119 protein-coding genes and 1 riboswitch (2 of these 120 only partly in view) are annotated in these 115,343 nt (G+C 34.7%); of the genes, 33 read left to right on the top strand and 86 right to left on the bottom strand.

Translation table 11 applies throughout. From position 1 onward, the window contains the following. On the bottom strand, positions 1-421 hold the 5' portion of the coding sequence (locus tag AC3EMB_RS08945) for a sigma-70 family RNA polymerase sigma factor (RefSeq protein WP_053564809.1). It extends 146 nt beyond the left edge of the window; only the first 421 of its 567 coding nucleotides appear in the window; its start codon is at positions 419-421; the stop codon falls past the left edge of the window. A 261-nt stretch (positions 422-682) separates the two neighbouring features. Here AC3EMB_RS08945 and asnB point away from each other — a divergent pair, with 261 nt between their 5' ends. Further along, a complete protein-coding gene (gene asnB / locus AC3EMB_RS08940; RefSeq protein WP_488517637.1) occupies positions 683-2,506 on the top strand; it encodes an asparagine synthase (glutamine-hydrolyzing) in 1,824 nt (607 codons plus the stop codon). Positions 2,507-2,548: 42 nt separating this feature from the next. Here the strand turns inward: asnB and AC3EMB_RS08935 are convergent, their stop codons facing one another. Continuing rightward, positions 2,549-3,376, bottom strand: a complete 828-nt coding sequence (locus AC3EMB_RS08935; protein WP_002040904.1) for a PP2C family serine/threonine-protein phosphatase — start codon at positions 3,374-3,376, stop codon at positions 2,549-2,551. Between the two features lie 122 nt (positions 3,377-3,498). Here AC3EMB_RS08935 and AC3EMB_RS08930 point away from each other — a divergent pair, with 122 nt between their 5' ends. From AC3EMB_RS08930 to AC3EMB_RS08920, 3 genes are read left to right on the top strand one after another with little or no spacing between them, the layout of a single operon-like run. Beyond that, positions 3,499-3,909: a MarR family winged helix-turn-helix transcriptional regulator gene (locus AC3EMB_RS08930; protein ID WP_488517636.1), complete on the top strand. Its 411-nt coding sequence runs from the start codon at positions 3,499-3,501 to the stop codon at positions 3,907-3,909. Then, the gene (locus AC3EMB_RS08925) at positions 3,893-4,222 is read left to right on the top strand and encodes a DUF3147 family protein (protein ID WP_488517635.1); all 330 of its coding nucleotides are present in this window, start codon (positions 3,893-3,895) and stop codon (positions 4,220-4,222) included. The genes AC3EMB_RS08930 and AC3EMB_RS08925 overlap by 17 nt, the downstream gene beginning before the upstream one ends. Further along, positions 4,183-5,115 (top strand): alpha/beta fold hydrolase, encoded by a 933-nt coding sequence (locus AC3EMB_RS08920; protein WP_366988267.1) that lies wholly within the window; start codon positions 4,183-4,185, stop codon positions 5,113-5,115. The genes AC3EMB_RS08925 and AC3EMB_RS08920 overlap by 40 nt, the downstream gene beginning before the upstream one ends. Before the next feature lie 18 nt (positions 5,116-5,133). On the opposite strand, the gene AC3EMB_RS08915 is transcribed toward AC3EMB_RS08920, so the two are convergent. From AC3EMB_RS08915 to AC3EMB_RS08890, 6 genes are all read right to left on the bottom strand, one after another. Then, positions 5,134-5,505 (bottom strand): hypothetical protein, encoded by a 372-nt coding sequence (locus AC3EMB_RS08915; RefSeq protein WP_000461779.1) that lies wholly within the window; start codon positions 5,503-5,505, stop codon positions 5,134-5,136. A gap of 89 nt (positions 5,506-5,594) precedes the next feature. Then, complete coding sequence (locus AC3EMB_RS08910; RefSeq protein WP_043936901.1) at positions 5,595-6,170, bottom strand: histidine phosphatase family protein; 576 nt, start codon at positions 6,168-6,170, stop codon at positions 5,595-5,597. A gap of 158 nt (positions 6,171-6,328) precedes the next feature. Beyond that, on the bottom strand, positions 6,329-6,952 hold the full coding sequence (locus AC3EMB_RS08905; protein ID WP_488517634.1) for a DUF3885 domain-containing protein: 624 nt from the start codon (positions 6,950-6,952) through the stop codon (positions 6,329-6,331). 68 nt (positions 6,953-7,020) lie between these two features. Further along, a complete protein-coding gene (locus AC3EMB_RS08900; protein WP_029441930.1) occupies positions 7,021-8,112 on the bottom strand; it encodes a serine hydrolase in 1,092 nt (363 codons plus the stop codon). Positions 8,113-8,350: 238 nt separating this feature from the next. After that, positions 8,351-8,512 (bottom strand): hypothetical protein, encoded by a 162-nt coding sequence (locus tag AC3EMB_RS08895; RefSeq protein WP_000108701.1) that lies wholly within the window; start codon positions 8,510-8,512, stop codon positions 8,351-8,353. 65 nt (positions 8,513-8,577) lie between these two features. After that, positions 8,578-8,694: a hypothetical protein gene (locus AC3EMB_RS08890; protein WP_002011946.1), complete on the bottom strand. Its 117-nt coding sequence runs from the start codon at positions 8,692-8,694 to the stop codon at positions 8,578-8,580. Positions 8,695-8,734: 40 nt separating this feature from the next. Here AC3EMB_RS08890 and AC3EMB_RS08885 point away from each other — a divergent pair, with 40 nt between their 5' ends. Beyond that, complete coding sequence (locus AC3EMB_RS08885; RefSeq protein ID WP_000214587.1) at positions 8,735-9,181, top strand: YfmQ family protein; 447 nt, start codon at positions 8,735-8,737, stop codon at positions 9,179-9,181. A 268-nt stretch (positions 9,182-9,449) separates the two neighbouring features. Then, the gene (locus AC3EMB_RS08880) at positions 9,450-10,898 is read left to right on the top strand and encodes a serine hydrolase domain-containing protein (RefSeq protein ID WP_488517633.1); all 1,449 of its coding nucleotides are present in this window, start codon (positions 9,450-9,452) and stop codon (positions 10,896-10,898) included. Between the two features lie 285 nt (positions 10,899-11,183). Here AC3EMB_RS08880 and AC3EMB_RS08875 read toward each other — a convergent pair whose 3' ends face one another. The 5 genes from AC3EMB_RS08875 to AC3EMB_RS08855 are packed head-to-tail and all read right to left on the bottom strand — an operon-like array spanning position 11,184 to position 16,975. Further along, positions 11,184-12,017: a hypothetical protein gene (locus AC3EMB_RS08875; protein ID WP_000755327.1), complete on the bottom strand. Its 834-nt coding sequence runs from the start codon at positions 12,015-12,017 to the stop codon at positions 11,184-11,186. Positions 12,018-12,037: 20 nt separating this feature from the next. Beyond that, positions 12,038-13,300 (bottom strand): MBL fold metallo-hydrolase, encoded by a 1,263-nt coding sequence (locus AC3EMB_RS08870; protein ID WP_033692596.1) that lies wholly within the window; start codon positions 13,298-13,300, stop codon positions 12,038-12,040. Further along, the gene (locus AC3EMB_RS08865; RefSeq protein ID WP_000248146.1) at positions 13,297-14,967 is read right to left on the bottom strand and encodes an ABC transporter permease; all 1,671 of its coding nucleotides are present in this window, start codon (positions 14,965-14,967) and stop codon (positions 13,297-13,299) included. Before AC3EMB_RS08865 ends, AC3EMB_RS08870 begins: the two co-directional genes overlap by 4 nt. A 12-nt stretch (positions 14,968-14,979) precedes the next feature. Continuing rightward, the gene (locus tag AC3EMB_RS08860; RefSeq protein ID WP_089170755.1) at positions 14,980-16,005 is read right to left on the bottom strand and encodes an ABC transporter substrate-binding protein; all 1,026 of its coding nucleotides are present in this window, start codon (positions 16,003-16,005) and stop codon (positions 14,980-14,982) included. Beyond that, on the bottom strand, positions 15,983-16,975 hold the full coding sequence (locus tag AC3EMB_RS08855; RefSeq protein ID WP_078994771.1) for an ABC transporter ATP-binding protein: 993 nt from the start codon (positions 16,973-16,975) through the stop codon (positions 15,983-15,985). The genes AC3EMB_RS08860 and AC3EMB_RS08855 overlap by 23 nt, the downstream gene beginning before the upstream one ends. Before the next feature lie 162 nt (positions 16,976-17,137). On the opposite strand from AC3EMB_RS08855, the gene AC3EMB_RS08850 reads away from it, so the two are divergent. Further along, positions 17,138-18,031, top strand: coding sequence for a LysR family transcriptional regulator (locus AC3EMB_RS08850; RefSeq protein ID WP_001050611.1), 894 nt, complete (start codon positions 17,138-17,140; stop codon positions 18,029-18,031). A 40-nt stretch (positions 18,032-18,071) separates the two neighbouring features. On the opposite strand, the gene AC3EMB_RS08845 is transcribed toward AC3EMB_RS08850, so the two are convergent. Both AC3EMB_RS08845 and AC3EMB_RS08840 read right to left on the bottom strand, forming a co-directional pair. Then, positions 18,072-18,596, bottom strand: a complete 525-nt coding sequence (locus AC3EMB_RS08845) for a DUF4398 domain-containing protein (RefSeq protein ID WP_000736436.1) — start codon at positions 18,594-18,596, stop codon at positions 18,072-18,074. 126 nt (positions 18,597-18,722) lie between these two features. After that, positions 18,723-19,991 (bottom strand): MFS transporter, encoded by a 1,269-nt coding sequence (locus tag AC3EMB_RS08840; protein WP_488517632.1) that lies wholly within the window; start codon positions 19,989-19,991, stop codon positions 18,723-18,725. A gap of 119 nt (positions 19,992-20,110) precedes the next feature. Here AC3EMB_RS08840 and AC3EMB_RS08835 point away from each other — a divergent pair, with 119 nt between their 5' ends. The 6 genes from AC3EMB_RS08835 to AC3EMB_RS08810 all read left to right on the top strand — a co-directional run bounded on the left by AC3EMB_RS08835 (position 20,111) and on the right by AC3EMB_RS08810 (position 25,484). Continuing rightward, positions 20,111-21,325, top strand: a complete 1,215-nt coding sequence (locus AC3EMB_RS08835; RefSeq protein WP_488517631.1) for a helix-turn-helix domain-containing protein — start codon at positions 20,111-20,113, stop codon at positions 21,323-21,325. Positions 21,326-21,391: 66 nt separating this feature from the next. Then, positions 21,392-21,571 carry an H-type small acid-soluble spore protein gene (locus AC3EMB_RS08830; RefSeq protein WP_001025734.1) on the top strand — a complete coding sequence of 60 codons (180 nt, stop codon included), beginning with the start codon at positions 21,392-21,394 and terminating at the stop codon, positions 21,569-21,571. 217 nt (positions 21,572-21,788) lie between these two features. Continuing rightward, on the top strand, positions 21,789-24,014 hold the full coding sequence (locus AC3EMB_RS08825) for a glycosyltransferase (RefSeq protein ID WP_488517630.1): 2,226 nt from the start codon (positions 21,789-21,791) through the stop codon (positions 24,012-24,014). A 70-nt stretch (positions 24,015-24,084) separates the two neighbouring features. Further along, complete coding sequence (locus AC3EMB_RS08820) at positions 24,085-24,420, top strand: antibiotic biosynthesis monooxygenase family protein (protein ID WP_254488836.1); 336 nt, start codon at positions 24,085-24,087, stop codon at positions 24,418-24,420. Positions 24,421-24,422: 2 nt separating this feature from the next. Next, the gene (locus tag AC3EMB_RS08815; protein WP_089170751.1) at positions 24,423-25,007 is read left to right on the top strand and encodes a dienelactone hydrolase family protein; all 585 of its coding nucleotides are present in this window, start codon (positions 24,423-24,425) and stop codon (positions 25,005-25,007) included. A gap of 117 nt (positions 25,008-25,124) precedes the next feature. After that, positions 25,125-25,484, top strand: a complete 360-nt coding sequence (locus AC3EMB_RS08810; RefSeq protein ID WP_254488839.1) for a hypothetical protein — start codon at positions 25,125-25,127, stop codon at positions 25,482-25,484. Positions 25,485-25,509: 25 nt separating this feature from the next. Here the strand turns inward: AC3EMB_RS08810 and AC3EMB_RS08805 are convergent, their stop codons facing one another. The 18 genes from AC3EMB_RS08805 to AC3EMB_RS08720 all read right to left on the bottom strand — a co-directional run bounded on the left by AC3EMB_RS08805 (position 25,510) and on the right by AC3EMB_RS08720 (position 39,819). After that, entirely contained in the window at positions 25,510-25,680 is a 171-nt protein-coding gene (locus tag AC3EMB_RS08805; protein WP_089170749.1) for a DUF3951 domain-containing protein, read from the bottom strand. A 62-nt stretch (positions 25,681-25,742) separates the two neighbouring features. Continuing rightward, positions 25,743-26,054: an AzlD domain-containing protein gene (locus AC3EMB_RS08800; RefSeq protein ID WP_087986303.1), complete on the bottom strand. Its 312-nt coding sequence runs from the start codon at positions 26,052-26,054 to the stop codon at positions 25,743-25,745. Then, complete coding sequence (locus AC3EMB_RS08795) at positions 26,045-26,770, bottom strand: AzlC family ABC transporter permease (RefSeq protein ID WP_488517629.1); 726 nt, start codon at positions 26,768-26,770, stop codon at positions 26,045-26,047. Before AC3EMB_RS08795 ends, AC3EMB_RS08800 begins: the two co-directional genes overlap by 10 nt. After that, positions 26,763-27,599 carry a TrmB family transcriptional regulator gene (locus AC3EMB_RS08790; RefSeq protein ID WP_488517628.1) on the bottom strand — a complete coding sequence of 279 codons (837 nt, stop codon included), beginning with the start codon at positions 27,597-27,599 and terminating at the stop codon, positions 26,763-26,765. Before AC3EMB_RS08790 ends, AC3EMB_RS08795 begins: the two co-directional genes overlap by 8 nt. Before the next feature lie 17 nt (positions 27,600-27,616). Continuing rightward, positions 27,617-28,327, bottom strand: coding sequence for an alanyl-tRNA editing protein (locus AC3EMB_RS08785; RefSeq protein ID WP_029441915.1), 711 nt, complete (start codon positions 28,325-28,327; stop codon positions 27,617-27,619). Between the two features lie 134 nt (positions 28,328-28,461). Continuing rightward, on the bottom strand, positions 28,462-29,760 hold the full coding sequence (locus tag AC3EMB_RS08780; RefSeq protein WP_488517627.1) for an NtaA/DmoA family FMN-dependent monooxygenase: 1,299 nt from the start codon (positions 29,758-29,760) through the stop codon (positions 28,462-28,464). Positions 29,761-29,913: 153 nt separating this feature from the next. Next, a complete protein-coding gene (locus AC3EMB_RS08775) occupies positions 29,914-30,687 on the bottom strand; it encodes a flagellar basal-body rod protein FlgG (protein ID WP_001013934.1) in 774 nt (257 codons plus the stop codon). Positions 30,688-30,729: 42 nt separating this feature from the next. After that, entirely contained in the window at positions 30,730-32,040 is a 1,311-nt protein-coding gene (gene flhF, locus AC3EMB_RS08770) for a flagellar biosynthesis GTPase FlhF (RefSeq protein WP_000446182.1), read from the bottom strand. A gap of 14 nt (positions 32,041-32,054) precedes the next feature. Then, positions 32,055-34,121, bottom strand: a complete 2,067-nt coding sequence (flhA, locus tag AC3EMB_RS08765; RefSeq protein WP_029441911.1) for a flagellar biosynthesis protein FlhA — start codon at positions 34,119-34,121, stop codon at positions 32,055-32,057. A gap of 23 nt (positions 34,122-34,144) precedes the next feature. Continuing rightward, positions 34,145-35,191 (bottom strand): flagellar type III secretion system protein FlhB, encoded by a 1,047-nt coding sequence (gene flhB, locus AC3EMB_RS08760; RefSeq protein ID WP_001040119.1) that lies wholly within the window; start codon positions 35,189-35,191, stop codon positions 34,145-34,147. 10 nt (positions 35,192-35,201) lie between these two features. Next, the gene (locus AC3EMB_RS08755; protein ID WP_001055718.1) at positions 35,202-35,963 is read right to left on the bottom strand and encodes a flagellar biosynthetic protein FliR; all 762 of its coding nucleotides are present in this window, start codon (positions 35,961-35,963) and stop codon (positions 35,202-35,204) included. A gap of 15 nt (positions 35,964-35,978) precedes the next feature. Then, positions 35,979-36,254, bottom strand: a complete 276-nt coding sequence (locus tag AC3EMB_RS08750; RefSeq protein WP_001098080.1) for a flagellar biosynthetic protein FliQ — start codon at positions 36,252-36,254, stop codon at positions 35,979-35,981. A gap of 33 nt (positions 36,255-36,287) precedes the next feature. After that, a complete protein-coding gene (locus AC3EMB_RS08745; RefSeq protein WP_001220582.1) occupies positions 36,288-37,046 on the bottom strand; it encodes a flagellar type III secretion system pore protein FliP in 759 nt (252 codons plus the stop codon). Next, positions 37,043-37,363, bottom strand: coding sequence for a hypothetical protein (locus AC3EMB_RS08740; protein ID WP_000121178.1), 321 nt, complete (start codon positions 37,361-37,363; stop codon positions 37,043-37,045). Before AC3EMB_RS08740 ends, AC3EMB_RS08745 begins: the two co-directional genes overlap by 4 nt. Positions 37,364-37,375: 12 nt before the next feature. Continuing rightward, positions 37,376-37,735, bottom strand: a complete 360-nt coding sequence (fliN, locus tag AC3EMB_RS08735) for a flagellar motor switch protein FliN (protein WP_000680010.1) — start codon at positions 37,733-37,735, stop codon at positions 37,376-37,378. Positions 37,736-37,745: 10 nt separating this feature from the next. Beyond that, on the bottom strand, positions 37,746-38,732 hold the full coding sequence (gene fliM, locus AC3EMB_RS08730) for a flagellar motor switch protein FliM (protein WP_000012361.1): 987 nt from the start codon (positions 38,730-38,732) through the stop codon (positions 37,746-37,748). Between the two features lie 14 nt (positions 38,733-38,746). Then, positions 38,747-38,971, bottom strand: a complete 225-nt coding sequence (locus tag AC3EMB_RS08725) for a flagellar motor switch protein FliN (RefSeq protein ID WP_000775712.1) — start codon at positions 38,969-38,971, stop codon at positions 38,747-38,749. A gap of 62 nt (positions 38,972-39,033) precedes the next feature. Further along, complete coding sequence (locus tag AC3EMB_RS08720) at positions 39,034-39,819, bottom strand: transglycosylase SLT domain-containing protein (protein ID WP_488517626.1); 786 nt, start codon at positions 39,817-39,819, stop codon at positions 39,034-39,036. 257 nt (positions 39,820-40,076) lie between these two features. Here AC3EMB_RS08720 and AC3EMB_RS08715 point away from each other — a divergent pair, with 257 nt between their 5' ends. Both AC3EMB_RS08715 and AC3EMB_RS08710 read left to right on the top strand, forming a co-directional pair. After that, positions 40,077-41,420, top strand: a complete 1,344-nt coding sequence (locus tag AC3EMB_RS08715; protein ID WP_088114221.1) for a flagellin N-terminal helical domain-containing protein — start codon at positions 40,077-40,079, stop codon at positions 41,418-41,420. 258 nt (positions 41,421-41,678) lie between these two features. Continuing rightward, positions 41,679-42,479 (top strand): flagellin N-terminal helical domain-containing protein, encoded by an 801-nt coding sequence (locus tag AC3EMB_RS08710; protein WP_488517625.1) that lies wholly within the window; start codon positions 41,679-41,681, stop codon positions 42,477-42,479. 95 nt (positions 42,480-42,574) lie between these two features. Here the strand turns inward: AC3EMB_RS08710 and AC3EMB_RS08705 are convergent, their stop codons facing one another. The 22 genes from AC3EMB_RS08705 to AC3EMB_RS08600 all read right to left on the bottom strand — a co-directional run bounded on the left by AC3EMB_RS08705 (position 42,575) and on the right by AC3EMB_RS08600 (position 61,160). Then, positions 42,575-43,522, bottom strand: coding sequence for a DNA-binding domain-containing protein (locus tag AC3EMB_RS08705; RefSeq protein ID WP_069355342.1), 948 nt, complete (start codon positions 43,520-43,522; stop codon positions 42,575-42,577). Positions 43,523-44,248: 726 nt separating this feature from the next. Then, positions 44,249-45,157 (bottom strand): chemotaxis protein, encoded by a 909-nt coding sequence (locus AC3EMB_RS08700; protein WP_000075943.1) that lies wholly within the window; start codon positions 45,155-45,157, stop codon positions 44,249-44,251. A gap of 123 nt (positions 45,158-45,280) precedes the next feature. Next, positions 45,281-45,766, bottom strand: coding sequence for a hypothetical protein (locus tag AC3EMB_RS08695; protein ID WP_063546972.1), 486 nt, complete (start codon positions 45,764-45,766; stop codon positions 45,281-45,283). A gap of 214 nt (positions 45,767-45,980) precedes the next feature. Beyond that, on the bottom strand, positions 45,981-46,316 hold the full coding sequence (locus tag AC3EMB_RS08690; protein WP_000198166.1) for a DUF3964 family protein: 336 nt from the start codon (positions 46,314-46,316) through the stop codon (positions 45,981-45,983). A gap of 49 nt (positions 46,317-46,365) precedes the next feature. Beyond that, a complete protein-coding gene (locus AC3EMB_RS08685; RefSeq protein ID WP_000588320.1) occupies positions 46,366-47,589 on the bottom strand; it encodes a flagellar hook protein FlgE in 1,224 nt (407 codons plus the stop codon). Positions 47,590-47,605: 16 nt separating this feature from the next. Next, positions 47,606-48,184 carry a flagellar hook assembly protein FlgD gene (locus AC3EMB_RS08680; protein ID WP_001143462.1) on the bottom strand — a complete coding sequence of 193 codons (579 nt, stop codon included), beginning with the start codon at positions 48,182-48,184 and terminating at the stop codon, positions 47,606-47,608. A gap of 3 nt (positions 48,185-48,187) precedes the next feature. Next, positions 48,188-49,297: a flagellar hook-length control protein FliK gene (locus AC3EMB_RS08675; RefSeq protein ID WP_140155646.1), complete on the bottom strand. Its 1,110-nt coding sequence runs from the start codon at positions 49,295-49,297 to the stop codon at positions 48,188-48,190. A 10-nt stretch (positions 49,298-49,307) separates the two neighbouring features. Next, on the bottom strand, positions 49,308-49,718 hold the full coding sequence (locus tag AC3EMB_RS08670) for a hypothetical protein (protein ID WP_000360860.1): 411 nt from the start codon (positions 49,716-49,718) through the stop codon (positions 49,308-49,310). Positions 49,719-49,834: 116 nt separating this feature from the next. After that, positions 49,835-51,139, bottom strand: a complete 1,305-nt coding sequence (fliI, locus tag AC3EMB_RS08665; protein ID WP_327886790.1) for a flagellar protein export ATPase FliI — start codon at positions 51,137-51,139, stop codon at positions 49,835-49,837. Beyond that, positions 51,136-51,825 carry a FliH/SctL family protein gene (locus AC3EMB_RS08660; RefSeq protein ID WP_000051688.1) on the bottom strand — a complete coding sequence of 230 codons (690 nt, stop codon included), beginning with the start codon at positions 51,823-51,825 and terminating at the stop codon, positions 51,136-51,138. The genes fliI and AC3EMB_RS08660 overlap by 4 nt, the downstream gene beginning before the upstream one ends. Further along, a complete protein-coding gene (fliG, locus tag AC3EMB_RS08655) occupies positions 51,812-52,816 on the bottom strand; it encodes a flagellar motor switch protein FliG (RefSeq protein ID WP_000883364.1) in 1,005 nt (334 codons plus the stop codon). Before fliG ends, AC3EMB_RS08660 begins: the two co-directional genes overlap by 14 nt. Before the next feature lie 13 nt (positions 52,817-52,829). Beyond that, positions 52,830-54,404, bottom strand: coding sequence for a flagellar M-ring protein FliF C-terminal domain-containing protein (locus AC3EMB_RS08650; RefSeq protein WP_065482997.1), 1,575 nt, complete (start codon positions 54,402-54,404; stop codon positions 52,830-52,832). Positions 54,405-54,426: 22 nt separating this feature from the next. Beyond that, positions 54,427-54,726 (bottom strand): flagellar hook-basal body complex protein FliE, encoded by a 300-nt coding sequence (gene fliE / locus AC3EMB_RS08645; RefSeq protein ID WP_000701672.1) that lies wholly within the window; start codon positions 54,724-54,726, stop codon positions 54,427-54,429. Between the two features lie 16 nt (positions 54,727-54,742). Beyond that, positions 54,743-55,156, bottom strand: a complete 414-nt coding sequence (flgC, locus tag AC3EMB_RS08640) for a flagellar basal body rod protein FlgC (RefSeq protein ID WP_000484680.1) — start codon at positions 55,154-55,156, stop codon at positions 54,743-54,745. 21 nt (positions 55,157-55,177) lie between these two features. Then, entirely contained in the window at positions 55,178-55,636 is a 459-nt protein-coding gene (gene flgB, locus AC3EMB_RS08635; protein WP_370445031.1) for a flagellar basal body rod protein FlgB, read from the bottom strand. 318 nt (positions 55,637-55,954) lie between these two features. Beyond that, entirely contained in the window at positions 55,955-56,227 is a 273-nt protein-coding gene (locus tag AC3EMB_RS08630; RefSeq protein WP_001058088.1) for a hypothetical protein, read from the bottom strand. Then, the gene (locus AC3EMB_RS08625; RefSeq protein WP_001149516.1) at positions 56,217-56,585 is read right to left on the bottom strand and encodes a flagellar export chaperone FliS; all 369 of its coding nucleotides are present in this window, start codon (positions 56,583-56,585) and stop codon (positions 56,217-56,219) included. The genes AC3EMB_RS08630 and AC3EMB_RS08625 overlap by 11 nt, the downstream gene beginning before the upstream one ends. 22 nt (positions 56,586-56,607) lie before the next feature. After that, on the bottom strand, positions 56,608-57,987 hold the full coding sequence (locus AC3EMB_RS08620; protein WP_488517624.1) for a flagellar hook-associated protein 2: 1,380 nt from the start codon (positions 57,985-57,987) through the stop codon (positions 56,608-56,610). Positions 57,988-58,006: 19 nt separating this feature from the next. After that, positions 58,007-58,870, bottom strand: coding sequence for a flagellar hook-associated protein 3 (locus tag AC3EMB_RS08615; RefSeq protein ID WP_001266403.1), 864 nt, complete (start codon positions 58,868-58,870; stop codon positions 58,007-58,009). Between the two features lie 41 nt (positions 58,871-58,911). Next, positions 58,912-60,210, bottom strand: a complete 1,299-nt coding sequence (gene flgK, locus AC3EMB_RS08610) for a flagellar hook-associated protein FlgK (protein WP_016082184.1) — start codon at positions 60,208-60,210, stop codon at positions 58,912-58,914. A 17-nt stretch (positions 60,211-60,227) separates the two neighbouring features. Further along, entirely contained in the window at positions 60,228-60,680 is a 453-nt protein-coding gene (locus AC3EMB_RS08605) for a hypothetical protein (protein WP_000275878.1), read from the bottom strand. 15 nt (positions 60,681-60,695) lie between these two features. Then, entirely contained in the window at positions 60,696-61,160 is a 465-nt protein-coding gene (locus AC3EMB_RS08600; protein WP_340719771.1) for a YaaR family protein, read from the bottom strand. A 143-nt stretch (positions 61,161-61,303) separates the two neighbouring features. On the opposite strand from AC3EMB_RS08600, the gene AC3EMB_RS08595 reads away from it, so the two are divergent. Next, positions 61,304-61,801: a flagellar motor switch protein FliG gene (locus AC3EMB_RS08595; RefSeq protein WP_001020110.1), complete on the top strand. Its 498-nt coding sequence runs from the start codon at positions 61,304-61,306 to the stop codon at positions 61,799-61,801. 39 nt (positions 61,802-61,840) lie between these two features. After that, positions 61,841-62,623, top strand: coding sequence for a protein-glutamate O-methyltransferase CheR (gene cheR / locus AC3EMB_RS08590; protein WP_000582875.1), 783 nt, complete (start codon positions 61,841-61,843; stop codon positions 62,621-62,623). A gap of 31 nt (positions 62,624-62,654) precedes the next feature. Here the strand turns inward: cheR and AC3EMB_RS08585 are convergent, their stop codons facing one another. The 7 genes from AC3EMB_RS08585 to AC3EMB_RS08555 all read right to left on the bottom strand — a co-directional run bounded on the left by AC3EMB_RS08585 (position 62,655) and on the right by AC3EMB_RS08555 (position 70,813). Continuing rightward, positions 62,655-63,371, bottom strand: coding sequence for a hypothetical protein (locus AC3EMB_RS08585; protein WP_016082186.1), 717 nt, complete (start codon positions 63,369-63,371; stop codon positions 62,655-62,657). A gap of 27 nt (positions 63,372-63,398) precedes the next feature. Next, positions 63,399-64,775 (bottom strand): transglycosylase, encoded by a 1,377-nt coding sequence (locus tag AC3EMB_RS08580; RefSeq protein WP_488517623.1) that lies wholly within the window; start codon positions 64,773-64,775, stop codon positions 63,399-63,401. Between the two features lie 29 nt (positions 64,776-64,804). Further along, entirely contained in the window at positions 64,805-66,442 is a 1,638-nt protein-coding gene (locus AC3EMB_RS08575; protein WP_001115016.1) for a flagellar motor switch protein, read from the bottom strand. Positions 66,443-66,615: 173 nt separating this feature from the next. Further along, the gene (locus AC3EMB_RS08570) at positions 66,616-68,634 is read right to left on the bottom strand and encodes a chemotaxis protein CheA (protein WP_075718242.1); all 2,019 of its coding nucleotides are present in this window, start codon (positions 68,632-68,634) and stop codon (positions 66,616-66,618) included. Positions 68,635-68,763: 129 nt separating this feature from the next. After that, positions 68,764-69,132, bottom strand: coding sequence for a response regulator (locus AC3EMB_RS08565; RefSeq protein ID WP_000940568.1), 369 nt, complete (start codon positions 69,130-69,132; stop codon positions 68,764-68,766). Between the two features lie 150 nt (positions 69,133-69,282). After that, on the bottom strand, positions 69,283-69,960 hold the full coding sequence (locus AC3EMB_RS08560; RefSeq protein ID WP_000033627.1) for an OmpA family protein: 678 nt from the start codon (positions 69,958-69,960) through the stop codon (positions 69,283-69,285). A 19-nt stretch (positions 69,961-69,979) separates the two neighbouring features. After that, positions 69,980-70,813 carry a flagellar motor protein MotP gene (locus AC3EMB_RS08555; protein WP_000504186.1) on the bottom strand — a complete coding sequence of 278 codons (834 nt, stop codon included), beginning with the start codon at positions 70,811-70,813 and terminating at the stop codon, positions 69,980-69,982. A 172-nt stretch (positions 70,814-70,985) separates the two neighbouring features. On the opposite strand from AC3EMB_RS08555, the gene AC3EMB_RS08550 reads away from it, so the two are divergent. Beyond that, the gene (locus tag AC3EMB_RS08550; protein WP_488517622.1) at positions 70,986-71,588 is read left to right on the top strand and encodes an HD domain-containing protein; all 603 of its coding nucleotides are present in this window, start codon (positions 70,986-70,988) and stop codon (positions 71,586-71,588) included. Between the two features lie 27 nt (positions 71,589-71,615). Here AC3EMB_RS08550 and hfq read toward each other — a convergent pair whose 3' ends face one another. Both hfq and AC3EMB_RS08540 read right to left on the bottom strand, forming a co-directional pair. Beyond that, positions 71,616-71,804, bottom strand: a complete 189-nt coding sequence (gene hfq, locus AC3EMB_RS08545) for an RNA chaperone Hfq (RefSeq protein WP_000400665.1) — start codon at positions 71,802-71,804, stop codon at positions 71,616-71,618. Positions 71,805-71,857: 53 nt separating this feature from the next. After that, positions 71,858-72,076 (bottom strand): aspartyl-phosphate phosphatase Spo0E family protein, encoded by a 219-nt coding sequence (locus AC3EMB_RS08540; RefSeq protein ID WP_000291691.1) that lies wholly within the window; start codon positions 72,074-72,076, stop codon positions 71,858-71,860. Positions 72,077-72,309: 233 nt separating this feature from the next. Between AC3EMB_RS08540 and AC3EMB_RS08535 the strand changes: the two genes are divergently transcribed. The 6 genes from AC3EMB_RS08535 (at position 72,310) to AC3EMB_RS08510 (ending at position 76,936) form a co-directional block, all read left to right on the top strand. Further along, the gene (locus tag AC3EMB_RS08535) at positions 72,310-72,429 is read left to right on the top strand and encodes a YjcZ family sporulation protein (protein ID WP_000120179.1); all 120 of its coding nucleotides are present in this window, start codon (positions 72,310-72,312) and stop codon (positions 72,427-72,429) included. A 167-nt stretch (positions 72,430-72,596) separates the two neighbouring features. Next, positions 72,597-73,064, top strand: coding sequence for a VOC family protein (locus AC3EMB_RS08530; protein ID WP_033696135.1), 468 nt, complete (start codon positions 72,597-72,599; stop codon positions 73,062-73,064). Positions 73,065-73,071: 7 nt separating this feature from the next. Beyond that, complete coding sequence (locus AC3EMB_RS08525; RefSeq protein WP_097961859.1) at positions 73,072-74,286, top strand: MFS transporter; 1,215 nt, start codon at positions 73,072-73,074, stop codon at positions 74,284-74,286. Positions 74,287-74,414: 128 nt separating this feature from the next. Beyond that, entirely contained in the window at positions 74,415-74,864 is a 450-nt protein-coding gene (locus AC3EMB_RS08520) for an ArsR/SmtB family transcription factor (RefSeq protein ID WP_000459089.1), read from the top strand. A gap of 19 nt (positions 74,865-74,883) precedes the next feature. Next, a complete protein-coding gene (locus tag AC3EMB_RS08515; RefSeq protein ID WP_000791674.1) occupies positions 74,884-76,104 on the top strand; it encodes an MFS transporter in 1,221 nt (406 codons plus the stop codon). Between the two features lie 106 nt (positions 76,105-76,210). Continuing rightward, positions 76,211-76,936, top strand: a complete 726-nt coding sequence (locus AC3EMB_RS08510; protein WP_000402526.1) for a sulfite exporter TauE/SafE family protein — start codon at positions 76,211-76,213, stop codon at positions 76,934-76,936. Positions 76,937-77,015: 79 nt separating this feature from the next. Here the strand turns inward: AC3EMB_RS08510 and AC3EMB_RS08505 are convergent, their stop codons facing one another. The 5 genes from AC3EMB_RS08505 to AC3EMB_RS08485 form a co-directional block, all read right to left on the bottom strand. Further along, complete coding sequence (locus AC3EMB_RS08505; protein ID WP_106822540.1) at positions 77,016-77,627, bottom strand: flagellar motor switch protein FliG; 612 nt, start codon at positions 77,625-77,627, stop codon at positions 77,016-77,018. A 1-nt stretch (position 77,628) separates the two neighbouring features. Continuing rightward, positions 77,629-78,174 carry a sigma-70 family RNA polymerase sigma factor gene (locus tag AC3EMB_RS08500; protein WP_003274080.1) on the bottom strand — a complete coding sequence of 182 codons (546 nt, stop codon included), beginning with the start codon at positions 78,172-78,174 and terminating at the stop codon, positions 77,629-77,631. Between the two features lie 215 nt (positions 78,175-78,389). Continuing rightward, complete coding sequence (nfsA, locus tag AC3EMB_RS08495; RefSeq protein WP_488517621.1) at positions 78,390-79,124, bottom strand: oxygen-insensitive NADPH nitroreductase; 735 nt, start codon at positions 79,122-79,124, stop codon at positions 78,390-78,392. A gap of 150 nt (positions 79,125-79,274) precedes the next feature. Continuing rightward, positions 79,275-79,592: a magnetosome magnetite crystal formation protein family gene (locus tag AC3EMB_RS08490; RefSeq protein ID WP_053564853.1), complete on the bottom strand. Its 318-nt coding sequence runs from the start codon at positions 79,590-79,592 to the stop codon at positions 79,275-79,277. Between the two features lie 148 nt (positions 79,593-79,740). Next, complete coding sequence (locus AC3EMB_RS08485; RefSeq protein ID WP_078401624.1) at positions 79,741-80,319, bottom strand: YdcF family protein; 579 nt, start codon at positions 80,317-80,319, stop codon at positions 79,741-79,743. A 161-nt stretch (positions 80,320-80,480) separates the two neighbouring features. On the opposite strand from AC3EMB_RS08485, the gene AC3EMB_RS08480 reads away from it, so the two are divergent. Beyond that, the gene (locus tag AC3EMB_RS08480; RefSeq protein WP_000923922.1) at positions 80,481-81,146 is read left to right on the top strand and encodes a DUF421 domain-containing protein; all 666 of its coding nucleotides are present in this window, start codon (positions 80,481-80,483) and stop codon (positions 81,144-81,146) included. Positions 81,147-81,182: 36 nt separating this feature from the next. Here the strand turns inward: AC3EMB_RS08480 and AC3EMB_RS08475 are convergent, their stop codons facing one another. Together AC3EMB_RS08475 and AC3EMB_RS08470 are read right to left on the bottom strand one after the other, a co-directional pair. Beyond that, positions 81,183-82,538 carry an MATE family efflux transporter gene (locus AC3EMB_RS08475; protein ID WP_000388396.1) on the bottom strand — a complete coding sequence of 452 codons (1,356 nt, stop codon included), beginning with the start codon at positions 82,536-82,538 and terminating at the stop codon, positions 81,183-81,185. 131 nt (positions 82,539-82,669) lie between these two features. Then, on the bottom strand, positions 82,670-83,515 hold the full coding sequence (locus tag AC3EMB_RS08470; RefSeq protein WP_000925940.1) for a MerR family transcriptional regulator: 846 nt from the start codon (positions 83,513-83,515) through the stop codon (positions 82,670-82,672). Between the two features lie 269 nt (positions 83,516-83,784). Here AC3EMB_RS08470 and AC3EMB_RS08465 point away from each other — a divergent pair, with 269 nt between their 5' ends. Beyond that, positions 83,785-84,948 (top strand): cation:proton antiporter, encoded by a 1,164-nt coding sequence (locus tag AC3EMB_RS08465; protein WP_000393901.1) that lies wholly within the window; start codon positions 83,785-83,787, stop codon positions 84,946-84,948. 62 nt (positions 84,949-85,010) lie between these two features. On the opposite strand, the gene AC3EMB_RS08460 is transcribed toward AC3EMB_RS08465, so the two are convergent. The 8 genes from AC3EMB_RS08460 to AC3EMB_RS08425 all read right to left on the bottom strand — a co-directional run bounded on the left by AC3EMB_RS08460 (position 85,011) and on the right by AC3EMB_RS08425 (position 91,519). Next, positions 85,011-85,289 (bottom strand): DUF3986 family protein, encoded by a 279-nt coding sequence (locus AC3EMB_RS08460; protein WP_488517620.1) that lies wholly within the window; start codon positions 85,287-85,289, stop codon positions 85,011-85,013. Positions 85,290-85,353: 64 nt separating this feature from the next. After that, on the bottom strand, positions 85,354-86,703 hold the full coding sequence (locus AC3EMB_RS08455; RefSeq protein ID WP_000850962.1) for an aspartate aminotransferase family protein: 1,350 nt from the start codon (positions 86,701-86,703) through the stop codon (positions 85,354-85,356). A gap of 191 nt (positions 86,704-86,894) precedes the next feature. Then, the gene (locus AC3EMB_RS08450; RefSeq protein ID WP_001098239.1) at positions 86,895-88,445 is read right to left on the bottom strand and encodes a solute symporter family protein; all 1,551 of its coding nucleotides are present in this window, start codon (positions 88,443-88,445) and stop codon (positions 86,895-86,897) included. A gap of 2 nt (positions 88,446-88,447) precedes the next feature. Beyond that, entirely contained in the window at positions 88,448-88,789 is a 342-nt protein-coding gene (locus AC3EMB_RS08445) for a DUF485 domain-containing protein (RefSeq protein ID WP_053564857.1), read from the bottom strand. Positions 88,790-89,011: 222 nt separating this feature from the next. Then, on the bottom strand, positions 89,012-89,641 hold the full coding sequence (locus tag AC3EMB_RS08440) for a sterol desaturase family protein (protein ID WP_488517619.1): 630 nt from the start codon (positions 89,639-89,641) through the stop codon (positions 89,012-89,014). A gap of 78 nt (positions 89,642-89,719) precedes the next feature. After that, positions 89,720-90,013 carry a hypothetical protein gene (locus AC3EMB_RS08435; protein WP_000286361.1) on the bottom strand — a complete coding sequence of 98 codons (294 nt, stop codon included), beginning with the start codon at positions 90,011-90,013 and terminating at the stop codon, positions 89,720-89,722. Positions 90,014-90,032: 19 nt separating this feature from the next. Further along, positions 90,033-90,776 (bottom strand): LysE family transporter, encoded by a 744-nt coding sequence (locus AC3EMB_RS08430; protein WP_016513073.1) that lies wholly within the window; start codon positions 90,774-90,776, stop codon positions 90,033-90,035. Positions 90,777-90,790: 14 nt separating this feature from the next. Then, positions 90,791-91,519 carry a YqcI/YcgG family protein gene (locus tag AC3EMB_RS08425; protein WP_086409061.1) on the bottom strand — a complete coding sequence of 243 codons (729 nt, stop codon included), beginning with the start codon at positions 91,517-91,519 and terminating at the stop codon, positions 90,791-90,793. Positions 91,520-91,780: 261 nt separating this feature from the next. On the opposite strand from AC3EMB_RS08425, the gene cspB reads away from it, so the two are divergent. Further along, positions 91,781-91,978: a cold shock-like protein CspB gene (gene cspB / locus AC3EMB_RS08420; protein WP_001161731.1), complete on the top strand. Its 198-nt coding sequence runs from the start codon at positions 91,781-91,783 to the stop codon at positions 91,976-91,978. 119 nt (positions 91,979-92,097) lie between these two features. Then, complete coding sequence (locus AC3EMB_RS08415) at positions 92,098-92,346, top strand: DUF2564 family protein (protein WP_000534400.1); 249 nt, start codon at positions 92,098-92,100, stop codon at positions 92,344-92,346. A gap of 34 nt (positions 92,347-92,380) precedes the next feature. On the opposite strand, the gene AC3EMB_RS08410 is transcribed toward AC3EMB_RS08415, so the two are convergent. The 3 genes from AC3EMB_RS08410 to AC3EMB_RS08400 all read right to left on the bottom strand — a co-directional run bounded on the left by AC3EMB_RS08410 (position 92,381) and on the right by AC3EMB_RS08400 (position 93,866). Next, entirely contained in the window at positions 92,381-92,557 is a 177-nt protein-coding gene (locus AC3EMB_RS08410; protein ID WP_000358801.1) for a zinc-finger domain-containing protein, read from the bottom strand. A 12-nt stretch (positions 92,558-92,569) separates the two neighbouring features. Then, positions 92,570-93,229, bottom strand: coding sequence for a ribonuclease H family protein (locus AC3EMB_RS08405; protein ID WP_000875548.1), 660 nt, complete (start codon positions 93,227-93,229; stop codon positions 92,570-92,572). A gap of 151 nt (positions 93,230-93,380) precedes the next feature. Continuing rightward, positions 93,381-93,866: a QueT transporter family protein gene (locus AC3EMB_RS08400; RefSeq protein WP_001026474.1), complete on the bottom strand. Its 486-nt coding sequence runs from the start codon at positions 93,864-93,866 to the stop codon at positions 93,381-93,383. A gap of 6 nt (positions 93,867-93,872) precedes the next feature. After that, a riboswitch (PreQ1 riboswitch) is annotated at positions 93,873-93,917 on the bottom strand. Positions 93,918-94,049: 132 nt separating this feature from the next. Here AC3EMB_RS08400 and AC3EMB_RS08395 point away from each other — a divergent pair. From AC3EMB_RS08395 to AC3EMB_RS08385, 3 genes are all read left to right on the top strand, one after another. After that, positions 94,050-94,922, top strand: a complete 873-nt coding sequence (locus AC3EMB_RS08395; RefSeq protein ID WP_053564860.1) for an aldose 1-epimerase family protein — start codon at positions 94,050-94,052, stop codon at positions 94,920-94,922. 68 nt (positions 94,923-94,990) lie between these two features. Then, positions 94,991-95,377, top strand: coding sequence for a reverse transcriptase-like protein (locus AC3EMB_RS08390; RefSeq protein WP_000573877.1), 387 nt, complete (start codon positions 94,991-94,993; stop codon positions 95,375-95,377). A 13-nt stretch (positions 95,378-95,390) separates the two neighbouring features. Then, entirely contained in the window at positions 95,391-96,296 is a 906-nt protein-coding gene (locus AC3EMB_RS08385) for a DMT family transporter (protein WP_000712599.1), read from the top strand. A gap of 2 nt (positions 96,297-96,298) precedes the next feature. Here the strand turns inward: AC3EMB_RS08385 and AC3EMB_RS08380 are convergent, their stop codons facing one another. Then, positions 96,299-96,559, bottom strand: a complete 261-nt coding sequence (locus AC3EMB_RS08380; protein WP_001195212.1) for a DUF6123 family protein — start codon at positions 96,557-96,559, stop codon at positions 96,299-96,301. Between the two features lie 182 nt (positions 96,560-96,741). Here AC3EMB_RS08380 and AC3EMB_RS08375 point away from each other — a divergent pair, with 182 nt between their 5' ends. Further along, positions 96,742-97,302, top strand: a complete 561-nt coding sequence (locus AC3EMB_RS08375) for a cysteine hydrolase family protein (protein ID WP_098976434.1) — start codon at positions 96,742-96,744, stop codon at positions 97,300-97,302. Positions 97,303-97,345: 43 nt separating this feature from the next. Here AC3EMB_RS08375 and AC3EMB_RS08370 read toward each other — a convergent pair whose 3' ends face one another. Then, on the bottom strand, positions 97,346-98,206 hold the full coding sequence (locus AC3EMB_RS08370) for a GNAT family N-acetyltransferase (protein WP_095691141.1): 861 nt from the start codon (positions 98,204-98,206) through the stop codon (positions 97,346-97,348). A 122-nt stretch (positions 98,207-98,328) separates the two neighbouring features. Between AC3EMB_RS08370 and AC3EMB_RS08365 the strand changes: the two genes are divergently transcribed. After that, entirely contained in the window at positions 98,329-113,361 is a 15,033-nt protein-coding gene (locus AC3EMB_RS08365) for a cell surface protein (RefSeq protein ID WP_488517618.1), read from the top strand. A 112-nt stretch (positions 113,362-113,473) separates the two neighbouring features. On the opposite strand, the gene AC3EMB_RS08360 is transcribed toward AC3EMB_RS08365, so the two are convergent. Next, positions 113,474-115,021, bottom strand: a complete 1,548-nt coding sequence (locus tag AC3EMB_RS08360) for a glycoside hydrolase family protein (RefSeq protein WP_141241092.1) — start codon at positions 115,019-115,021, stop codon at positions 113,474-113,476. A gap of 93 nt (positions 115,022-115,114) precedes the next feature. Continuing rightward, positions 115,115-115,343, bottom strand: the 3' portion of a protein-coding gene (locus AC3EMB_RS08355) for a glycosyltransferase family 4 protein (protein WP_488517617.1). The gene runs 824 nt beyond the window's last position; 229 of the gene's 1,053 nt are visible here — the last part of the coding sequence; the start codon falls outside the window, past its right edge; its stop codon occupies positions 115,115-115,117.

Below are 115,343 nucleotides of genomic sequence, written 5' to 3'. Positions count from 1 at the left end.
TAATGAACACCTTTTGATCTAGCGGTTCTAATTGATTAATGAGCTTCAATAATTCTTCCCTATCTTCCATAACGATTAATTCGTCTTCTGCTGATTTTTCTGTACTGATATGAAACTCATCTGAAATGATTTCTACCGTTTTAGTCGATTTCCGGTAATAATCAATTGCTTTAAACTTTGCAATCGCTGCAATCCACTTTTTAAAATCACTCGGCTCTCCATGAAATTTATTTGCGTTATTCCAAATGGAAAGAAATATATCGTTTATACATTCCTCTATGAGTCCATCATTTTGAATGGGAAGTAGAACTTTATGCGTGATCCCCTTTATGAGTGGTAAGTATGTATCGACAACAAATTCTAACGCGTCTTCTTTTTGCCGCTGTAATCTTTTTATAAAATTTTTCTCATTTGATTTCATGTAGCGATTCCCCTTATTGTTTTGTAAAAGCTTTTACACCCTATATAACGTCTGAGAAAATTTTTTCTCTCATCTTTTTATTTTTTGTATGTAATGGAATACTTTCCCTTAGCCATTGTCTCACATAACTATGCGTTCAAAGAAAATTTTCTCAAGTCTGTAATTTAATTCATGTAGTACACTATTTATATAGTCACTTTTTAACTTAGTGTACATTTTATTTCGTTAATCTACTATTTTAATTTAGGAGATGAGATGTGTATGTGTGGAATTACAGGTTGGGTAGATTGGAAGGAAGACCTTTCAAATCAACATGTTATTTTAAAAAAGATGGCAAATAGTATTGAGCATCGTGGTCCAGATGCTGAAGGATTTTGGTTTTCACCTCGCGCAGCTTTTGCACACCGCCGATTAATCGTAATAGATCCTAAAGGAGGAACGCAGCCAAAAACATTTCGTGCTGGTGATTATACGTATGCTCTTACTTATAATGGAGAAATTTATAATTTCCGTGAACTTAGAGAGCAGCTTCAAAAATGTGGGCATGCATTTGAAACCCATTCAGATACAGAAGTATTACTACATGCTTATTTAGAATGGAAAGAAGACTGTGTACGACATTTAAACGGAATTTTCGCTTTTGCCTTATGGGATGATCAGAAGCAACAATTGTTTTTAGCACGAGATCATTTAGGTGTAAAACCACTCTTTTTTACAGAAAGAAATGGCAGTATTATTTTCGGCTCTGAAATTAAAGCATTATTAGCGCATCCATCTGTCCCTGCTGAACTTGATGCGGATGGAATAAATGAAATATTTGGATTAGGCTTATTTCGCACTCCAGGATGTGGCGTCTTTAAACATATTCAAGAAGTGCGTGCTGGACATTGTATAACGTTTACACGTCATAAAAAAGTAGTTACGAAGTATTGGAATTTAGAAAGTAAGTTCCATACAGACTCTATAGAAGATACATCTTCGCATATTTTATCTATTTTACAAGATACAGTAAAAAGACAATTAATTGCCGATGTTCCTCTCGTTTGTATGTTATCAGGCGGATTAGACTCTAGCGGTATTACTGCACTTGCGGGTAAAGAATTTGCTGCGGAAAATAAAACACTTCATACGTATTCCGTTGACTTTGTAAATAGTGCAAAAGATTTCGAGCTGACATTTGCTCGCACTGGTTTAGACGCTCCTTGGGTAAAACGCGTTTCTGAACATGTCGGGACAGCGCATCATGATATTATTGTGAATGCTGAAGAATTAGCAAATCAATTATTCGTTCCCCTTCATGCAAAAGATTTACCGAGTGCTGGTGAAATGGAAACTTCACTATATTTACTATTTTGCGAAATGAAAAAAGATGCGACCGTAGCTTTATCCGGCGAATCGGCTGATGAAGTATTCGGTGGATATCCTTGGTTTCATCAAGAAGAACTACTATATGTAGATAAGTTTCCTTGGCTAACAAATTGGAAAAATACATCTCCTCTTCTACTAAATGAGGTAAGTAACCAATGTAATCTAGAAGACTATATTGATACACGATTCCAAGAGGCGATACTTGAAGTACCTACTCTTGAAGGCGAAAGTAAAAAATCCGCGAAACAACGCCAAATGTTTTATTTATTTTTAACAAGATTCCTTCCTTTCTTACTTGACCGTAAGGATCGCATGAGTATGGCTGTTGGATTTGAAGTTCGTGTACCGTTTTGTGATTATAGATTAGTTGAATATTTATGGAATGTTCCTTTCAACATAAAAAGTATTGATAATATTGAAAAAGGCATTTTACGTAGAGCACTACAACCAGCTTTACCTGACGATGTACGCAATAGAAGAAAAAGCGCTTATCCAACTTCACAAGATCCACTCTACTTACAAACAATCCGTAATTTAACACTTGATATGTGTAACAATAAAAACAATCCTATTTTCTCACTTATTAACCATTCCATCTTACTTTCAATTGCTGATCAAAGTAATAAAGAGATTAACAATTTTGAGGCAAGAAGTGCCATGGAGTATATGCTACAAGTAAATGAATGGTTGAAAACATATCACATCCATATTGCTTAACAAAAAGGAGTTCAAGGATAAAAACCTTGAACTCCTTTTATATTAATTAGCACATTGTTTATTATCAGTATCAATAGACCATCCAATAATCGTGGCACAGTCTCTACCTTTCCACTGCAGTACATTTGTTAATACGGGCTCAATCTGCAAGCTATTTCCGTCGTGTAATATTTCTACTAAAGATTGATCATCATCAAACCTTCGTTTGTCACACTCTAAAATACCGTCCGTTGCCATTACAATGTGATTCATTCCTTTTTCTAATCCTCTTACACCTGACGTAAAGCAAGGTGTATTTGCTGCAAAAATATTTTTCCTGCCAATATATTCGTAATTCTTCCGTTTATTTAATCTTCCTTTTCCATTTTTCGTTTTCTCAGAATGGAATAAATACGCGAAACAATCACCAACTGATAACCAATATAAAAATTCGCCTTTTCGTAAACAAATTAAGCAAGCGAGTTCCTCATCATCTTGATCACACTTTTTAATAAATAACTCATCTGTAAATAACGCTAATAGGTACATATGTGTATGATGGAAAGCTAAATGTATTGGATATGAGAATAACTCTTTTAGTTTTTCTTTTCTTTCCGAAATCGCTTCTATTATATAATCTATATTTTTTGTTTTGTGATGTGTATCAAAAATCATAACAAATTCAAATTGTAATTCAGGATCCCACCAAGCCAGCACCGCATCTCCTCGTTCATATGCATCACTCTCTTGATTTCCCCCATATACGCCGACTGAAAGAGGACCACATTTTTCAACATGTATTTCATCTACATACATCTGTTCATGACTAATCCATTTGAATGTATTCACAGCTATCATCCTCTCTCTTGCTAAATGTATACCTTTACACATAGATTACCTTATATTTCAATAAAAATAAACTTTTTCAACATTTTTTATCCAAATAAAAGGATTTTATTTCTAAAACAACGAATATATCTTACTATACGATATAAAAAAGGGGATTTATTATTATGAACAACATTAATCAACATTGGGAGAGCATTTATTATCACTTACGATACGAATACGAGGACAACCTTTCCCACCAAGCAATTCGTATTTTACAAATCGTTTCTCGTGAGAAAGATATAACAATTGGAAAAGTCGCTACTGAGCTTAGTCTTTCTCATAACACAGCGTCTGAACATATAAAACGCCTTATTCAAAAGGGTTTCATCGTTAAAGAGAGAAATAAAAAAGATGAAAGAGTGGTAAACCTTACTTTAACAATTGAAGGAATTGAAGGATTAGAAAAACATACTTTACTAGATAAAGAAAAGATAAAAATATTAGAATCACAGTTATCAAAAGAAGAACAACAATTAATTGAAAAAGCATTTTCGTTATTAGCGAAGGAGGCAAAATATGCATTTCCTCATTAAAGTAATCGTTTCGGCACTTATTATTGGCATTATCACTGAAGTCGCTAAACATTACAGTACGATAGGTGGCTTTATTGCTGCCCTTCCTCTCGTGAGTTTACTTAGTCTATTTTGGATTTCATTCGAAGGCGGAAATAAACAAGAATTGAGTCAATTTGCTTTAGGGGTATTATATGGATTCCCCGCATCAGCACTACTATTATTTATCGTCTATATTGGTTTAAAAAATTCATTTACACTTAGTACATCTGTCCTACTTGGTATAGGTGTTTGGTGTATCGTTTTTGCTTGTCAAAAATTATTTCAAGCTTAGGAGGAATTAACATTCATCAATTTGTAGAAATAATGGGGCAAAATATAGAAGTACATATAAAAGGAATTGGTAAACAAACTGTAGTCATTCAAACCGGAATGACTTGCTCATTTTATGATTGGTTTCCTATTATAGAAAAGCTTTCAGAGCACTTTACAGTTGTTTCATACCATCGCCCAGGTTACGGAAAAAGTGATTTAGGCAATCAGCCGCGTACAATAAGGCAAGTTACAAAAGAGCTACATATGTTACTAAACAAACTAGCTATTCAAGAGCCATTTATTCTAATCGGTCATTCCTATGGAGGATTATGTGCACAACATTTTGCAATGTTACATGAAGATAAGCTGCAAGCACTTATTTTAGTTGATTCTACTTCGATGAACTTACACCGTTTAGATGAACTTCATTTACCAATTTCTGATCAAACTGATTCTGATGATGTTTGGTTTCAAAAATATAATATATATTCCAAAATGGATGTAGACACACTTTATAATGAACTAAAACCTATGCTCATCGATCAATCAAAACAGCAAATTGAATTCTCTACCTCGTCTTCATTATATAAAGCGACAGCTTCTGAACTATCGGAGTGGAAAAACTGTGCTCTCTCACTAAAAGAGCTATGTAAAACATTAGAAATACCATTAATCGTTATCGGTAGAGATCCTCAATATTCTATTACTCAATTGACTAATGGCGGCATGCCAAAAGAGGAAGCAACACAACTTGAAGCAATGTGGCAAGAACTAATTCACGAACCATTACACCTCTCAACTAACAACCAATATATTCTTGCCGAACATGCGAGTCACGGTATAGAAAATGATCGACCAGATATTATTATTGAGGCGATTCATTTCTTACAAATAAAAAAAGGAAGCAACTAAAGCTGCTTCCTTACTTATCTATTCATAATCTTCTTCATCATCGATTTCTTCGTAATATGAACTTCCATTACTTACATATATAGGGCCATTCGCAACATCAATACGTAGTACCCACGCCCATGGCACAGCTAAACGTTTATGTATCGCTCGCCAAAAGCTCATTGATTTTCTTTCGTACTCCTGGAACTCCTGAAGTAACTCTTTGTAGGAGGAACCGTCTAACTGAATATTTGCTTCTAACAAACGAGAATGGGCATAGTACTGTAACTCTAGTTCAGCAGCAATTTCCATTTCTTCTTCCGTTGCCATACCAATAATTGTTCCATCTTCTGGTGCAATTTCATATACGTTTTGAACTTCAATAAGCCCTTCTTTCTCTTTCTCAAACATGTAAACAGCCTCCTTTAACATATATTTTTTATGTTACAAAGTCATACTTCTACAATAACTTCTCTCTTTCCTCTTTTTTTGATAAACTTTTACAAAATATTTAACCGATGACCTGTTTTCTCTATTCTTTCAGCAGAAATGAAACGATTTTTATCAAAATTTAATTGATACACATCAGGCATATGAAGTGTTTTCCAAAACTCTAAATCATATTTCGAATTAAAATAATTCATGAGTAATACCATAATATTTCCATGCGTACCTATTACAATATTCTTACCTTCATATTGTTTTAATATATTTTGCATACATATTACAGCGCGCCTTTGTGCGACATCATTCGATTCTCCGCCTTCGTATGCAAAACTCCAATCTTCCCACACATTCTGCATAGCATCATTAAAATTTGATACCGGCTCTGTGCTCAATAATCTTTCACGCAAATCTTCTTCTGTTTGTATTGATAATTTATATGTATGCGCAATTCCTTGTACAGTTTGGATTGCTCTTTTATACGGGCTAGAAATCACAACATCAATATGTTTATCTTTTAATAAGCGTGTTACATTCTCTGCATCTAAGTACCCTTTTTCAGATAAAGGTCGCTCCCGTTCTTCTTTTGTATAGGTAGAATGGGCATGGCGAACGAAATAGATTGTTGTCATTTATTCATCTCCTTTTTCCGTTTCTACCCAAATTCAATACATTACCATCAAATCCCTTTACCTTTATAATAAGTGCTTTCAAATTTAAATGTTGATTTTCATATTAATAAAAGGGAAACACCCCATATGGTGTTTCCCTCATTTAAAATAGGCTACATTCAATTAAATACTTTATCAATTTTATTTCTATCGTATTCTAATATCCAATCATTATATGTATTATAAATATCCCTAATTGTATCAGGAGAGGTAGCTAATACATCACAACCTCTATCATCATAAACGTGAAATATAGTATTCTTGTTAACATTTATAAAATACACCCTATGAAAAATACTCGGTTTTATTCCCCTATCTTGATTACAAATTGCTTTTAGCATAGGAATGTATGTAAAGTCAGAGATTTTACATTTCAAAGTATATCTATGTGTTTTATATGCTCCATCTTCATCTTCTTCTGGAAAAACATAAGGGATTGTATTTTTCTGTAACTTAAACAAATCGGACTTCTCTTTGACATACTTAGAAAAGATATTCAATTTCTGTTTGAAAATTTCACCATTTGCATAGTCATTTACATCCACTACAATATAAATATCATCTTTTGTTGAATGTAAAGACTGAAATAAAGTAATCGTCCTTTTATAAACGCCTTCTAAATATAGACAATTTTCATAAATGTTATTACAATCATAGTCCACACCTAATCTAAAACGAATACCAATATCCCAATTATAAAATAGAGGTGGTCTAAGTTCTAAATTCGGAAACGTTTCAAGCATATACTCATTCAACCTCATCTCAATACCTACCTTTAATAGCATGTTGTTTACATAATAAAATTATTTTATTATAATTTATTTCTAAACTCTTCATCTGTTATAGCATCTTGAATAAAATAATTTATATTATTTCTCAGCTTTTGATATACAACTTGATCTTCTATATCGTTAAACATAATTACAACTTCTACTTTATTCCCTTTCTTATCTGTAGTATACAAGCTTTTTGTCAATACGAATGCGGTAGAACCACCTTTTTGCCCCGCAAATTCTAACTTACTATTATTAACTGTTCCTTTGAAAATATTCTCGATTTCTTCTTGCATTAATTTAGGAAAATAATTTCTACTATTTATTTTTTCCATTATACTCATATAATCTTTAGCGTTTGCACTCACTAATCGATCTGACCAAATTCGCTGAAATTCCATATCTACCTTTAATGGAATTTCACGTTTTTTCCATTCTTCTTCATCTTTCATCCATTCATGAATTTGTAACACATGTTTATTATACTCATCCTTTGACATGTTACGTATCATTTCTAATGATTGATTTTCTGGCTTATGAAGCTCTTTTTCTACATACCCTCTCATATATAGTGAAGCTGTATACGAAGAGAACTTATCATGACTAGTAAGCTCTAACTCTTTTATACTTTCATTTACTCTTTCTATTCCAAGCTTATCTAACAAATATGTTGTATTTGCGTTAGAACTATAATGAATCATTCCTTTAGCGACTTCTTCTAAAGCGATTTGTCCATTTTTCACTAATTCTCTCGCTTTGGCATCTTCTAACCAGTTAGGATGTGCTCCACCATCAGTATCTTTAACGTAATATTTTTCTAGCTCGTGCAATGAAATTTGTTCATCACGACTTATTTTTCCTTCTGACACTTGCTTAGCAAATTCAACTGCTATTACGATTTTTGCCGTACTCGCTAATGGCAATTTTTTATTTTCATTTATAGATGTTAATATCTCACCATTTTTTCTAATCAGTAATGAACATGTCTCATCGTCTTTATGTTCTTTTATATAGGTTAATACGTAATCAGAATCTTTTTTTGACAAATAATACTTCATTATGACAAAGAAAGCTATAATTGCTACTATAATCACTCCTGCAACAATTCCTATAATCTTTAATATGTTCACAATATACCTCCTCTAACAAATTTCCTTCTATATCATAATTATACCGAACTAAATTACAAAATTATACAAAACAGAATAACTCTTCCTACACATAAAGAATTATTATTTTATTTCACACTGTATTGCACGAAAAAATCTCATGAATATGTCTAACATTCACATAACAAAAAAACATGCTTTCATGATGAGAGCATGTTTTGTGATATTCTTCACATTGTTTCGTTAAAAAATTATCTTTTTATTTACCATGATGTAACATTAAATCACTAAGTTCTTCTTCAATGTGATTTAATTTCGCAACGCCTTCTTTCCATTTATGAATATAACGTGAAACCCCAACGAAAAACAAAACAATAATTGTGGAAAGAATAATACCATATACGATTGCTACAGTACTCATAGTTACACTTCCTTATAATTAGTAATGTGGTTATTAGTTATATTTTTATTATAAACCTTTTTCTTTTAAAATACTTCAATTTCAACTTTTTGTAACAAAATTGATTTTTCTAATATTTCGTTCGTAAAAATGGCATATTTTTCACAAATTATACAAAACTTCACCATATGTACTATTACCATATGAGTTATATTATTAAATAGAATAAAGGGGATGATTACTATGACGACTTGGTTTATTGTAATGTTAGTTGTATTTGGAGCATTTAAAATTATCGTTTCTAGCCTTCCTAACACTGTTATTGAATCCATTATTAGCAAGTACGAAACACATCCAAAACTTGAAGAAGAGAATGTGACTATTACAATTCACGGAAATAACGTAGAAGGCGAACAGAAATCAAAAATTATTCATGATTTTAACGAAGGTTTATTTTTAGATCGCTATTATGCACCACCCCATAATGAAGGCACTCCTTTAATTATCCATGCAAAACGTGGTAAAAAAGATTTCACATTTTATATTTACAGTCATGAAGAGCATGTTGATGTTGTAAAACAATATAAAAAGAAGGTAGTTGCTTATAGTTTACGCTCTAAAAATCTTCAAAATAGTGATATGTTCGTGTCAGCTGATTTGTATAGTGATAATAAAGTTATTGAATTTTGACTAAAAAAGATAAGAGGCTTACTACATTCTATATGCAGCAAGCCTCTTTAAAGTTGTTTCAAATTATATCCATCTGCTTATGTAATGCTTAAAAAATGAATAATAAAGTTGTTTACTTCTTATTGAACTAACGCCCCCGTTAGTTTAAGTGTAACTCTTCACAATTATTTCATATTATATAGGTAAATAGAAAGATAAATTAGAATTTAGTTTATAGTTATAAAAATAAGTTATTTATATCCTTATAATTCTTCAAAAAGAAGAGTGTATGAAAAAGACTATTGTTTTTGTATTAACGATATTTATATTATTCCCAGGATTCGCAACACAAAGTTATGCGTTGTCAGATTCGAAATCTGTGGCAATACAAGCATTGCTAGATGATGCCTGTCGTACATCAGGTGTGCCTGGAATGTCAATCTCAATACTTGCTGATGGTGAAGTGTTCTACTTTTCTTCTGGGTATGCAGATCTTGAAAAGGGATTGTCTGCAAGTGAAAATACACTCTATGAGTTGGCCTCGGTGAGTAAAGCTTTTACTGGTATGGGGATTTTGCTATTGGAAGAGCAAGGGCTGCTCTCAATGACTGACCCTGTCCAAAAATATTTACCTTGGTTTACGTTAAAGTATCAAGGGAAACCTGTTGATATGCAAAGCCTTACACTAAATAACTTTCTTCACCATACCAGTGGTCTAACAAATATTAGGCATACTCAAAGTATTCCACAAGGCAATACACCGGATATGTTGCAAAAGACTGTGGAAACGCTGGTAGATGCAGAATTGGCGTTCTCTCCCGGTGAACAATATAACTATGGAACCGTTAATTATGACGTATTGGGTTTGGTTATTGAGATTGTATCACGACAAAGCTATGAAGACTTTATGAAGGAACAGGTATTTCTACCCTTAGGTCTTCACCAGACGTATGTTTATAAAGAAGATGCTCAAGCCACTGGACAGTTAGCACAGGGTTACCGTTCTTCCTTTTTTATAACAACTCCATTTAACGCTCCGGATTATGCTGGGAATAAACCTGCCGGCTATATCATTTCTAATACAAAAGATATGGCGCGTTGGATGGGCATACAGATGGGTATCGTGCAGGACATACCCGAAATATTTCACAGGGCCATCGAAAAATCACATAGGGGTGATATGTCTGTTTCGGCTGTCAATGATATGTATTATGCGGCAGGTTGGTCGGTAAACGCCGAACAAACGTTTATAGAACACACTGGGGGTAATCCAAATTTTAGTACCGAAGTAGCCATACTGCCAAATGAAAGAACAGCCATCTGCTTACTGAGCAACGGCGCAAATACCAATATAAACCTGGTACTAAAAGTTAAAAATATATTAAACGGCAATCTAACTCAGTCATATGAGATAAGCGGCACACAGCTGTTGGATATCATTTTGTCGTCTACCACAATTATTCTTTGCCTATTAGCCGTTCTGTTATTTTTCTTAGGATTAAGAAAAAAGAAAACGAATAAGCAGCAGCCAATGACAAAAAAGAGAACAATCGTAACAATTATTTTCCTAATCGCTACGATTGCCCAGTGTATAATGTTTTTTGCCTTCGATTGGTCAACGATACTTATTTGGCAAACATATAGTGTTCTTACAGCTTTAATTTCGTCAACATTATTAACAGCAAGCATTACTTGGTTTGTATATACTCACCGATTAGATGCCTCGGTCCGAAAATAAGTATAATGTTAAGTAAATAAATCTTAATTTATCGATATCCTTAATTTAAAAAACAGAAGACACCTCGGTGTCTTCTTTAATGTCATCGACACTTCTCCTAGTTAAACCCACTTGCTATTTCTTCCACTAACCTGCCTCGTTAGTAGAAGAAGGATTTTTAAACAACTATATTATTTTTTAAATGACTTTATTGTAAATTAAACAACTTTATTATCTCTGTACATGATTTAGCTTAATACTCATATATAAAAAGGAATCCATGGCATATGGATTCCTTTTTACTATTTACTGAAAAATAAGCTCTGTCTTCAAACTATCTTTCGGTAACAACCAGCCTTTTTTCTCTAAACTCGCCATTAATAATTCCCTTTGTTTTGTCGCAATACTTTCTTCATTTGTTTTAAATGACACTTCTATTACGAAGTCATCTTCTAATTTCCCAGTATTACTTAATGGCCAAATTTCAATATTTGCTTTTATGTTTTCAAACTCTCCTGTATATCGCTTCATTAATACAGGACCGTAAATACGGGAATTCTTTAACATCTCTTCTCCCCAATTTGTATACAACCATTTGTTCATTTTCCCTGGTAATTTTTCTATTAACATGTTTTGAGCGGCTTGTTCATTTGGTAAATCAAGTATCCCATATCCTTTAGCACTGTAACTTTTCTTATTTGAAATGCTTAATGTTTTCTTCTCAAATCCCCAATCTATTTCCGCCTCATAACTATCCGTATTACTATCGAATCCTTCTTTTTTAGCTACTTCTAGTGCATCTTGAATTACACCATTTTGAATAGGATATCTTTTTTTATATGTTAGTTCAAAATCTTTACTAAATTCTTTCTTTCGAATTCTAGCAAACCAACCTTCATCACTTAAACTTTTATTTGCAGTATCTAAAAATTGCACTTGTATTCTTTCATATTTTGTACCAGCCTGGAAATGTTCTAGCACCTCTTGCTTCATCTCTTTGTTATAACCTAATACTTGTTCTGGCTTTAATAATAACTTCACTTCAAAACTAGGTTTCATTGGACTAGCAGTAAACCCTTCCTTAACGTTATAAAGGAAACAACAAAAGAAAATGCTTACGAATACAAATACTTTTTTCATATACCTATCCCCTTTGTATTTTAAATGACTTCTATACGTTCCATTGCAAGTGAATATACATTTTCATATCCTGCTGTACTTAGCTTTTGTTGTAATCGATCTGTATCCTCTTTCAAAGCGTGTACTAGCACCGTATGTTCTGGTAATAATGTATTTAACATCTCTTTAACGTCTCTTATACTTTGGTGAACTTTATACGGAACTCGCTTCACCCTACATGTACTCCTTACAGGTTCTTTCATAACTCTTTCTGCAAAACTCCCTTTCGCAATGTGCCCAGTAAAAATAACGGCATTCCGCTTTTCATTCCGAAGCTGTTCATAGTATAACTGTGCTCGTTTCGTTTGCATATTCGCATCACTCATTACAACTATTCCGTAACTATTTTGCATACTAATGTCATTATCCATCACTATTATGTTTCTTTTTAGACTCTTCATAACCCATTTAAGTTCTTTATTATTTTTTATCCAATCTTTATATGCGAACATCTCTTCAAATCCAGCCAAGATTTCTTTATCTACTATAAGAGGAAATTCTTTATATCGTTCATATAAATACAATACTATATCTTGCGCCCTACCAAGTTGTGGCAGCGGTAATAATGCTATTCCTTTATTTTGCATAACTCGTTCAATTTCTGCACATAGTTCGTTTACACGTTCATTTTGCGAAACATCATCTGTGTGATAAGCGGCATCCACAATTGCGACTTTTATATTGTGGCCCAATTTCTCAGGTAAATTAGCTCGTAGTATATTAGACTCTGCTGAATAGTCGCCTGAATAAAATACGTATGTATTATACATATCAACTAAAAACCAAACAGCTCCCAATACATGCCCACTATATCCCCATTGAAACCGCAATGTAGGAGTAATTTGTACCCATTCATTTGGATTGCTAATCTCATCAATACATACATAATTTAAATCTTTTATGTGTTGGTCGCTATAAGGTAAATCCCACCCTTGCATCACATTATAGTTTCTCCATTTTTCATAATATAACGGCAGTTGCTCCTTCGTATAACGAGTCGTCCAAATTTTTTTCTTATAGCCATACTTCGCTAATAAAGGTAAACCCATCGTATGATCTTCATGAATATGTGATAAAAATACCGCATCTAGAAATGGAACAGCTTCTCTCTCTATTTTTGGATAACTATCCTCATAAGATCGATTAATACCACAATCAAATACTATTTTCGTCTCTTTATTTTTTACAAAATAGCAGGAGCGACCGTACTCTCCAGCTCCTCCCCATACTTCTACTCTCATCATGCTACCCCTTTTCGTTTTTGCTCCATATGTTGCAGCAGTAATAAGCACATTGTTGTAAGTCCAACAGAAACAACGGCCATCGCCATGCCTATAGATACTTCACCCTGTTCAAATTGAGCAAAAATAAACGTTGCTGACGTTTCTACTGATGGAGGTAATACGAGAAGCGATGCTACTAACTCTCTTATCGAAATTGTAAATGTCATCGCCCATCCAGCAAGAATGCCTGGGATAATAAGAGGCATTATTATTTTTCTAAAAATATAAATATAATTTCCAGAAAAAACACTTCCTGCCTGCATGAGAGAATCATCAATTTGTCCGAGTGATGATTTTACATATTGCACCGTGTAAGGTAAAAACAGAACAACATACGTTACGATAACCATGATTGGTGTATTGTAAATTGACATAGGCATATATGGTGAATTCCAAAATAGAATAAGACCTACAACCATAACGATTCCTGGTACCATATTCGGTAACATACCGCACATATCAAGCCATTTTTCAGAGGTTTTTTTCCCCTTTCGAATCATAAGTGCCAAAAAAACTCCAATCATTACCGCGATAATCGCTGTTACGAGTGAAAAAAGAAAACTATTCCATAAAGCCTCTAATCCCGGAGATCCTATTGTAAACAATGCCTCATAATGGCTTGTTGTAAAGTTATTTACATGTAAACCGCCGCCTCTTAATTTTGACAAAGAAGCAATAAGTATAGAAAAGTATGGAATTCCAATTGATACTATTAATAAACCAATTACATACATCCATGCTACAACGCGCGTAAATATAGACAAAGTATATCTTTTAGATTTCACACCTTTTCCACTAACCATTGCATATGAATACTTTCGATTCAATACATTTTGCATATACCAAATAAGCATACAAGCACTAAGTAATAAAGAAGATAATGCTGTTGCACTACTAAAATCAATTGGCCAACTCGAAATAAATTTATGGATTTCTGATGTTAACACGTGGAATCCTATTCTACGTCCGAATGTAGCCGGTGTTCCAAATTCAGCAATCGTCTTTACGAAAATGAGTAAAGCACCCATTACATAACTTGATACTAATAACGGCAATATTATTTTTCTTAAACGATAGAAAAAACTTCCGCCATGAACTGCTGCAGCTTCTTCTTTACTACTCCCAATCTGAAGTAACGTGTTTTTCAGCATGAAATAAAGGAATGGGAATAAATGCAGACTCATAATTAAGACCATACCTCCTAAACTAAAAAACGATGATGAAACTGTCTTTAGCATCGGAAAAAACTGTTCAAAATAGCCGTTAGGTTGCATGAACAAAATCCAGCCCATTGATCCAATATACGGCGGTGTCATAAATGGAATCATAAAAACAATATCTAACTTACTATACTTTCCTACATCTGTTTTGCTCATAATAAACGCCAATGGAAATGCAAATATTGTAGCTCCTATTACAACGAGTACACCTAGAAGCAGCGAATTCAGAAAAATCCCAGCTAATCCACCACTCTGCATCACTTCAAAAGGCTTTAAAAAGTTCCAACTGCTATTTTCATATATACTAGAAAATAAAATAAGAAAAAGGGGAATGACGATTAACATCGCCACAAGCAATAACGCTACCGTCATTCCAACTTGTCTTACTGATACGAATCGATTTACCATGGAATCACCATCTTATTGAAATACTTTCTTAAATTGTTTTCCTATTTCATCTTGCTCTTTCTCAACTGTTTTCCAATCAATATTTAATACTCGAATCTCTTCTACATTTGGTCTATTTTCAGCTTTTATATCTGTTCTACCAGGCAATAAATACGCTTTAGAAACTTGTTTTTGTACATCATCGGATAATAAATAATCAATAAACTCTTTTGCGCCTTCTACATTTTTACTATCCTTCATAATCCCCGCTGCGCGTGGACTAATAACTGTTCCGCTTTTTGGATATACGATATCAACAGGTTCACCCTTTGCTTTTGCGCTGTACGTCATATAATCAACACCCGCAATTACCATATCTTTCGCACCTGTTACAACTGGGTCTAACGCTTCCTGATTTGCTCCTGCTACTGTAACTTCATTTTTCTTAAGTTGTTCAAATAAATTCCATCCATCTTTTCCATTCTTTTTCACATATCCAGTTACAAAGTCTAAAGCTGAACCTGAAAGTGCTGGATCTGGAAGATTCACTTTTCCTTTCCATTCCCCTTTCGTTATATCGCTCCAATCTTCAGGCGCTGTCTTCACATTTTTTGTATTGTACACAATCCCTAATGCTGAAGCACTATACCCGAAATAATGTCCTTTATCATCTGACCATTCAGAACGCAGCTTATCAGCTTGTTTCGCTTCTTTATAAGCTAACGTTTGACCCTCTTTCTTTAATCCTTCCATCGCTGGTAATGATGCAAGTACGACTACATCAACGACTGGATTTTTCTTTTCAGCTTCCATTCTCGCTAAAATTTTACCAGTTGTCCCTTGAAACATTTCCACCTTTATACCAGTTTTCTTTTCAAAGTCTTTTTGAATTTTTTCTGCTAACCCTTTTGGCCCTGCACTATATACAACAATTTTCTTTTCAGTCGTATTTTTACTTTTTGCATCTGCATTGCCTGTCTTTGAACTACACCCTGTTACTACAGCCGAAAATAATAAAGTACATACAAATAAAGACTTAAGCGAACTGAATTTCTTCATATGATTCTCCCCCTATATGATGAATACATTTTTTTGGCACATATAACGATACTGGTTTACCGATGCTTAATTTACTATTGTGATAAGCTGTCCATATTCCGAGTGCCCCCATGTTTACTTTTATTTCATACCGTTCTCCTACATATGTAACGTGCTTAATTTCACCTGTATACATTTCGCACACTTCATTTTTCGTCCAGCTCACATGCTCTGGACGAACCATTTTTTTACCCTCTACAAGCCAATTCGCCTTACCAACAAATTTGGCAACAAATTCATGAGACGGTTTCACATAAATATCTTCCGGTGTTCCTTTTTGTAATACTTCTCCTTGTTTCATGACAATAATTTGGTCTGACATTGACATTGCTTCTGTTTGGTCATGAGTGACATACAGTGCAGTTAAACCAATGGAATGAACGATATCCATAAGCTCTATTCTCATTTCTTCTCGCAAAATTGCATCGAGTGCACTTAGCGGTTCATCAAACAAAATAAAATGAGGTTTTGTTACAATTGCTCTAGCGAATGCGACACGTTGTTGCTGTCCACCAGAAAGTTCGTGTGGATACCTTTTCTCCATACCTTGCAGGCGAACTCGCTTTATCGCATCTTCTACTTTTTCTCGCAATTGATTCGTTTGCTTTGTAGCTCTTAAACCAAATGCAACATTTTCAAAAACAGTCATGTGCGGCCATAAAGCAAAATCTTGAAATACCATACCGATATTCCGTTCATGAGGAGATGTCTTTATCTTTTTTGCAGCAGAATACATGCACTGGTCTCCAAAATATATTTCTCCCTTATCCGGTTCTTCAAGCCCTGCTATCATTCTAAGTAAAGTCGTTTTTCCACACCCCGAAGGTCCTAAAAGTGTAGTGAATTCCCCTTGTTTCATTACAATCTGCAACGTCTTTAACGCCTGTATTTTTCCAAATGCCTTTTCTAATCCACTAATTGTAATATCCATTGCTTCACCTCTCTCCCCTCATTCTTAACCTGCTTTCATTCTATATGGAAGATTTATACTGAATGTTAATGTACTGTAAAGATTAAATTAAAAAACTTCTAATAAACTATTTATTTCTATAGATTTTTTCTATAGTTAAAATAAAAAAGGCGGCAATTCATAATGAATCTCTTAAAATTAGAAATTGTAGTACTTATTAAGAAATACAAAAAGCTTACAATCGTTGCAGAAAAACTTGGCGTTAAACAACCAACTATTACATTTCATATAAAAAGCTTAGAAGAAGAACTCGGTGTATCTCTATTCGAATTACGTTCTGGAAGGTATTTCTTAACAGAGGCTGGTGAGGCTTTGCACCATTATGCTTGTAAAATAGATGCACTTATGAAAGAAGCCAGACGTGTCACGCAAGAGTTTAAAGATTTTCATAAAGGTGCTATAACAATCGGCGCTAGTTATGTACCAGCGACTTATCTTTTACCAGAAGTCGTTCATCAATTTCAATGTGAATTTCCCAATATAAAAATAACGCTACTAGTGAAAACAGCCCCTGAAATTCGAATGATGCTACAAAATCACGAAATCGATCTTGGGATAATTTCCGCTGCTCCATTTGATGAACCACTTTTAAAACAAACGAATATAATGCCCGATACACTTGTTCTTGCCTTTTCCAAAGAACATCATTTTTCAAAGAAAGACAATGTATCGTTACAAAATATCGAAAAGGAACGCATACTATTGCATCGTAATCCATCTACAACGAGAGATTTACTTACACAATGGACGTTGGCGCACAACATTACATTCCAATCTGAAATTGAATTAGACTCATTAGAAACGATGAAACAAATTTTAAAATATGGTAATGGAATTGCCTTTATTTCTAAACTTGCTATCGAGCAAGAAATACAACGAAATGAGCTATGCTATATACCAATCCCTGAATTTGAATTTCAGCGTAACATTTATACGATTCATCATGAGGACAGATGGAATTCTAAAATCATTTCTTTTTTACTACAGAGCATCACTTCATTTGCAACAAAAAATTAAAAGGCTGTCGTTATGCACGACAGCCTTTCAAACTATAAATCTATTTATTTTTCTTTGCCTCAATTTTTGCTTGCGCCTCTTCAGCCTTATCTAATGCTTCTGATACTTTCTTCTCTTTTTCTTTCACTTCATCTATACTATCGACAGCTTTAATAATTTTATCGATTCCTTCTTCTTCTACTTTTCTACGCTTTGCCACTCTTTCATTTACTTTCTCTTCCACATCTTTTGCTTTTTGAAGCATATTCTCTGCATTTGATGTTACAGCTTTTTCAAGTTCAGCATCTTTTTTCTTTTGTAACACTTCATTTGCAATGTCTTTCGCTTCTAAATACTTACCATCTTTTAATGCTGTTGCTCCGTGATCCATTTTCTCAGCAACTTCTTTATATGATTTCGCTTCATTTCCTGATTTCTCTTTTTCTGCTTTTTCGAACCACATTGTTGCATCACTATACTTTTCATCTTTCAATGATTGCATACCTGTTTCAATATATGTGTCATAATTGCTACATCCAGCCATTACGACTAATAGAAAAAGCATAACAAAACTTAATTTTTTCATGCTGTTGTCTCCTTTTCTTTGCAAGCTCACTTTACTTTAACATACATGAAAAAGAGTTTCAAAAACTAAAATACTAATTTAGTCATTTTTATAATGATAAGTCAAATTTTTATTATTTTCTTATTTTTAAGCGGACACATCTACTTGTTTTTTCGCCATATGTTGCTTTACTCCAACTAATACAACTAACAATAACCCTCCGCCTATTGTCATCATAACAATGCTAGTTGGCAACATATCTAATAGTAGTCCATATACAATCATACCAAGTGGTGCGATTGCAGTCGCAATTGTTTCAAGTAGGCCAAACACACGCCCTAGATAGCTCGGATCTGTCGTTTTTTGCATATGTACTTGCATTGGAATGTTTACAATCATAATTGCTATACCAGTTAACATCATAAAAGCAATATAGTAAATAAAACTTGCTACTTTTGGAATGATAACTAACAACGGAAAGACTGTACATAAACTTAAACCTGCAAACAAAAACAGTCCAGTATAAATAGAACGAAACGGATTATTCACTTCTTTACTCACTGATAAAGCAATCGCTCCCATTAGCATCCCGACTGCTAACATTCCCTCTACAGTACCGAGTTGCTTTGAAGATAAATGCAATGTATGGACGATAATGTACGGAAGTGCAACTGTTAGACCACACGCAAAAAAGTTTACCCACAATGCTATTTTCATTAAACCATATATTTCACGTTGTCTTTTTACATATAAAAAACCTTCTTTTATACTCGTCAAGAAATGCTCTGTACTCTCAGCCACTTCTTTTTTATATAAATCAAATACGATAAATAATTGCAAAATAACTGCTAAAAAGAACGTAATACTATTTAATAGGAAAAACGATTTAATTGAAAAGAAACCATATACAACTCCGCCAATAATCGGCCCTAAAATATTTGATAAAGAAGCCGCCGTTTGATTTAAAGCACTCGCTTTTTGAATACGTCCTTCATCTACTAAACTCGGAATAGACGAAGTTAATGCAACGGAATAAAAACTTGCACAAATTGATAATAATGCTGCTGAAATATAAATAAAAAGAAGTGATGGTCCAAATATAGTAGCAAGAATAAACATACTAAGCATCGTTAAACTACTTAATAAATCAGTACCAATGACAAGCCATTTTCGATTCACACGGTCTGCTACAGCACCAGCAATTGGGCCACAGATCATCCTTGGAAGTGATCCGCAAACGAGCGTAATTGCAAACCCCATCCCTGAACCAGTAGTCTTTAATACATATAACCCCATTGCGAACGTATAAATACCTGCGCCTAATAAAGACGTCATTTTTCCAATCATCATTAAAATGATATTTCTAGTTGCAATCTTCATTCTTGAATCATGTTGTCCTATACTTATATCTCCCATTTTTGACTCTCTCCCCTTAAAAGTTAAATTGTGTTAAACTTATTATATAATCAACTTTCCAATTTTCACAACAAAAAGTTAAATACAATTAAACTTCTTGAATATAAAGGAGCAATAATATGGCAACTCTCGGTGAAAAAATTAAAGCATTACGAAAAGAAAAAAAGCTTACGCAAACAGCACTGGCAGGTTCGGAACTGACAAAAAGTATGCTTAGTCAAATTGAAAATGGAAAAGCTACACCTTCTATGAAAACATTACAATATATTGCGGAAAAACTTGAATGTGAAACTAGCTTTTTATTAGAAGAAGATGAAGAAGAAATTGTGGAACTCATTCAAAAAATGGAGCCATTAATAAAATCAAATAAATGCGATGAAGTATACAAGACTTTACTACCTATCGTTCAAAAAGAACTACCCCTTACTTTAAACACAGCACGTTTATATAAACAGTTCATAACTGGAGCGGCCATTATGAACGATTACAATATTGAATATTACGTTGAAACAGCTGTTTCTATATTTGAAAAATATACTTTGTATCGTGAAAATACTGAAACGAAACTACTGTTTTACTATATGCTCTACAAACGGAAAAAATATAAAGAATGTTTACAGTTGATTACCAAAATTCGCGATGAATATAAAACGAAGAATTTAGAAATGGATCTCATTACACATATACAACTATACTTAAAAGAAGCCATTATTTTACTCGCATACGGCAATTATAAAAAATGTGAAAAAGTCATTTTAGATGCACTTGCATTTTCAAAAAAACATCAAGTGTATTATAAAACAGATGAATTTTATCGCATTTTATCTTACCAAAAAGTCATTACAGCTGATAAAGAACAGTATTTATATTACATAAAAAAATCGGAGCAATTTGCCATTTTTACAGAAGATATTCTATCCATTGCGATTATTGATATTTTAAAAGCTTACTACTACAACACAATTACTAATGAATATACAATCGCATTAGAACATCTAGAACAATTCCGAGAAAAACTAAAAGATGAACCAATCTTTCAAGACGATGGATTATATTATCTTGAAAAAGGAAAATCTTTGTATGGCTTAAAACGTTATAAGGAAGCTTTGGCAATATTAAAACACGCTACCATACCAGATTATATGACTCATCCACTTGATCAATCGTGGGTATTAACAGCCGGGTCTTATCGTGCCCTGTGTCATATAAAACTTCAAGATAAACCAGCTGCTCTGAAAGAAGCAAAAGAAGCAGTTCAAACGATAGATGGTTATCCTGATTCCATCTTCACTTCATTTATTAAAGAAACATTACAAATAATACAAAAACTTTAAGAATGTCTCTAAATGGTATATTATTCCTCTTTTTTAGCAAAGATAATAATGATGGGAGGAATATAAATGAATATACAACGTGCAATAGAGCTTTCTGTGTCAGCAGAGCAAGCTAATGTTAGTTTTCAAGGCATGCCTGTTATGATTCAACACGTCGATGAAAGCAATGAAACCGCCCGCATATATGAAGTAAAAAACCCAGGACGCGAATTAACTGTTCCAGTTAATAGCTTAGAGGAAATATAAGAAATGCCACTTCTCTTTTGAAGTGGCATTTTTCTTATGAATCAAAAATATAACTATTATTTCTTCTAATTTTTTAAACTTATAATAAGAAAATGTAAAATTTATACTATAAACCTATATTTTGTGATAATGTATGATTTGGAAATAACTAAATCTTTATAAATGAATAATATAAAGTTTTTCCTATTTCCCACTCTACACATAAAGGAGGAATTGTATGAGCCTTTCTATATACGAAGGTTTAGGTATTATTTTTTTCGTAATCATTATGACTTACGCCCTTGCACACAAATATTTATGGTCAAAAAAATTACTTATTATTCTATTTCTCATTTGTAATGCTATTTATCTTATTTGGCGAACTTTTTATTCGTTACCAACTATTAATCTCATAAGTATTATCGCTGGTATTATATTGTTAATTACAGAATGGGCTGGTTACTTACAATCTATCGTTTTCAGCATTGTTTCATGGAAGCCATATAAACGGAAAGAAGTACCATTATCCACTTTTGAAAAACTACCTACTGTCGACATATTTATTGCAACTTACAATGAACCGATCGATTTGTTAAAACGTACTGTAGCTGGTTGTACGTTGATTACTTATCCGAAAGAGTTACTAAACATTTATATTTGTGACGACGGGCGCCGTGAAAGTGTAAAGCAACTTGCGGCAGAGTTTTCTGTTCATCACATAACTCGCACCGAAAATAAGCATGCAAAAGCTGGAAATTTAAATCATGCGATGCTTCATTCAAAAGGTGATATTATCGTAACAATGGATGCTGATATGATACCACGAGCTAACTTTTTAGAGCGAACGATTGGTTATTTTTCTAAAAATAATGTTGTATTCGTTCAAGCACCACAAGTTTTTTATAATGCTGATCCTTTCCAATATAATTTGTTTTTTGAAGATAACATCGCCAATGAACAAGATTTCTTTATGCGCCAGTTAGAAGAAGGAAAAGATCGCTTTAATGCTACGATGTATGTTGGTAGTAACGCTCTATTTCGCCGCACCGCTCTTGAAGAAATTGGAGGATTTGCGACTGGAGTTATTACTGAGGATATGGCAACTGGTATGCTACTACAAGCTAACAAATGGGAAACTATATTTGTCAATGAAACACTAGCTGTTGGATTATCCCCAGAAACATTTAGTGATTTATTAAAACAACGTGATCGCTGGTGTAGAGGGAACATTCAAGTCGTAAAAAAATGGAATCCTTTTACTATAAAAGGATTATCTTTTATGCAGCGTCTTTTATATGCAGATGGAATCCATTATTGGTTTTTCGGTGTTTATAAAATGATATTTTTACTAGCACCGCTATTATTTTTAGTATTTGATATTTATAGTTTAGAAATTAATTTTATGCACTTATTTATGTTTTGGGCACCTGCCTTTTTAACATCACAGCTTATTTTCAAAGCTGTTTCTAATAAGAAACGCACAACTACGTGGAGTCATGTGTACGAAGTTGCTATGGCTCCTTATATGGGATTTGCTATTTTATCAGAAACTTTCTTACGTAAAAAATTTCAATTTCATGTGACAAGAAAGGGAGTTCAAAATAATACAAGGCATTTTTTATGGATTGCAAGCGTCCCTCACCTCGTATTACTCATTTTAACAATTATTGCACTGATTCGGGCAACACTTATGCTCTTATATCCTGAGCAATATCATATTGAAAGAGAGAGCTTATATATTAATATTTTCTGGGTACTATACAACGGGATAGCTATTGTCACTTCACTATTTGTAGCATTTGAAAGACCGCGTTTTCGAAATTCAGAACGTTTCGTAGTAAATTTACCAGGTACTTTATATGCCGAAGATATGATCATTTCTTGCCATGTCCTTGATATTAGTGAAACGGGGGCACGTTTTGAATTAGATCCCTCCATTCCATTTGAAACTTTATCAAGTCTATCTTCCTATACGCTATCTTTTGGCGAGGTAGAAAAGATTCATAGTACAAAAAAATGGATTCGGAGACAAGAAAATTCTGTACAAGTTGGTGTATCATTTGATGATGTATCCCATGAGCAATATTGTAAACTCATTCTTCATCTATTTAGTAAACCGGTTAATGACCGGGTGGAAAAGGTGTACGATAAAGCATTTCTTACACTAGCAATTGCATCTTTCATAAAAAATACCAAAAAAGCACCAAGACAATTTCGCAGGCAACATATACGTGAGCAACTGATGTCTTCTGGAACATTGCATATGAATGGGATGCCGATTGAAGCGACCATTGTCGACTATAGTACAGGTGGGTGCCAAGTACAAACGAACACCCCTCTTGTGATTGACCAAATTATACAAGTAACAATGGAAGAACGTAATATTCAAAAGAGAAATGCACAAGTATGTTGGATTCAAAAAAAGGGTCGTAAAATATATGCTGGATTAAAATTCACAGCGTAAAAAAAGAAAAGAAGCGTACTGCTTCTTTTCTTTTTTACATGCTAAAATACTTATTAAAGGGGGATTTTATATGGAAAATGCTTCACAAAAGGCGAATCATTATTATGCGGTGATATTCACTTCTAATTTATCAAATGATACAACAGACTATAATACCGTTGCCGAAGAAATGGAGGAACTTGCAAAGCAACAACCTGGATTTTTAAGTGTAGAAAGTGCACGAGGTAATTCTGGACTCGGAATAACAATTTCTTATTGGGAATCACTTGATGCGATTGAAAATTGGAAAAAGAACGCCTTACATAAAGAAGCGAAAAAAAGAGGTCGTGAGCAATGGTATGAAAACTTCCACCTGCGTATTTGCCTTGTTGAGAAAGAATTTAAGTTTCATAGAGGTACTTTATAACTATGAAGAAAAAAGTAGCTCTCATTGTTGTTCATGAAATATATGGTGTGAACGACCATATGCATCACGTTACCAACCACTTTACTTCATCTCATATAGACGTATTCTGTCCTAACCTTCTACAATCGCAACATGCATTTCATTATAGTGATGAAGAAAAAGCATATGAACATTTTGTAAATCATATTGGATTTGATTATGGAAAAAAGCAAATTGAAGAATTCATTTCTCATCTTTCTAGTAGTTATACACATATTGGTCTTATCGGCTTTAGCGTTGGAGCTACCGTCTCATGGCTATGTAGTAACAATCCGAAAATAGATTTTATTATCGGATGTTACGGTTCTCGTATACGCGACTATGTTCACATAAAGCCTACATGCGCTACACTACTTATATTCCCTGAAAAAGAAGCTAGTTTTTCAGTATCCTCTTTAATTCAAACATTGCAGCAACAAAAAAATCCTTTATTAGAAATAAAACAACTACACGGTGAACATGGATTTCTAAATCCGTACACTGAAAAATATAACAGGCACTCTACAAAACAAGCATACAATTTAATAGATTCATTTCTTGTAAAGTAAAACTTCAATCAATGGGGGATGTTCATCCCCCACCTAATCTCTTTTCTTACGTTGAGTTTTAAGGTGTGGGTCTTACTGCCCATGCGTGATAAAAACAATCTTATAAAGGAGAATCAAATGACGCTGACATTACTCTTACTTATTTTCATATTCATTGCCTTTATCTCAGCGCTAACTATCATTTTTAAAACCGTAAAAAAAGTGAGATTTTTCACCCGCCCCTACTTACAATCTATTATCATTTTCATTTTATTTTTTACAAATTGGATTTTATATGTAACAACTTTTTATTCGTTACTCCCCGAGAAAGTTAGCGAGTTCATATTCCTGCCCATTTGGTTTTTCCTTTGTATTTTAGGATTTATCGCTTTTTGGCACGAATGGAGAAATAATCGTGTGTTCTCGATATGTATTGGTTTTCTTTCCTTTATTAGTTTTCTATTTTGGTTATTGTTGTTAGTTATTTCGGGGATGTAATAGAAGAAGGAAGAAAAGCCAACTTTCAACTTTTCTTCCTTCTATGTTTACCTTTAGATTTCACTGTCACTGATTCACAAGGTGAATAATAAATTTGAGGTGTCGCCCTATCAACAAACATCATAAACGTAATAAAGCCGATAATAAAGAAAATAAACAACGTTAACAAAATTGCTCCTATCGTTAAAAGTATCATAACACCACCCCTATATTTTTCATGTTATTACACCTTTCGCTATTATATGAGCGTAATCCTTTTTAGAAAAAGAAACGTAACAAAATAATCACAATCACTCCCGTTAATACTGTGCCTAATAAACTACGAGTATATATCGCTACAAGAAATGTTGGAATTGCTGCAATAAGATAATCCCACTGCATCGTCTCATGCATAAATAAAACTTGTGCTAAAAGCGCTGCTAATATTGCAATTGGTATGTAATTTAACCATTTTAAACCCCATTCAGGAATTTGTAGTTTACTAAATACGAGTAGAGGTAAAATACGTGGCACGAGTGTAACAGCTCCTGCTGCTAGTAAAAGTAATAATACATCTAATCTCATTTCCATTTTTCAATCACCACTCCAATCGTCGCAGCTAGTAATGTTGCGATAATAACCGCTATACTATCTGGCATAAATAGGTGTGAAACGTATGCGATAATAATCGCTACAATTGCAACACTTAAATGAATTGCTAGCTTTGGTTTACTACTTATGAGCTGAAGTACAAATAACCCGATAAACATCGCTGGTAATGCATAATCCATCCCATATGTATGCGGGTCTGGTATCCACTCACCAAATAGCCCGCCAATAATGGTAGCAAGTATCCAATTTAAATACGCTGTTACGTTAAGCCCAATCATCCATCTTTCACCTAAATATCCTTTTTGCACTGCATGCTGCACTGCAACGCCGAAAGTTTCATCTGTAATTTGCGAACCGATGATTAAGTTTTTAAATAGAGGAATTTTCGTAAAGTACGGTGCAAGCGCTGCGCTCATTAATAAATGGCGTAAATTAACAAAAAATACAGTGAAAATAATTGCGGAAGCAGGAGCACCGGCTGCATACATACCAGCTAATATAAATTGGGCAGAACCTGCATAAATTAAAGTGGACATAAATGCAATTTCAATGATAGAAAAACCTGCTGTTTTTGCAATTACACCAGCTGCTATACCGATGCTCAAATAACCAAATACAGTTGGTAAACAATCTTTTACTCCTTGCTGAAATGTATCATCGCTCTGCAAAGCTACATGTGCCTCAGCTTTACTCATCCTTATCATCCTCCATTCCTTCTAAAGTTCGTTTTCCTGTTACGACATGAACTAAATCTATATTTTCACGCCATAACGTATCTAACCTATCAGCTCCAAATTCCTTTGTGATTTCTTCAACCATAATATCGTGCCGCACATACTCTGTCGCAACGAGAACTAGCGCTGGGTCATACGTTGTAACGGCCCATGAAGTGCTATCATTTGAGAAGTTTGCAATTAATACTTCCTCTCCATCACGAGCAATAACAGTTAAATGACCACCCATTCTCTTTTCAACAACGTGGGGCGTCATATAATTATGGTGAAACGTCGCTCCTATTTTTGTTTCTGGAGCTCCAAATAAGATTGAAAATATATGTACGCCTTCCTCTTCCTTTTGATGAATGTATGGCTCAATTTCATGCACTTGTTCTTCCCATACAGAAATCCATAATTCTTCCTTTGCCCTATTAATTATATTGCATATTTCTTTTAAAACACGATCATTTGAGCGAATATGCGAAATTACATCTATTTGTCGTTCTTGTTCTAAACAATTTAATTTCTCATCTAAAAATTCAAAGGACTTTTCAAAGTCTTTTCGCATTCGATTCATTAATTCGGTAGCTGGTACTGGTACATATTTAACTGGTTCAGAAGGTACAATATGCACCGCTCCTTTATCCATTAACTTACCGAGTACCTCGTAAATCATAGAACGAGGTACTCCTGTTTGTTTACTCACTTCATAGCCTGTTACTGGGGAGTGTTTTAACAATCCAATATACGCTTTACATTCATACTGGGAAAATCCTAACTTTTGTAATTCCTTTATAATTTCATCCATCGGTAACCCCTCACAATCTAAATCGCCCTTACTTCAAAACGACGATTTTGCTTCCCTTTACTTTTTACTTTATCAATAACAAGTGTTCCTATTTCACTTGTATTTTTCACATGTGTGCCTCCACAAGCTTGTTCGTCTAAATTTTCAATTGTAACAATGCGGATTTCTTGGATAGTAGTTGGCAGGAGATTTATTGCTGTTTTAATCATTCCTACAGCATTTTCTGCTTCTTCGCGGCTCATATAGCGAGTGGAAATTTCTTTATTTTGCTCAATAAGTTTATTCACTTCCTCAACAATTTCTTCTACTTCCACGCTCGATAACTCTTGTAACTCATTAAAATCGATACGTGCTTTATCAGGGTAAATTTGGTTTCCGGTGCATAGTGCTCCATACTTTTCATAAACAACAGCTCCGATAAGATGCAGCAAAGAGTGATGACGCATTAAATTATGACGTCTTTCCCAATTCATCTCTAATTTAACTGGACCTAATTTTACTTGAGCTTCACCTTTTATATAGTGAACTATTTCTCCCTGCTCCCTCTTTACTTTTTCAACTTCAAATACAGACCCATCTTGTACAATGACACCCGTATCACATTCCTGCCCTCCACCAGTTGGATAAAAAACTGTTTCTTTTAGAAATACTTTATTCCCTTCTACTTTTATCACTTCTGTTTCGCAACTCGTTTTGTATGCATCTTCTAAATATAATGCCGTTGTCATACTCTCACCTCTTTAGTAGTTATAGTTATACCTACTAATATAAAAAATAACATTCATACAGTCAACTTATATTTCAGAATTTTTAATTTCAAACAAAAAAAGCCTTTTACAATAAGGCTTTTTTCTACATGCTATTATTTTAACTGTAAAGTATTTAATATGTTCCCCGCCAAATGCTCCCGTAAAGTAGAACCTGTATACTCTTCCCTAAATACACCCGCCTTCACAAATAAAGGGATGACTTCACTAAAGAATAGATTTAGTGACTTTGGAGGTCCTCCTGGAATAGCAATAAATCCATCTAACGCCCCTGCCTCAAACCTATCCATAATTTGCTTCGCAACGTCTTTTGGTGTACCAACCGCAACCCAATGAGCCGATCCAACAACTTCTGGTCGTTCTAGTATTTGTTCAACTGTTGGTTCATTTTTAATAATGAAGTTCCGTAATAACTCGGCATGAGTTTTACTACGTACAGTTTGATCCCGACTTGGCAGCATCTCTTCCGTAATTTTACTTCCTAGCGGAATCCCTCTCGCATCTAATCCGAGAACCATTTCAAGTAACGTATATCTCTTCTCTTTTGTGAGATGTTGATAAGCTTGCCTATGCATTTCTAACGCCTCTTCATATGTATCACCTATAAAGAAATATAATCCAGGTAATACGCGTATAGCATCTTGCTTTCGGCCATGTTTTTCTGCTCTTCTTCTTAAATCTTGACGAAGTTCAATACCTGACTCTACATCTGGCGTTGCAGCAAAAATTGCATCAGCAACAGAAGCAGCAAAATTCCGACCAGACTCTGAAGCACCGGCTTGAAATAATGGCATTTCTCCTGATATATGCTGCGGAATATTAAGTGGACCTTTTACCTTAAAGTACTCACCATTATGCTCAATAGGCTTTACCATCTCTCTAATAACATCAGGATTATCTACTTTCAATACTTCATTAGGGTGACTCCTCCAAAGTTTTCTTACTAACTCTGTACATTCTGACGCTTCCGCGTATCGTTCCTCAGACGATGGCATCCCTTCCTCACCAAAGTTTTCAGCACCGTCAATGGATGTAACAATATTCCACCCTACTCGGCCGTTACTAATCCAGTGTAACGATTGTAATTGCCTTGCTAATATATATGGTGGATAAAACGAAGTTGAAGCAGTTGTAACGACTCCAATTTTTTCTGTCGCATAAGCAATAGCAGTAAACAGTAACGTCGGGTCTAAAATGACATTCCCTTTATTACGAGCAATTAAATCTGGGTGCGCCACTAAATAATCGGCTTTAAAAACAAAATCTAACTTAGCCTTTTCTGCCTGTAGTGCCAACTCTACTTGTTCATCAATTCCGGAATTAAACTCATTCTCTTGTTCTTTCTTTCTAGAAATTAAACATAATCCAATGCAAAGTTGATTCTTTGTAGACATATATACACCATCCCCTTGTTTTTAATTCACTTAGTTAAACAAATATTGCTGTCATTATGAAAATAGATAAAATGATATTGATAATCATTATCTTTTTATGATGTAACTGTAATAAAAGCAATAACAAAAAAGACTCCCACTTTTGGAAGTCCTTTATCTCAATATTTCATTCGCTTCTTTTTCATAAATTTTATCAAATGACGTCATAACGCGCTGTGATGCTTGAATCATCTTTTGATCCGTCATAAGATCGGCCATCTCTTTCGTCATATCTACATTTGAATTTTCTAGCATATGATTTTTTACTATTCCTGTTCCGTTCGGTAAATTAGCAATGTTTCCTTCTGCTAGTGTAAAGCTTTTATTTTCACGTTGTACGAGACGAGCATTCGTTTCTGCATCTACTGTTTTTGTTTGCAAACGAGCAATATTATTTTGTGTTACTTCATCATATAATGTACCGTCTGCTTGTACAGCAACCTTTGCTCCTTCCGGAATACGAATACGCTCATTATTCTCTCCCATTACGAAAGCACCTGAAGATGTTTGTAAATAACGATCACTATTTAATGTGAAACTACCATCTCTCGTTAAAAACGTTTCATCATTTTTAGAAGTAACGAAAAATGATGTTGTGCCGGCTGCGCCGTCATCTAAAAAGAAATCTGTAGCGCTATTTGTCATTTGTATATTTCCTTGTACTAAATTCACATGTGTTGCAGCTGGTACTACAGCATAATCGACCGAACCGATATTTGTTACCGCCCCATCTCCGCGGCGATATGTGTCTTGTACATCAAATACTTTAGACGTCATATTTTCTGCTTTAAATCCTGTCGTTTGAGCATTTGCAACGTTATTCGAATGAACATTAATTCGCTGCATGTAGTTCATCATACCCATAGAACCTATATAAAGACCGTTCATATTCGTTTGAATAAGGCAAGCGCCTTATTCTTCACCTCTTTTCTACGATGTTTGTAACATTTGTTTCGCTAAATGTTCAGCTGTAGCGATATGTATATTTTTCCTTATGTCTTGGCCATCTGTCATTAATACGATAGGAGCTGATGATACTGCTGGAATTTTCAACAATTCACCACTACTTGCTGTTTCATCAAATTTTGTAAACACAATACCATCTATATGAATATCTTTAAAGTTTGTAATGATTTCAATCATATCTTTACTTTTCATCGAAGCTGATAACGTTAAACAAATATAATCTGGCTCTACTTGTCCCATCGTTTCAATCATTTCTTCTACTGTTTCTGTCGTACGATAATTTTTTCCGGCTGTATCAATTAAAATATAATCGACGCGCGCTTCTTCTTTAAAATACGTAAGCGCTCTTGTCATTGCAGCTTCATCACGCACAGCAATTACTTCCGATCCAATTGTCTTTACGTTATCTTGCAATTGCTGCACTGTCCCTATGCGCGAATGATCTGTCGTTATAAAACCAACTGTTTTGTTCTTACCGTGAAATTGCCATGCCATTTTCGCAAGCGTCGTCGTTTTACCAACACCAGTTGGACCGATTAATGCAATTGTTTGTACTTCTTTTTCAAAGACGTTTTCCGTATTGAAATGAGATTTCATATCTTCCAATATGTACCTAATAACTTCTTCTTCCGTAATCATCGTTGCATTTTCAAACTTTATTTTTAACTTTTCAGCATATGCATAAATGAAATATTGTTCCACATCGTTTTGTTCTAGCATCCGAATTACCTTTTGAATAATAAACGGTACAGATTCTTGACTTTCTTTCTTTGGAACTACTTCTTCTTTCTTTACCGGAACGACTTGTTTCACAACTTTTTTCTTTTTCGGTACTTCCGTTTCTTTCGTCTGTTTCACCACGACAATTCCTTTTTCAAACAGCTTTAATAGTTTTTCTTTTTTTCTTGCCCATTCTTCACTATTTCCTGTTTGCATTGCCGCGTATGACATAGAAGTCGTTACGTTTTCTAAATTGTGCAGTACTGATTGAATTCCATTCGCCTTCACAATTTGTTCTGAAGGATCATTCACAACATCCATTAACTGTTCATGAAATTGAGCTGTACCTTCATTCACTTCTTCCTGTTTTTCTTCTGGAAAAGCAACTAACATTTCATAATCCTTTTTCCAAAAAAACGGTATATTTCGTTTTACACTTTCATCGACAACGTAATAATAATCTGTACCATATTGGTCAAATAACTTTCGATACAATTCATTTTTCGAAGCTGCTTTTATTCGCATTAACGCTTCTTTCTTTTCTGTACTTTCCATTACTTCACCCCCTACTATTCAATATAGGCAATTTGATCCACAACAATTTCTGGTGCTAATTCGCTAATACAAAGTACTTGTGCTTCTACTTGATAACGTTCTAGCAGTCTTACAATTGCAAATCTAAAATCTTTTCTACGTGTTAATAACACTGGTTCTCTTCCCATTAAACGTGCTTGCTTAAAGACGCGCTGCACTTGCTCAACGACACGTGTTTCTAAATCTAAATCCCAGTTTAACAAGTAACCTTGATATGAATTATTCACAACATCCGCATCTAACTCAATTGAATCAGAGAAGAGCGCTGCATAAATTTTTCCGTCCGGATTTTTCGCATTTTCACAAATAACTTTTGAAATACATTCACGAACAAATGATGTCACACCATCAACGTGATTTTGATACACTTCTTTTCCGTCAATAATACCTTCAATAATTGTTGGTAAATCACGAATAGAAATACCTTCTTTTAGAAGTTGTTTAATAACATTTTGAACGAGTGATAAATCAATTTCTTTCTTCTTAATCTCTTCTAATAGAACGCCATTATCATTTTCAAGCGAGTTAATTAAGTCTTTTACATGTTGGCGCTGAATTAATTCATGCAGATTACGCCTTACGACAACATCTAAATGTGTAATTAATATGCTAAGTGGCTCTAACACTTGATAGCCTTTCATTTGTGCATCTTGCACCATATGCTCTAAAATCCAATATCCATCTTCGCCGAAAATTGGATCTTTCGCTGGTTCTGCATCTAAATCAGCCATTACGTTCGGTGTTTTTAGTGCTAATAAATAACCTGATTTTAAAACACCTTCAGCCGCCTTCGCACCTTTAATACGAATAATGTAACGACCACGTGGTCTAAAGCTCGTATTATCTTTAAAGTTAATTCCAGGAACGTTAATACCGAGGTCAGTAATAATCGACTTCCGCATAAGAACAACTTTATCACGAGCTGTTTCCCCGTTAATTTTCTGCTTTACAAGTGCTGCTAAATCTAAACCGAGTTCTACAATAATCGGATATTTATCCGTAAATACTCCGAATGAATCTTCCACTTGTTGTAATTGCTCATCTTCGCCTTGAATCATTTCTAATTCTTTTTGAAGCTCGTCTTCTTTTTCTTTCTTTATTCGATTTTTATTACGAATGCCTAAGAAGATAATCGTTCCACCAACGAGTGCGAATGGTAGAAACGGTAGCGGAGTAAAAATACCCATTGCGATAAATAAACCACCTAGTGCATATACAACGACTTCATGCGCTAATAACTCTTTAAAGATACCTTCTGTTACTGTATCCGGTGAGCCGTCAAATACACGCGTTACGATAATACCTGTTGAAATTGCAAGCATTAATGAACCGATTTGGTTTACGATTCCGTCACCGACAGTTAACTGTGTATAATGAAGAGCTGCATCTGCAAAGCTCATTCCTTGCTGCATCATTCCGACAATTAAACCAAAAATAATGTTTACGAATAAAATGACAATCCCGAAAATAACGTCCCCTTTAATGAACTTCCCGGCACCATCCATCGCTCCGTAAAACTCTGTTTCCATATTTAATTTTTTACGTTTTGCTTGTGCATCTTTTTCTGAAATAATACGCTGGTTTAAATCCGCATCGATAGACATTTGTTTCCCTGGTAAAGAATCAAGTGTAAAACGAGCTGCTACTTCAGCTGTACGAGATGCACCGTTTGCAACGATAAACTGGAATATGATTAAAACTATAAAAATAACGATACCAATTAATAAGTTCCCGCCAATTACGAACTGGCCAAACTCTTCAATAACATGACCCGCATTTCCGTCTGTTAAAATCGCTCGCGTCGTCGAAACGTTAATCGATACGCGGAAAATCCCGATTAATAACAACATCGTCGGAAATGACTTTAACTCATCCCACTCGTTAATACTTGTCGCTCGCATATAAATAAGCACTGACATACTTAGTAGAAAAACGATAACGATATCAAGTATAAATGGTGGAAGTGGAATTAAGAGCGCCACAACGAATGACGCTGCTAAAAAGATAGAAAAATAGGTTCTTGCAGAATCCATCTTAAACAAAGAGATCCCCTCCAAACGCGCTATTATACTTCAAGTTCATTCGTTTGAATTAAATAGCGCATAACTTCAATTACAGCTACGTATAAATCTTCAGGAATTGTCTCATCTTCCTCGACTTGATAATATAAAGAACGAGCAAGCGGACGGTTTTCCACCATTGGTATTTCATGTTCACGGGCAAGCGTTCGTATATATAATGCGAGCTCATCTTCCCCTTTTGCAACGACAATAGGCGCCGCATCAACTTGTTTATTGTACCGAAGCACCACTGAAATATGCGTCGGGTTGTTTACAATAAACGTTGCACCATCCATCTTCTTCGCGATTGTCCCTTGCAAGATCGCATGCATAAAGTTTTTTCGTTTCCCCTTTACTTGCGGGTCCCCTTCATTATCTTTATGCTCTTGTTTCACTTCTTCTTTTTTCATCTTAATATCTTGTTCATACTCCCATTTTTGATAAATGAAATCGATAATAGAAAGAACGATTAAAATAATTAAAATTGCTAAGAAGATAAATTTAATTTGCCTAATAATTTCAGTAAGTGACGCAGTCCAGTTAAATCCAATCATACTGACGATTTTCTCTAAATTCTTTTTAAAAAGAACGTACGAAACGTAACCGATTAATCCCATATAAAACAGTGATTTCAAAATATCTACTAAACTTTTACGACTAAACAATCTCGTAAAATAGTTTTTCGGATTGATACGTGACGCTTTCGGTTTAATGACTTTAGAAGAAAATAGGAAGCCGACTTGAATCATATAATTGAATAAATGAAAAGCATATACGAGTATTAATATCGGAGCCGATACTTTCAGTAATAAAATCCCCATTAAATAAAAATACTCGGTTGAATCTGTATTTTTTCCAATTTGATCAAACAGCACCGCTACGGAATTTGCAATCTCATAACCTAGCCAATCTCCGAAGAAATAAACGACAACTGCTAATACGAGAATGGAAAATAAATTATTTAAATCTTTACTCCGGGCAATATTCCCTTCTTCACGCGATTTTTTACGCTTCTGCGGGGTGGCCTTTTCTGTTTTATTATCCTTTGCCATGCGCGTCCCCCTACTTCGTTAAGAAAAAGTTAAATAGTTTCGTATATTCTTCAAGTAATACATCCGTCATATTTTTAAACACATAACCGAGCATCGGTACACTCATTGCAATAAACAAAATACCACATGTAATTTTAATTACGTATGCATTCATAAAAACGTTTAATTGCGGAGCATTTTTTGCAATTAAAATTAGAACAAAGTTAATGATGAATAAACTTCCCATAAGCGGCAGAGCAATTTCAACCGCTGATGTGATCGCAAATAATAACGTTGCGAGTAGACTATCTAAAAAACTAGTCGTCAACAATTTTGAAATCGCCTCTGTATATTGAAACGACTTTAAAATAGTGGCAACGAAATAGTTAATGCCGCCAAGTGAAATAAAAATAATGAGAAAAAATATATCAAAAATGGTTGATAGTAAAGTAGACTGTGAGCCTGCATTTACATCAAACAAACTTGCTTGTGATAAACCGATATCAAAATCTAAAATATGCCCTGCCATTTTCGGAATGTTCCACAGCATTTCTACAATTTTTGAAAGTGATAATCCAATTACAATTTGCGTTCCTGCATAAGCTGCAACGTCCCAAACTGTCTTGATGTGAGAGACATCCACTTGATCGGCCACTGTAATTGAAAGAGCAAGTCCAACTGTAACCTTCGCCATTGCTGGAATGGATCGGCCTGAGAAAAACGGTAAAAAATATAAAAATGAAGTAATGCGACAAAACGCAAAAAACGTTGCCGCCCATAATTCCATATTCATTTCAGTTCACCTATCTTAGTACGAACGCAATAGCGATGGGATTTTATCAAATAAATCTAAAATAAGCATCGTTAACTCTTGGAACATCCACGGACCTAAAATGATAATAACGAGCACAATACTCGCCATTTTCGGTAAAAACGTCAGCGTTTGCTCTTGAATTTGCATCATTGCCATAATAACCGCGATAATAATAACGACAATCAGACTTACAACGGCAATCGGCATTAAAATCATAACCCCTTTATAAAAAAAGGTTTGGAAAATATCTATAATTGGTGACGTATTCATTTATATGACTCCTATCACATAGCATCAAACGCTTCAGGCGACCGTCTTAAACATAATATCGACAATTTTTGTATATCCACCTAAATATACGAAAACGAGTATTTTAAACGGTAAACTTAAAATCATCGGCGGTACCATCATCATCCCGAGGTACATTAAAAGTGTACTAATAATCAAATCTATAAATACAAACGCTAAATAAATGAACATCCCTGTAAGTAACCCTTTTTGAATTTGCGTTAACGTAAAGGATGGTACGAGTGTAAATAAGGAAAGATCTTTCAAATCTTTCGGCAACTCTTCTCCGCGTACTTTCAGCATCATTTTCAAATCATGCTTATACGTATGCTTTGACATATATTCTTTCATAATAGGAGCTGTCGTTTCCGCAGCTTGGCTTACTGTTATTTTCTCTTTCGTCATCGGATCCCACACATCGCTCTTCAGTTGCCCGAGTACAGGCTGCATCGTAAAGAGTGATAAAAATAATGCAAGTCCAACAAGCACTTGGTTTGGTGGTAAATTCATTACCCCAAGTCCTTGACGTGTAATCCCAAGAACGATCATAAAATAAGTAAAATGTGTAAATAATAGAACGATAGAAGAAGATAATGATAAAAGGGTAACGAGCGCAAATAGTTGTACACTTGAATTACTCGTAAACTCTTTTCCATTTTCGAAATTAATAAAACCGTTCGGGGCCGCATACGCTGGATTTACAAAAATAATTGAAAAAACGATAGAAAATACGAAAATAACGGCTAATAATGATAACTGTTTCTTTATTCTCATGATGGATCCTCTACTTTTTTCGTTTCAGTCTTCACCGCGTCTTCTAGTGCTTGTTGAAACTGATTTCCTGTTCCGGTTAATTGCACAGACTGTACACCGTTATTACTAATAACAGTGAACACTTGCTTTCCGTCCACTTCAAATAAAAAGGCACTCGTTTGATGATTTAAATACACGCCGTCTTTTACTTGAATATGGCCATTTTCACCCTGCTTAAAAAACTGCTGTTTGCGCGTCTTTTTTGTCATATAATATGCACCGTAACCGAGCGCACCAAACAGTAAAACGACTTGAAATAAGGTCGTCATATACGACATATGACTCCTCCTTTACTCTTTATCTTGCATTTGACTTTGCGCTTTCATAAGCGCCGCTTGTTTCTTATCAGCTTCAATTTCAGAAATGATAATACCAAATTTCTCGTCCATTACGATTGCTTCACCGATGCCGACTTTCATATTACTTAAATACACATCTACTTTATGTCCTAAGTTTTTCTCTACTTCCAGAACATCGCCAACTTTTAACTGCTTTACATCACCGAGCGTAATAGATGACTTTCCAAGCTTTACACCAAGTTCAATCGAAATATCTGAAACAGTATCAATATGTGCTTTGCCTGCTTCATTTCGCTTTCCTGCAAAATCTTCTAATCCCATTAATGACACAGGAGATACTTCATGCTTCATATGGATCCTCCTACTCTACAAAACTTTTAAATAGGAGCGCCTTACGCGTTCCGTCTTTTCCAATAAAACAATTAAATTTATGCTTTCCATCTACATAACCAAGTAATTCATCCGAAACTTTCGTATGAAGCGGAATAATATCGCCTTCTTCAATTTGTTCAATCTCACTCATTGTCATTTTCTGCTCACCAATCGCAACGTGAACAGGTTTGTACACTTGATTTACTTTCACTTCCACTTCAGACGTATACTTCCTACGTTTATCCGAAGAATGTTCGACAATATTTTCAGACGTTAACTTATCCATAATTTCTTCAACAGATAAGAACGGAATCCCGATACGCACCGTCGTATTCCAAAAATCTGTTTTCATATTTACATTAAGTAATGAAATGATATCGCTCGCTGTCGTAATCTTTAATGCATTCGGATCTGTTTCCGTCGTTACAAATTTCGGTTCAATCGCAACAACACTTTCAAATGATTGCTCTAAATTTTTACAAAGAAGCAAGAATATATTATCAAGCGTTAAAAACTCAAATGCTGTTAACGGTCTGCGCATCGTAAAGTTACGCTTACTATCTCCGCCAAGCCAACATTCATGAATATAAATAACGAATGCTAAATCAATCTCAATAACAATTTCTCCAAGCTCTGGTAAACCGAGATCAATTACACAATATAAATAATAATCTTTCGGCATTTTCTCCACATACTCACTCGTAAATGGAACTTGCTCAACTGTTGAAGGCTCTAGTTCAATTGGAATACGCATACGCGCTGATAACGTCTGTGACGTCTGTTTTCCAAATGTAGAAGCAATTGCTTGCAAACTACGTAAATGCTCAACACCGAACTTCTCTGGTCTATTAAAATCATACTCTTGAAATTTCTCTTGCTTTCCTGCTTCTTGTGCGAAAGCTGGCATTTCCTCGCCTTCATTTACCGCCTTCAGCAGGGCATCAATTTGCTCTTGGCTTAATTTTTCGCCACTCATGACAATCCCCTTCCCTACCTTTTCAATTCAACGATTTCAACGTACATCTTCCCATTCTTCGTCAAAATCTTTCCGGTTCCAATCTCTTCATTCTCAAGCATAAGACGCACCGTATTTTTCGTTGAATTTTCAAGACGATACAATGTACCTTTCGTAATATGAAGCAGATCTTCAATTTTCTTTTTCGTATTTCCGATTTCAAAATAAATTGTTAACGGAATATCATCTTGTAATTTCAAATCTAGCCAACTCCCATATCATGTTCACGAAAATTTCATGTTCTCTCTATATATGAAACTTCTTATTTTGAAACGTCGATATTTAATATTTTTTTAATATATCCTTGCGTTTCTTTAAATGGCGGCACGCCTCCGTACTTTCTCACATTCCCAGGACCAGCATTGTAAGAAGCAAGCGCCAATACTAAGTCGCCATTATTTTTCTTTAAATAACCGCTTAACTCTTTCACGCCACCTTCAATACTTTCAGCTGGTGAAAAGGGATTCTTCACACCCATCTCCTTCACATTCGCTGGCATAAGCTGCATAAGTCCCATCGCACCGGCATGTGACACCGTTTTCGGATTAAAATTAGACTCTACTTCAATCATTTTTTGAATTAACGTTTTCGGAATTCCGTATGTACGACTTACACGATCAATAATATCCTCATACTTCCCTTCATTGGAAGAACGTATTTTTTGAATATTATACTTCTTCGTTAATTCCCACGTATCAACAGCCTCATTTTTCGTTTCTAGGAAACGTCGTTCAAACTCTTTTTGCGCAACTTGCACTTCATCTGCTTTCTTCGTTTCAGCCTTTTCTTCAGGCTTACTCGCTTCCTCTACTTTATTAATAGATTCTGTCGGTTTATTAACAACCGCTTCTATTTTCGTAGATTGTACCGGCTGACTCATATCTTCTACTTTTGCCGGCTGCGTAGTTTCTTTCGTCTCCTTCGCAGGCTCACTCTGCAACTTCTCTTGAAAACGACTACTAACGAATGCTTGTGGACTACTTAGCTTTTGCTGAATTTGCCCTTTCTTATATGCAAGCACTTCTTTTACTATATTTCCAACTATCATAATATCACCTTTTCGGTAAACAAAGATAATCTAATATTAGAGTTTTTTTTTAAAGTTTGCAATAATCCTTTTAATAATTATGTAATAAAAAAATGAATATATTGTTAAACTGTTATTTTTTTATATTTATTAATTCGAATTTTTAGTTGACACCCGTTGTAGCAAGGATTACAATAAATCTCGAAATTGATTTTTTCGCATATTACCGTTTTTCAATTTGCAGAAAAGTCAATATAAAAAAATGGGGGTTTCTTAACATGAGAATTAATACAAACATTAACAGCATGCGTACTCAAGAGTACATGCGCCAAAACCAAGCTAAAATGAGCAACTCTATGGATCGTTTATCAAGCGGTAAACGTATCAACAACGCTTCTGACGATGCAGCAGGTCTTGCAATCGCAACTCGTATGCGTTCACGTGAAAGTGGTCTAAACGTAGCTGCTAACAACACACAAGATGGTATGTCATTAATCCGTACGGCTGACTCAGCTTTAAACTCTGTATCTAACATCTTACTTCGTATGCGTGACCTTGCAAACCAATCTGCAAACGGAACAAATACAAATAAAAACCAAGTTGCACTACAAAAAGAATTTGCAGAATTACAAAAACAAATCGATTATATTTCAAGCAATACACAATTTAACGATAAAAACCTATTAGATGGTTCTAACAAAACAATTAATATCCAAACTCTTGACTCTGAAGATGGTTCAAGACAAATTGGCATTGAATTAGGTAGTGCTTCTACTAAAGCATTAGGTATTGATACATTAAATATTGGATCAGGTAAGATTACACAGGCAACTAAAGAGAATGCTGATGCAACTATTAAAACATTAGGAACATCATCAGATGATAATGCTGTTGCTGCTGCAAAAAAATCATTTGATCAAATTAAAGATGGCTTAAGCAATGCTGATGCACAAGTACTTGCAAAAGCCTTTGAAGATTATGATAACGCTGCATCTGGAGACAAAGGTGCTAAAGCACTAGAAATCTCAAATGCATACAAAACTATTACTAACTTTAGTATGGCAAAGGTTTCTGAAGATGTATACACTGCAGCTAAAGATGCAATTAAAGGACTAAAAGCAGATTCAACAGGTAAAGAAGTTGCTGCTGCTAAAGAACACTTTGATAAAATCAAAGATTACTTACAAGGATCTGATCGAACAGCATTAGAGGCAGCATTTAAAGCGTTCGATGGAACGGAAACAACAGCTGGTTCTGCTTCTGGTAAACAAGGTAGTGATATTGCCTCAAAATTCCCAGCAGTTGATTTATCTGTAGCTAAATCAGCAGATGATTCGGCAGCAAACCCACTACAAGCTATTAGAGCTATTGATGCAGCAATTAAAAATATTGCTGACAACCGTGCAACTTTAGGTGCTACATTAAACCGTCTAGACTTTAACGTAAATAACCTAAAGAGCCAAGCATCAAGCATGGCATCAGCAGCTTCTCAAGTAGAAGACGCTGACATGGCGAAAGAAATGTCTGAAATGACTAAGTTCAAAATTTTAAACGAAGCTGGTATCAGCATGCTTTCTCAAGCAAACCAAACTCCACAAATGGTTTCTAAATTATTACAATAAGCCATTTGAGTTAGTTTCCTGAATAAACCTCTCTGCTTGCGGAGAGGTTTATTTTTTCTATATAGATAGATTATTTATAAAACTTTCTTTTTTATGTGGAAGAGAGTATCCGCGATCCTTAGAAGCGATCAGTGCTTATCTTGATCCCCTCTTATGTTAAAATACAAACAGTAAATAAGCATAAGCCCCTCTATCCTTCCATAACTGTTTATTAGATTAAAAGATACTAACTATATCAATCTATAAGGAGTTTCTATTATGCGTATTGGTACAAACATTTTAAGTATGAATGCTAGGCAGTCATTGTATGAGAATGAGAAACGTATGAATGTGGCAATGGAGCATTTGGCGACTGGTAAGAAGTTGAACAACGCTTCTGATAATCCCGCTAATGTTGCGATTGTGACTCGTATGCATGCGAGAGCGAGTGGTATGCGAGTGGCGATTCGTAATAATGAGGATGCGATATCGATGCTTCGTACGGCGGAATCTGCCCTTCAAACTGTGACGAATATTATACAGCGTATGCGTGATTTAGCCGTTCAATCTGCGAACGGTACAAATTCAAATAAAAACCGTCATTCGCTGAATAAAGAGTTTCAGTCTTTAACAGAACAAATTGGCTATATTGGCGAGACGACTGAATTTAATGATTTATCCGTATTTGACGGTCAAAACCGCCCTGTTACATTAGACGATATCGGTCATACAATAAATATGACGAAACATATTCCCCCTTCCCCTACACAACATGACATCAAGATTTCAACAGAACAAGAAGCAAGAGCGGCAATTCTTAAAATTGAAGAGGCTTTACAAAATGTATTACTTCATCGTGCCGATCTTGGCTCTATGATAAATCGTTTACAGTTCAATATTGAAAATTTAAATAGCCAAAGTATGGCGTTAACAGATGCTGCATCTCGAATTGAAGATGCAGATATGGCGCAGGAAATGAGTGATTTTTTAAAGTTTAAATTATTAACTGAAGTTGCACTTAGTATGGTTTCACAAGCAAATCAAATACCGCAAATGGTTTCTAAACTACTACAATCGTAAAAGTTCATCTTCCATCTTTGGAACGATTCCATACAAAATAAAAGGGAAATACATATAAACTATGTATCTCCCTTTTATTTTGTACCCAAATTTTATTACTGTGTTACGGTCATAACTTGTCCGCTACGATCAACCATAATTTTCATTTTACCGTCTTGTGCATTATATAGCCCTAGTTTATGTAATTCCATTTTACAATCTTGTACGAAAGTTGGTAATTTACGAATTTGATCGATATCAGAACTTGTAATGAAATGAATTAAAAGCTGCGTCATGCCTTTAATATCTTGTACAAGCTCTTCTTTCTCTCGTTTTAGCCTTTCATTTTCTAGTTGTAACGACTGCAATTCACCTTCTAGACTACGTGTATTCTTCGCTTCCCTAGAACGCCCTGCTGCCATGCTAGAAAGCTTATAAATACCTTCCATAAACTGATGTAGTTCGTCTTCTTTCCTTTCACTACATTGATTAATTGTTTCAAAATTATCAACGATACCAGATATAACTGTTACAAGATTTTTTTCATCCTCTTTATGCTGGATGTCTTCTTTTAATTCGTACTCGTTTTCTTGTTTTCTTGCAACGATTGTCTCTTTTACAGGTATATATTTTCTCTTTCGTCCTGGTTTTTGTTTTTCAATATTTTCAAACGGTATTTCACGTTTTTTCAATTTATAATACGTATTTTGCAATTGACTTTCTGTTTTTGGAAAAAGATTTAGTTCATTTTTACTTACGTATTTTGAAATATTTAAAATGTTTAAACCGTGACGCTGACAAAATTGATACACTTCATACAGTAGCTCTAGTTCAGATTTCAGCCATGTAATTGCTGATTTTTCGTACGCTCGCATCCCGCCATTTTTTTCTATATCTATTTGAAATAATACCATTCTATTATGTAAATCAACTAATTCTTCATACTTTACTTGGAATTCTTTTTCTATTTTTTTAAATTCCACCTCTAGTTGCATATCGTTCATTTTATTATTTGACATGTTTTGTAAAAGACCTAATACATTAATTGCTGTGTGGTGATACATAATCTGTGCCACTCCCCCTCATCCTTTCACAATTCTCATCTGACTCCCATGTCTTTTAAGAAAATAGCAATTTTTACATATCCATATTATAACAGTTCGAAATTATCTGTCAAATAATTAACATACAAAAATGTATAGAAAGTATAAAAATTTGGAAAATGTTTTTTTATTAATATGTAAAATTGCATATTAATTACATTTAATTATATTATATGGTATTTTGAATATTTTTTCACCGAAAAAATTTGCGTTACCACGAAATGTTACTAAAATAACCTTCGAAAATATGTTTGCTTATATTTTCAAATCAAAAATCTTCATTTGAAGATTTTTTCATACATACAGCGCCAAACATCTCAGAAACCTTTCATTTTTCTGCCAGGTTAGAGTATAGAATACCAAAAAGGAATTAGCCAATGCTACATATGGCTAATTCCTTCCTCTCTCTAACAGAATAGAGTTATAAACCCAATCTTCAAATCCTCAATCAAAGTCTCACTACTTCATACCTCTGAACTCACATCGCATGAGACTCTATTAATCACTGAAAACTTACTTACATAAGTAGTTTCCCCTATTCCTACTAAATAGAAAAATGTTATACGCCAGCTCTTCTACTTACCTATAACCACTCCATATCTCTGGTCTCAACATCGCATAGGGCTCTATTAAGCACTGACCGCTCAACACTTAGCTAGAGCTTCTATTCCGGCTAAAAAGAAGCTTTTAAAGCACTAACTTATCAACTAAACCAATTAGCTCTTGAATATCTGGCTTACTTACTTGAGCATTTGCTCCTACAGCTTCACCTTTATGGAATAATTCATTTGTAATTAATGAAGAGAAAATAATGACTGGTAAACGATTCATTACTTCACTATCCTTAACTACTTTTGTTAAATGATGTCCATCCATTTTTGGCATTTCAATATCCGTAATTAGCAGGTGAATATGTTCAAACATTTTTTCGCCTTGCTCTTTCGCTAATTTTTCAATTTGCGCTAACGCTTCTGCACCATTGCTGAAGAAGTTCATTTTCGTATATCCAGCTGATGATAATGTTTCTTCTAATATTTGACGAAGCATCGCTGAATCTTCTGCAATATAAATTACTTTTTCAGCTCGATCTGTTTTTTGTTCTAACCCTGCAATTGATTTATTGTCATAACCAGTGCCGCTAATTTCACATACAATTTTTTCATAATCTAGTAGTAAGATGATTTTGCCATCTAGTTTTACAATACCAGATGTCGTTTCTTCTAGTCCCATAGATAATGAAGCTGGTTCATCAATTTGTTCCCACGAAATACGTTGAATACGATGCACTTCATCAACGCGGAAAATAACTTTCATTTGGTTTAATTCTGAGATGATAAATTTCGTTTGATCAAGTGGCTTTGTTGACTTTAAATTAAGAGCCATTGCCAAGTTAATAACAGGTAAAATTTCACCACGTACTTGAACAACACCTTCAACTGCATGATGAGATTCTGGCACAGTTGTAACAGGGAATGGATTAATGATTTCACGTACTTTCATTACATTAATACTAAATAGGTTTTCACCAACAGTGTACGTAACAATCTCTAATTCATTTGTTCCGCTTTCTAATAAAATACTTTGTGCTTGTGACATAAAGGTGTCGCTCCCCTTCCATTAATTCCGTATATCTAATTATTAAGCTTTATAAAAGCGAAAAAGTCAACTACCTATATAAAAAATATAGATAGTCGAACGATTCATTTTATAAAAAAACAATTAATCTTGTATAAACGAAGCAAGTGCCTCTAATAACACTTCTTGTGCTCCTACAACTTCCGTCGGCATTGCTTCCCATTTTTTCGAAAGCTCGGTCTCTACTCTTATTCTCAACTCAGAATTCATTTCTGCTAGCACATATTCTTTCGTTGCTATATCAACATCAAGTAGCGCAAGTGCATATAATTCCGGGTCATTTATTTTTTCGAATAATCGTTTTAATACCACCGGTGCTATATGTTTTAATTTTTCAATATGAATTTCCTTATCCGAAAATAGTAACTCATATTGAATAAACGTAACATTTTCTTTAATCACTTTAAAATAACAATTATTTTTTTTATCATTTACAAAATAACCGTTTGGATCTGCAATAATACTTTCTACTTTACGAATTAAATCTGGCAAACTATTCGCCGCCATTACAGTCCGCTGCTCAATCTCACTCGGCGAAATGAATGTAACGCGATACTTATTTTGCGCCATCCTCCTCACCTCTCCTTTTATAGAAATTCAGTCTAATTGTATACTACAACTATCTTAAATTAACTTAAAACTATTTTATATTACCACTTCTTACACTACCACACTACTCTAGTAACGCTACATATCTCTGGTCTTACACATCGGTCGGGACTCTATTAGGCACTAACCGCTCCAAAACATCGCCAGGTCCTCTCCCAAAACCTAAAAAGTGCTTTTAAGAACCTTTCAATAACTCTATGTTATTAAACCAAAACGCTATCTGCTGATCCGTAATATTTGGCAACATAACAAAAAACTCACGACACTTCATCTCATCCTTAAACAGTTGATACTTCCAAACGCTATCGCTACCAACACTTATGAAATAAAACTCATGGATACGGCCAATGATTGCTTGTTTTTCACCAAATGAATACGGAGGCACTTGCTTAATTTCAAATTGATCTGGTAAATATACATGCTCTTCTCGTTCTATTTTTAATACTTGCTCGGCAAGTTCACGTTTATTTTCGAAAAAAGGCAATTGTAAAATTCGCTCTTGTCTTGTCATACGAATAAAAAACCCTTTCTACTCCATTACATTTTTTCATTACGATATATTATCGAATTAAGTTTACAACTTCATTTAATACTTCATCTGAAACTTTAATTACTTTCGCATTTCCTTGGAATCCGCGTTGGTATAACATTAAGTCAACGAATTCTACAGATAAATCTACGTTTGCACCTTCTTGTGCACCACCACGTACTTTACCTGCACCGTTTTGACCAGATGCACCAAGAGCTAAAATACCTGTTGTATTCGTCGCTGTATAGTTACCATTACCTGTTTTCATTAGTCCGCCTTCGTTCGGGAACATCGCAACAGCTAATTGACCAGCTGATTTCATACTTCCATCAGAATATTTTACCATCACATATCCACCGTCAGCAATGAAACAATCTTTAACCGTCGCTGCTGCTCTACCATCTACGTCTGTTACTGATAATGTTTTATCTGTTGGATGGTTTGTTAAATGACTTAAGTCTAATTTTATAGAGCCGCCATCAAATGGAATATTGGCCCCTTGCTCTTTCGGATTTGGATTTCCAACAGCATCAAATGTCATATTACCACCTGCACCTGGAACATCCTTAAACTCTGTTTCTTTTTTCGAGTCATTACGCATTTGTACTTTATATGTATAATTATGTTCGCTCGTTTGTTTAAACTCGACACGCATTGTCCATGTATTCCCCGCATTATCATATACAGGTAAATCTTGTGTAATTTGTTTTTCACCAGTTGGAATATTACCTTTAATTGTCCCTTTCGATGTTCGAATACCACCAATTGCTGTTCCCATTGGAATTTGCAACGGTCCTGGAATTCCAGATAAATCAACTTCACCAGTTGCCTCATTCGCAGGGTATGCAAATACATATTGACCTTCAGTATTCGTAATATAGTAATCTGAAGATATCCCAAACGTACCTTTACGAGTAAATTCCATATTTCCGCCTTTTGAATCACCTACAACGAAGAAACCATTACCTTCCATTGCGGCTTGTGTTTTGCCACCTGTTAACGTAATTGTACCATCACTATAATCCGTAACTGTACCACTCATTTTCACACCATTACCAATACTTTTCGGATTTGTTCCTGCGTATTTACCGTCACCTTTTGCACCAATCGAATTGTTATATAGTAAATCATCAAACATTGCTTTTTGTTTTTTATAACCTACTGTTTGTGCATTGGCAATATTATTTGAAGTTACACTTAATGCATTTTGTGTTGCATTCATCCCTGTAATACTTGTATATAACGCTTTAATCATAACGTATGGACACTCCTTATGAATTTGTAGTTTTTACTTCTTCAGTTACTTTTTGATCGTCTTTCTTTGCGTCTTCTGGGTTCGTTTCCCCAATCGGTTTATCAGACACTCTCTCAACGAAACGAAGAGATACAACCTTATTATTAATAACAAGCTGTACATCGTTATTTTCCGCAAGGCGAACTGTTTCTACTTGACCGGTTACTTTGTTTCCGTCACCGTCAACACCTCTTACGTATTTACCTAAAAACTTCATTCCACCATCAAGTGCTGTTGAATACATCGTTGATTGCAGCTTATCTACTGCTTTCGTCATATTCTGTACTTGTTCCATAAGAGATAACTGCGCTGTCTGATTCATCATTTGATTCATATCCATCGCATTAAATGGATCTTGATGTTGGAAACTTGATAAAAACAATTTTAGGAAATCATCTTTCCCCATTACCCCAGGAGTCTTTTGCGCTCCTGCCGAAACTCCATTACTTTGTTGCACTGGCGATTGTACACCATTAACAGGTACATTACTTTTTTGCGCTCCTGCTTGTAACGGAATATGATTTGTACTCGTTGTATTTAATCCAACTGTTGGCACGCTTTATTCCTCCAATAATCCCGCAAATTCTGTTGATTGTTGTTTTTCATGATTTGTATTTGCTAATTTCTGTTTTTGCCTTTGCTCTTGTTCTCGCTGTTCTTTTCGATTTTCATCTTTATCTGAATAGCTAATTTGAATATTGATTTCTTTTTCTTTTAATTTTAATTTCAATTCATCAAAAATGATTTCAACACGTTTTTTCGCATCGTGTTTTTCCATTTCTACGTGAACATCAATTTGATCTCCGTGTTTTTTCATAAACACTGTTAATGTACCAAGTTTTTCTGGATTTAACTGAAATAAAACACGTTCTTGTTTCACTACAAATTTTTGCAGCGCTTCTACTTGTGCTTCCATTTTCTTTCCTAAGTCAGGTAATGAAACTTTCTCAGCACCACTATTTGATTTCCCTACTTGTTCGGTACTCGTCGTTTTATTTAATAATTCTGCACCTGCAGAGCTCGAATCGTTTAATGCATCAACTTCTGGCAACTCTACCTTTGCGTCATCGCTCTCAAGTTTTGGAAGATCTACCTCTTTAGACTCTTCTTGTTCCTTTGCAATATTACAAGTTTCTGTTTCTACAACTTTCAATGCTTGCATAGTTTGCTCTGGCATCTTCATTTTGTCTAATACCATTTGCATTGTATCTTCTAAACATATAGCATTTTTGATATTCATATTTGAAAGAAGTTCTTGTAATTGTTGTAATTCAGCTGCAGGTAATTCATTAAGTTTAATATTGCCATATTCTTTATATAGCTCTTGTATTTTTTGTATGTATTGATATAACAATTCCGGCTGCACATGTAATTGCTCAATTGCAACCATTTGCTCAGATACAGCTAATAACAACTGTTCTGTCTCTTTTTTTTCTTCTTTCTTTACATTTGGTTCTTCTTTCGTTACCGATTTTTTAGAAAGAATATAATCTTTTTTCTCTTCTGGTGGTGCTTCTTCTCGTTTCGTTTTCTCCGTTTGCGGCTGTTTTTTATTTTCCATTCTCATCGTACGATCGAATGAAGAATCTTCATTTTTTGATTGTACTTCTAGCCCTTTTTCTTTTTGCGGAGGTAAACTTTGTTGCACCGGTAATACAGACTGTATCACTACATTCACCTCATCCATTCATACACATTTTCAAATCCAGAAGCATTTTTTCTTCCAGCTTTTCTTGTGCTTTCGCAAGCTTTTTACAATTTTCTTGATACATCTCATCAATGACACGTTCTTTTTCTTTTACTTGCTCTAAAAGGCTTTCATTTTTTTGAATAAAACCTTCCGTTTTTTTAATTTTTCGATTCCATTCTTCTATTCTTTCAGGTGAAAACGTATGTGAAGAAAGCATGCCCGCCATAATACGTTGCCCAGTTTGTACGACTTTACTACGCGATTTCACAACATATAAATCATATTCTTTTTTTTGTTCTATTTTTCTTTTTTCAGCTGTTAATTCATACACTTCTTTTAAAATATGTTCTTTTTCTTGATTTATTTGCAATTTTATTGTGTCGTACTGCTGTTTATCCACCTGTTTTCATAGCCCCTTCCTATTATAACGTTCTCTTTTTCTATTATATAGTTTTTTTCCAAAAAAATCTGTGAAATATTAAAAAACAAAAAAATAAGACCTCTTAGGCAGAGGCCTTATACTATATGGTGTATCGCTTCAACGATATCATCAAATTGGAAACTATCCGATCGACCTTGCTTTAAAAACGTATTTATACCTTCTACTTTATTTTTACATTCAAAAATATAAGCATTTTCTTCATTTTCTTGAATCGTTCCTAACTTAAAATACAATTCATTTTCTTTATAAATTGATAAAATTTTTCTCATTTCATTTGCAAGTTGCCAATGATGTGGCGAAACAATTTCTTCCATAATCCTACTTACTGAATCTAATACTGAAATTGCAGGATAATGACTAAGCGTTGCAAGCTCACGCTTTAATACAATATGTCCATCTAAAATACCACGTGCTAAATCGGGTACAGGACCATTTAAATCGTCCCCATCAACAAGCACCGTATAAATACCTGTTATAGATCCCTTTTGTGTTTTTCCGGACCGCTCTAACAGCTTCTTCATATAACTTTCCATTAACAGTGTTTTACCACCAATCGGTAACTCTTTAACAGCAATATCAACACTTCTACGGGCATCGGCGAAACGAGTAACAGAGTCCATCATAAGTAATACGTTATTGCCTTGATCACGGAAGTATTCAGCAATAGACGTTGCGAGTTTCGCGGCACGAAGTTGCATAAGGTGACTTTCATCTGACGTCGCTACAACAACGACACTTTTTCGCATCCCTTCCTCGCCTAACTCTTTTCGAATAAAGTCTTTTACTTCCCGGCCACGTTCTCCTACTAAACTAATAACGTTTATATCAGCTTTTGCATTTTTTGCTATCATTCCAAGTAAAGTAGATTTACCAACACCTGACCCAGCAAAAATACCAATCTTTTGACCGATACCAATTGTTAGCATAGAATCAATTGATTTTATTCCTGTTTCAAATACATCGGTAATCTCTTCACGTTCAAATGCATGTATAGGCGGTGCATCTAGTTTAATTTTCTGTAATGGAATGTTTTCAGCTTCCTCATTTAACACTTCACCATTTGCACTTAACACTTTTCCGAGCAAGTGATTACCACGTGGTACAGCAACATCTTCTGAAACTAATGTCACTGAATCTCCATAACATACTTTTTCTGTCTGTTCAAATGGAAGTAGCATATTATTTTCTTTTTCAATAGCAATCACTTCACATAAGACGTTATGTTCTCCAACGAAGCAAACATCTCCAATCTTCGCTTTCGGCCCTTTTGCTACGAAAAACTGTTCTTGTACACTATGAACTTTGCCTACTTTCGTATACAGCGGTGTTTCAATGAACTTATTCCATTTTTCGTTCTCATTCATTAACAGGCGGCTCATACATTTTGCTCCTCAAATAACTTCTCTTCTTCCCATTTCTGACGAAGTTTCGCAAATATAGGTGCAAATTTAAATTCAAAGAACTCTTTCTCTTCTTCCAGAACAAATTCACCAAACTGCAGGGAGAAATCATATTTCCATTCTACTAATTGTAGTAACCAATATTCTTTCGTATTCTCCTTCTCTTCTTGAATACGTTCAAACGTTTCTGGATGTACTGTAATGATTAATTTTTCAAACGAAGTTGGCAATGTTTGCACGATGCCAGTTAAAATAGGTAACACATCAAGCGATCGTGAATCTACCGCTTGATTCACGATTTTTTCTGCTAGATGAAAAGATTGATCCCATAATAACTCTGTCCATTCATATGCTGTTTCTTGTTGTTCTTTTTGAAACTGCACACGCGCTGCTTCCATCTGTTCCATTTGTTCATGAATATGCATTTGAAATTGTTCTTTATCTTGTAATAACTGCTGCTGCTCTCGTTCTAGCATTTGCTTCTCTTGCCTTAGCTGATTCATTTCCATATGTAATGATTCTTGCTGGGCGCGAAGTTCTGCATGATCAGCTTGTAATTCTTCCTCTTCTATTTGAACTGAAGCTGGTTTTGGAAATTGTAATTCATACGTTTCTTCAGAAAAAGAAACAGAATTCTTCGGAATTCTGTTTTTAAATAAGGACATCCTCTTCACCTCTTTGAACGATAATTCTTCCTTCTTTTTCTAGCTTTTTCACTGTACCAGTGATCGTTTGCTGCGCTTTTTCAGCATCCGTCATCTTAAGCGGTCCTAAGCCATCTAATTCTTCTAGAATCATCTCTTTACGGTTTGAAGACATACATGTAAATAATTTCTCTTTAATTTCTTCTTTTGCAATTTTAAGTGCTTTCGCAAGAACACCGTTATCTGTAATTTCTTCTAATACACGGCGAAGCGCAAGATCTTCAAGACCAAGTAAGTCTTCAAAGACAAACATATTTTCTTTAATTTTCTCAGATAACTCATAATCGACTTCATCCAGCTTTTGAAAGACTGTTTTTTCAACACCACGTGAAACATTATTTAAAATGTTTACGATTGTTTTCAAGCCATCAGTTTTATTAATTGCACTGAATGCCATATTATTTAATTTCGATTTTAACAACTCGCCAATTTGATTAATTAATTCACCATCAACTTGTTCTAACTTCGCAATACCCATTACCGTCTCTACTCGTTTATGATCTGGCAATCTCTCAATTAATTGAGACGCAAGTTGCGGTTTAATATAAGAAGCGATAATTGCAATTGTTTGTGGTGACTCATCATTAAGCACTGTAAGAAGTGGTTCTAAATCTGTAAGTGAATTTAAGAATTCAAATGGATTATCTTTGTTATACCAAAGATCTTCCAATAATTTTTCCAGTTCGTCTTCTGGCATGTTTTTAAATATGCGACGAATGTATTCTTTATCTGGAGTGACTAAGTTCAATTCTTTTACATTTAGTTCATATAAGAACTCTCCTAGTACATTTTCTAACGTTTCTGGTTTGTATACACGAAACTTTGCGATTTCACGAAGTAATACTTCTTTTTCCTCAGCTGTCATATATTCAATGACTTTTGCTGCCACCCCTTCTTCTAATGTACGAATAAGGATGGCAGCTTTTTCTTTGGAGGAGATTTCATCTAACATCGTTGTTCCTCCCTTACTGTCCGTTTAACCATTTTTTAATTACTTTTGCAGTTCCTTCTACATGTTCTTTCGTAGCATCCTGCACTTGTTCATCTAACGTTGGTTCTTTCGGTTCTTCTGGTTCAGGTTTTGGCTCTGGCACTATTTTTTCTTCAGGAATTTCCAAGATACTTTCATTACTTGCAGCCACTTCCTCTTCTGCTAAGTATTCTTCATATTCCTCTTCTTCTTTCTTTCTCTTACGTCTTGCTAATAAGAACCATACTAGACCACCGATTGCTAATAAGCCAGCTGTAATTCCACCGAATAACCACCAGTTCATACCACTTTTTTCTGGCTCTTTCTCTTTTTCGGCTTTCGGCTGATCGAACTGAACAGTTACAACGTTAACTTGACCATTTATAAAGTTACCGTTCGGATCAGCTTGAAGTCCTGCCGCTGTTCCAATTGCTTCTTTAAAAGTTGTCATATCAATTCTACGTTTTACTAGCGTATCATTATCTACCCATACAACAACATTTGTTTTCGTTAATTCTGGGTGTTTCTTAATTGTTTCAACTGTTTTATCTATTTCATAGTTTTCGATTTTGTTACCATTTTTATTATCGTAGACAACTTTACCATTTTGATTATTGTTCGTACCGTAGTTTGGCACTTCACCGTTCGCTGTAATACCAGCACCTTGCTTCGTATCTGCCCCTTCTTGCGCAGTAGAGCTTTCCTCTTGCTCTTGTTTACTACGAAGTACACCTTTATCACCATACTTTTCTGACTGACGTGTAACTTCATCGTAGTTTACAGATACTTTCGTATTCACTTTATATTCATTCGGTTTAAACATCGTCATTAACGTTGCATCAATATCTTGCTTTAATTTACCTTCAAGTTGGTGCTGCATCTCTACTTCTTTCTCGTAAGAAGAGGAACTACTAGAATGTGCTTCATCTGCTCCTTTTGAGATAACACCTTTTTTACTATCAATAACACTTACTTCTTCTGCCTTCACACCAGGAACTGCTGCACTAATCATTTGCTGTATACCTGCAACTTGATCAGCTGTTAACAATTGGCCACGCTTCACTCCAACCGTAATCGCCGCTGTTCCTTTTGCTTTTTCTTCATCAAAAATTGTCTCTTTTTCAGGCAATGTAATTTGAACATTTGCCGTTTCAACTGTCGCAAAGTTTCTTACAATATCTTGCTCCAATTGCTTCTTCGTCCCGACAATTTGCTTCATTTTTTTATCTTGCTCACTTGAACCGAGCGAGCTTTCTAATAAAATTTCCTCACCGCTTTTCGAATTAAACGGTAAGCCCATCCCATTCATTTCTTTTCGAACCCATGGAGCATCATTCTTTTGCACACGAATCGAACCATCGGCCGCTAATTGATAATCGACACCTAACTTCGATAATTCTGCTGTAATCTCTTGTTTATCTGTATCATTTAAATTTTGATATACAACAACATATTTATCTGGCAAGGTGAAGTATAAAAGCGCTCCTGTTACAATCGCTAAAAGCGCAGCACCAATTACTAACTTATGCCACGTTTTTAATGATTGGATAACATTTTTCATCTTTTCCATTTAAACACACCCGTCCACTTTCCTAAATTTGCATATTAATTAGTGACTTATAATTTTCAATAAGATTATCACGTACGAGAGCAGCCGTTTTCATTTGAGACTCAGCTTTCTTTTGCTGAATTAAAACGTCATGTGTTTCTCCTACCCCTTTAGTTAGTAAATCATATACTGCTGTTTGTGCATTGTTTTGCGTTTGATTCATATCTTCCAATAAATCAATAAACTTTTTCCCCTCAACTACAGATGTTTGAGAAGTTTTCGGTGCACCAATTGACTGAATTGCTCCAAATGGTTGTGTATGTAACATTGGTTGAATTTTCATATTACTATCTTCCCCCTTATCCTCGGCCGATTTCTAAATCTTTATCAAGCATTTTTTTATTCGCATTTAATACACTCGTATTCGCTTCATACATTTTTTGAGCAACCATTACATTCGTCATTTCAGCAGTTACATCAATATTTGGATAACGTACATATCCTTCTTCATTTGCGTGCGGATGCGTCGGATCATACACTAAATTTTCCGTTTTGTCTGCTTCAATACTTTTTATTTTTACTCCATTAGTAGGAGCCCCATCTAACATACTTGCAAAACTATTGTTTGATTCTAACACCACACTACGACGCTCATATAAATCTGCCCCCGGAGCCGCCGTCGTATTTGCATTTACAATATTGTTAGAAGTAACTTCCATCCACTTTCTCGCTGTCGTTAGCCCTGATCCACTTGCATTAATTGCCTGAAACATCCGTTGTCTCTCCTTCTACTTTTAACGTCCGCGTGCCGCTTGGTTAATTGCATATTGTGTATTAATTGCGTTTATTGAAATACCGTATAACTGATTTGCTTTCATTAAATCTAGCATTTCTGTCGTTACATCCACACTATTTCCGTCTTTATTCGTTTGCATTGATTTTGTTTGAATCTTTGCATATGTATTTTTTGTATTTACTGTCGGTAAGTGCATTTCATTCGTTTGATATAAATCTGGATTGCTCTTTAAATCAGCCGCATTATTTTTATATAACGCACTACTTTTATTCATCTGCTCAGCAAATGTTACATCTTGTGCTTTATAGCCAGGTGTATTCGCATTTGCAATATTACTAGAAACAGTATTTCGTTTCGTCACTAAATAATTCATATAATGGCTTACATCACTCACTAAATCTGGCATATTCCACACCCTTCCTTTTCTAACGTAATGATCCACTGATAGAAGTTTCACTTCATTATTTATTTTCTTATATGCGTTTATTAAAATATTTACTATTATGTACCCTTACATATTTTATTCCATTTTTTCATTGTTGTCTTTAGAAAAATACAAAAATATAAAAAAGAATACAAAAAAACTGTATACACATAGTAATCTATAGAACATTTCAATAGATAAACTATAAACTAAAGTCCATTTTTCTATTATTTAGATTACTATTATTTTTTCATCACAGTCATAAAATGAAACCTCAATCAGCGGAGTTCTTTATGTAAACGAAGGAATAGACCCCCTTTTAAAAGGGGAATCTGTTTCCAAACGTTATTATTAATATTTACCGTAAAATGAATTAGCCTTCATTCGCCCATCATTTGTCATAATCATTTCTTCCAAAATCTTTTGCTTATCTCGAATATGCTGAGCTGCCTTAATAATGAACGGGCTTACCTCCGCTGCAACTTGCGCACGCGTTTCTTCATCCAATGTCATCATCCAGCGATTTAACATCTCACTCTTCTCAGCAAACTCTCTGTCTGACACTTGCAATTCACCGATTTCATTAAAACAGCTGACAAACGTCCGATAAATATCATTGTTCATTTTCAAGTGCTCCGCGGTAACCGTCTATTAAATCTTGTAACACTTTCACAATTGCATCAATATCTTTCGCTTCACGCGTTACTTTCATCGTTTGAATTTGAATGCTAATCCAATCATATAAACCATAGAGACTATCATATAAATCTTTCGTAATCTCAGGATTTAATTGAAGCTTTAGTTCTTCAAAAATACGTTCTAATTTTTCAAGAAGTGCGTCCCCTTCTTGAAGTTTAAAAGTATGTAAAAGTTCTTCTAAATTACGAAACTCTACAATACATCTTTCATAAATAAAAATTGTATTTTTAATCGGATTACTCGTCATAATATCATTTTGCATATAACGTTGCCATGCTTGCATACGATCACTTCCTCAACTTTCATTAATCATCACTTTTTTGTTTTGTCATTGCTTTAATTGTTTTTAGTTGGCTATCAAGCGCTGCTAATGTACTCTCTAGCTTTTGATACTTCTTCACAATTTCATCTTGCTTTTGCAAGTTTTGCGTTTCAATATCTTTAATCTTTTTATCTAAATCACTTACACGTGAATCAATATTTTTTACACGTTCTCCAACTACACCTTTATCACCGAATAGTTTATCAAGCGGTTCTTCCATCATTTTTCCTAAACCGTTAGAACTAAAGAAAAATTGCTTCGCTGCATCTGGCTTCTCTTTTAATGCTTTCGTTAACTTTTCATCATCAACTTCCATCGTTCCATCTTGCTTTAATTGAATACCGAATGTGAATAAATAATTACCATCTTGAGAAAATGTTACGACATTGTTCATCGCTTGACGTACACTTTGCATAATAGCTTGACCTTGGAAAGCTCCACCTTTTCCAGCAAAGATATCTACTGTAGAAACAGCTTTGTTATAATCAGCTACCATTTTTTTAATAACATTCGATGCATCTGTTACGTTTGAATCACTTACTGTAAATCTTAGATCTATACCTTTTGCTTTTGGATCTGTTGCACCAGCATCTGGCGCTCCTTCTACTTTCGGTTCAGTTACCTTTAACAGTTCAATTTTCACACCAGGAAGAGCTTCAATTGTATTAGTAGAACCTTCCCCTTTGATACCATTAATAGTATACATAGCATTTTGTGCTTCATTAATTGTATTGAGCGCTACGCCATCCGCATTAGCTAAACCAATATCTTGAAATAGTGTAGATGTGTTCCCTTCAAACTTAATTACTCCATCTGTTCCTTCTTTTTTTGAGGTCATGAAAATTTTATTTCCAAGTGTATAAGCTGATACGCCATAATCTCCATCATTAATCTTATTAATTAAATCTTTATATGTCATATCAGTTGTTACTTTTAATTCTTTACCGCCTAGTTTTAATACTTCATCTTTAGGAAGCTTCGCATTTATATCTTTAATGTCATTTGAAGCTATTTGATGACGTTGCGCGAGCTGTGTAATCGTCATATTAAAAGTTCCTGCAATCGCACCACCATCAGCTTTTACATTAATATAACCGTCTTGTGATGTTGTTACTTTTTTCTCATTCCCTTTAAAAACCGCTAAGTTTTTAAACGTTTGTGTGAAAGAACTAAATTCTGATTTTAAACTTGTATATAGTAGTTTATCATTTGTAAGGTCGTTCTTTTCTTTCGTATATGGTGTTTTTCTCATATCTAACGCTTGCATTTCTAATTCTACTAGGTTAGAAGTATCAATCATATTATTTCCGAGGTTCCAAATTTGTTGTCTACCACCAATACCTGTCATCGTTGTTCCTGCCATTTTTCTCACTCCTTATAGATTACATGTAGTCTAAAATACTCGTTTTACTCATCGTACTAACCGCTTTAAGCGTCGCTTCATACGTTGCATTTATATATGCCAAGTCAGAAATTGCGACCGCTAAATCAACATCCTCAATTTCTTTACGGTTTTCTTGAAGCGCTAAATTTTGCTCACTTAAAATTGTTTTAAACGTCTCCATCGTGTTCATTGTTGAACCAACTTCAGTTGTACGGTTAATGATGCCATCTAAGTTTTTCTTATTTTCTCCTAATAACGGTTGTAACGCTTTTTGGTCACCTTTTTGCATCGCTTCGCTCATCTGTTTTAACGTTTTTATAACCGGTGATAATAATGCTTCTCCGTTACGAAATGCCTTTAATTCATAACCATCATTTAATTGCCAGTTCACATCATTTTTTCCGCCCTGGTACGTACCATCTTCTGTAAATGGTGACTTTTCTGCACTATCACCACCGAAAATATAACGACCTTGCTCTTTCGTATTCGCTAAATATACAACTTGTTTTAAAATTTGATCAATCTCTGCACCAATGGCTTTCAATTCTTTTTCACCATTTGGCTCATTTAATGCCTGTACCGTTAATTGATCTGCTCTCGTTAAAGATTTAAAAATACCTTGTAAAGTATTTTCAGTTTGTGTTAATACATTTTTTGAGTCAGCTAAATCTTTCTGCATTTGTTCAATATTCGCCAATGAATGTTGAATCGCAAATGATTTACTCGCTGCTAGTGGATCTTCACTCATAAGAAGATTTTTCTTCCCTGAAGTTACTTGGTTTCTATGGTATTGTTGTTGCACATTCAAATCCATTAACTGATTCTTTGCCCAGTTTGCATTTTGAAATGTAGATACTCTCATTTCTATCTCCTCCTTATATATTTCCAATCAATTATTATCACTTATCGAATAATCGAAAATAGACTATCAAACACTTCATTCATCGTAGTAATAGCTTTAGAGTTTGCGACGAAATATTTTTGGAAGGCCATTAAATTTACCATTTCCTCTTCCATATTTACACCTTCAACGCTCATTTTTTCTTGTTGAATACCTTCTAGTAAGTCGCCATGAATTTTTTGATAACCATTTACTGCACTTTTATCAGATGCAACACGAACTATAAATTGATCTAATGCTTGTTTATAAGAAAGACCTTCTTTATAATCGTCCTCTGTAACTGCTGCTAGTTTATTTGCTGTTTCAGCAGATATTTTCATTTTCGAAATATCTTTTTGGAATTCTGGATTTAACTTCATATCTTTCGCATGATCTCCAACGAAGAAATCTTTTCCCATCACTGTATTCACTTGATTTTTCATCGAACTCATTAAGTCTTCAAGATTTTTTTTATAATCAACTATCTTCGCTTTCGTGTCAATCGCTGATTTTATCGCTCCGCTAGTTACATTGATTTCTGAACCGTAAATCTCAACTGACATTGGGTCTTTTTCTTTATTTAATTGAAGTGGATATGTATCTTGTCCATTTACTGTTAAAATACCATTCATTCTAACACTCGCGATATTAGGATTCATAGATTCATAAGATACTTCTATATTTGCATACTTAGACATCTCTGTAACGATGCGATCTCGTTCGTCTAAAAGTTGATTTGGCACTTGTGTACCTGCTTGTCCAATTTTATGATTCGCTTCTGCTAAACTAGCAGCAAGACGATTAAATTCATTAACATGCGCTTCAATATCTTCTGCCGTCTGTGCCTCCACTGTATCTAAGTTTTTCGCAAGACGATTCACTTGACTTGTGAACTTCCCAGTTTCAGAAATTAATGTATCGTAGTAGTTTGGTTGTTCTGGATTTTTCGCCACTTCACGAAAGGCATTAAAGAAACCGTCCATTAAACTAGATAATGAATTCTTTCCTGTCGTTCCAACCATAGACTCTACACGTGATAAAGTCGAATTCATGTAGTTATAGTAAGAGAGCTGAGATAATTGATCATTAAACTGCTTCGTCTTTACCTCATCAGTAATACGGTCAACACCTAGCGTTTGTACACCGTAACCAATTCTCTGTTCTGGCGTATGACCATTGCTTGCTCCAACAGATCCGTAATTCACCATTTGACGCACATAACCCGGTGTATGAATGTTAGACAAGTTTTGTTTCGTTGTTTGTAACCCCATTTGAGCCGCTAACATGCCCGATAGCGGTGTATTATAATCAGATAATCTCATAAAGCTTCACTTCTCCTTTACAATAGTTCGTTCATAAAGATTTGCGAATTATTGTTTCGCTCTAAGTTATATTCAGAAACAGAATCCACAATACTTTCTGTAGTTTTTAATAGTACGTTTAAGTAATATTGATTTTTCAAAAGAATCATTTTTACATTCTCTTCTAATTCAGTTACGTTTTTTTGTAATTCTTCCATTTTTTCAATTTCTTCTTGAGAAAAATACGAAAATAACGCACTTACACGAAACGATTCAACTCCTTGTTCTTTACAGAACTGAACAACCATTTCTTCAAATGAGCTTGATAACCCTTTTAAACCATCAATGTACTGCAGTTGCTCTACTTGCAACTTTTGAACTGCATTTACATTTTTATTTTTTAAATTCTCATATATTTGCTCTCCAAGCGCTTGAATATTTTCATACGCTTTTTGAATAATAACGAGTTTTTCATATAATTGTATGTACATATAGCTTCCTTCCTTTTACAAGACTAAATTCACAATTAAACCATGGATTTCTCCAATTTGATTTAACATTTCTAAATGTCCTGTTTTCGTATTAATTAAATTCATTACATCTTCTAATTCATTCAATCCCATTTCTGCCTGTTTCACAATCGTCATTTTCTGTGAATATCCGTAACGTGGGTGACGAGACATGACATCTTTATACTGCAATACATTATCAACGTAAAAATTCAAAAATGATTTTACTGTATTTTTGTATTCCATTACATTATCAAGCGTTAATTCCATTTCAATTTTCTCTTTAATTTCTCCAATATTATCGACAAACGCTTCCATTTGTTCTAGTAATTTATCTTTTTTCGGATCTGCATGCAAATTATCCAAAAATGCAAGTCCTGTCCTGACATTTGCTTCTTTCGGCATTTGAGTAGCAGGCGGTATATGCGATAAAATTGGATTATGCGAGATAGAACGTAGCATATATATCACCTATTTATTTTTTTATTTCTTCCTAAACTTAATCGTAAAATCCAGTTATTTATAATTATACTCTGAACAGTAATATTTTGCAGTTATTTTTTATAAAAGATATGTTACAATTTAGCATGAGGTGGCACAATTCTATGAATATTTTCCTTTGTGGTTCAAATCAATTAACAGCATTAGATCAAGAAGAAATTAAAAAATTTTTAACTGACTATGCTCACAAACATAAAATTTACATATTATGTTATAAATCTATTGAAAATGAGGTTCTTCGTTTTTTCGTTGAGAATGAAAGACTCGCTCAAAATTTATGCCTTTACACGCTGCAACCATTGCAAGCAATTACAGATGAATTTCAAGAAGTCGTTGATTACTTAAAAAAACACGGAGCCGAATATGTTGCTTTCGATCATCCTTCTGACTCCATTTACCGATCAGATTATATGTTTTTTGTTAAACAAATTATTGAAGACACTGATTTAGTTCTCTGTTTTTATAATGGGGACAAACATACATCTGTCATCCCTGTCGATGTTGCAAAAGAAGCAGGTATTGATGCTGTCATTTATGATTTACCAGGATTACATGAAAAGCAAATGAAAAAAAGCTTTGAACAAAAAATTCGTATGATGTAAAGGGGGAGGCACAATATCATTATTGTGCCCATTGTAAATATGATAATTGAACAAGATTATGATCATTTTATCGCGAGTTTTAAACAACAATTCAATATGGATATCGCTTCTTATAAACAAGATAGAATGCGCCGTAGAATCGATGCTTTCATTTCGAGAAAAGGCTTCGAAAACTACACTAATTTTTTAAACAAATTACGCGCTGATCAAAATTTATTTTTAAATTTTATTGACTATATTACAATTAACGTTTCAGAGTTTTTTAGAAATAAAGAACGCTGGCAAACTTTAGAGTCGAAAGCACTACCAAAATTACTCGAACAAAATAGCGGAAAATTAAAAGTATGGAGTGCCGCTTGCGCTGCTGGTGAAGAACCGTACACACTCTCTTTAATTTTATCAAAGCATCTAGCTCCATTTCGTTTTGAAATTCAAGCAACAGATCTTGATTTTCATATTTTAGAAACCGCAAAACGCGGTCAATATACAGAACGTTCTCTGAAGGAATTACCTAATGATTTGAAAGAACGTCATTTCACAAAAGAGAATGATATATATTCATTGCATCAAAACATTAAACAAAACGTTACGTTCAAACAGCACGATCTTTTAATGCAGTCGTTCGATACAAATTATGATTTGATTATTTGTCGTAACGTAATGATTTATTTTACAGAAGAAGCAAGAGTAAAACTTTATGAAAAATTTAGTCGTTCTTTACGAAAAGGCGGTGTACTATTTGTTGGTAGTACGGAACAAATTTTAACACCCGAACGTTACAATCTTCAGCGATTTGATACATTCTTCTACGAAAAAATATAAAAGAGGTCGTCACAATGGAGTGACGACCTTTTTACATAACTCGAATTAAAATAATACCGACAATCCATATAAAGAGAAAAAGAAACGTCATAGACCATTTATGTTCTTGCACCGTATGTTTCAACGCCTGTGACAATTGTGTCATGTTCATTTCCGCAAGCGCTCTCCATACACTTACATCCCGATCTTTAGCAATACGGTCTGTAACGCTAATTAAAATTGTTTCGTTAGACAGTTTCGTTATATAAGCAGTAATAACCGTTACCATCAAATTTATATTTCCTTCTGAAGAATCACTTTCCACTCTAGAGATAAGTGCACTCACATCTAGTAACGGAATATGTACTTTTCTACCAAATGATAGTTGTACTTCAGCGAAATCATATGTTCCATCTAACAAAGGAAGTTCTTTTATATGCGCCTGCTTAACAAGCCCTTGTAGGCTTCTAATTACTTGTTCAAATATTTTTTCTGTTTGCTTACCTTCTCCAGATAACGTGTGTAACTTTTTAAAAAGTTGTAACACTGTATCCATCTCTTTAGAAAGCATTTCCTTCATAATCTTTCCATCACTTAAACTTGCAAGTAAAATACCTATTTCATTATTTTTCGAAATAATTTTAGACTGTCCAGTAAACACTAAATTGCTACGCTTTCGTTCTTTCTGGATTTCATGCTCCGAAATAGCTGCAGGCTGTTTTAATGGTTGTAACGCCTTATCTTCAATTGTCGTACGTTTAATCTCCATTTAAGCGCCTCCACTACTATGAAATAATTAGCCCCATTCTTTATTACTCTTTAAAACTAAAAACAGTACGAATAAACCTGACATGATAGTAAACACATCAGAAGCTTGCACTCCCTGTTCACCTTTTTCTTCTTTCTTGTCTTTCGGTTCTTCTTTTTGTTCTTTCTTTTTAGAGGCAACTTGTTTGTTATTTTTCTCTTTTTGGTCCTTCCCCTTATGTACTTCCTTGTTGTCTTCGAACGGCTCTTTTATAACGTAAGTAAATTCCTCTTTCTCTTTCAACGGTTCTTTTATAAACTTATTTACTATCTCATCTTGCTTCGGAATTTGAACAACTGGCAAATTTTCTTCTGGAAGCGGGTTTTTGACTTTCGAATCTTCTTGTTTCTCATTTTCTTTCTTATCTTCTAATTCATTTTCTAGTTTATTATCTAATTTTTCTTCTTTTTCTTTCTCTTCTATCTTTTTATCATCTTCGTTTTTTGGCGCCAAAACAGAAATGGTATATTCACTTTCCTCAACAAGTTTATTACCTGCTGCATCTATTATCTCTACAAGTAATTCGTATGGCCCAGCCGGCAATGCTTCTGTTATTTCAAATACTTTTTGCCAATCCATATCATGCTTGTTGTAGTCTAATAAAAAGGAAAGCTCTTTATTTTCTTTCCCTTTTAATGTAACGCGCACTTCTTTTACAACCGATTCTATATCTGACGCTTTTACTCGTATATGTATAGAATCTCCCTGTTTTCGTTCAACTAAGTTCTCTTTTACTTCATCAATAGTAACTTTCTGTAACTTTGGCAATTCTTTATCTATAGTTGGCGTTTCATTTTTAATACGAATGAGCGGGACTTTCACTTCATTTTTTATGAGCTCTTCTTTCTCATTCTCTTTGTAACTTTGAACGAGCTGAAGATTCCAATCACCTTGCAAATCAAAATCCCCTGCTTTATAGTTAGCAACCCAGCTCTTCGTTTCTTCATCATACTCAAAAGATAACATTCTTTCTTGCGCATATTGCTCGCCATTTTTTTGTAACTGCAATATACCTTTCATACTTTGAATGTTTTTCCCATTCGGTTCTACAGCAATTCGCACCTCTTCGCCAACTTTAAGCTCCAGCTTATTTACTGTAATAATTCCCTGTTCTGTTTCTATCTTTCTTTCACTCAATTGTTTATTTGCTACTTCTTGTTGTTCTGCTTCTTTTTGTTTCTCTTCATCTTGTTTCGTTTCCACTTGCTCTGGCGGTTCTTGAGATTCCTTATTTTCTTCTTGTACATTCACTTCACTTATTTTTTGATCTGGCTCAATTTGTTCCTCAGCCTGACTTTGCAAGGGGAAGAACAAGCACACATGTATGCATAGCCAACTCATTAGAAAAAACTTTACGTTTTTCATCTACTAGTTCAAACTCCTATTTCAATGCCTTATAGTGATTTCGTCACTTTTACTCCGAAAAATCCATCTACATTTACAAGTTCACCATACGCCACTAATACATCATTTACATAAATACGAATTGGTTCATCAATATCCTCATCTAGTACAACTGCTTCATTTTCTTGTAAACTTAATATATCTTGAATCGTTTTTACTGTACTTCCAAATACAAATTTCACGTTCATTTCTACATTTTGTAGAATGGACGTGTCCATATATACTGGTTCCATTTGTTTTACTTCTTTAAATTCAATAGGTTGCACAACTGGTTCTACAATTTTTTCTTCTTCAATTTCTTCTGTGGCAATCTCTTCTTCTTCCACCATTGGATACAGAAGTCGCCTTACCATTTCTTTCGCTTCAGAAATTGGCAAAATTTGATACATTTTCGATTGAAGCAGATCACCAATTTCAAGATTGAACGTAATTTGAACGAGTTCGTCCACTTCCATTGACTCTCCCAAATACTCCATTTCTTCTTTTAACGTTACAAATTTAACATTTGGCGGCGTCATGTCCATTTTTTCTTGGAACATTTCTGACATCGCCGTAGCAGCGTGACCCATCATTTGGTTCATAATTTCTTTAATACCGCTCAGTTCTAATTCAGTAAGCTCTTTTTCCGGATCAACTTCCCCTGTTCCCATCATCATTAAATCTACCATTGTTAAGGCGACATCTTTCGTAAATACGAATACATTCTCATTCTTTAGCCCTTCAACAAAGTCAACATTTAAAATAACAAATGGCACTGGTACTCCATCATAATGACGAACATTGATTGCTTCCACATTTGGTGTACTAATTGTAACTGGCTGATTTAAAAGCGTTGACAATACTGTTGAAGCGGAACCAATTGAAATATTTGCAATTTCACCAAGCACATCTTTCTCTTCTTGTGTTAAATGCTCTTTTTCAACTTCTTCTACAATCTCAGTTTCCACTACTTCTGCTGGCTCGTCTTTTTCTTCTACTCCACCAGATAATTGCATTAATTTATTTACCATTTGTTTCGCATGCTCAACTGAAACAATTTGTACAAGTTTAGAGTTTACAAGATTATCTATCTTTAAATCAAACGACACTTTAACAATCGTATGATTCCCATCGATTTCAGAGATTTTCTCCATTTCTTCCGATAACTTTACAACATTAATCGTCGGCGGAGACATATCTACTGTATCTTGGAAGAATTCCGACATAGATGTAGCTGCGAATCCCATCATTTGATTCATCGCTTCTTGTACAGCACTTAGTTCTAATTCACCAAGTTCTTTTCCATCCTCCACTTCACCTGTTCCCATCATCATTAAATCAGCAATGGACAATGCAACATCTTGTTTAAGAACAAGAAGGTTTTCCATATCTAATCCTTTTGTAAAATGAATGTTTAATACAACATGTGGAACTTCGACATCTCTTGAATCATATAAATCTACCAACTCTATGCGAGGAGCAGTAATGCTTACTTGCCTATTTAAAATCGTTGATAATACAGTCGAAGCTGAACCAAATGATATATTTGCAATTTCGCCAAGAATATCGCATTCTTGAGGCGTTAAATGCTCATTTTCTTTTTCTAGCACAATCGTGCTCGTATCCCCTTTTGTGTGTTGCTCAGGCATTTTCCCTGCCTCCTCATTTCTGTTTTTCTATCAAATAATATAAACTCTCATTTGATTTTAGCAAACTTATTATATAAAACGTTAATATGTATGTATTCCCATTATTAGATTGGTAACGATTAGCCAAAAAGCTCCCCAATTGTATACAAGTGGGGAGCTTTCCTTCATTCCTATTATAAACCTTCTGGGTTTAAAATGAGGACCACTCGTCCATCACCGAGAATCGTCGCACCAGAGAAATAGTTAGAACTCTCTGCAAAGAAGTCACCTAATGACTTTAAGACTATTTCTCTTTGACCGATAATTGTGTTTACAATAAGTCCATAGCTGCGATGTGTATTACGAACAATTAACACAGGAACCATTTGACCATCATATGACGCAAACGCCTCATCTACTGTTTTTTCACCAAATACAGTACTTAAATGTTTCACTTCAATAATTTGATTACGATAATTTAACACATCTTTTCCTTGTAAGGATTGGATGTCTTCTCTCTTAATTCGAATTGCTTCAACGATATTTCCAAGAGGTAAAGCATAACGCTTATCATTCGTTTGAACAAGCATAGATTGAATAATAGACAACGTTAACGGAAGTTCAATTCTAAATGTACTTCCCTTTCCTTCCTCAGAATCAATGATTAAATGTCCACCTAAACTATGAATCGTATGTTTTACAACATCTAATCCGACACCGCGTCCAGAAAGATCTGATACAACTTCAGCTGTACTAAATCCTGGTTGGAAAATAAGATCAAACACTTCACGATCTGTTAATCTATTTGCATCTGCTTCAGTTACAACGCCATTTTTAATCGCTTTTTCTAATACTTTCCCTTTATTAATACCGTTTCCATCATCCGTAATTTGAATAACGACATGATTTCCACTATGAAAGGCTTCTAATTTAATAGTACCTGTCTCATTTTTACCTGCATCACGTCGTTTTTCAACAGTTTCAACACCATGATCGATTGCATTTCGAATTAAATGAACGAGCGGATCACCGATTTCATCAATAACAATTTTATCTACTTCAGTATCTTCACCTGTAATTTGTAAATCGATTTTTTTCCCTAAATCTTTCGCTAACATACGTACCATACGTGGGAAACGATTGAACACAGTTTCAATCGGCACCATACGCATATTTAATAGTACGTTTTGAATATCTTTTGAAATATCGCCTAATCGATTTAAATGTTCAATTAACTCCTTGTTTTGAATCGTTTGAGCCAATTCATCAATGCGCCCACGTTCAATTACACTTTCTTCAAACATATTCATTAATCTTTCGATTTTCTCTAATTGAACACGAATTGAACGATTCTCCACTTTAGCATTTTTCGTTTTTGTAGTACTTTTAGCTGGCATAGCACTTGTAGGTTGATTCGTTGCCACTATCGGTGATTCTACCTGCGTAGCCACAGCTGGTTGTAGCATTTCTTCTACTTGCACAACTTCTTGTGTAACAACTTTTTTAGAAGCTACTTCCCTCGATATAGGTTCTCCTTGCTTTACTTCCACTTTCTCAATTTCAGAAACATGAAGTACTACTTGTTTCAATTCTTCTATACTACAATCAGTATCCATAAATACTGTAAATTCAAATCCGAAAGCATCTGCTTCAATTTCTTCAATACTCGGAGCTGTTTTTTGTATATTCCCTACATTCTGCAATGCTTCAATACACATAATGGCACGTACTGCTTTTAAAATTGCTTGCTGTTCAACTGTTATATGCACTTCATGTGAAACTGCATCATCGTTGTCTATATGATTTTGCTCTATATGTTCCGTAGGAGTTTCTACATTGCCGTTCAATAATGCTTCTAATTTCTGTTTAGTTGAGACTACATCAATATTGCCCATTCCACCTTGTTGCACATCTGCAACCATCTTCTCCAAATTATCAATGCACTCAAAAATCACATCAATAATATCCGCATTTACAACTATATTTCCATGACGAATTTCATCTAACACATTTTCCATCTTATGCGTTAAATCAGCCATCTCTGTAAATTCCATACTCGCAGACATACCTTTGAATGTATGAGCGGAGCGGAATATTTCCCCTACAACATCCATATCAGCAGGATTTTGCTCTAACACTAGCACATTTTCATTTAGCGACTGTAAATGTTCTTCTGACTCTTCGAAAAATATATTTAATAGATCTGTTTGCATTTTTATCCCCTACCTGTCTAACAAACATTTCATTTATGTATAACAATTTAGTGTTTTATAATGAGAAAAAAGGGGGCCACACGTCGATCCGCTATCACTGTTTTGATTCCTTGTGGCACCCCTTCTATATTAACTATTTGCTACTTTTGTTAAAGCTTCAATTACACGATCCGCTTGGAATGGCTTTACAATAAAGTCTTTTGCCCCGCCCTTAATTGCATCTAATACCATACCTTGTTGTCCCATTGCAGAACAAATAACAACCTTTGCACTTGAATCAATTTTAATAATTTCTTTTAATGCTTCAAGCCCGTCCATTTCTGGCATAGTAATATCTAATGTTACAATATCAGGTTGAAGTTCTTTATATTTTTGAATTGCTTCTACCCCATTCTCTGCTTCGCCGATAACTTCAAATTCAGCATTACTTTTTAATAAGTTTTTAATCATCGTTCGCATAAACATCGCATCGTCTACTACTAAAATTTTATGTGCCATTCTTTTTAATTCTCTCCTTCTATGTATAAATATATCTTAATATTTCACCTTATCATTCTCACTCATTATACAAAATAAAATGATAAAATTTAATATTTTTTTAAAAGAATTTTCGTATTTTTATTATTTTATTATTAAAATAATAATATACTACTCTTTTATATAAATAACAACGCGACGGTTTTTTTCCCAGTTTTGCGGTGAATCATTTGGTACAATTGGCTTTGTGTCTGCATATCCTACCGCAGCTAGCCTTTTATCATCCACATTATACACTTCAATTAAATGATGAATCATATTTGCCGCTCGTGCTGAAGATAACTCCCAATTAGAAGGGAATTTCTCGTTATGAATAGGTCTACTATCTGTATGTCCCTCTACAACAATTGGGTTAGGTACGGATTGGAAAAATCCAACTAATTGACTTATTATCCCTTTCGCTTCGGGCTTAACGTTCGCATCGCCTGTATCAAATATTAAATTATCTACTATAACGACGCTTACCCCTGTATCCTCTCGATATACATTCACTTGACTAATACCGTTATTATCTACATACGCTTTCAACTTCTTATATAATTCATCCATTCTCTTTTTTGAGATCATTTTTTCATCATTTTTTTCATGTGAAATATCTGGTATTGTATTTTCCATTACTTTTGCATCTACTTGCCCCGTATCACTAAACTTTTCAAGCATCTTTGACAATTTTACTGCATCTTGCTTTGATGTAGCAACTAGTAATACGAAGAAAGTTAATAATAACATCGTTAAATCTGTAAAAGTCGTCATCCAACGAGGCGATCCCTTTTGCGGTCCTTTACTCATCATACCACTCCTTGAAATATTAGGCTGCTCCTTTTACCTTTTTTACCTTTGTTTCGTATACGTATGTATCCAGTTTCAACTTTAATTTAGAAGGAATTTGTCCGCGATACAATTCTGAAATTGCTTCTATTACAAACTTCTTCTCTGTATATAAATCTTCAATACCACGGTATACTTTTTCCGACAGAGGGATTGCAATCATATTCGCAAGTACAGACCCATATAATGTCGTTAACATCGCAACTGCCATCCCTGTACCAATTTGCGATGTATCTTGTAAGTTTTGGAGCATAATGATAAGACCGATTAACGTACCAATCATTCCCCAAGCTGGAGCAAAATCACCAATTTTATCTAATAATGCCGCTCCTTTTCTTAACTCATACACTTCCGTTTCAATATCTTTCAATAACACTTCTTTTAATTCATCTTCATCGTAACCGCTTAACATTAATCGAATTCCTTTTTGAATAAAAGGATTGTCTACTTGCTCTCCATCAACCTCTAAAGAAAGCAAACCGTTCTTTTTAGACTTTTTTGAAAAATCAACAAACAAATCCGTTAACTGTTCTAAATCTTCTTCTCTTCTATGTAAAACAGTGAAAATACTTTTCGTATATTTTTTTATTTCTCCAAATCGATATGCCACAACAATTGTCGCTGTTGTTCCCCCTATGACAATTAAAATAGATGAAATATCTAAAAAGTTTTTGAAAGCTTTTATTCCACCGCCGCCAAGCATAATCGCCGCTATCACTATGATGAAACCTACTATAATGCCCACTGGGCTAGAAATATCAAACTTCCTTTTTCTTCTTTGTGGTCTAGCTAATACTTGATTTTTTTCTCCCATATTTCTGCCCTTTCCTTTCCATTTTCATATAACATTTTTTTATTTTAATAATACATTTTTACATATAACATGTATTATACGCTTATCATCTGTTTATCGCAATATACTCATGAAATTGACACATTTCATTTCTATATTAGAATTATGGTATAAAAACATGAGGAGGCTCACGATGGAACACAACATTTTACAAGTCATTGCATTAGCAGAAAAACTAAAATATGAAATGCGACATAGCTGGCTTTCCAACGGACGTCAAGAAAGTGTTGCCGAACATACATGGCGTATGTCTCTAATGGCCATTTTAGTTGAACCTTATTTGGATCAAAAAGTAAATATTGAGAAATTACTTAAAATGGTTATTATTCACGACCTAGTCGAAGCCGAAGCTGGTGATATCCCTGCATTTGATACGATGAATAGTCAGGAATTACAGCTACAAAAACAAAAAAATGAACTAGAAGCTATTTTAAATATTAAACAAACGTTAACAGGTTCTCCCGGTGAGGAATTATATGACTTATGGATGGAGTTTGAAGCAAAAGAAACGTACGAAGCAAAAGTTGCTAATGCACTCGATAAACTTGAGGTGAAAATCCAGCATAACGAAGCTGATATTGATACGTGGCTACCAATTGAACATAAAATGACATTCCAAGTAGCAAAGCATACAAACTTTGATTCTTTCCTATCTAAATTACAAAAAATTATTGAACAAGATGGAGAAAAGAAGTTAATTGCTGCCGGCATTGATGTTGAGGCATGCAAGCAATAATGAAATAAGACACTCAACAAGAGTGTCTTATTTCATTATTGTTGATATAGCCTGCTTATAAATAAGCTGTTGTTTTCCATCCACTAAAATTAAAACTGTAAATTTATCTACTCCAACAACTTCTCCTACTATTCTAACGCCACTCTTTAAGAAAATTGTAACTGTACCTTTTTCTTCTTTTATTTGTTTATACAATTCTTCCTGTAAATGTTCCAATTACTGTCCTCTCCTTTCTGTGAAACATCTTAATATAAAAAACTATAAATTTTTTATTTATGCACTTTGTCTTTTATATTCATAAACTTATTAATTAGTATATCTAAATCACGACTAAATAACAAAACTTTATCATGATCCAATCCGTGTCTCGCAACAAGTTGAATTAATTCTTTCTTTTTGTTTTCTATTTTATTTTGTAATTGTCCCATCTCCATCTCTATACTAAAACTCCCTTTTCCCATAATATTACTTGTAAAATTATAGTACATATTCTCTCATAAAAAAATAAAAAAATGGTTTTTTTTACAATTTTTTATTTTTCTATGCCTAAATTACGAATCATGTAAAGGTTTATTTACAAATCACTAACATACAATCCTAATGAATCTACAGGCATTTGTCTAATTATAAATGAGACTGGCTCGTTTTCTATACAAAAAACATACTGTATATAGTAGTCCATGAACCATATAGATTAACTTACTAAAAAGGAGGAAAACATATGAGTTATGGTGGAAGTTGCGCTGGTTTCGGCGGTGGATTTGCTTTGCTTATCGTACTATTCATCCTTCTAATCATCATCGGATGTAGCTGTTGGGGTGGCGGCGGATACGGATATTAATATATCCTATCCTTGACAAATGAACTAAAAACTATAGAAAAACAGCTCATATTTGAGCTGTTTTTTTCATACTTTCGTATGAATTTATATCCCTCTTATTTGCGATTTCAACTAGCAACATATTGTTTACTATGGAATAAGAAACATTTTTACTAAGGGGGATTACAATGATTAGAGGTCTTTACGAAGCACATTTACCTGTCCGCAACTTAAAAGTATCAATACCTTTTTATGAATCACTAGGGCTAAAATTATATAAACGAGGAGATAATATTGCTTTCTTTTGGATTAAAGAAAATGAGAGTTGGCTCGGCCTTTGGGAAGGCACAGAATACAAAGTGAATTATCACCCCTCTTTACGACATATCGCCTTTCAAGTAAGTTTACATGATTTAGAAAATGCGATTCATTGGCTAAATCAAAAAGGAATTTCAGCACGAAAAGACTTTGGAATGGAACCAATTGAACCGATTGTTTTTCCGGAATTAGCACATGCAGCCGTATACTTTAACGACCCTGATGGAAATAGTTTAGAATTGATTGCACAATTACCTGTTGGACTTCCTACAGCGGAAAAAGTGTATTTAAGCGAGTGGAAAGAACAAATTCAAACATCGTCATTACATAAGGAGTAATCTATTTATGTCTGTTTCTTATTCCACACTTCTTAAAACAAATAAAAACTTCAATAAACTATTTTATGGGCAAACATTAAGTGTACTTGGGGATTGGTTCCATACGGTAGCTTTATTAACATTTGTCTACAGCATAACGGAATCGCCGTTTATGATCGCACTTACTTTTATAAGTAAAAGTTTACCACAGCTTCTTCTTAGTCCATTCATAGGCGGAATTGTAGATCGTTTCTCTAAAAAGAATATTATGATTTTTACCGATATTACACGGGGAATTCTAGTCCTTACATACTTACTCGCAGGCTATAAAATTGAGATTATTTTCATTGCTAATATATGTTTATCTGTACTTGCTTGTTTATTTGAACCGGCTAAACAAGCAACCCTAAAAAATATCGTACACCAAAATCATTTCGTAACTGCTAACTCTCTTTCTAGTACAATTAATGGTTTTATGTCTATTATGGGGGCTTCTTTGGGCGGAGTAATTGCACAATCTTTACATATTGAGTTCGCTTTTTTAGTAAATAGCCTATCATACTTTCTTTCAGCCTATTTTATTTATAATATGAGTATTCCTGCTCATGATACTTGTAACAAGAACAAAGCATTTTTCACTGATATAAAAGGTGGTTATACATACATATTACAAACAAAAATCATTTTAACATTAATTCTTGTCGGCATTTCATGGGGGATTATTGGAGGCGCTTATCAACTACTTCTAACGATCTATGCCGAAAAAATTTTCCATACGAACATTGGGATTTTATATACGGTTCAAGGGGCTGGACTTATGATAGGAAGCCTTCTCGTTAATCTTTATATATCCCATAATAAAGAAAAAATGAAAAAAGTATTCGGTTGGGCCTACTTATTACAAGGAATTTTCTTTCTCGGATTCATTCTATCCGATCAACTTATTATCGGTATCATTACTTTATTCTGTATGCGTATAGCAGGAGGAATTATCGTTCCACTTGATACGACATTACTTCAAACTTACACACACGAAAATATGATAGGTAAAGTTTTTTCATTCCATTATTCTATTTACGGATCTCTTATTCAGTTATCGATGTTTTTTACAGGAGGGCTGTTAGAAATTCTTTCTCCTCAAATGATTGGCAGTTTATTAGCTATATGTTGTATTTTTGTAAGTTTTATATGGCTGTTCTTGTTTTATCGCGGGGAATTTAATGAAGAATCTCCTTCTACTTAATAGCATGTTTATAAACATGCTATTTTTATTTATGTCGAAATACAGAGGAAAAAGACGATTTATTTTCCTTAAGTTCTAATTTTTTAGAATGTACAATAAATTTAGATTATAAGAAAAGGGGTGCCATAATGTTTGACGATAGACTTACTATTTCAGCTGAGCAGCAGAAGCTCATTTCCAATGCAACTCGCATTCAAATTCTTCACCTTTTAAAAGATGAAGCACTTACTGCAAAACAAGTTGCTACTAAACTAAATAAATCTGCTGGAAGCGTACATTATCACGTTCAAATTTTATATGATGGAGGGTTGCTTGAATTAGTAGAAACGAAGGAAAAACGAGGGATTATTGAAAAATATTATAAAGCAAAAGCTGCTCATTTCTATATTGAAGAAAGCGGCACAGAAGGAACGAATACAGGTAGTCATATTGTATCTCATTTATTTTTAACTCCAGAGGAATTACAACAGCTTACTTGGGAGATTACACAAGTTTTATTACGCTGGGAAAACAAAACCGCTCGTCAATCAAACTCTGAAGAGGAATACGCTATTTCCTGCAGGATTAAAAAACAATGAAAGAAAGGGCCATTTATTCATGAAAAATAAATTATTATTATTGTCGGGAACAGGAATTTCTCGTTTAGGTGATTTTATGTATCTCATCGCTCTAAACTTAATGGTGTTAAATAGCACAAACTCACCTGCTGCTGTAGCAGGATTATGGATTGTTGGTCCAATCGCCACTGTTGTTACAAAAATATGGTCTGGTAGTATAGTAGATCGATTAAACAAACGGTCCATTATGCTCATCACAGATATAATTCGAGCAGCTCTCATTGGCTGTATTCCATTATTTGATTCTATTTGGGCCATTTATATGTTCATCTTTTTAACTCGCATCGCTACATCATTTTTTGATCCAGCTTCATTTACTTATAAAACAATGCTCATACGAGCTGAAGAGCGCGCTCAATTTAATGCATGGAATAGCCTATGTACAAACGGGGCTTTTATTATCGGTCCAGCTCTTGCTGGAATACTTCTCACCACATACTCAGCAGCCTTTGTTATTTACTGCAACTCACTTTCATTTCTACTTTCTACCATTCTCATTTACTTCTTGCCAAACATTACATTACAAACAAAGCAAAACGAAGAAGTTGCAAATACTTTTGTACAAACATTACGAAGTGATTGGAAACAAGTTTTTTCGTTCGCTCGAACAGAAACGTACATTATTCTCATATTCGTTTTATTTCAAGCGACTATGCTTGTTTCTATGGCACTCGATTCACAAGAAGTTGTTTTTACGAGGCAAGTACTGTTTTTAACCGATATAGAATACAGTATGCTTGTTAGTATAACTGGCGCTGCTTACGTTTCCGGTTCATTTCTCGTCTCTCTCTTTGCCAAACGATTACCAATTCAACATTGTATCGGATTAGGTATGATTTTCACAGCAATAGGCTATGTAATTTTCGCCTTTTCAAATTCATTTATAGTCGCAGCAGGTGGTTTCATTTTACTTGGTATTTCTTCATCATTTGCTGGTACTGGCTTTATAACATTTTATCAAAATAACATCCCTATATATATGATAGGACGTATCGATAGCGTGTTTGATTCCATAAAAAATTTCATCCAAATCTTTTTCGTTTTAGCAATTGGGGCATCCGCACAATTTCTTTCCGTTCAATTTACTGTAATAAGTAGCTCGTTACTCATTCTTTTCCTTTCCTGTTTATTAGCAATCCGGGTAATGACTCCTTCACGAGAAAAATACTTTAAAACTACAGGATCATCATTAGAATATTAAATGCCACATAAAAAGCCGCTATTTGCCGTGCAGTAAGCCTCCCACTGATTAAAGTTTCACTTTATGTTAAAATATTTATTAAATTTGATTATGTAGGGGGGCTATTTTGGAAATTATATTCATTTTCATATGTATTATATTAGTAGCTTCTATTTTACAAACAAGTACAGGTTTTGGCTTTTCTATTATGGCAACACCTTTCTTACTCATGTTATTTCTACCACAAGAAGCTATACAAATAAATATCATTTTATCATTAATTATTTCCATATCACTCATTTGGAAAATAAGAATAGATATTGATTTTATACTACTGAAAAGATTAATTTTCGGAAGTATAGTTGGTGTTCCTTTTGGCATTTTCATTTTCACTTCCATTAACATCAACACTTTTAAATTAGCAATTAGCATCCTGCTTTTACTATTAACGTTGATGCTAATATGCAACTTTAAGATTAAATCAACAAAATCTAGAGATTTCTTAGTGGGCGGATTATCCGGTCTTTTAACGACAAGTATCGGTATGCCAGGACCACCCCTGTTACTTTACTTTACAGGAACTGATACGAAAAAAGAGAAATTGAGAGCAACTACTTTAGCTTTTTATCTATTTATATATTTCATTAGCCTACTAACTCAAATACTCTTTACTGGCACAAACAAAACAATTTGGGAATCAAGTTTTTACGCTATTCCAATCGTATTTCTAGGTTTGTATATAGGGCAAATTATTTTCAAATGGCTTAATCAACGAATTTTCAAAATATTTACGTACATCCTTTTAAGTTGCACGGGTATGTATCTTCTTATTGAAAGTTTGCATTTATTATAAGTAAGTTTTTCAAAATACAAAATCATAAATAAAATACTAACCAAATGATAAAAAGCGGCTATTATGCCGCTTTTTATTTTCACATTAAATATTTTAAAACTAGAAGCCCAGCTATCGCTATTACAAACACATTGAAAAAAATCATCCAACTTTTTTCGAAATCTTTATATCTCTCTTCTTTCACTCCACATTGTTTTAGCTTTCCAATTAAAACTGTTAATTCTTGATTATACTCTTTACTTCCTAATTGTATATAATTGTTATTTATTTTAATTCCATATACATTTTTCATTTTTTTATGTTGCGAAACTGCTTGAATTGAGTTTACTAATACACTGTATTCATTTAACTTTTTAAAATAACAATCTAACGCTATAATTTGTAACATTGTATTAGTTAAAACAATGTAATAATAAAATGTAGCACCTGTGGTTAATATATTAGGTATAACTTTAGAATTTACAAGACTTCCTTCTTCCACTAATATTTCACATTGTATTTCCTCTCCTTCTTGCAACTCTTTCCGAACTGATTCTTCCAACATTTGCACCGTTAATTTCTTCAATAACTCCCCGTTTTTCACATAATACTTATCTATATTGATAGACTCATTTGCTTCTTTCTCTAAACGTGTAATTTCTTCCTCTGAATATTGGAGCTCATTTAACATCGATAATAATCTTTTATCCATATTACACACTCCCTTTCCACAGTTTTTGAAGTTTTTTCTTCCCACGAGAAATTCGATTGTATATATAATCTGCCGTTACTTTTAATTCTTTTGCAATATCGTCAATGGAATATCCATCAATATACCTCTTTAAAAAGATATATCGATCTTTCTTATTTAAATCTTGAACAATTTCCATAATCTCTTCTTCTTGTTCTATTTCATACCTATCATGGACACTTGTATCTATTTCTACGTCCTTATCGATTTTATTCTCTTTATATACTTTCTTTTTATATTCCAATGCCTTCAATTTAGTAATACCAATCATCCAAGATTTTAAGTTTCCCTTTTCTGTATCAAATTGGTCGATATTAAACCAAATAACAGTAAATACATCGTTATAACAATCATCCACATATTGTTTTTCAGTAGGGGTACTTAATGATTTATGAATAATGTACAAAATTAATTTTCCATATTGATCAATCACTTCTTTCAAAGCATCTTGATCATGTTTTTTCATAGCTATAATTAAATCCTCTTCAGAATCGAAAATCATATGCATCTTCCTTCCTCAGTTCCCCTTTAGCAGCTGCCTTTACTTACTATTGGTATTTCATTCTCATTTTCTATCACTTTTGTAAAAATTTATTAACTTTTATTTCTATATATATGATAACAAACGAAATACCTAAGATCAGAAAGAATAGACAACTTTCTGATCTTAGGTATTTCTCCTTTCAAAAAAGGCAAACCCGCATCACAGGTTTGCCTCTTTACTCACTTCTTATTTAATCCTTTTTCACTTAAAAACTCTTTCATATGCATTCTTTTTTCTTTAGACATAAACGAACTCATTGATTCCGTCCATGTTACTTTTTTTTGATTTGATGATCTTTCTTTGTAATACGCGCTCATCGTTTCATCATATTCGTTTAATATTTCATCATATTTTTGTTCATCATATCCATTTTCATGAAGAACCGCTGCTACCGGTAAGCGTGGTTTAACTCCATGTTCTTCATCTGGTACACCGACTGTCATTCCGAATACAGGATATACTTTATCTGGTAAATGAAGCAATTCGCTCACTTCTCTCGGATTATTACGAATACCACCAATATAACAAATACCGTATCCTAATGACTCTGCTGCTAACGCTAAGTTTTGCGCAAAAAGTGAAGCATCTACCGTCGCAACGATAAAGTCTTCCACCCCTTCATGCTTTATCTCTGTACCATGTTTTTCACATGCAATTTCAAGTCGTTTTAAATCTGCACAACAAACAAAGAATGCTGCGCAGTCTTTCACATGGCGATTTCCGGATAGCTCTGCTAATTTAGCCTTTAATTCCTGATTTGTTACATATATGACAGAATACGCCTGTACAAAATGTGATGAAGCCGCATGCTGTGCAGCGTGCACCATTTTTTCTACTACATCTTTCGGAATTGATTCTTCTTTATATTTACGAACTGAAACGTGTTGCTCTATCTTATGTATTATCTCATTCATGAAAATCACTCCTTTTTCTCTTCATAATGAAAAATTAACACATCTTTTTCAATATTCACAACTTATAAGCACAAAAAGAGCAATTCTTTTTTGAATTGCTCTTTTTTTAAAACGTCTATGAATACGGTAAATGAAATTACAATTGTCTTATTACGCCGTTTTCAACACTTTAATACCTTTTACGATATTCCAAATGAAGTAGTAAATTCCTACAAGAATGAACACTGCATATGTGATAATCATTCCAATTCCAGCACCGTCAGATTGATTAAAACCTAAACTGTACATGCCTGATACTGCTAGTCCTCCAAATAAGATTGCGTATGGGAAAACATGTGACCAAAATGCTTTTTTCGCGTGATACTTCACTTCATCTTCTGCAACAAAGTACACGATAATCGGTAGTAAAAATGGTGCAAAAAAGATACTAAAGTAACATAACGAAGATAAAATATTATTTCCTTTCATCCGATTCACCTCTAAATAGTTTTTGTTACCTTCATTATGTCAGGAAACCATTCTAGAAACTATCGCTTTACCTTTCACTAACGTGACATATTTGTAAGATTTTCCTCAAATTAAATCCCGTCTGAATTTTCAGGCGGAATCACTTTCACTATATTCGATTCATAAACCAATACTGTGTAATTGCTAAATATTCTCGTACATTCGATGGAATGATGATTGGTTTCGGTGTTTTTGCCGGAAGACCTTCTAATTGTAAACCTTGTTTGGCCGCTATTTTTTTCGCTCTAAACATATGAAAATCGTTTGTTACGATCATACCTTTTTTCATATCGGCTGGAATTAACGGTTTTGAGAATGTAATATTCTCATCTGTACTCGTAGATTTGTCCTCCATTATAATACGGTCTTCTGCGATGTTTTGTTTTATTAGTCCTTGTTTCATTGCTAATGCTTCTGAAATGTCTTCACCTTTTCCTTGTCCTCCAGATACGATAGCGATTGTTTTCTCATGTGATTTTAAATATTCAGCTGCTTTATCAATACGATATTGCAATGAATAAGATGGTTTCGTTCCATTTACTTTCGATCCTAGTACAATTATGTACTCAGCATCGTCACTTGCATTCATATGTCCATGCTTATAAATGTGATATTGTAAAAACCCCGCATATACGGCGCAAATTATTATAACAACTAAAATACACTTTATTATTTTCTTCTTTCTCATACTCATATACTCCTATTTTCTTTTACTTCCTTCATGATAATATCCATTTATTTGTTTGTATACAGACAAATTCCAATAAACCCTAAATTATCCTCTGAAAGGTAATATTTATATTACTTTCGGGAATAGTAAGTACAACTTTACACCAAGGAGTGTCTCTATTGCTTCTCTTTTTATGTAACGTGTCGTTCTTTTTCATCTTATTTTTACTATCGCTTAAGTTACTCGGTAAATCCGCGTTAGCACAACTAACTCCTCATGATTTTGGGGCTATAATCTTTTTATCTTATTTAGCTTTCCAGGCCATACCCGTCTCTGGTGCTTTACAAGCATTTCTCGGTATGGTTGTTATTACATGTTTACATTTACTCCTTACAAAATTAAGCCTATTCAACAAACTAAATCGTTTTATTCTCGGACACCCTATCATTTTAATTAAACATGGTGATATTATTTTTGAGAACTTACAAAAAAGTAGATATCCCATTGCCGAACTACTTTCTAATCTTCGCGTTGCAGGATATCCGAGTGTTCATGAAATTGAATACGCCATTTTAGAAGCGAACGGAGCTATTAGTATTTTACCAAAAAGAGAACTTGTACCATTAACTCCAAAAGATTTAAACATAGATGTTAAGTATGCTGGATTACCAATTGCACTTATCGTCGATTCACAAATTCAATACGATAACTTAAAGTTAATCCATAAAGATGAAAAATGGTTATATAAAGAATTAAAAGAAAAAGGAATTACAAATATTAAAAACGTTGCTTTCGCTTCTGTTCAAGAAACGGATGGATCTTTTGCGATTAGTTTAAAGGAATAAAAAAATCCCCTTAATTGCTTAAGGGGATTTTCTTCATCATATCGCTTCTTTCTCTCCTGCCATATTTAATGGAACAGGATGTTTCATACGATTCATCGTAAATACGATAATTGCTGTCATTACTTCAGCAACTGGCATAACGAGCCAAATTCCGTTTATCCCAAATAATTTCGGCATAATCCATAACAATGGAATGATAAATAGTAACCCTCGGCTCATTATAATCAGTACTGATTTCTTCGTTTGTCGCACTGATTGGAAGTACTCTCCATACACAATGTTATAGCCTAAAAATACGTATTGAATAAAGAATAAGCTAATACCCGTTAATGTTAACTCCAATAATTCTGGAGATTGGACATCAAATAGACCAATGATATATTTCCCGAAGAATAATCCGACAATTATCGCAATGCCCCCAAGTACAACAGCAATTTTCACAGCAAACTGCAATCCTTCACGCAATCTTTCTGATAAGTTTGCCCCGTAATGGAAACTAGCAATCGGTTGCAATGCAGCACCTACACCGAAGAATAATAGTAATGCCATTGCATGAATACTATTCACCATCGCATAGGAAGCTACTCCTACTTCTCCTGCATATTGGACGAATGCGATATTAAAACCAATCGTTACGATTGCAACCGTACTTTCTGCTGTAAAACTTGGGAAACCAATCACCATAATTTGTTTGACAGTATCCCATTCAAAATGGAATTTCGTCCATTTTAAAATACTACTTTTTCTAAAGAAATGAGTTAATAATACAAGGAAACCAATCGCTGCCGAAAGAATAGTCGCTGAAGCAGCACCTGTTACCCCCCATCCAAAGATAAAAATAAAGATATAGTCAAATACTATATTTAATACAGCCGTTACAACAAGACCTGCCATTGCTAAATTAGGATTTCCATCATTTCGTATAAATGTACTTAAAATATTTTCTAAAACGTATATCATTCCAAATGTTAATAATACGTGTAAATAGTCTAACGCATATGGTAAAATCACTTCATTTGCACCAAATAAGTACGCTAAATCTTCTATTCTCCATAAACAAATAGCCGCTAAAACACCTACGATAACAACTGCTACCGTCATGGATTGAGTAAAAATAGACCTTGCTCTTTCTCGTTTATTTTCACCTAATGCAATGGAATATAACGTTGCCCCGCCCATTCCGATCCATAATGAAATAGAGAAAAAAATCGAAAACGCTGGAATAGCCACGTTTACTCCTGCTAAACCGTTCGCCCCAACTCCTCTACTAATCATGACCGCATCAATTACAATATTAACTGACATTAATACCATTCCTAGAACAGCTGGTATTAAATAAGAAATAAATAAACTTTTTATCGGTTTTTCTCTTAATTTTTCTGTTGCTTCCATACTCTAATATGCTCCTTTTTTCAACTCTCTTTCCTTAGTTTAAACCTTCAAGTAACTTGAAGGTCAATAGAGAATTAAAAAATAGGTAACTTAATTATCGCGTTTGATGCTCATTTGTAATTATACGAGTCCTATAACTTATTGCTTTGTTTTTTCATTATAGGAATTTGAATTTCTGTTACTTGCTCCTCTGGATTTTCTGTTACAGACCAATCAATTAATGCAATCTCAATCGAATCTCCGTCTATTTCATATCCTTCTTGATCAATATATTTTATTAATTTCTTATATGTTTCATCAGTTTCTTCATATGGCCCGTGGTGATATACACAGGCAAATATACCTGCTTTAATTTCATCTGAACTATTCACTTGAAAGGGCATGTAATCCAAAAGAATGAAAACACTACTATATGCTTGAAACTCATTTTGCATTAATCCTTTTTTCGCAACAGTTACACCAATATCTCCAGAAAATAAACTATCATCCATTTGCCTCATATTTTTTTGCAACGAATGGATGTAGTACTCAAACATATCATCCGTCGTATTTGGAGCAACCGCAATTGCTGTAATTTTCCGCTGCGGGATCTCTTTAATTACCATTTGTTCAGCTTTTGCTTTTGTTGCTTCCTTAATTAAATGAATTCTATGTTCCATTTTTGCTAAAGCATATTCAATTTCTCTTTGTTTCTTCAGCATCATTTCTTGTTGTTTTTCCAGTAAATTGAGTGCGTATGTTGGATTTCTTTCATCAATATATTTCTTAATTTCCTTTAACGGAATATTTAACTGGCGTAAAAATTTAATCGTATCTAACAGTGAAAATTGATCGATTGTATAATAACGATAATTCGTTTGAGGATCAACAATGGACGGATGAAAAATTCCTTTTTCATCATAATACCTCAATGTAGATTCTGCGATATTATGCATTTTTGCCATTTCTCCAATTGTAAAGCGTTTATTTAATAACATGTTTCCTTCTCCAATTCATTAAAAATATTGCCTTATTTCTTCTTATTATATAGCCATTCCCTTCATACCTAAATCAAATTCCATGATGAAAATCTGCTATTTTTTCATTGATTTTTAATAAATTTTATTATATATTAATTACAGGTTCAAATTACGAGTTCAAAAGAACTTGTAATCAGACCCTTTTGTTTAATGGGTTTTACATATTTTCATTAGGCAAATTCCGAGAAATCGTATGATAAAATTAAAAATGACGAGGAGAGGATCAGATGGAATTCGAATTTTTCTTTCAAATTGCACTTATTTTATTAAGTACAAAGCTTGCTGGTGATCTTAGTGTTAGATTAGGTCAACCTTCTGTACTAGGTAAATTAATTGTCGGTATCGTTATCGGTCCAGCTGTATTAGGTTGGATTGAAAATTCAGAGCTTCTAACTCAATTAAGTAATGTCGGAGTTATTCTTTTAATGTTTATGGCTGGACTTGAAACAGACTTAGAAGAATTAAACGCAAATCGTAATTCTTCTTTAGCAGTTGCACTCGGAGGTATCATTCTTCCATTCGTAGGTGGTTACGTTTCCGGTCTTGTGATGGGAATGGAACAAGGAAACGCTGTATTCTTAGGATTACTTCTATGTGCGACAAGTGTTAGTATTTCCGTACAAACACTTCGTGATTTAGGTAAAATGAAAACACGTGAAAGTACGACGATGCTTGGAGCCGCTGTATTTGATGACATTCTTGTTGTTATTTTATTAGCATTTGCAATGAGCTTCTTAGGTACTGATGATGTTAACTTAACAATGGTTATCTTGAAGAAAGTAGTATTCTTCGCTTCTATTATTTTAATCGGATGGAAAGGTGTTCCTGCGATTATGCGCTGGTTATCACCACTGCGCGTATCTGAGTCTATCGTGAGCGCGGCTCTTATCATCTGTTTCTCATTCGCATATTTCGGCGAATTATTAGGAATTGCTGGTATTATCGGTGCTTTCGCTGCTGGTATTGCAATTTCTCAAACAAACTACAAACATGAAGTAGAAAAGAAAGTAGAACCAATTGCTTACGCTATGTTTGTTCCCGTATTCTTCGTTAGTATCGGTATGAATATTACATTTGACGGTATCGGCAATCAAATTTGGTTCATCTTAGCATTAACTGTTATCGCTGTATTAACGAAATTAATCGGCTGTGGATTCGGTGCTCGAATGACTGGATTTGACGCTAAGTCTTCTGCAATTATCGGTGCTGGAATGGTTTCTCGTGGTGAAGTTGCACTTATCATCGCAGGAACAGGACTTTCTTCAGGTCTATTGGCACAAGATTACTTTACAGCAATCGTTATTGTCGTTATTTTAACTACAATGATTACACCACCAATGTTAAAATACACTTTTGGTGCAAAAGATAAAGCAATGAAAGCAAGTAAATAAATTTACTATAATAAAAGGAGATTGCTATTTTATAAGATAGCAATCTCCTTTTTGTTTTATCTTTAAACAATCCCGTTCTTTTTTAACCATTTTTCAAAAATAATTCGTGCTTCATCATCATCAATATCATTCCCAAATGAATACACCATAATGCCATAATCATCTATATATTTACCTAGCTTCATTCCCTCCACTTTCTTATAAAAATTGTCTGCCTCATAGTGCGGAATATAAGCATCCCAAACTGGTTCATTTATTCTTTTGTACGCCGTCACTTCTAAATCATATCCGTCTTCATAATATCCGATGTGATAATGTTTGTTAGGATCATATTTCTCCATTAAAAGTCCCCTCCTACTAAACAAGAGCGAGTCTTATATTACAGCTCGCTCCTCTCTCTATTTATTAAATACGCTCCATCGCTGTCTTCAACGTTCCAACAACGAAAGCAATCTCTTCACTTGAAATAACAAGAGGCGGCGCTAATGTTAAAACGTTATTATATCCTGCTGTTGTCATACCGTTTCGTCCTATAATTAAGCCCTTTTCTTTACAAGCATTTACAACACTTGCTATTTTATCATTATCAATTGGCTCTTTCGTCTCTTTATCATTTACTAATTCAATTCCAACTAATAGACCTTTTCCTCTAATATTCCCAACAAGCGGATGTTCCCCAATTTCATCTTTTAGTTGCTCTAATAAAAGGGAACCCATTTGCGCAGATCGCTCGATTAAATTTTCATTTTCCATAATCTCTAAGTTTTTAAGTGCTAATGCACAAGCTGCTGGATTTCCACCAAATGTATTAATATGGCGGAAGAATTCATATTCTCCTTTACCTTTAAAAGCCTCATATATTTCTTTTTTCACAGCTGTTGCAGATAATGGTAAATATGCGCTCGTAATACCTTTTGCCATTGTAATAATATCTGGCTTCACATCATAATTCATAAATCCGAATGCTTTTCCTGTACGTCCAAAACCGCAAATCACTTCATCACTAATAAGCAAGGCACCGTGTTTTTGACACGTCTCATGAACAGCTTTCATATAGTCTTGTGGTGGCATTAATATGCCCCCGCCTGTAATAATAGGTTCCATAATAAACGCAGCAATTGTTTCACTTAATTCCCACGTCATAACACGATCGACTTCTTTCACACATTCTACATCATAAATATGCTGCCCTTCAATTTCAGGCATACGGTAACAATCCGGTGGTGTTACATGTAAAAAACCTGAAGCAAACGGCTCATATTGATATCTACGCTGCGCTTGTCCCGTCGCTGCCATTGTCGCCATTGTATTCCCGTGATACCCTCGATAACGTGACATAAATTTATAACGATGTGGTTCACCTTTTTGAGCATAGTATTGTCTTGCTATTTTAAAAGCTGTTTCGTTCGCTTCTGAACCACTATTTGAGAAGAAAATAACATACTCTCCCCCAAGCCACTCATTTAACTTTTCAGCAAGCTTTATAGCTGGCTCATGGGATTGTGACATTGGAAAGTATGATAATGTTTGTAATTGCTTATAAGCCGCTTCTGCGAGCTCTTTTCTTCCATATCCACTATTCACACACCAAAGGCCACTCATACCATCTAAATATCTTTTTCCTTGTATATCTTCAACCCAGCACCCTTCAGCTTTTGCCCCTACCATTGTACTATTTGGACTAAAGGGACGCATTCCGTGCCAAACATATTGCTCATCTTTTGCTAATAATTCATCAGTTTGCTTCGTTTTCATCATTACTTCCACCTTCCATAACAACTTATTTTTCACAAAAGCTGCGCTGGTGCCATGATGACTTAAATTTCTCCCTGCTATTTTCATTCCACAAAATTAAGACAAATCCTACTTACAAATCAGTAATATTTACAAGAAAATGACAAAAGAAAAAAGAGCTTTTCTTATCTATCGAAAAGCTCCTCTTTTATTTAATGTGAAGACGCATCGCTAATGCCATGACCAGTATTAGATTTCACTAGAATTTCATCAAATTTCGCTGCATCTTCTTTCTTACTAGATAAAACCGTTCCTAAATATGCTGCAAGAAATCCGAGTGGAATTGAAATAATTCCTGGTGTCGTATATGGGAATAACGCTTCCCCAACAAAAATAGCTTTTCCAGCTACAGGGTTCCAAACATTCGGACTCAACGCTACGAGAACAATTGCTGATACGAGACCTACAATCATACCCGAAATAGCACCCGTTGTATTAAAACGCTTCCAATATATTGTAAATAAAATTACTGGTAGATTTGCACTCGCTGCAACTGCAAATGCTAATGATACTAAAAATGCTACGTTTAATGTTTGGGCAAATAATGCAAGTATGATAGATAGTATCGCTACTCCAATAGATGCATAACGAGCCATGGATACTTGCTCTTTTTCCGTTGATTTTCCTTTACGAATGATTTCATTATAAAAATCATGAGCGAATGCTGATGCTGCTGTTAATACAAGACCTGCCACTACAGCCAAAATCGTTGCAAAAGCAATTGCTGATACGAAAGCAAATAAGAAGTCTCCACCTAACGCTTTGGCTAATAAAGGTGCCGCCATATTACCAGCTGGGTTCGCTTTAATAATCGCTTCATTTCCTACAAACGCTGCCGCACCAAATCCTAAGAAAATCGTCATAATATAAAATGCACCAATTAACCACGTTGCATATACGACAGATTGACGCGCAGTTTTTGCATCACGTACTGTAAAAAATCGGACAAGTATATGCGGTAATCCAGCTGTACCAAGTACTAGTCCTAAATTTAAAGAAAGTGTATCAAGACCATCCTTATACTTTACACCTGGATTTAAAAATGAATCTTTTAAAGGTGTAGCTGTTTTCATTTGAGCGAACATTTCAGTCACGCTGAAGTTGAATTTTGCGAAAACGATAACAGAAATAATAAACGTACCAGCCATAAGCAATACAGCCTTTACGATTTGTACCCAGCTCGTTGCTGTCATACCTCCAAAAATAACATACACCGTCATAAGTGTTCCAACGATTAATACAGATGTCGTATATTCAATCCCTAATAATAATTTAATAAGTGCACCCGCGCCAACTAATTGTGCAATCATATAAAAGATAGAAATCGTCATCGTATTAAGAGCTGCAACTCCGCGAACTTTTTTCGCATCAAAGCGTGCTGCAATCATATCCGCCAAAGTGTACTTTCCTAAATTTCTAAGCGGTTCTGCAACAAGATACAGTACAACTAAATAAGCAACTAAAAAACCGATACTATAAAAGAATCCATCAAACCCAGTTAATGCGATTGCTCCGGCTATACCAAGAAATGAAGCAGCAGACATGTAATCTCCAGCGATGGCCAAACCATTTTGCCAACCAGTTAATCCCCCTCCAGCCGTATAAAATTCACTTGCATTTTTCGTTTTTTTCGATGCAAAATATGTTATGACGAGCGTACCAAGAACGATAATTAAAAATAGTGCAAACGCAGTAGTATTCAAGTTCAGCCCCTCCCTTTTTGCATATCTTGCAGAATTTTTTGGGAGATTTCATCAAATGACTCTGCTTTTTTGCTATAAATCATACATAGTGCCCATGTCATAAGAAATTGGGAAAAAGCAAATACCCACGCCCATGTAACGTCACCAAATGCAGGTGTATTAAGCACCTTTGAATACGACGTTAAAATAGGTAATGCGATAAAAAAACTAAAAAAGAAAATACTCATTGGAATGATAAACTTCTTTTTCGTATTTAATAACAATTGAAATTCTTCCGACTGAACAACCTCTGTATAATTCACCTCATTTTGCAACTTACGTGCTGACGTATCATCTCGTTTCATTAACCGATCCCCTCTCTTACTTGAAATACACTTCCCCCTTGCATACCTAAAGACTAAATTTTATAAATATTCAGAAACTTATACTCATTTTAGACAATCCATACATTCATGCAAAGATTTTTCGATAGACATTTTTCGGCAATTTCCCCTAAATTTTTAATATACTTTTTCAAAATAAAGTGACACCTTACTTATTTATCCTCATTAAGACAAAAGCAGTGCTTAACGCACTACTTTTGTCTTTTTTTCCTTTTCTAAATTACGAGCCGTTTCGCTTAGCTCAACATCTTTTCCGTCTTTAAGTGTTCCAAATATAAAATCGAATACTGGATTTGAAACACCGAACCAAAACTTTTCGTTTTTATAATGGTGTAATATATGTTGTTTTTTTAGCCATCTTCCAAACTTAGTGACGGGACGAATCGGTCTATGGGCAATATAATGTTTCCATTCGTAAACGAGCAGCATGATAATCATTCCGATTCCAAATGAAAGTGTAATAGTAACACTTTTTGTAATACCATATGCTATAAGCAAATAAATAGTAAAACTAGGTATACTAAACCATACAGGTAAAAACAAAAGTTTTAAATCCTCTGGATATACGTGGTGATCATAATGTAATCTTCTTAACATTTTTAATAGAAATGTGTTTTTAGGTGGCTTTATATGGAATAAAAAACGATGTGTCATATATTCATTAAGTGTATAGAAAACAATCCCAAACATAAATGCTAACATGCCAACCCAAGAGAAAAATTGCATTTTTAAAATAATAATGAAAATAAATAGAATGCTATACATAATAACGATATCATGTTGTAAAAAGAACTCTTCCCCCACTTTCTTCATCTTGTTTCCCCCTTTTCCCAAAAAACAGCCGCAACATATCGTTACGACTATTTCTTTTCTATTCTTATTCTATTCACTTTACAAATTTGCCTGCTGTTCTATTGTCGAGAAAAAATTATTTGGTCCAAATATATTTTGCTTCGGAATAATATGTTCCACTGCAAACACTGTTACTTCTCCTCTTTGCACTTCTCCAATAATGAGACCAAATATTTCATGATTTACTGCAAACGTCGGTTGCTTTGTTTGTAGCAATCTTGCAGCATTATGAAATACCGCTTCATATAGTGGATTTCTATCAGTAATTTCTTTTCGGATTTTTGGCGCTAACGTAATGATAATTTCTTTTCCGTCAATAGTGGTTCGATACATAAAAATCTCCCCTTCAATCTTATGTGAACAACTGTAAAGCTTTGTATGCAAAATGTATAGAGTAACCTACTAAAATAATACCTGCTCCAGCTGTTATGTAGCCAAGTGCTTTTGGTTTTAATAAAGTTCTTCCAAAATGTACAGAAAAAGCAATATTTAAATTCCATAAAATAATGCCAGCAATAATGCAAAGACTGTACAAAAAAGCTTCTTGTTTCGTTACCTTCGTAAGTAATGAGCTAAGTGTACTTCCGTATATACCAAACCAAAAAACAAGATTTAATGGATTGGATATCGCAATTAAAAATCCTGCCATAAACGATTGCTTAAGGCCACCTACCTCTTCTTTTTTATATTCCATATTCGAGTGGAAAATTCCTTGTTTTACACTTTGAAATCCTAAATAAAATAACAAGAAAAAACCCGTGCAATACATGAAGGCTTGTACATATGTATACATAAACACAGAAGATAAACCGAAATAAATGAGTAACATAAATAAAACATCTGCAGTCATTCCACCAATTCCAACAACCCAAGCATGCCAAAACCCACGTTCAATTCCTCGTTTTAACATTTCAATATTAATCGGCCCTACTGGTGCAGCTAATGAAATACCTAATACGATTTGCTGTATAATTGCTCCAAACATCGCTCTATCCTTTCTACTCTCTTTATTACTAGTTAATGATATAATTTGAAAAAATAGACTAGCTTTCGTAATAAAATACCCTTTTTTATCCAAAATATACAAAAGAGCCATCTAGGTGATGGCTCTTACTTTTTTATCTTATGAAGAAAAGGGCATTTCCCTTTTATTGGTTCTACATCGTCTCCTATGAAATATTGTTTCCATTCACGATGCTCTGAGTCACCATAATGACTAATGTTCGGATGTTTCGGCAATTGATCCCACTTTTCAACTCGCTCACGGACCATTTGTCTTGAATATGCTCCTTTAGGACGATCTCCCTCTAATCCATCAAAAATAGTGCGTGGCTGAAACCCAATAACGAGAGCATTCCCTAAATGTCTAGTTTTTCGTTGTTTATAAGCTGGCGCATTTCCAAATGCGAATATTGGCTCACCACCAAATGAAAATTCCCATAAATAATGGTCTGGATCTTCAGGAATTTGCTTTGGCCATGCTTGATCATCGTTTTCATGCAAATACTGTAGCACTTTCCAAAAAGAATCGCGGTAATATTCGAGTGATTGTTCTTCACATTCCGGTTCTATAAAAAGGAAAAAGCCCCTTCTTACAATCGGCCTCTCTTTCATTAACTCTAAAAAAGATAACATTGTATGCGGTAAATGACTCCAATCATTATGAGAAAGAAATGAATAACGAAGTTCATTCTTTTTCAAAGCTGTTAAACCGAAATAACATGGAAAAGTTGGTTCTAACACGACACTTGAAAAAATCTCAAATTCTTTTGCAACCCAATCCGGTATGTCGGTTCTCGTTCTTATTCCTTCATTATCTAATAAATAAGACTTATTCATTCTTTCACCTCATTATGTATAGCATTCAATTAAGAATATTACATACTCGGCCTGTCCTATACCTATTTAAAAATTTGACTGAAAAATTATTTAAAAATACAAAAAATAAAATCGCTTACTTGACTAAATTCTCCCAATTCGTGTATATTTAAATTAATCATTTAGCAGAATATTCAAGAATATAGCATTTTTAGTTTATATTATTTTTTAAATGAATTTCACTAAATGAAAATAGTAAACGCTTTTAGGAGGAATTATAACATGCAAGGAAAAGTAAAATGGTTTAACAACGAAAAAGGTTTTGGATTTATCGAAATGGAAGGCGCTGACGATGTATTCGTACATTTCTCTGCTATTCAAGGAGACGGCTACAAAGCTTTAGAAGAAGGTCAAGAAGTATCTTTCGACATTACTGAAGGTAACCGCGGACCTCAAGCTGCTAACGTAGTAAAACTTTAATCCAACATATAACAGGAGGTTACCTTACTTGGTAACCTCCTTTATTATTCCTTTGTATATTTCCGTTTTACAGAGCAAAAACTATGTGAAATGCGCAATATACAAAGGAGGCAGTAACAATGGGATCAGAAGTAAATGATTTTGAAGAAGTAAAATTCCGTGTAGAAACAGCACAAAAAATGGTAGGCTCAGCAACAATTTCAATGGATCCAGATACATTAGAGCATGCTACTACTGCAGTAGAAGCAGCTCGCTCACAGCTTGAAATTATGAAATCTGTTGCAGTAGATTTAGATGAACCCTTTTTAATGAACGAGGAAAAGAAACTAAGCAAATGCGAGCAGCAATTAAACGAAGCAAAGCACTAAAAAAACATCCAGAGAATTTTCTCTGGATGTTTTTTTATGACAACTGTTCTCCATACTTTTTCAATGTTTCTCCAACTGTACATTGCCTTATACAAAATGAATGAGCATAATACTTACTATTTGTCTTTCGATTATGTTCTCGCAAGAAACATCCTTCACAATACGTTTCTAATAAGTCATTTACCTCTGTAATGAGTTGCTTTTTATCCACCTTTGCACCTCTCTATTCGGTTATTTCTTTATGACTATCAATAACTGTTCCTTCTAATGCTTGCGTTGCTAATTGATGTGCTTCTTTATTTTGTTTTCTAGATATCGGCTCACATACAAGTTTTAATTTCATTTGCTTCGCCTTTTGTTCAATTTGATCTAAATAATGATTTAAATGTTCATCGTAACAAGGCCATTCTCCGGCTAATTGCTGCAGTACCACTTGTGAGTCTCCGCGAAGTGTAACTGCTTCATACTTAATCCCTAGTTCCTCGAGTATATTCATACCGTATAATAATGATGCATATTCCGCTTCATTATTATCATATATACCTTCTATATATGCATTGCGGCGAATGCGGTAGTTTGTATTTCCTTTTTTATAATACACACATATACCAACGCCAGCTTCTTTCGTTTGCACATCATACCCCCCATCAAAATAAACGAGTATTTCTTGGGGCTCTTCCTCTACTTGCTTACTTAACTTTTTCATCTCTTTTAATGACCATTCTGCGTCCATTTCATCGTAAAATAAAAGTTCCTTAGCTCTTCCTGTTTTCTCAAAATCCTCTGCAAATTGAAGTACTTCTTCTATGTTCATATACTCTGTTGTTAATTCCGTCTGCAATCCACGCTTCGTTTTATACAACCAATGAATTTTATATTTCATACTACATTCCCCTTATGTAAGACTTCTTATATATATCCGGCTAATTGAAGCCTCACTTTATTTTATTATATTTTATCTAGAGTCACAGCATTATATTCAATATGATTACATACAAAAAGAGCTATCCCTATAGGAACAGCTCTTTCATCTATTACATAAATCTTTCAAATTGTACTCGCTTATTAATCCAGTACATTACAGGCATACCGATCGCCATGACAACAAATTCACCGATTGCACAAGTTAACCAAGACAACATAAATGGTAAACCCAATGCAAGATGAAGTTCAATTGCAATCATAAACATTGTAATCGTAAAGATAACTGTATTAAAAATCATACGAGCCCAAACACCTTTAATAAATCGCATAGAAATAATCGTTGCAACTAACGCAAGAATAGATTGCCCTACTCCAAATACTAAATCGTAAGCGATCATAGGTGAGAAAAAGAGATTCGTTAAAAATACACCTAATACAATTCCGTAAATTGCTTTCTTGTTAAATACAACGAGATGATTAAACATCTCTGAAATACGAAATTGTACATTCGTAAAGCCAAATGGCTGAATAAGCATAGAAACAGCAATATATAATGCCGCTAAAATACCATTACCGACTAAAGTTCTAATATTCATGACAAAATCTCCTTAGTTTTTTTACGTGGGATGGTTTCGAACCACGTTATTCGTTTTTTAAGCAACAAGATTATATTTTACGTGGTAGCCCCTCTTTCGTCAATAGATTCCTATCATAAACTACCTTTTTCCTTTTAGACAACGTATAATGAAACATATGAAAGATTTAGGAGGTTTCACTTCATGACAGCAACAATTCAAAATGAAAAAGTGATCGTTTCCATTTCTGACAAAGGTGCAGAATTACAGAGCGTTCGCTTAAAAGAAGACAACACAGAATATTTATGGCAAGGTGATTCTACTTATTGGGGACGCCGTGCACCAATTTTGTTCCCAATTGTCGGCCGATTAGTAGATAATACATACTACGTAGACGGTAAATCATATTCATTAACACAACACGGTTTCGCTCGTGATCTTACTTTCTCTGTGAAAGAACAAAGCGAAACAAAAATCACTTATATCGTTACTAGTAATGAAGAAACATTAAAAAAATACCCATACGAATTCGAACTACTCGTTTCTTATGAGCTAGATGGACAAATCGTTCATGTAACATATGAAGTAAACAATCCTACTTCAAAAGAGATGTTCTTCTCAATCGGAGCACATCCTGGCTTCAACTTCCCTTTATTGGATGGTGAATCATTTACAGATTATCATTTATCGTTTAATGGTTCGGAACGCTTAGAAACAAGCGTATTAGAAGGACCTTATCTTTCAAACAAAAAGCAATTAATCGCTGAAAATACAACTGAATTGCCACTTACATATGATTTATTCAAAAATGATGCGCTTATTTTTGAAAATATGAATACGAATGAAATTTCGATTCGTTCTCATAAACATAATAAATTTGTAAAAGTAGAATTTGATGGCTTCCCATTTGTCGGCGTATGGACACCAGGGGATAACGCACCTTTCTTATGTATTGAACCTTGGTATGGAATCGCTGATGAAATAAATCCAGCAAAAGATTTCAAGGACAAAAAGGGAATTCAATCGTTACAAGCGAATGAAACATTTACATGTCGTTATAGCATCACAATCGGATAACTACTCTATCCCCTACTTCAAAAAGCATTTAAGTAGGGGATAATCTTATAATTTGGAGGTTTCTCATTTTGATTGAAGTATATATTGATGGTGCATCAAAAGGAAATCCTGGTCCTTCTGGTGCAGGAGTGTTTATTAAAGGCGTTCAGCCGCCTGTACAATTATCATTACCACTTGGAACAATGTCCAATCATGAAGCAGAATACCGCGCTTTACTTCTAGCATTAAAATATTGCATCGAGCATAATTATAGCACTGTCTCTTTTCGTACAGATTCCCAGCTTGTCGAACGGGCTGTTGAAAAGGAATACGCAAAAAATAAAATATTTGCACCTCTTTTAGATGAAGCGCTGCAGTACATAAAAAACTTCGATCTCTTTTTTATTAAGTGGATTCCAAGTAGTCAAAATAAAGTAGCTGATGAATTAGCTAGAAAAGCTATATTACAAAATTAACGGGGGTATGAGTGTGAAAAAAGAGTGGATTGCTCCTCTTGCTTTATTATTTGTCTCTTTTATTTGGGGAGCTACGTTTGTTGTCGTTCAAAACGCTATGTCTTTCGTTGGTCCATTTACGTTTAATGGTATTCGCTTTTTATTCGCTGGAATTATTTTATTATTCGTTCAAATTATTTTCTCACAAAAAACTTCAAAACAAGATATAAAACATAGTAGCACGGCAGGGATAATCGTTGGTTTTTTCTTATTTGTCGGTTATTTATTGCAAACATTTGGCTTACTCTATACAACATCTTCAAAAGCAGGTTTCTTAACTGGGCTAAGCATTGTTATGGTCCCAATCTTATCATTTATCTTTTTAAAACAAAAAGCTACCATTTTCATCGTACTTGGTATTGCTGTAGCTACAACAGGTTTGTACTTATTAACAGCTGCTGATTCTTTCCAATTAAATATAGGAGATATACTTGTTCTCGGTTGTGCAGTCGCTTTCGCTGCCCATATTCTTATTAACGGCTTCTTTTCTAAAAAAATATCACCTTTATTATTAAGCACATCTCAAGTATTAGCTGTTGGTATATTTTCTTCTATTTGCGCTTTCTTGTTTGAAGATTGGGAAAAGTTATTTTCAGTATCACTATGGACGAATCAATCCTTTTTATTCGCACTCTTTCTAACTGCCCTGTTTGCAACATCTATTGCTTTTTTCATTCAAACATCGGCACAAAAACACACTTCTCCAACGAGAGTAGCAATTATTTTCGCAATGGAGCCCGTTTTTGCTGCCTTAACAGGCGTTCTCGTTGCAAATGAACAACTTTCTATTTCTGCTATTATCGGATGTCTATGTATTTTTCTAGGCATGATTTTTGTTGAATTACCTTCCAAAACAAAAAAAGAAGCGCAGGCTGCGTGAAGTTACGCTTGTAACTTCCGCATAAAAGCCTTAGCGCTTTTTTTATCTGTAATTTCTTCCTCTTTCAATCGTTCTAATAACGCAACGAAATAACTACCATCAAACTGCAATTGATGTTTAATTGTCGCTTCTATTGCTGCGTTCACAATCCCATCAGACGCACCAGTATATCCTTGTCCAAACATAATAAACCCCTGTGCTTCCTCTGATAATTTAAATCCTTTCGTATGTAAGAATGAAAGATAATCTTCTACTGTTTGCATGTTATTCCCACCTACTCAAAAATTCTCCATCTCCTATCATACATGTTTTTACACGCTATGAGAATGAAATTTCTTTGACAACTTTGTAAATCAATCTTCTACTTCGCTTACAATGGAGGATTTTCTAACAATCTGAAGGAATATGTAAAGTGGAACTTATTTCATATTAAAGGGGAGACACGATGAAACAAGCACTATTAATTATCGACGCTCAACAAGAATTAATTGATGGAAATGAGCAAGAAAATGAAGTTTTTCGTAAAACCGAGCTATTATCTACACTAAATATAGCACTGCAGAAAGCAATAGATTCAAATGCTCTTATTGTTTTCGTAAGAGATATCGATGTTGCTTCTGGTAGTGGCGAAGGATTTGAAGTACATAATCAAATTCAAGTACCCCAGTCTGCAATCCTTATTAATAAAGCAGCAACCAATTCATTCTACGGCACTTCTTTACTTGAGCTTTTAAAAGAAGAAAACATTAATCATATTGTTATAGGCGGATGTAAAACAGAACATTGCATTGACACTGCGGTTAGGACAGCAACTGTACAAGGATTTGACGTTACATTAATTAAAAACGGTCATTCAACAACTGATTCTAACGTATTGTCTGCAGAGCAAATTATTGGTCATCACAATAAAACTTTACACGGCCATTATAACGTTGATCATTTTTCAGTTGTTAGAGATGTCGAGGAAGACCTCTTTCAACCTACTCATGACCAATATCGTGATTAAGTTGGCTATAAAAAAGAATCCTTTTCACGAAAGGATTCTTTTTTCACCCAAAAACTTGTGCTGCAATGCTATACAGTTCATTACTCCTTTTTAATAATTTATCGCTATTTTTCATCATAATTGGCGGTGTATTCACCTTTTTAAAACCAGCAATCTCTAATTCTTTCATGAAACCGTTTTTTCCTTCTGGTACATCCATTCTTAATTTTCCATTATGCCCTCTTGCTAAATCATGTACTATTCTCATTGCCATCGCATTATTTTTAGCAACGACTGGTCCTATTATTTTATTTTCCGACGTTTGTATACTTATACCGTATCCTACTACATCTTCTTTCGTATCCTTTACAACGACACACCGCTCACTTTGCATAATTCTTTGTTTTAAAAACCCGTTTCGGCTTGTCCCAAATGCGCCTTCATCTATTTTTATTATTCCTTCTAAATCACTCTCTCTATAAACCATCATATATTCTTCATTTTCTGCACATTTATGATTGGCATTGTACGAGTTACAAATATATTTAGAAACATAGCTTACTACCCTAAATCCTAATTTTTCATATAAGGGCTTCCCTTCATCCGTAGCAATAAGCATAATTGGAGTTTGAGCTGATACGCTATTCATGCATGAATTCGTTATCACCTTTCCAATTCCTCTTCCCTTATAATCTGGATGTACAATTACCATTCCGATAGATGCTAACGCCTCCCCATATAATATTATTGCTGCGCTAGCAATAAGTTCTTTTCTCTCATTCCATACACCGTATACAATACCTGAGTTGAAAATTGTTTCAACTTCTTCTCTGTTATAATCCCATCCAATATAAGAAGATAATGCTACAATATCGCCTATTTGTTCTTTCCTAAGACACTCCACCCTAATTTCTAATTCAACCATACTCCATCCCCTTATCTAGACATTTAAATCATTATTACGAAATCAACTTGTACATGTTTCCCTTTATTTGTCACACACATATGTTATTTTGACCAAGACTATATTGTAAATGAGGTGACAACATGCCCATTACGAATCGATTTTCTACCACCACTAACGGCGCACTCGCTATTACAGGCAATACTTTAGGCTTAAGTAAAATTAGTAATCAAAACCGTGCTGGTACAATCGGGGCAATTGGTGCATTCGTAACTACGAATACTGCTTTACAAGTAACTACTTTTCCTGCTGGTACAACGTTAAACTATACACAAAATAGTTCTACCGCTATTTTAAATATCCCTGCTGGTAGTACTATTCTTTACGCAGAACTCGTTTGGGGTGGAAACTATTTATCTCGTGATCAAAACATTACGAGTGTATTAGGAAACCCAGTTTCTTTTACAACACCTGTTTCAACATACTCGATTACTCCTTCAGCTGTTACAGCTTCAAATCAAACATTCGTTTCAAACTCTATTACATTTGGCTTTTACACTCGTTCAGCAGACGTAACAACTCTTATTCAAGCGGGAGGTTCTGGTTCCTATACTACAGGAGCGGTTCCTGGACTTGTAGATCCTATAGATGCTTCTAATGGAACAATTAATTCGGCTGGATGGACGCTTATCGTCGCTTATCAAAACGGGACATTGCCAGCAAGAAACTTAACCATTTATGTAGCTGGTAACCGTGTTTCTGCAGAAACTGGTAGTGCTGATGTATCTGTTTCTGGATTTTTAACACCTTCAGGTGGACCAGTAAGCGGGAGATTATTTTTAAGTTCTACTGAAGGAGATGCAGATTTAACCGGGGATCAAGCTTTATTTGGACCAAATTTCAGTTCATTAAATGCTTTATCTGGACCAAACAATGCTATAAATAATTTCTTCGGTTCTCAAGTTAATAATGCTGCAGGAAACTTAGATACAACAGGGACATTTGGAACGCGAAATCAAAGTGCTTCTACAAGTACAAACATCTCCGCAGGAAGACAGGGCTGGGACATTACTTCCATTGATATTTCTCCTTATTTAACAAACTCACAAGTATCCGCCGCAATCCGTTTAACTACTAACGGAGACGCATATATGTTAAATACAGTAGGCTTACAAATTAATATAAACTCACCAAATATACAAGCGACGAAAAGCGTGAATAAAAGTGTTGCTGCAATTGGAGATATTCTCACTTATACAGTTACTATCCCTAACACCGGGCTTCTTCCTGCCAATAACGCTATTTTTATAGATAGTCTCCCTAACGGTACTTCTTTTATACCCGGCACTGTAACAGTAGATAACGTACCACAAACAAATGCAAATCCTGCGGCTGGTATATCTCTTGGAACAATTAATAATGGTGCTTCTCGTATAGTAACTTTCCAAGCTACTGTCGTTTCTCTTCCAAGTCAAAATCCTATCTCTAACACTGCTAATATTACATTTCAATATACACCAATCGCCGGAGGAACAACTTTTAATGGTCTTGCAACAAGCAACTCTGCTGGAACACAAATTAACCTCGCAGATATTAATGGAACAAAATCAGTTAACAAACTTTTTACCGATATTGGTGAAACATTAACTTACAGTATTGCCTTAGCTAATATAGGAAATATCGCTGCAACGAATGTGATATATACGGATCCGATTCCTAGCGGGACTACTTTCATTCCAGGGAGTGTAACTGTGAACGGAGTTACTCAAGCTGGCGCAAATCCCGCTAATGGTATATCAATTGGGTCAATTGCCGCAAATTCCACTACTACTATTTCATTCCAAGTACTCGTTCCTTCTATCCCTCAAACAAACCCAATATTAAATAGTGGAACAACAACATATCAATACATTCCTGTACCTAATCAACCAGCAGTAAGTGGGACTGATAAGACAAATATTGTCTCCACTCAAGTGAATAATGCTACTGTAACAATGACGAAAGCGGTAGATAAAAATTTTGCAGATATTGGTGATACACTAACGTACACCGTTTCCTTTACAGCTACAGGTAATACAAATGCGAACAATGTTATTTTTACAGATGTCATCCCTACTGGAACAACTTTCGTTCTAAACAGTTTAACAATAGATGGCACGACACAAGTGGGCGCAAATCCCGCTAACGGCGTGAATATTGGATCCATCCCAAGCGGCACAACAAAAAATGTTGCATTTCAAATAGTAGTAAATACAATACCCGCGTCAAATGTCGTATCTAACGGATCAAGTGCTTCTTATCAATATACCGTCAACCCTAGCCAATCACCCGTTACAAAAAACATTTCTTCTAATCTCGTTTCCACTCAAATTAACAATGCGAATGTAACATTAACAAAATCAACTAACAAACAATTTGCCACAATTGGCGAAACGATAAGTTATACAATCCTTATTACAAACAGTGGAAATACGGCCGCTAATAACGTTCAACTAACAGACCCACTTCCAAATGGAACGATATTAACTCCTGGTACTGTAACACTAAACGGAGTTTTGCAAAATGTAGATTCTCTCGTCGCTTTACCTATCGGCACAATTCCTGGCGGGGCTACTTTTACCCTTTCTTTCCAAGTAACAGTCATCAATATTACGACCCAAAATCCTATCATTAATAATGCCTTCGCTTCTTATCTATATACTGTAAATCCAAATTTGCCACCGACTTCAAAGACAGCAAATTCTAATTCTGTTACATCAACAATTAGACTAGCAAATCTCCATGCTAATAAATCTGTAGATAAAACGTTTGCGGAAGTTGGCGATGTATTAACTTACACCTTCGCTCTTACTAACGATGGGAATGTTGCAGCGAACAATGTATTACTATCCGATTCAATTGCGAATGGAACCGCCTTTGTACCAAATAGCGTTATAGTTAACGGTGTTACTCAACCAGGCGTTACACCAACTAGCATCAATATTGGTAGCATCAATGCTAATACTACAATTACAGCTTCATTCCAAGTAGTAATAACTAGCATTCCAAATCCAAACCCTATTTCAAATAGCGCTTCCATCTCCTATAACTTTATTGTTGATCCAAACGCTTCACCTGTAAGTAAGAACACTACTTCAACCACTACATTTACTCAAGTAAACGATGCAAATGTCATTTCAGCCAAAACAGTGGATCGAGCGTTCGCTACCGTAGGGGATATATTAACTTATACTGTTACTTTGACGAATGCAGGAAGTGTTTCTGCTGATAGTCCTACTTTCGTAGATACGAATCCAGACGGGACTACCTTTATTCCAAACACTTTTCTTATTAATGGTGTACTCCAAAATAACGCAGATCCAAATATAGGTGTTCCACTACCTTCCATTGCTGCTAACGGCTCACTTACCGTCTCTTATCAAGTAACCGTCACCTCTTTACCAACACAAAACCCAACGATAAATTCATCTAGTACACAGTATAGTTTTATTCTAAATCCGGGCGATCCACCAACTGTAGAAACATCTGTAAGTAACACTGTAAGTACACAAATTAATTTAGCAAATGTAGTGATTGTCAAAGAAGTAGATTTAACTATCGCCGATGTCGGGCAACCAATCACATATACAATTTCTTTAGCTAATCTTGGAAATACTATAGCAAATAATGTTATTTTTACCGATATAATCCCTAATGGCACCACAATCGTACCAAATAGTATTTTTATAGGTGGTGCTTTACAACTAGGTGCAGACCCTAGTACCGGTCTTCAAGTCGGCTCCATTCCTTCAGGTGGTTTTACAACGATTGTTTTTCAAATAAGTGCAAATGGGCTACCTTCACCAAACCCAATTCAAAACAGCGCTTCACTTCAATATAGCTTTATCGCTGATCCAAATTTACCTGCTCTTGTTAGAAACGCTGCTAGCAATATAGTAACTACACAAATTAATACTGCTAATATCGTTGCTACAAAACTAACGAGTACAAACTTCGCTGATGTTGGTGATGTCATACTATATGCGACTATTTTAACAAATAACGGGAATATCCCTGCCGCTAATGTAACGTTTACAGATATCATTCCAGCGGGTACCCTCTTCATTCCTAATACTGTAACGATTAATAATGTCCCTGTAGCTAACGCAAATCCTGCTACCGGCATTTCAATTGGTACAATAGGAGCGAATTCATCACGCACCGTTGCATTCCAAGTTTTTGTACCAACTATCCCTACTGTAAATCCAATTACAAATCAATCAGGCACAACATTCCAATATACGTATGATCCATCCAAACCTGCTGTGATGCAGATGGTTGCTTCTAACACTGTACAGACAACTATTAATAACGCCTCAATTGCCGCTACTAAATCTGCAGATAAACAGTTTGCTAACGTAAATGATATTATTACGTACACGACTACTTTAACGAATAACGGGAACACACTTGCATCAAATGTAATATTTACAGATGTAATTCCAAACGGGACATCATTTATTGCTAATAGTGTTACTGTAAACGGGAATACACTGCCTAATGTAAATCCAGCAAGTGGAATTGCCATTGATCCAATAAATCCGAATGCAAATACGCTCATCTCGTTCCAAGTACAAGTAAATTCTATCCCGAATCCAAATCCAATCCCGAACCAAAGCAATACAACGTACCAGTACGTCGTAGATCCTAACTTACCTCCAGCATCCGCCAATACGTTAAGTAACGTAATAACAACTCAAATTAATAACGCTACTATTGTCGCTACTAAGTCTGTGAATACACCGACAGCTGCAATTGGCGATATCGTTACCTATACGATTGCAGTAACAAATACAGGTAATACTCCTGCTAGTGCGACTGTTTTAACGGATGGGCTTGGTGCAGGAGCTTCATTTATCCAAAACTCCGTAACGATCAATAATGTCCCACAACCAGGATTAGATCCATCACTTGGTATTCACTTGGCAGATATTTCGCCAGGGGATACTGTATTTATTACTTTTCAAGCACAAATTTTAGCGATACCACCTAGTGGCACATTAACAAATAATGCTCTTGTAAATTATGAATATACCGTGAATCCCAACCAATCACCTGCTGTCAATAGTACAATTACGAATACAACGGTTACTCCAATTATTGATGCTACTCTTTCTATAAATAAAACTGTCAATTCAACATTCGCTACTATTGGAGATACACTTACTTTCACTTCTACCATTACTAATTCCGGTAATACTACCGCAAACAATGTTATTTTTACAGATGTAATTCCAAATGGTACAACGTTTATTCCAAATAGTTTTACGGTAAATGGAACAACTATTACTAATGCAAATCCACAAAACGGTATCAATATTGGTAACTTGAATTCAAATGCATCTGCTACACTCAGTTTTCAAGTAAACATTACAACACTTCCAAACCCGAATCCAATCCCGAACAAATCATCGCTTCAATATAGCTTTATTGTAGATATAAATGAACCGCCAGTTTCACGAACAGTTCAATCTAATAAAACTTTTACACAAGTAAATACTGCTTCCGTTATCGCAACAAAAACTGCAAGCAGTGCTTTTGCTGCTGTTGGAGATACAATTACGTATACAACTATCCTCACCAATAGCGGAAATACTTCAGCAAACACACCTGTTTTTATCGATATATTACCACCTGAACTTTCATTCGTTCCTGATAGCGTACAAATTAATACAATCCCACAACTTGGATTTAGACCAGATAGCGGAATCTCTTTAGACTCAATTCCAGTTGGAGGAACGACAACAATTAGCTTTCAAGCTATCGTTGGCTCAATACCAGCTACAAACCCAACTTTGAACCAATCTAGCACAACATACTCGATCATTATTGATCCTACCCAGCCGCCGGTGATAGAAACAGCTACAAGTAATCCAACTTTAGTTCAAATTAACGAAGCGATTATTCAAGCAACGAAAAGTGTAGATCGACTATTTTCTGACGTAGCACCTGGAAATTCATTTTTAACGTATACTGTTTTATTAGATAATATAGGAAACGCAACTGCTACGAATATCATTTTTACAGATCCGATTCCAAATAACACAGTATTTATAGAAGATAGCGTTCGAGTAGGCGGAGTTTTATTGCCTGGAGTAAATCCAGCGAATGGGATACCGATTGGGGATATTATTGCTGGAGATTTTATAAACGTTACCTTCCGTGTGCAAGTAGTTAGCATTCCAAATCCAATTTTCACAATTGGACCAGGCGGACCAAACTCACCGGTTGTAAACAGCGCTTCCATTAATTATCAATTTATGACAGGTCCAAACTTACCACTCGTTTCAAGAAGTACGACGTCCAATCCGGTTTCGACACAAATAAATTCTGGGGAAATTGTGGCAATCAAATCTGTAAATAAAACTTTCGCAACAATTGGCGATACAATTTCTTATACAATTACATTAAGTAACCCTGGAAATGTCACTTCACAAAATATAATTTTTACGGATACTTTACCTGATGGAACGACATTCATATCTGGCACTCTTACAAACGATTCTGGTACACAGCAAATCGGAAATCCAGCTAACGGAATTCAGATTGGAAATATAAACCCAAATGGAACGGCCGTGATTACTCTTAACGTACTTGTTACAAACATTCCAAGTATAAATCCAATTTCTAATTCTAGCTCTGTACAATTTGCACATGTGGTCGATCCTAGCCAACCTGCCGTATCGCAAACGAATGTATCTAATACGGTTTCGACAACTATTAATAGTGCAATTTTAACAACAAAAAAGAGTGCTGATAAATCTATAGTTTCAGTTGGAGATACGATTACGTATACAACTACTATTAGAAATACCGGAAATACAGCCGCAACTAATATTACTTTCACAAGCGCTATTCCAGCTAACACTACCTTTATACCAAATTCAGTCACAATAAATAGCGTTCAGCAGTCTGGTGCGCAACCAGCACTTGGAGTAAATATACCAAATATCGCTCCTGGTGAAACGGTAACTGTTACTTTCCAAGTAAATGTTATTTCCGTTTCCCCTTCCAGTTCAATTATGGGTAATGACACAATTTTATATTCTTATACTGTTGATCCAAACAGCGCTCCTGCTACTACCTCTACTTCTACGAATATTGCTACAAATCCTGTATTAGATGCTATGATAACGATGGTAAAATCGGTCGATCAAACCCTTGTAACACTAGGCGATACCATAACCTATACGACAATTTTAACGAATAACGGTAATACAAATGCAACTAATATTACTTTCACGGATCTTATACCAAATGGTACAACATTTATTACTGATAGCGTTACAATAAATGGACTCACACAAATTGGATTGAATCCTAATACAGGCATAACGATTGGATCAATTGCCCCTAACAGCTCAATATCTATAGCATTTCAAGTGACCGCTACTTCTACCCCTGTTCAAAATCCTATTGCCAATTCCGCTACTGCTTCTTACACATTTATCGCTGATCCCAATGCACCTATTGTTTCAAGAAACGTTACTTCAAACACAGTGTTTACTACGATTAATACAGCTAACATTCTTTCATTAAAACAAGTCGATAAATCCTTTAGTCGTATTGGAGACACACTCACTTATACTGTCGTTTTAACAAACAATGGAAACTCATCCGCACAAAATGTTATATTTACAGATACCGTACCAAGCGTCACTACATTTATTGCAAACACATTTTCTATTAATGGAGTTCCTCAAAGCGGGGCGGATCCATCGAACGGTGTGAATATTGGGACAATAACAGCCGGGACTACAGTAACAGTTTCGTTCCAAGTTACTGTAACATCATTACCAACCGCAAACCCAATTGTAAATTTCTCATCAACATCGTATCAATTAGTCTCACCACCTGAAGCAGAAACTTCAATTAGCAATCCTGTTTCAACACAAATTAAAGAAGCAATATTATCTATGACGAAAAATGAAAGTGTATCCTTTGCTGATATCGGGCAAACTGCTTTTTATACTACTTCTATTACCAATATAGGCAATACCGATGCAACTAATATAGTATTCACAGATGCATTACCAAGTGGACTCACATTTGTTCCTAACACATTAACGGTCGATGGCGTTTTACAACCGAATGCGAATCCAAATACAGGCGTATTACTTGCAACACTTCCAGCAAATGAAATATATAGTATCGTCTTTCAAGTTACGGTGAACAGCATCTCACCTATTAATCCTGCACCAAATACAGCAGCAACGACGTATGAATTTACTGTTGATCCTGTTAATCCTCCCGTTTCAAGTGCAGCTACTTCCAACACTACACTCCTTCAAATAAACAATGCAACTATTATTAGCACAAAAACAGCAGACCTTACTTTTGCGGATGTTGGTAATACAATAACATTTACACTTAACCTCCCTAATACCGGGAATGTGACCGCAACTGATGTAACTATTATCGATATTCTTGATAGCAATTTAAGTTTCGTTCCAAATAGTTTCACAGCTAATGGGCAAACCATTCCAAACGCCGATTTATCAACTGGTGTAAATATTGGTTCCATTAATGGTGGTAATACGGCAATCGTTACATTCCAAGCAACTGTTATTACACTTCCAACACTTAATCCCATTTCTAACTCTGCTTCTACCACATATCATTATGTCGTTGATCCTAGCCAGCCACTTATTACAACTTCCAATCAATCTAATACAACGACAACACAAATTAATAGCGCTATCCTTACTGCACAAAAAAATTCAAATGTATCTACGGTAGATATCGGGCAGGATATTACCTACACCGTTACAATTACAAATAGCGGAAATGTGAGTGCAACGAATGTTATTTTTACCGACCTTATTCCAGACGGAACTTCCTTTGAACCGAATAGCTTTACACTGAACGGAACTAGCATCCCAAATGCAGATATCATTACAGGCGTTCCAATCGGTGATATCGCGCCAAACGAATCTGTCATCGTAGCATTTAACATTATCGCCAATGAAATTCCGCCTATAAATCCAATTACTAATCAAGCTAGCGTTAGCTTTCAACATATCGTTAATCCAGCTAATCCTCCAGTTTCAAAAAATATTATTTCTAACAACGTTACAACAAAAATTGAAAGTGCTATTTTAAATACTATTAAAATAGGAGATAAAACTTTTGCAACGATTGGTGATACGATTACGTATACAACGACTATTACGAACACAGGCAATATTCCTGCTAACAACGCTATATTCTCAGACCCTTTACCATCGTGGACACAATTTGTTGCAGGATCAGTTATTGTTGATGGCACTCCATTACCATCCGCTTCGGTTATTAACGGTGTTGGCATAAATACAATCAATCCAAATCAAACTGTTACAATCATATTCCAAGTACAAATCGTAAGTAATCCAACAACGTTCACACCTGAACTCCAAAACTTAGGATTTGTTAACTTCCAATATAACGTAGGCAATGCATTACTGGCTCAGCCTGGCAATGTGGAAACGAATGTCTTCGTTACTTCTATTAATACAGCAATACTTTCAGCTGTAAAAACTGCTAATACAGCCTTTGCAAATATTGGAGATACGATCACTTATACAGTTTTGATTCAAAATAGTGGCAATACAAACGCTACGAATGTAAATTTCTCAGACCCAGTTCCAGCAGGAACAACCTTTGTTGAAAATAGTTTTGCTGTAAATGGGAGTACAATTCCAGGTGCAAATCCAAATAACGGAGTGAATATCGGAACAATTAGCTCGGATAGTTCCTTAACCGTTACTTTCCAAGTCATAGTTACATCAACTCCACCTTCAAATCCGATTACAAACGTAGCATCTATTCAATACACATTCATCGTTGATCCGGCCTCTCCTCCTGTTACAGGCACGATAAATTCTAATAGCGCTTCAACACAAATTAATAACGCGACTGTTACAACTGTTTTACAAGCAAATCGTTCAATTGTGTCTATCGGGGATGTAATTACGTATACAGCAACATTAACGAATACTGGAAACTTCCCTGCAAACTCTGTTTTACTCATTAACGGAGTTCCTGAAGGAGCATTATTTGTTCCAAATAGTGTTACGCTCAACGGGATTTCACTTCCAGATGCAAGTCCAACTCTCGGTATTCCCGTTGGTATTATCGCACCAGGTGATTCCGCTACTATTACATTCCAATTTCTTGCAAGTTCTATTCCACCACAAGGAGCAATTATAAATCAAGCACTTACAAGTTACACGTATATTGTCGATCCAAGTCAACCTCCTGTTACAGCAACATCCTCGTCTAATACGGTTAATACAGCTGTTGTTGATGCATCGTTATCCGTAATTAAAAGTACAGATTCTCTCGTACAATCTACTGACGGTACAATCACTTACACAGTAGTCGTTCAAAATAACGGAAATACTACTGCAAATACAGTTACTTTAACAGATTTGGTCCCCGAAGGAACTACCTTTATTCCGAATAGCGTAACTATTAATAGCATTTCCGTTCCAGATGCTGATCCTAACGTAGGAATACCATTAAACTCCATCACACCGTCAGAAATCGTCACTGTAACATTCCAGGTTATCGTTCAATCTATTCCAAGCGTGAACCCAATTTCTAATACAGCCCGTATTGACTATACTTTTATCGCCGATCCAACTGCTCCTATCATCTCCCGAACAATTACGTCTAATCCTGCTTTCACACAAATTTCGGATGCGACTATCCTTTCTTTAAAAGCAGTCAATGCACAGCAAGCAACAACAGGTGATATTTTGACTTACACAATAACACTAGAAAATACAGGAAATATTCCAGCTACGAATCTCATATTTTCAGATACGATCCCCCAAGATACTACATTCGTAGAAAATAGTTTTACACTTAACGGAACAACTATACTTGATGCCAATCCAAATGTAGGTGTTACTTTACCTACCTTAGCAGCAAACGCTACTCACCTTATTTCGTTCCAAATTCTTATTAACGATTCATTCTCGCAAGAATCGATTACAAATCAATCCAATACAACATATACAATCCAACCAGACCCAGGGCAACCGCCTATTACTGAAACATCTACTAGTAATATCGTCATTACAAATTTCGTGCAAGCACAATTGACAATTACAAAAACATCCAATCCAACAACTGTAGATATCGGTGGAACTATACTTTATATTTCTGAAGTGAAAAATATCGGTAATGTTGACGCAATAAATATTAATTTCACAGATTCTATCCCAGCTGGGACTACATTCGTTCCCGATAGTGTCACAATTAACGGTGTCCTTCAGCCAGGTGTAAATCCTGAAAACGGAATACCGATTGGAACAATTCCAGCAAACAGTTCCAAAACGATACTATTTCAAGTGCAAACAAATAATCCACCGAATGAAACTGAAATTGTAAATCAATCTTCAGCAACTTACCAATATGTAAGTATTCCTACAGCCCCACCAGTAAATCGCTCTGCAAATTCTAACATTGTTACAACATCACTTCAAAATGCAAATATTATTTCTGTTAAAAGCGCGGATGTAAATTTCATATCAATCGGGCAAATGATTACCTACACAAATACACTACAAAATATAGGAACCGTTCCAGCTAACAATACCGTGTTCATTGATAACATTCCAGAAGGTACTATATTCATTGAAGATAGCTTAGCAATAAATAATGTAATTCAGCCTGGCGTGAATCCTGAAAACGGAGTAACTCTCGGCACGATACAACCAAATGAAACAGTCACTATTTCATTCCAAGTACAACTTACAAATATACCAGAGGGCAATACAGTCATTAATATTTCAGACACTTCGTACGAATACCAAATTGACCCTAGTTCTCCAATTATTCAGCGTAGATCGTTATCAAATGCAGTAAATACTGAAGTGCGAACGGCAAATGTTAATGCAATTAAATCTGCTAACAGATCCATTACACGTATCGGTCAAATCATCACATATACAGTCGCAGTTACAAACGCCGGTACAATACCTATTACAAACACTCTCCTACTTGACGCAATTGCTTCTGGCACCACATTCGTTCCAAATAGCATTCTTGTAGATGGCGTACCAAGACTTAACGAAAATCCAATTACAGGTATCAATCTTGATATAATTCTTCCAAATAATACGATTATTGTTACGTTCCAAGTAAGCGTAGTCTCTATACCGCCACAAAATAAAATTAATAATATCGCCGTCATTCACTATGAGTATCGACCAGACCCAAGCACACCACCAATTTCAGAAACGACCTCTTCCAATGCTACAAACATACAATTTATTGATGCTATTCTTATTGCTACAAAGTCCACTAATACTGTATTAGCTAACATTGATGAAACCATTGAATATACAGTATTCATTCAAAATAATGGATCGGCTACAACTAACTCCATCTTTTTTACAGATACTATAGCGGATGGAACAGTATTTATTCCAGGAAGTGTAGTAGTTAATAATACTGTACTTCCTGCAGCAGATCCGAATATTGGCTTTTCCATTCCTAATGTCGCAGCAGGTCAAATGGCTACAATAACATTCCAAGTTTCCGTTACAAATTTACCTACTGTAAATCCAACACCTAATACTGCAAACGTCGTCTACGACTTTATTTTCAATCCTGACTTTGCACCAATTCAAAAATCTACTACTTCCAATACTACTTTCGTTCAAATTAATGATGCTGATATCGTTTCACTTAAAACTGTTGATTTAACCTCTGTAACGATTGGTGACATTTTAACTTATACAACAACTTTAACGAATACAGGGAATACGGATGCCACTGCTGTTGTATTTACAGACAATATACCTGATGGAACAACCTTTATTGACGGTAGCGTTTTAGTAAATAACATTCCTCAGCTTAACGCCAACCCAAGTGTAGGTATACTTGTAGGAACGATTGCTCCTAACATTTCTATCCCAGTCACATTTTCTGTTACCGTCGTAGCTCTTCCAACTAGCGGTCATATTCAAAATCAATCAACTTCTCGTTATACAATAAACGTGGAAGAACAAATATCGACTAGCAATATTACTTTCACTGAAGTTATTTCTGCTAATGTAATTGCGACAAAAACAACGCCTATCCAATATGCTGACTTACAAACTATCATCCCTTATACAATTTCCATCATAAATAACGGAAATATACAAGTCGAAAACATTATTGTTACAGATATCATCCCAGCAAATACGAGCTTTATAGAGAATAGTGTTATCGTGAACGGCAACGCTCGGCCAAATGACAACCCTCTTAACGGTATACAAATTGATAACATTCCGCCTAATACGACAGCAACTATTCTATTCCAAGTACGGGTTACTTCGATTCCACAAACAAATCCAATCTCTAACACGAGTACAATTGAATATGAATACACGGTACCAGATCGACCACCTATTACCGAAACTATTATTTCATCAGCTGCCGCAACAGAAATTAATCACGCGAATTTGAATAGTAATAAAGCTGTTGACCTTGCATTTGCAACGGTTGGTGATACGTTAACGTATACGATTACACTAAATCAAACCGGTAATGTTGCAGTAAATGATGTAATCATTCAAGATATTATTCCTCAAGGTACTACGTTTATAGAAAATAGCGTCATTGTAAACGGAGAAACTCTTCCAGGAGTGAATCCAGTAAGCGGCATACCAATTGGTACTATAATTGTAGATGGAGATGCTATCGTTTCATTCCAAGTAACTGTGACTACTATTCCAACACCAAATGAACTAAACAACAACGCAATTACTACTTTTAACTATATAGTCAACCCAAATAACGTACCCGTTACAAATACGACTACAACAAATACCGTCACAACTACTGTCCAAAATGATAATGTCATTGCCATAAAATCTGTTGATGTAACGAATGCCTTACCTGCTCAAACTTTAACGTATACAATTACGATTATGAATAGCGGTAATGTAACGATTGAAGACCTTCTTGCTATAGACACCATACCAATAGATACGACTTTTGTTGCTGGTAGTGTTACAATTAACGGAATCAATCAGCCTAATGAGAATCCTGAAAATGGTATTACGTTAGGAAATCTTGCTCCTAATGACTCTGCTATTATTACGTTCCAAGTGACAATATCTTCTTCTACTCTTCAACCTACAATTAATAACGATGCTTCTGTTTCCTATACCGTTATCATTGATCCAACAAAACCACCTATTACAATTACAAAGCAAACAAATACCGTTACAACGACAGTCATTGATCCGATGGTTCGTATTGAAAAAACAACTGACAAATCTATTGTCGTTATAGGGGATATCATTACATTCACATTAGCGGTATTTAATCACTCCCCAATTCCGACAATCAGCACTTCTGTTATAGACAGCATTCCAGCTGGTACAACATTTATAGAAAACAGCGTAACAATTAACGGTACTCCCGTTCCAAATGTTCGTCCAGACACTGGTATTAATATCGGCTCTTTACCTGCAGATTCAGTAGCAACTATAACATTCCAAGTTCTCGTAACTTCTATTCCTTCAAATAGTACAATTATAAATTCTGCAACAGTTACCGCTGCCTTTCAATTGACACCACAGGATCCAATTATTACTTTCATTGTTAATTCAAATATCGTTCGTATACCAGTTCAATTTATAACTACAACAGTCACGAAAAATGCTTCCGTCAGCTCAGCTTATTTAAATCAATATTTTGATTACACGGTGCGTATTACAAATACTTCCGAAATTTCACTCTCAAATATTTCTTTACAAGATACCATTCCAGCAGGTTTACAATTTATAAACGGCACTGTCTTTATTAACGGTGAACGCTCTCCACTAGCGAATCCGAATATCGGTTTCCTAGTTGCCACTAATTTAGAGCCAAACGAAACAATTATCGTGTTATTCACAGTACAAGTAATAAGTCCACCTGTTAATAATCAATTTAAAAATACGGCCAATATTTCGTTACAACTTCAAGTCTCGCCTACCGATCCACCAATTACAGTAACCGTTACAAGTAACGAAAACATCGTCACCTTTGTTCCAGAAAATCCAGATGAAACACTTCCAAATTTAAATTGCTTCTTTGACGGTGAACGCTTCATTCGCATTACTCCTCGAAATGTACGAAATTACCTTTGGACTTGGATTTGGTGGAAGTAATTGAAACAAAAAAGAGATTGTAGTTTGGTTGAAACCAAATTACAATCTCTTTTTCATTACCTTTATCACACTACAATGGAACTCGTCCAAGGATATATAATTAAATATCATCTTAAGTTACCTTAGTCGTAATAAGTTGGCCAGCTTCATTAATAGTAACTTTCCACTTCACTCCACTAGCAGTCTTCATGATTATACCTTTACTTGCCTCTATTTCAATATCTCCAAACATTCTTCCACCAGTTGTCGCTAACCAAGCGCTCCCATTTTCCATAGAAGACCTTGCAAAAATACGATTAATTCGAAAACGCTTATGATCTTGAGAATACCCACTTAATGTAATTCTAACTTTATATAACTGACTCGCCTTCATATTCGATATAATTGTATCGCCAACATTTAATGGAACATCCAACGCAATAACCCAACTTCCAGTTGCACTTAATGCATATTCAATTTTAATTTTCTTTGGACTCTCTCCCCACCCAAAATACATTCCAAAACAATTTAACATTTGTATTGGTTTTTTCGTAAAATCCAGTTCAATTACAACTGGATTACTATCTGGAACGTCAATATAGTTTACACTTTGTTCATCTATTAAATTAAAGCAATTTGTGAGATTCCCCCCGTACGGCACTTTCCCACTTACTTGCTTAACATTATATTTCTGCTGAGCATTTACTAAAATATCATCTTGGTTTCCTATTAAATGAGGTCTATTTAACGTCAACGGTAACTGAATTCGTAGGGATTCTTCATAAGTAGACTTACAAACATTGTATTGTCCTTTATCTACAATAGTTGTCGAAAGCAGATTTGAAAAAAGGTAGTTACGATGAGAATTGGAAGAAAATTCAATAACAATTTGTTCACTACTCATCCGGTACGTATCCCAAATCATACAATCAAATGTATTATATGCACCTGAGCAACGAATTGCTTTTTTCGTTTGTTGTCTACATTGCACTTGAATATCATGAAACGTATTTCCTGAACTTTCATTTGGCAAATCACTATTTCCATCGACTTCAATCCCATACACACATCCATCAATAAATATAGATTGAAATACATTGGCGTTAATCCAACAAGGTGTATTGATATCATCTATATACTCTGTTTTCAAATATATTGCAGTTTGAAAGTTTTTAATTTGAATAAATTTAACTTGAAAGAAACTAATATAATCCCATGCCTTTTGACAATAAAAATGTATAGCTTTTCCTTTATACGATGGAGTTGTATTTATTATATTTATATTTGATATAACAGATTGATTAGGTAGTTCGATTTGTTGTGAACCAGAAACATAAATGACAGCAGATTGAAACAATGAATTTATAACTTGAATAGTACCACCAACAATCGAAGCGTTACTTTGTAGCTCAAACGCATTAAAATCCCCATCAATTTGCAGCGTTACGGTAGGATCTAATTCTAATCTTACGTTTGATTTAATAACAATCGGCTTTACAATTTTGTACGTATTTACCCCTGTAATTCTAACCGTCGAAATTCGATTCGCTACACAATAATCAATAGCTTGCTGAATTGCTAATGAGCTATCATTTCCCGAGTTTGGAACTGCGCCAAAACAATCGATGTGAACGCTACCTTCTGGCGCACAATCTTCTTGGGAAGAAATATATTCTGACAAAATAAATTCACTCCTCATATTACCTTTTTTCATATAATATGTGAGTTCTCTCTTAAAAGTTTCTATAATAAAAAAAACAAACGACCTACCCGGTCATTTGTTTAACTCATATATATTTTTCGTTTCTTCTATCATTTTAGTTAACGAGAAATACCTCACTGCTTTCTCTCGTGCTTTCAATCTAATATCATTTACCCTTTCTTCATTCCCTTGTAGTTCTTCAAGTGCACTTGCGAATTCAGATTCGCAATATTCAGATATTAAAACACCTGATTCTCCATCTATTACCGCTTCATGTATTCCGCCAACATCTATTGAAACA

The organism is Bacillus sp. LQ16, assembly GCF_057784645.1.
Note: the sequence above shows the minus strand (reverse complement) of the source record. Positions and strands in the feature narration are given on the sequence as shown.

Coding starts and splice junctions, on each gene's coding strand:
- AC3EMB_RS08570 (WP_075718242.1), bottom strand. CDS start 68,634: ATGCAAACAGATCTATTAAATATATTTTTCGAAGAGTCAGAAGAACAT.
- AC3EMB_RS08815 (WP_089170751.1), top strand. CDS start 24,423: ATGAAGAAAAAAGTAGCTCTCATTGTTGTTCATGAAATATATGGTGTG.
- AC3EMB_RS08605 (WP_000275878.1), bottom strand. CDS start 60,680: ATGTACATACAATTATATGAAAAACTCGTTATTATTCAAAAAGCGTAT.
- AC3EMB_RS08550 (WP_488517622.1), top strand. CDS start 70,986: ATGGAACACAACATTTTACAAGTCATTGCATTAGCAGAAAAACTAAAA.
- AC3EMB_RS08880 (WP_488517633.1), top strand. CDS start 9,450: ATGAAAAAGACTATTGTTTTTGTATTAACGATATTTATATTATTCCCA.
- AC3EMB_RS08375 (WP_098976434.1), top strand. CDS start 96,742: ATGAAACAAGCACTATTAATTATCGACGCTCAACAAGAATTAATTGAT.
- AC3EMB_RS08865 (WP_000248146.1), bottom strand. CDS start 14,967: ATGGTAAATCGATTCGTATCAGTAAGACAAGTTGGAATGACGGTAGCG.
- fliM (WP_000012361.1), bottom strand. CDS start 38,732: ATGAGTGGCGAAAAATTAAGCCAAGAGCAAATTGATGCCCTGCTGAAG.
- AC3EMB_RS08415 (WP_000534400.1), top strand. CDS start 92,098: ATGGGATCAGAAGTAAATGATTTTGAAGAAGTAAAATTCCGTGTAGAA.
- AC3EMB_RS08530 (WP_033696135.1), top strand. CDS start 72,597: ATGATTAGAGGTCTTTACGAAGCACATTTACCTGTCCGCAACTTAAAA.
- AC3EMB_RS08860 (WP_089170755.1), bottom strand. CDS start 16,005: ATGAAGAAATTCAGTTCGCTTAAGTCTTTATTTGTATGTACTTTATTA.
- AC3EMB_RS08710 (WP_488517625.1), top strand. CDS start 41,679: ATGCGTATTGGTACAAACATTTTAAGTATGAATGCTAGGCAGTCATTG.
- AC3EMB_RS08460 (WP_488517620.1), bottom strand. CDS start 85,289: ATGGAGAAATATGATCCTAACAAACATTATCACATCGGATATTATGAA.
- AC3EMB_RS08500 (WP_003274080.1), bottom strand. CDS start 78,174: ATGCATATGATTTTCGATTCTGAAGAGGATTTAATTATAGCTATGAAA.
- AC3EMB_RS08380 (WP_001195212.1), bottom strand. CDS start 96,559: ATGCAAACAGTAGAAGATTATCTTTCATTCTTACATACGAAAGGATTT.
- AC3EMB_RS08555 (WP_000504186.1), bottom strand. CDS start 70,813: ATGGGAGAAAAAAATCAAGTATTAGCTAGACCACAAAGAAGAAAAAGG.
- AC3EMB_RS08580 (WP_488517623.1), bottom strand. CDS start 64,775: ATGAAAAACGTAAAGTTTTTTCTAATGAGTTGGCTATGCATACATGTG.
- AC3EMB_RS08895 (WP_000108701.1), bottom strand. CDS start 8,512: ATGAGTACTGTAGCAATCGTATATGGTATTATTCTTTCCACAATTATT.
- AC3EMB_RS08445 (WP_053564857.1), bottom strand. CDS start 88,789: ATGAAACGAGATGATACGTCAGCACGTAAGTTGCAAAATGAGGTGAAT.
- flgC (WP_000484680.1), bottom strand. CDS start 55,156: ATGTTTCAGGCAATTAATGCAAGTGGATCAGGGCTAACGACAGCGAGA.
- cheR (WP_000582875.1), top strand. CDS start 61,841: ATGATAATTGAACAAGATTATGATCATTTTATCGCGAGTTTTAAACAA.
- AC3EMB_RS08850 (WP_001050611.1), top strand. CDS start 17,138: ATGAATCTCTTAAAATTAGAAATTGTAGTACTTATTAAGAAATACAAA.
- AC3EMB_RS08475 (WP_000388396.1), bottom strand. CDS start 82,538: ATGGAAGCAACAGAAAAATTAAGAGAAAAACCGATAAAAAGTTTATTT.
- AC3EMB_RS08485 (WP_078401624.1), bottom strand. CDS start 80,319: ATGAGAAAGAAGAAAATAATAAAGTGTATTTTAGTTGTTATAATAATT.
- fliE (WP_000701672.1), bottom strand. CDS start 54,726: ATGAAAATTCAACCAATGTTACATACACAACCATTTGGAGCAATTCAG.
- AC3EMB_RS08910 (WP_043936901.1), bottom strand. CDS start 6,170: ATGACAACAATCTATTTCGTTCGCCATGCCCATTCTACCTATACAAAA.
- AC3EMB_RS08585 (WP_016082186.1), bottom strand. CDS start 63,371: ATGGAGATTAAACGTACGACAATTGAAGATAAGGCGTTACAACCATTA.
- AC3EMB_RS08890 (WP_002011946.1), bottom strand. CDS start 8,694: ATGGTAATAGTACATATGGTGAAGTTTTGTATAATTTGTGAAAAATAT.
- AC3EMB_RS08875 (WP_000755327.1), bottom strand. CDS start 12,017: ATGAAAAAAGTATTTGTATTCGTAAGCATTTTCTTTTGTTGTTTCCTT.
- AC3EMB_RS08905 (WP_488517634.1), bottom strand. CDS start 6,952: ATGCTTGAAACGTTTCCGAATTTAGAACTTAGACCACCTCTATTTTAT.
- AC3EMB_RS08800 (WP_087986303.1), bottom strand. CDS start 26,054: ATGGAAATGAGATTAGATGTATTATTACTTTTACTAGCAGCAGGAGCT.
- AC3EMB_RS08795 (WP_488517629.1), bottom strand. CDS start 26,770: ATGAGTAAAGCTGAGGCACATGTAGCTTTGCAGAGCGATGATACATTT.
- AC3EMB_RS08820 (WP_254488836.1), top strand. CDS start 24,085: ATGGAAAATGCTTCACAAAAGGCGAATCATTATTATGCGGTGATATTC.
- cspB (WP_001161731.1), top strand. CDS start 91,781: ATGCAAGGAAAAGTAAAATGGTTTAACAACGAAAAAGGTTTTGGATTT.
- fliG (WP_000883364.1), bottom strand. CDS start 52,816: ATGTTAGATGAAATCTCCTCCAAAGAAAAAGCTGCCATCCTTATTCGT.
- AC3EMB_RS08785 (WP_029441915.1), bottom strand. CDS start 28,327: ATGACAACGGCATTATATTTAGAAGATGCATACAAAACGAGTTGCGAA.
- AC3EMB_RS08400 (WP_001026474.1), bottom strand. CDS start 93,866: ATGAATATTAGAACTTTAGTCGGTAATGGTATTTTAGCGGCATTATAT.
- AC3EMB_RS08600 (WP_340719771.1), bottom strand. CDS start 61,160: ATGCTACGTTCTATCTCGCATAATCCAATTTTATCGCATATACCGCCT.
- AC3EMB_RS08595 (WP_001020110.1), top strand. CDS start 61,304: ATGAATATTTTCCTTTGTGGTTCAAATCAATTAACAGCATTAGATCAA.
- AC3EMB_RS08425 (WP_086409061.1), bottom strand. CDS start 91,519: ATGAATAAGTCTTATTTATTAGATAATGAAGGAATAAGAACGAGAACC.
- AC3EMB_RS08575 (WP_001115016.1), bottom strand. CDS start 66,442: ATGCCTGAGCAACACACAAAAGGGGATACGAGCACGATTGTGCTAGAA.
- asnB (WP_488517637.1), top strand. CDS start 683: ATGTGTGGAATTACAGGTTGGGTAGATTGGAAGGAAGACCTTTCAAAT.
- AC3EMB_RS08825 (WP_488517630.1), top strand. CDS start 21,789: ATGAGCCTTTCTATATACGAAGGTTTAGGTATTATTTTTTTCGTAATC.
- AC3EMB_RS08745 (WP_001220582.1), bottom strand. CDS start 37,046: ATGAGAATAAAGAAACAGTTATCATTATTAGCCGTTATTTTCGTATTT.
- AC3EMB_RS08695 (WP_063546972.1), bottom strand. CDS start 45,766: ATGGCGCAAAATAAGTATCGCGTTACATTCATTTCGCCGAGTGAGATT.
- AC3EMB_RS08925 (WP_488517635.1), top strand. CDS start 3,893: ATGCATTTCCTCATTAAAGTAATCGTTTCGGCACTTATTATTGGCATT.
- AC3EMB_RS08370 (WP_095691141.1), bottom strand. CDS start 98,206: ATGGTTGAATTAGAAATTAGGGTGGAGTGTCTTAGGAAAGAACAAATA.
- AC3EMB_RS08465 (WP_000393901.1), top strand. CDS start 83,785: ATGGAATTCGAATTTTTCTTTCAAATTGCACTTATTTTATTAAGTACA.
- AC3EMB_RS08405 (WP_000875548.1), bottom strand. CDS start 93,229: ATGAAATATAAAATTCATTGGTTGTATAAAACGAAGCGTGGATTGCAG.
- AC3EMB_RS08700 (WP_000075943.1), bottom strand. CDS start 45,157: ATGTCACAAGCACAAAGTATTTTATTAGAAAGCGGAACAAATGAATTA.
- AC3EMB_RS08715 (WP_088114221.1), top strand. CDS start 40,077: ATGAGAATTAATACAAACATTAACAGCATGCGTACTCAAGAGTACATG.
- AC3EMB_RS08790 (WP_488517628.1), bottom strand. CDS start 27,599: ATGGATGAAATTATAAAGGAATTACAAAAGTTAGGATTTTCCCAGTAT.
- AC3EMB_RS08435 (WP_000286361.1), bottom strand. CDS start 90,013: ATGTATCGAACCACTATTGACGGAAAAGAAATTATCATTACGTTAGCG.
- flhF (WP_000446182.1), bottom strand. CDS start 32,040: ATGGAAAGTACAGAAAAGAAAGAAGCGTTAATGCGAATAAAAGCAGCT.
- AC3EMB_RS08620 (WP_488517624.1), bottom strand. CDS start 57,987: ATGGCAGGAACAACGATGACAGGTATTGGTGGTAGACAACAAATTTGG.
- nfsA (WP_488517621.1), bottom strand. CDS start 79,124: ATGAATGAGATAATACATAAGATAGAGCAACACGTTTCAGTTCGTAAA.
- AC3EMB_RS08540 (WP_000291691.1), bottom strand. CDS start 72,076: ATGTACTATAATTTTACAAGTAATATTATGGGAAAAGGGAGTTTTAGT.
- AC3EMB_RS08810 (WP_254488839.1), top strand. CDS start 25,125: ATGACGCTGACATTACTCTTACTTATTTTCATATTCATTGCCTTTATC.
- AC3EMB_RS08690 (WP_000198166.1), bottom strand. CDS start 46,316: ATGACAAGACAAGAGCGAATTTTACAATTGCCTTTTTTCGAAAATAAA.
- AC3EMB_RS08565 (WP_000940568.1), bottom strand. CDS start 69,132: ATGGCACATAAAATTTTAGTAGTAGACGATGCGATGTTTATGCGAACG.
- AC3EMB_RS08560 (WP_000033627.1), bottom strand. CDS start 69,960: ATGAGTAAAGGACCGCAAAAGGGATCGCCTCGTTGGATGACGACTTTT.
- fliI (WP_327886790.1), bottom strand. CDS start 51,139: ATGAGCCGCCTGTTAATGAATGAGAACGAAAAATGGAATAAGTTCATT.
- AC3EMB_RS08705 (WP_069355342.1), bottom strand. CDS start 43,522: ATGTATCACCACACAGCAATTAATGTATTAGGTCTTTTACAAAACATG.
- AC3EMB_RS08535 (WP_000120179.1), top strand. CDS start 72,310: ATGAGTTATGGTGGAAGTTGCGCTGGTTTCGGCGGTGGATTTGCTTTG.
- AC3EMB_RS08750 (WP_001098080.1), bottom strand. CDS start 36,254: ATGAATACGTCACCAATTATAGATATTTTCCAAACCTTTTTTTATAAA.
- AC3EMB_RS08885 (WP_000214587.1), top strand. CDS start 8,735: ATGACGACTTGGTTTATTGTAATGTTAGTTGTATTTGGAGCATTTAAA.
- AC3EMB_RS08365 (WP_488517618.1), top strand. CDS start 98,329: ATGCCCATTACGAATCGATTTTCTACCACCACTAACGGCGCACTCGCT.
- AC3EMB_RS08615 (WP_001266403.1), bottom strand. CDS start 58,870: ATGAGAGTATCTACATTTCAAAATGCAAACTGGGCAAAGAATCAGTTA.
- AC3EMB_RS08805 (WP_089170749.1), bottom strand. CDS start 25,680: ATGATACTTTTAACGATAGGAGCAATTTTGTTAACGTTGTTTATTTTC.
- AC3EMB_RS08395 (WP_053564860.1), top strand. CDS start 94,050: ATGACAGCAACAATTCAAAATGAAAAAGTGATCGTTTCCATTTCTGAC.
- AC3EMB_RS08520 (WP_000459089.1), top strand. CDS start 74,415: ATGTTTGACGATAGACTTACTATTTCAGCTGAGCAGCAGAAGCTCATT.
- AC3EMB_RS08650 (WP_065482997.1), bottom strand. CDS start 54,404: ATGGAAAAGATGAAAAATGTTATCCAATCATTAAAAACGTGGCATAAG.
- AC3EMB_RS08840 (WP_488517632.1), bottom strand. CDS start 19,991: ATGGGAGATATAAGTATAGGACAACATGATTCAAGAATGAAGATTGCA.
- AC3EMB_RS08470 (WP_000925940.1), bottom strand. CDS start 83,515: ATGTTATTAAATAAACGCTTTACAATTGGAGAAATGGCAAAAATGCAT.
- AC3EMB_RS08930 (WP_488517636.1), top strand. CDS start 3,499: ATGAACAACATTAATCAACATTGGGAGAGCATTTATTATCACTTACGA.
- AC3EMB_RS08625 (WP_001149516.1), bottom strand. CDS start 56,585: ATGCAAGCATGGCAACGTTATATGCAAAATGATATTATGACGAGTAAT.
- AC3EMB_RS08515 (WP_000791674.1), top strand. CDS start 74,884: ATGAAAAATAAATTATTATTATTGTCGGGAACAGGAATTTCTCGTTTA.
- AC3EMB_RS08660 (WP_000051688.1), bottom strand. CDS start 51,825: ATGTCCTTATTTAAAAACAGAATTCCGAAGAATTCTGTTTCTTTTTCT.
- flhB (WP_001040119.1), bottom strand. CDS start 35,191: ATGGCAAAGGATAATAAAACAGAAAAGGCCACCCCGCAGAAGCGTAAA.
- AC3EMB_RS08490 (WP_053564853.1), bottom strand. CDS start 79,592: ATGAAAGGAAATAATATTTTATCTTCGTTATGTTACTTTAGTATCTTT.
- AC3EMB_RS08915 (WP_000461779.1), bottom strand. CDS start 5,505: ATGTTTGAGAAAGAGAAAGAAGGGCTTATTGAAGTTCAAAACGTATAT.
- AC3EMB_RS08830 (WP_001025734.1), top strand. CDS start 21,392: ATGAATATACAACGTGCAATAGAGCTTTCTGTGTCAGCAGAGCAAGCT.
- AC3EMB_RS08845 (WP_000736436.1), bottom strand. CDS start 18,596: ATGAAAAAATTAAGTTTTGTTATGCTTTTTCTATTAGTCGTAATGGCT.
- AC3EMB_RS08855 (WP_078994771.1), bottom strand. CDS start 16,975: ATGGATATTACAATTAGTGGATTAGAAAAGGCATTTGGAAAAATACAG.
- AC3EMB_RS08870 (WP_033692596.1), bottom strand. CDS start 13,300: ATGATGAGAGTAGAAGTATGGGGAGGAGCTGGAGAGTACGGTCGCTCC.
- AC3EMB_RS08440 (WP_488517619.1), bottom strand. CDS start 89,641: ATGAAGAAAGTGGGGGAAGAGTTCTTTTTACAACATGATATCGTTATT.
- AC3EMB_RS08720 (WP_488517626.1), bottom strand. CDS start 39,819: ATGATAGTTGGAAATATAGTAAAAGAAGTGCTTGCATATAAGAAAGGG.
- AC3EMB_RS08775 (WP_001013934.1), bottom strand. CDS start 30,687: ATGAACGGTCTTTATATAGGTTCTATGGGTATGATGAACTACATGCAG.
- AC3EMB_RS08525 (WP_097961859.1), top strand. CDS start 73,072: ATGTCTGTTTCTTATTCCACACTTCTTAAAACAAATAAAAACTTCAAT.
- AC3EMB_RS08455 (WP_000850962.1), bottom strand. CDS start 86,703: ATGAAAACGAAGCAAACTGATGAATTATTAGCAAAAGATGAGCAATAT.
- AC3EMB_RS08430 (WP_016513073.1), bottom strand. CDS start 90,776: ATGGCTCTTTTGTATATTTTGGATAAAAAAGGGTATTTTATTACGAAA.
- AC3EMB_RS08935 (WP_002040904.1), bottom strand. CDS start 3,376: ATGTGTAAAGGTATACATTTAGCAAGAGAGAGGATGATAGCTGTGAAT.
- flgK (WP_016082184.1), bottom strand. CDS start 60,210: ATGAGATTATCTGATTATAATACACCGCTATCGGGCATGTTAGCGGCT.
- AC3EMB_RS08755 (WP_001055718.1), bottom strand. CDS start 35,963: ATGAATATGGAATTATGGGCGGCAACGTTTTTTGCGTTTTGTCGCATT.
- AC3EMB_RS08780 (WP_488517627.1), bottom strand. CDS start 29,760: ATGTCTACAAAGAATCAACTTTGCATTGGATTATGTTTAATTTCTAGA.
- fliN (WP_000680010.1), bottom strand. CDS start 37,735: ATGAAGCATGAAGTATCTCCTGTGTCATTAATGGGATTAGAAGATTTT.
- AC3EMB_RS08740 (WP_000121178.1), bottom strand. CDS start 37,363: ATGTCGTATATGACGACCTTATTTCAAGTCGTTTTACTGTTTGGTGCG.
- AC3EMB_RS08685 (WP_000588320.1), bottom strand. CDS start 47,589: ATGATTAAAGCGTTATATACAAGTATTACAGGGATGAATGCAACACAA.
- AC3EMB_RS08835 (WP_488517631.1), top strand. CDS start 20,111: ATGGCAACTCTCGGTGAAAAAATTAAAGCATTACGAAAAGAAAAAAAG.
- AC3EMB_RS08630 (WP_001058088.1), bottom strand. CDS start 56,227: ATGAACAATGATATTTATCGGACGTTTGTCAGCTGTTTTAATGAAATC.
- AC3EMB_RS08505 (WP_106822540.1), bottom strand. CDS start 77,627: ATGGATAAAAGATTATTATCGATGTTAAATGAGCTCCAATATTCAGAG.